The sequence below is a fragment of the Facklamia sp. 7083-14-GEN3 genome (genome assembly GCF_024742075.1).
In the GTDB taxonomy this organism is placed as follows: domain Bacteria; phylum Bacillota; class Bacilli; order Lactobacillales; family Aerococcaceae; genus Facklamia.
Genome location: NZ_JANSGD010000003.1, coordinates 173,015 through 288,357, shown reverse-complemented (window position 1 = coordinate 288,357; position 115,343 = coordinate 173,015). Strand labels below are relative to the sequence as shown.

Genomic DNA, 115,343 nt, shown 5'->3' with positions numbered 1-115,343 from the left:
GTCGAACAGTGTAGGTTTTCGTATTAGCTACTGGCGATTGATCCGTTCTTTCATTTTCAACCGTTAAAGGTATCGTATTATCGGTTGGTACTTTAGACTCAACTTCCTCTACCGGCTTATTATCAAGATTAGTGTTATCTTTAATACGTACCTTTAAGACATCGCCTGGATGAATTAAATTACTTGTCAATCCATTTAACTCTTTCAATTCGTCCATCGTCATACCATGATTAATTGCAATAGGATATACACCGTCTCCCGCTTGTACTGTATAAGTACCGTAAGAGGCTTTACTTTCTTGAGCATAAACATTTGGAATATTATCTAAATGAGTGACTGCGACTGTAGCTAATACTGACATTGAAATAGACAATAAACTTGTTTTGATTGCTTTGTGTCTCATTACTGATCTCCTTTGTTAATTTTGTCAATTTATAGATAAAATTATAACATATAATGATTTGAAAATATTCAAAAATCACTAATCGTAATATTTGTAATAAAAAAAGCCAGTAAATACTGGCTTAAAAAACTATTTAATCGATTCAAAAATCTTTTGTTCTTTGACTGCTTCTTCAACCGATACATTTTTCAATTGTTCTAATAGATCCTCAAGCATCTCCTGCGATTCATTAATCTTAGTTAACTCACTTTCTTTAATTTGGTCAGCAAATTCTAATTGATCAACGAACTCTTGATACATGTCTTGAATCTTTTCACGATTGGCTTCATAAGTTTGTTGTTCTTCAGGTAATGAAGCGAAATCATTGAAGTGTTTTTGATACAAACTTTCCATTTGTTTCTCTAAATCTAAAGTTTGTTGGTAATAGGCATAATTTTTCCAATGAGTTAGTAATTCTTCCTGACTATATTCTTTTGCTTTCACTTTCTCTGGCTCTGTTAAAGAATAGTCTGAAACAAACTTCGCAACTTCTTCTGTTAACTGCAATTGTCCTAATTCAAAGTCTTGTTCAATTTTAGCTAATCGCTCTTGGTAGTTTCTCAAATAAACCAAGTAGGTCTGATCGACAATACTAACAAGCTGATTTAATGCGGCTGACATATAGCCGGTAAAATTTTCAACTTCTGGATTTTCTGCAAGCATTTTTTTATACTCATCAGTCTGACGATATTCTCTAAATTTTTGTTTAAAAGCTTCAATTTCATCATTTACTTTCATTTTGTCCTCAAGATAAGCTTGAGGCAAAAATTCAACAATCGCTTGATCATCTTTTTCAGATACATATTTGTTACTTACTTCTACTGTAGTTTGGTCATCTTCAGCATAAATAGGATTAGTCAGTGGTAGTAGTAAAACTGTTGCGATTAAGCTTATCATCATTTTTTTCATTTTCATCATTCCTTATATTAATTATTTCGTGTTTTTCTTTAACAACAAATCAATGTGTTCAATATTATCTTCAAGGTAGGCTGAACTAACCGGTTGAAACCCTAACCCTTTGTAAAAATCAATCAAATAAGTTTGCCCTGATAACTTGATAGACTCATAGCCTTTTTGAGTAAATAGATAATCAATAGCTTCATTCATCATTTGACGGGCCAATCCTCGATTTCGTTGGTCTTCTTTTACCAAAACACGACCAACCGATGCTTCTTCAAAACTCACTCCCGGATCTAATAGCCGGCAATAGGCAATTATCTCTCCTTTTTCTTCAAAGAATAAATGCTCAGCATTTATATCTGAGTGATCAATATCTAAATAAGCACATTCCTGCTCAACTACAAATACTTGGCACCTCAATTGCAATATTTGATAAAGTTGGTGAGTTGTCAAGCCGTCAAATTTTTTAATTTCCCAAGTCATATAAGCTCTCCTATTTTATGTATGCGCTATTATAATTACTTATTGATTTTAACAATAAAATAAGGACTAAGCAATAAAGAATACTTAGCCCTTATTTTCTCTAACTTTAATTAATAGGTCTCAAAGTAACGATCAAGTTCCCATTGAGAAACGTTCTTTAAATAATCTTCATATTCCAATGTTTTTTCTCGAATAAAGTTGCTAGCAATATGTTCACCTAGACTTTCCATTATTTCTGGACTGGTCTTAAGAGCGTCAACCGCTTCTTTTAAGATAGCTGGAAGTTGATAAATTCCTTTAAGCGTACGTTTTTCTTGGTCCATTTCATAAATGTTTTCACGAACTTCTGCCGGCGGCGTAATTTTCTCCTCAATCCCTTTTAGACCCGCTGTCAATAATGAAGCTAAGGCTAAATAAGGATTAGCAGAAGGATCGACACTTCTTACTTCGATGCGAGTAGAATTGCCACGTGCAGCTGGAATACGAATCAATGGCGAACGGTTTTGTCCAGACCAAGCAATGTAAACAGGTGCTTCATAGCCACTGACTAAGCGCTTATAGGAATTAACAGTGGGATTTACAATAGCAGTATAAGCGGCAGCGTATTTCATTAATCCTCCGATGAAATAGTAAGCATTCTGTGACAGTCCATCTTTCCCTTCTGGATCATAAAAAGCATTGCCATCTTCTGTAAACAAGGACAGATTAAAGTGCATACCCGAACCTGCCAGACCATAAACTGGTTTAGGCATAAATGAAGCATGCATATTATGGCGATGAGCTACAGAGCGAACAATCAGTTTGAAAATTTGGATATTATCACAAGCTGTTAAAGCATCGGAATATTTCCAATCAATTTCATGCTGGCCAGGTCCGCATTCATGGTGACTGGCTTCAATCTCAAAGCCTAAGTCTTCTAATTCTAATACAATATCACGACGAGTATTTTCGGCTGAATCTATCGGAGCTAAGTCAAAATAGCCTCCCTTATCATTCAATTCCATTGTTGGATTACCATTTTCATCATTTTTAAAAAGATAAAATTCTGGTTCTGGCCCTAAATTAAAAGATTTAAAACCTAAGGTTTGCATCTTTTCAAGTACCCTTTGAAGATTGGTTCTAGGATCTCCTGAGAAAGGCTGACGATTGGCTGTCTCCACATCACAAATTAAAGAAGCAACATTTCCGCTTCCTTCTTTCCAGTTATAAACTAACCAAGAATCATAATCCGGCACCAAATACATATCACTTTCTTCAATCCGAACAAAGCCATCAATGGATGAACCATCAAAAGTCATATTACCATCAAGTGCTTTCTCTATTTGTGAAACAGGAATTTCTACGTTTTTTATTTTGCCCATAATATCAGTGAACATTAAGCGAATGAATTGAACGTTTTGTTCCTTAATATCCTGCAAGATTGCTGCACGTGTCCATTTGTTTTCTGACATAATTGCCTCCTAAGCTAAGAATGAGTTAATTATAGTCCTCTTTTTCAGAATTGTTTTGCTTTAATCTTAAATTTACACAATTAAAATTCCGAACGTTCAGAAAATATCTTGTCAATCTTTCCATTTTTAAAAAGGGACTTTTAACAACCCTCTCAAGATTAAAAAGGACTTTGAAAGGATAATCCTTTCAAAGTCCATAAATTTATTTACTTGCTTTTAAAAGTTCTTGTAATTGTTGTAAGTTATCTTTTTCTTCTTCAACCAAGTTATTTAATAATTTTTCTTGTTCATCAACCTGAATTTGTAAACTAGCAATTTCATCAGCGTAATCAGGATTTTCATTAATTACTTTTTGTTGAATTGATTTGATGGTATCAAAAAGGTCCACATGGCTAACAATCCGACCTGCTCCCCACATCAAACGATCATCGCTTTGGTTTAAAACATAATCAGTAAAATAATCATAAGTTTCCTTAGAAAAATCATAGGCATACCAATTATTATCGACTAAATATAAACTCTCATCCAAGGCAACTTGTCCCTGCCCTAATTCAAGAGAAGCAATAGAAGCTTTTAGAGCAGTTAAATTATTAGTAATCAATTCATGCGGAAAATTTTGCTCATCTTCCCAGGTTAAACGGACAAAAGTATCCTGCATCAAACGATAAGCCTTAAGAACTTGTTCATTAAGCTCTCTAGAGGAAGCATAAATTTCAGCTGCTTGATCATTTTGTCCCGCTTCGAATGTTGCTAGGTAATCAGCATTTACTGCTTTAGCAGCTTCATTCAAGCTATCAGCTAGAGCTATCGCTTGATCAACAGCTTCAATTAATTCATTCGATTCTATATTAGCTGCTTCAAATTGTTCACTATCAATGGTCTCTTTTAATCGGTTCAATGGTTTAGTCAAGTCGATTGGAGAGACAGCTTGATGGTCGATAGCCATACCTAGCAAACCATATAGATTATGATGGTGTTCAAAAGCTTGCTCATTATAGGTTTCTTTATTATCAAATTGTGTATGGTAGTGCGTATTGCGGAAATCTGATTCAAAGCGGTTACGAATAGATGGAACGCCTGCAATTGAAAAGGACCAGTCATCAGCCCAAGTGGTATTTGGTGAGATAACCTCAATGCCTTCTGGATATAAATCTGTATGATACTCTTTATCTTTAACAAAATCTTGGATAAAGGCTTCCATTTCATAGACCGATCCGATTTGATCAGAAGCATTATGCCCCATAGCTGGCAATTCAAAGTTAATGTCTGCAACCGCTTTTCCTTGCCATTCCGGATGAAGCTTAAAGATTTGATTGTAGGCGCCTGTCGACCAGTCATAGCGTGAATTCGATACGCCCCATTCTTCCGCTGCTAAAGCATTGAAGATAATGGTTTTTTCTGGCTGATAACCAGAATCGACCATAGCTTTAGCAATGCCTAATAGTAAGCCAATGGCAGCTGAATCATCTTGGAAACCATCAAAATAGGCATCATAGTGGGCGGAATAAAGAATATAAGCCTCTTTATCTTTTCCTTCAATCCTACCGGAAATATTATAAGCTTGCCCATCCATTTCAACGGTTGATTTAACATCTAATGAAACATTGATTTCATTATTGTTGGCTGCTAAGGCTGCTTTTAATAATTCACCATCTTTCTTACTAATTGATAGAATAGGGGCATCTGCTGGGCCACATATATCATTGGCATTTAGAGATTCATCAGAAACCTCCCCAAAACCAGCTTCTTGGATCACAATTACGCCAGCCGCACCCTGTAGTTTGGCTTCATAAGCAGGATAATTCACCCACCACTCTTCCATCTGATTAATATCTACTAAAATTAATTTGCCTTCCACCTCGACATCGGTATAATCTGCCGCTGTCCCTTTATTAAGATAGGTAATAGCAAAATCCTTTGGTCCATCAGTGTCAAAATTCACTTGATAACCAGCCATAACAGCGGTTACTTCTCGTCCTTCAACATCTGCAAAATTCATCTCAGCTTTTTCAAAGGTCCATGCATCGACAGTAAAAGCCTCAGAGGCCACTTGAGTCAGACCAATTTTTTCCATTTCTTCAGCCAAATATTCTCCAGCTTGATGCTCTGCTTGAGAACCTGCCATCCGATAACCCAGCTTATCATTGGATTTGAATTCAGCAAGCTTGTTAGCAACTTGATAACCATAGTCAGGATCGACCTCAGCTAGATAACTTTCCTCAGCTTTTTGCAGGGGGTTACCTTCTTCGGCCGCTACAAAAGGTAGAGGTAATAAGGATAGAGCTAATCCTAAGTGGCTTAATTTTTTGAATAATTTCATTTCTTTTCCTCCTAAATATTTGTTTAAAGGCAAGCGACAGGCAACAAAAAAAGACACCTTTGCGGGTGTCAGATGATCAACAAACAAATACCTAGTTGAAAAAGGAGTCTTTGTTCGAGCCCAAACAGTAACTAACTACGTTTACTGCTCATGTTGATCATTCATGACAAGTTCATGAACTTATGTTTATGAGTTTCCTCATAGAAACATACATCTCTCTATAGAGACTGTAACAACACGATAAATTTATCGCTAAGTCAGCGGTTACCCTGGCTGTCCGTATGGCCATTTAATGAATGGGTAAAGGTCTTAGTGATTAGGTCGAAGTGAGACTTCTTAGTAAATCGAATTAATTGTAGCAATTAATGCAAAAATTACAAGATATTTTTTATATTTTTAATTCTTTTTTTCTAGCTTAAAATTTTCTACTAAAAATAGGGAAGAAAAATAAATAATCGGCAGTATGAAGTAACTAGTTGTCCTTAAAGTACTATCAGAAATTGATGGCACAAAAAGTAAAGTGATTAGAGCGATAGCTTGCAAAGCTCCTAGCCAAGGTTTGCCTGAAATTTCTAAATAGTCCCCCTCTTTGACTTCTACAGCATTACTTCTGACACCCAGTTGTTTAGCAACTAAGGTTGATCCTTCAACGGCATCAAAGAACAGGGTCTCTTCGGTATTAATTTTACCAATCGGTTTTCCATCTTGATAAATAGTAAGGGGTAACAATCTACCCATTGAATAAGCATTGCGTTTAATTTTAACTTGCATAAATTCCCTCCTCTATAAAATAAATTATAGCACAGTTAATTTAAATACTTTTAAGATTTGTTCATGATAAAGTCTAATTCTTTTTTTCAAGCGTATAATTCTCTATTAAAAACCGAGTCGCAAGATAAGCAATCGCTATCAGGAATAATGCTAATAAAGAAAGTTTCCTTCCAGGAATAAGCTTTGAGAAGGGGATACTAATAAACAATATGAATTGTATGAATTCTAGCCAAGGTTTATCGCTAACTTCTAAATAATCGCCCTCTTCAACCTCAATCGGATTACTTCTTATGCTTCCTAGCTGATTGCCTAATTTAACAATCAAAGTAGATCCTTCTTGCACTTCAAATAGCTTGGTTTCTCCACTCGCAATTTTTCCTATGGCTTTGCCATCTTGATAAATAAACAAAGGCCATAAAGAACCGACAAATTTTTCATTCCGTTTTATTCTGATATGCATACTGCTTCTCCTTGTTAAATTTTAAATTTCTTAATTTTATTATATTCGAACCTTTATATATAAGCAAAAGCTGAATAGTTATGTTGGTGGGGCAAGCTCTTAAATTATTTTCATAACTACTGAGTTAAGCGATTTAATAATCTATTGACTAAGTTCTAAGCACTTACTACAGATAATTTTGGACAAGCTGACGAAATTGAGGAACCACTTCATTTTCAAACCATAAATTTTTCTTAAGCCAACGACTATTCAGAGGAGAGGGATGGACAAGTGGAAAATAGTCTGGTAAATATTGGCAGAAATTTTTTACTGTTTCTGTTAGATTCTTTTTAGCTTGATCTTTTAAATAGTAAGCTTGCGCATAAGAGCCAACCACTACTATACATTCAATCTGAGGCATAAATTTAAGTAAAGGTGGGTACCATTTTTGAGCGAAGCCTTTTCGAGGTGCTTGATCACCTGATTTGGCCTTGCCAGGATAATAAAAATCCATTGGTAAGTGGGCAATACGGTCTGTTTGATAAAATTTATCGCGGCTGAGCCCCATCCAGTCTCTTAAGCGATTACCACTTGGATCATCCCAAACCATTTGACTAGCTTCAGCTTTACGGCCTGGCGCTTGACCAACAATGACTAATCGTGCTTGCGGTGGCGCCTTATACAGACGCTGTATTCCTTTCTTACTATAGGTCGCATTCATTGGGGCTGACATAATTTTTTGATGGATTTGATCTAAGTTTTTCATGCTTTTCCCTCTTAATAAAATAGTATCAAAATCATGACTTGAATACATATCTACAAACTCTTTAATTAAAGAAACTCAGCCTGATAGCAGACTGAGTTTCAATACTTTTATAGCACCTTATCCAAGAACTCTTTGGTTCTTGCTTCTTGAGGATGATTAAAGATTTGATCAGGATCGGCATCTTCAATTACATAGCCTTCTTCCATGAAAATCACTCGATCAGACACTTCGCGAGCAAAGCCCATCTCGTGTGTGACAACCACCATTGTCATGCCCTCATTGGCAAGGTTTTGCATAACTTCTAGTACATCGCCGACCATCTCAGGGTCCAAAGCGGAAGTAGGCTCATCAAAGAGCATCACATTTGGCTTCATTGCTAAGGCTCTTGCAATAGCAATTCGTTGTTTCTGTCCGCCAGATAATGAATTAGGATAAGCATCTGCTTTCTCAGACATGCCGACTATCTCTAATAACCTTTCTGCTTCTTGGTCGGCTTCTTCTTGAGTCATCTTACCTAATTCTACTGGCGCTAAAGTGATATTTTCACGAATGGACAGATGTGGAAATAGATTAAAGTGTTGAAACACCATGCCAATTCGCTCGCGCGCCTTATTGATATCACTATCGGCTGAGGTAATATCCACTCCATCTATTACGACCGAACCCCCGTTAATTTTTTCCAGGCGGTTTAAGCACCGCAATAAAGTCGATTTACCTGATCCGGACGGACCAATAATACAAACGACTTCTCCTTTTTTGACATCCATATCAATCGATTTTAAAACTTGGTGTTTACCAAATGATTTCTGTAAATCTTTTACTTCAATGATAGACATTAAACTTTCAACTCCTTCTCCAATCGGTTGGATAACTTACTTAAAATCGTAATAATCACTACATAAATGGTTCCGACAATTAACCACATGGATCCTGATTGATATGTTCTTGCGATAATAATACGTCCGGTTTGTGTTAACTCGACTAATCCAATAACTGATAATACAGAAGTATCTTTTAAGGTAATAATAAACTGGTTAACAAAAGATGGGATCATAATCTTTAAAGCTTGCGGTAAAATGATTTTACGCAGGGTAGTTTTACGTGTCAGTCCTAAAGACCTGCCCGCTTCCATTTGTCCTTTGGCAATCGATTGAATGCCTCCTCTGACAATTTCCGCTATATAGGCAGCAGCATTTAGTCCAAGAGTTAACACACCCGCCATCATGGTAGTGAACTTAACCCCCGTCATTTGTGGCAAACCAAAGTAAATAAAGAATGCCAAGACCAGTAAAGGTAAGCCGCGCATAATATCAATATAAAGACTGGATATACCATTTAAGATAACGCTGGTTGAAGTTGAAAAAAGTCCTAAAAGAATCCCTAAAACAAAGGCGATAATTAATGAAATAAAGGTCACTAAAATAGTTTTTCCTAGACCGCTCATTAAAGCTGGAAAGTTAGCGACGAATTGACCAATAAAAGAAGTATCTTTTGCTTCCACTTGATCACCGACATATTGATCGACAATGGTTTGGTATTGGCCGGAGTCTTTCAATTTAGCCAATCCTTCATTAAACTTATTCAACAATTCTTGGTTGTTGCCTTTATTAACGGCAAAACCTAAAGGCATCTTGTCAATTTCTTCACCGATTAATTCTAAGTCAACCGTCCCTGTTTTGGCAGCATAGGCCATTACAGGATAATCTTCAATCACAGCTTGACTGTTACCCGTGATAACGTTTTGATACATATTCACCGAGTCTTCAAAAGTTGTAATGGTGTAGCCATATTGGTCTTGCAGACGTTTAGCAATATCTGCGCCTTGTGACCCAATTTTAGTAGCTACATTTTTACCCTTTAGGCCTTCTAATGAGTCAATCTCTGAGCCTTTTTTAACAGCGAACATAGAGCCCACTTCAAAATAGGGGTCTGAAAAATCAAAGGATTCTTCCCTTTCATCAGTGATTCCCATAGCAGCAATCATCCCATCAGCTTGGTTACTTTCTAAAGCTTGTAATCCTGATGAGAAAGGCATAATCTTGTAATCAATTTTAAAATTGGCTTCTTGGGCAATCGCTTCAAGAATCTCAATATCAATTCCTTTTAGATTACCATCATCATCTGTAAACTCAAAGGGAGCGTAATCGGACGAGGTAATGATGGAATAAGTAGGTTGATCAGTTGCTTGCTCCTCTTGGGCTTTCACTCCAAAACCACTTAATACGATACTTACTATCATTGTGCTTAAAAAGAGCCATTTTTTGATAAAAGGCTTAGTAAATCTTTTCAATTTATCACTCCTTACTCTTTAATGTTAAAGGTAATTTGACTTCACTTCAAAAGTTTTGCATTATCGTAACCTAACATTAAAATTATAGAGATTCCGTTTAAACCCTTTCATTACCGTTAAAATAGGCTTGAAATAGTTAGTTTAATTTTAGTTTTTACATAGAGAGTTAATAAGCTTGCGCATAATTTTAAATCACATTTAAGTAAATAATTTCAAATTTAGCATGAAACAAGCTAAAAAGAACCCCTCTATCCGAGTCCGGATTTAGGGGTTCAGTACATTAAGAGAGATGTCCTTTTTTTACTGGTAATATTGAGCTTGATCTTGCCACAAGTCTTTATACTTTCCTTCTTGATTAACCAAGGTTTCATGAGTGCCTCTTTGTACAATTCTTCCTTGATCGAAGACCAGAATCTCATCACAAAAACGACAAGAAGATAAACGATGCGAAATATAGAAGGCCGTTTTATCTTTAACAATTTGTGAAAATTTTTGATAAATTTCAAATTCTGCTACAGGGTCCAATGCCGCTGTCGGCTCATCCAAAATAAAAACAGGGGCGTCTTTATAAATTGCGCGTGCCATGGCAATTTTTTGAGCTTGCCCGCCAGAAACATTGACTCCTTCTGGATCATATTCTGTTCCTAAATAAGTACCGATTCCTTGAGTTAAGGAGTCTACAAATGAATCGAGTCCTATTTCATCCAAAGCCTGTTTGACTTGTTGAGGGGCATAGTCAGGACGAACAGCAATGTTTTCTGCCATGGATAGTCCTAACAATCTGAAATCTTGGAAAACCACAGAAAACAATTGATAATATTCTTTTAAAGAGTATTTATCGGCATCAATTTTATTTAACATGACTTTTCCTTGCGCAGGTTCAAAAAGACGCATTAACACTTTAATAAACGTTGTTTTTCCCGAACCGTTCTCTCCCACAATAGCATAGTGTTTTCCCACTTCAAAGTTTTCAGTAATAGCGTGTATAGTCGGATGTTCTGACCCTGGGAAGGTAAAGGACAAATTTTTTACCGACAACTGGTAATCATTATCCAGTCTTTTTTCGATGGGGATAGATCCTTTAGCTTCTTCATCCGGTAAATCCATTAACTCGTAATATCGTTCCATTGGGTCTGTTTGCGCAAAGATATTTAAGAAAGACATCGCCTCAATTAAGGAAGTCATTAATTGATTAATACCCCCAATCATCTGTACGACTGATCCAACAGCTAAATCACCTACAATAACACGAACTCCAACTAAGAAATAAATCGACCCCGTAACAATTTGTGAACCCATATTATTGATTAAGCGAACTTTATTGAAGCCTCCATAATATACATCTGAAAACTTAGAAAATTCATCGACAAACTTTTGCGTGTGTCTTTTAATTTCGTCTTGTACATGATAAAGTCTCAGTTCTTTTCCTGCTTCCACCTCACTCAAATTAACAAATAAATAATTGAATGTATTATTAACTTTAATGAGCCAGCCGGATAATTTATCCATTCCTTGCATCACTTTTTGAGACCAGATTGTTTGTAATAGGATTACAATAATGATCAGAATGATCAGCATGAGATTTAAACTATAAGGATGTAGCCAATTGAGAGGGTAAGTTTTATTTAGTTGCCATAAAGGCGCTAATAAAATGAATGAAAATACTATTTTTACCAATGCTTCCACTAATTGATAGGAATAATAATAAATCGATTTGAAACTAGATTCGTTTTGTAATTGATCACGATTTATTTGGTGAATTTTTTCTTTAATAGTCGCTTCATCCGCATAATGGAAATTCATGACCAATAATTTTTCGTTTGGTAAAGCAGTAATTTTACGAAGAACTGCTTGATGCTTTTTCTCCGCAATCGGCTTCAGCCAGTGGACTAAACTATTCAAAACTAAAAAGAAAATAAGGTATTGAATGATTAGCTGATAGACGTAATCAAAATGCTTTTCTGTTAATTGTGTCAATATTTTAGACATATAGATAAAGTTTAAAAAAGTGATAGAACTGACAAAAATACTGATTAAAAATTGATAGACAATCCCTTGTTTGCCATATGACCACACATCTTTAAGGGTTCTAGTGAATAGTTCACGCTTTGTCATTAAATCAGTCCTCCCTGTTCAATCATTTCCTCCGATTTTCTTTCTTCGTCAAGATGCTCTCGGTAATAATATGCTTGGGTTGCAAACATTTGATAATAGGCACCTTCTTTTTTCATTAAATCCACATGACTTCCTTCTTCTACTACTTGCCCCTTACCTAGGTAGATAATACGGTCACAAAATTGAGTTGAAGCTAGGCGGTGAGAAATAAATAAAGCAATTTTGTCTTTAGAAAATTTTAAATAATTTTGATAGACTTCACTCTCACTAATAGGATCTAGGGCAGCGGTCGGTTCATCTAACACTAGGACAGGAGCATTCTTATACAAGGCTTGTGCTAATTTAAGTTTTTGCAATTGACCGCCAGAAAGGTGAACACCCTGATTGTCTACTTCCCGTACAATAGAAGTTTGATCTCCTTGGGGAAGCTGATCGATTACTTTTTTAAGCCCACTTTGGTCTAACACATGCTTGTAGCGCTTTAAATCAAAAGCATATCCTTGAAGAATGGTATCTTTAACCGTAAAAGTAAAGAGATAATTATCTTGAAAAACAGGAGCAAATAGACGGTAATAATCTTCAATTTTAAATTCTCTCGTATTAATTCCGTTAATTAATATCTCACCTTGATCTGGCTTTAATAACCCTAACAGTAGTTTAATGAGGGTAGTTTTTCCTGCGCCATTTTCACCGACGATAGCCAACTTTTCATTTTTCTTAATTCTTAAATTAAATTGATTAATTGTTGGTTTATCCGCGTTGGGATAAGTGTAGGTAACATTTCGAAATTCAATGGTTTCAATTTTTTGAGGGATTGCTTCTTTGTTTTGATGGTTAAATACTGGCTTTTGATTGAAATATCGATAGAGTGAAATAAGTTTTTCATTCTGCAAAAAGAAATTTGCACTTGTATTAATGAAGGTTGTTATATTGGACGCCATCATAGTCACCATGGTTGCATAAATCAAAAAGTTTTGTGGTTCCATTTGATTTGCTCTAATTTCTACGACACTTTGTTGGTATGCAACTCCCATCATAATGACTAACATAAGTACAACAAAGAATCCTTCAATCCTTTTCCATTGATTTTCAGGGCGCACAATCGTTTCATACTCTAACCAAAGTTGATCAAAAATATCTTTAAACCAAGTGCTCATGGAATAAAGACGGACATCCTTAGCCACACGCTGATCCCCCATGGTGTAATTCAAGTAATTAAATTTTGTACTGTTGATGGCGTGTAGTGGCCGATTTTTCTGCAATAATTTATTTTGAAAATGCTTAATGACTAATAGTCCTCCAACCATGAGAATCAATAATAAAATAAATATAACTGATAGTTGACTTAAAACATTTGCATAGATTAAAACCGAGAGTAAGGCAATCATCACTTCAGCAAAATTAGAAAGAATACCGATTAGCGCTTCCTCCTTATTCCCTAAAGCGTTTGAGGCGTTATCATAGAGACTGGCAGCGTCTGATCCAATGAGTAAAGGATAATCCAGATTAATTCTTTGGATAAGAACATCATTGATAACATTTATTCTAAAAATATCATTATGTTTTTCTAAGGTGGTCATCAAAACTGTCTTCAAACTTTCCAAGAATATTAGTCCGACAATTAAGATGAATACTTGCTTTGAAAACAATAAGAGACTAGTCTCTTTCATCAATAAAGAAATCAAGTGGACAGACACAAACAGTTGATAAAGTGGCGTAAAAATTTTCAAAACAATATCCAAAAAATAGTAAAAGAAAAACCTCTTATCAAATTGCCACAAACGGTTAACTAAAAATTTTAAAGTATTGATGCGGTCTTCCAATGCAATCACCTCTCCTTTTCTTGACTTCATTATAAAAGTAAAAAACACTTTCTAAACAGAAAGTGCATCAATGGTTTATATTTTGACACGAGCGGTTAATTTTTTAAAGGTAAGGTCACTTCCGTAGCAAAAACGCCTTCTTCCCACTGTCTGTTAACGATCACTTGATTCTTATTCACCGCTTCATCTATTCGTTTCAGTCCATATCCTTGACGATTAGCCCCTTTTAAAGAGAGGAAGCCTTGTCTTGGCTTTTGATCCATAGAGTTTTGCAGACTAATATAAAAGGTGTTTTTTAAGGGAGCTATATACAGGCGGATAAAAGCCGCCTTTTGGTTATTAGAATTAGCAGTCGCTTCTAAGGCGTTATTTAATAAATTCCCTAAGATGACAGCCAAATCCGTCGAATTAACACTTAGTTTGCTAGGGGCTATGGCACTAGCATGCACTTCCACCCCTCTCGACTGAGCACGACTTAACTTGGTATTCACTAAGGCGTCTATCAAAGTATTTCCTGTTCGTATGATCGTATCCACTTGGTTCATTTCATTGGTTAATTCTTGAAGATAGGTATCTAAGGAACGATAATCTTGACCATTTAAATAAGCCTGCACCACTTGAAGATGGTTGCGATAATCATGGCGAATGCCTCGCATTTGACGATACACTGATTCAACTTCTAAGGCATAATTATCCAGTTCTTTTTGTTGCAATTGATGGAACTTTAATTCACGTCTCAACAGGTAAATGTAGTAAAAAATTACTAGTAATGCGATTAGCAATCCCACCGCTAATCCTTTAATCATAAAAAGCACTTCCTTTATAATGATTAATAAACGCTTTTTGAATCGTTTTTGCGGATCGTCGTGAAAGAGGACTCTGTCACCAGAAGAGAGGAGAACTTCTTCTTTCCCTATACTTTCAACATGATTCAAATTAATTAAATACGACCGGTGAGGGGCTACAAAATGTTGGTCTAAATCCTCTTTAAAATGAGCTAAGGGCCCTGAAATAAAAATCTCTTGACTAGCTAAGACTAAACGTAACTGACGTTTATTAACTTCTACCAGAATCAGATCATCCAATTCGAAGGCATGCTTTTTTCCCAAAAGATCTTCAACTACCACAAACTTTTCTGATTTAGGTTGTAATTGAAGAAATTTTGTAAGAACACGTTCAACAGCTGACTGATTGATAGGTTTCAAAAGGAAATCTAAAGCGTCGACTTGATAACCTTCGACTGCATATTCAGCATAGGCAGTGGCAAAAATAATTTTTAAATAAGGTGCCTTTTCTCTCAATTGGTGCGCCAATTCCATCCCAGTCATTTCAGCCATTTCAATATCTAAAAAAGCAATTTGCCACTCATGATGATCTTCCAGATGAAATAAAAAAGCTTCGCCGGATTCATAACAAGCAATAATGGGTTTTATTTGAAGCTTTTGACAAGCTGTTTCAAGCATATGCGCCATGTTTTTTCTTTGAATGGCTTCATCATCCGCTAAAACTATCTGAACTGTTCGCATTTTGCCACCTCCTATCAACACTTATCTTATTATAGCAAATTAGATTTAAAAAATTAGAAGTGATTAAAAATTTATAAAGGACCTTTAGTGCATATCACTCAATTTCAGCTGCTATTTATGGTTTACTAAAGATAGACAAAACGCTATTCGATAGAAAGGAAACTTATGTTAAAAGACTTACCAAGACTCTACCAAATTATTTATTACCTCAGTTCCATGTCCTTGTCGATTATTCTCTTTACTTTGAAAATTCTTTACAGTAATTTCGACCACTACAATCTCAATCATTTCCATATCCTCATCATTGTTTTTGCTGTCCTTCTGGTGCTGGGACTTTTAAGCAGATGGCTTTATTCAAAATTAAAAAAACAGTATGCCTCCAAAGCCTATGCAAGCCAAGATCATTATCATAAAGAAGATTTCACTAAAGAAAATATTACAGATATCAATGGTCAGCCGGTCTCTTTTCTGATTTCTAATGTGACGACTGTTTACATCATTCAGTCATTTACTTGGCCGTCTGTATTAGCCTATTTATTTATCCATTTAATCTTATTCTCAATGATGGTTAAAGGCGAAAGCTTGCAACCAAATCCCTTCTTTCTCTTATACGGCTTAAATATTTACAAAACTAAAAATAATGATTTTCTCTATGACTTTAACGAGACCTTCCAACATAATGAGATCATGAAGTTGTCAGACAATCCGGATTGTCGCTCCTATTTAGTGGGATCGATTGATTTAAATGCTAAAGAGAAATAAACTGACTTATTATTTAAAAAAACGATTCAACCCTTATTTTGGCTGAATCGTTTTTTATTAATTTAGGAAATTTGTGTATTTCCAAATATTTCGTAATTGAATCAAAATAGTGATTGTCGCTGATTATTATTCAGATTCAATTACATTTAACAATAAAAATACTAATCTTCTTCTCCTTTAAACAAGCCTTTTACTTTATCCCAAGCAGAAGGCTGTGGCTCTTCTTGAATCGTTTCCTCTTTATCATCCTCTTCTATCTCAATCGCTGAAGTTTTTAAGACAAATTGTACGGACTTAATTTTACCATTTCTACTTGAGGCAAATGAAAGCGGCTGACTTGCATCACCAGTCATCTCTGATATAGTGTCATCAATCTCTTGTTCAATTGTTTGATCAAGATTTTCTGTTTCATTCTTAAATTCATCTGAACCATCTTTTAGTTTCTGGGTGCCATCATATAGATCTTTTGTCGCCTTGTTAAACTTTTGCATATTCTCATTTAATGTCGCACTTCCTAGTTGTAAATCCATAACACCTTGAGACAATTTCCTAGCTCCGTTGAGCACTTCTTGTTGTCCAGCAGCTAGTTGACCCACTGCTTGAGTATATTCTTTAATACCTTGGTCAAATTGATTGTATTGATCAACCAATTGATCAATATTCTCAGTTAAGTCTGGTAGTTGAGCCGTCAACTCTTCAGAAGCACTTAACATTTCTTCGATAGCTGAATGAAACTGATCATAAGAATCATTTAAATCCTGGCTACCCGCTTGAACTTGAGAAGAAGCATCAGAAAGTTGATTGAGGTAGGTTGCAGTTGCCTCTATCACCGCATTATTCCCCATAAAAACTTTATCTAAACCAGAGTTAAGCGTCTGATTAGCTAATTGATCCACTTGACCCGCCAATTCTTCTCTATTTTCAAGATCTGATGCCCTAATTTGAGCAGAAAGATTGGCTAAGGAATTAGTGAGGCTTTCTAAAGCGTTAATTCCATTAGTATTTCCAGCTTGGATTTGGTTAAGAGCTAGACCATTTTGACTTAAAACAGCTTGGTAGGCTTCATAGCTTATACTTTGATTCAATTCACCTAAGGAATTGTTTAATTGATTGATACCACTTTGGATTTCTTTTGATGCTTGTAATAAACGATCCATCTCCTCAGCCTTTTCTGATAAAGTTAAGAGTTGTTCGCTCGATTTATTGATTAGGGTCTTAAATTGATTAGACCCTTGTATTAGGGCTTCTGAGTGATTGTTTAATTCCCATAAGCCATTGTTCAGCTGCTCGATACCACTTTGCAGTGAATTTAAGCCTCCACTGATTTTAACCGCTCCATTTTCTAAGCGTTTAGATCCATCGGCTAATTGATCGGAGCCATCTTTTAATTGTCCAGCCCCATTATTTAGATCGCCTGCCCCTTCATTAATATCTTTAACACCTGTTTGCAGCTCTTCAATTTTATCTAGCAATTGATCATTGTCGACATCAAAGCCTAAATTAATATTGATGCCATTAATTTCTACAGCTGGCATCTCAAAATCTTTTACCTTGGCTTTAATGGAAAGGTCTGCGCCTTTTTTAGGTAAAATCGTATAAGTCAGTTGCTTATTTTTACCTACATTGGCAATAGTGGCTTGCTCTGCTTGGATATCTGAAACTTTTTCCGTATCTAAAAGCAATGTCGCTTGAAGACCATAGTTGTTATAGAAAAAGGGATCTATCTGTTTGTTCTCACTGATAGATAGTTTTATTTCTAGGTCACCTGATAGTCCCGCTATTTCTTTGGCACTATACTCTTGGCCATCTATAAAGTATTTCAAGGAAATATTCCAAGGAAGTTCTTGATTAATTAATTCACCTTCATAGTAAAGCTTTTCCTTGCCTTTAGAAAATTCAACTTTTCCTTCTTTTAAACTTAATTTATCTTCTGAGGTCATGTTCCGCACATTACAATAGTCACCATAGTCAGTCACTTTACCTGCTTGATCAAAGATATTAACAATATAGGCTTGGTTAACACTGCCGTCTTGGTTTAAAATCCCATAGACAACTTCCTCCTTGGCTGTATTCACCTCCTTAGCCAAAGTCACCGAAATGTTAGAAAAAAGAAAACTGACAATAATGAAAGTACTTATCATTTTTTGAATACTTTTATCTTTCATAATTAATACTCCTCCTTAGCAAATTTTAACCCCAAGCTAAACTTTTCAATCGGTTTATCGAATAAATAAAGTAGTCCTGGTAAAACAAAAAAGACAATCAAAATTGAGAAAATCGATCCCTTGGCTAAGAGTGAGCCTAATTGCATTAAGATACCGTGAGTAGTTATATAGCCAAGCAGCGAGCCGACTAAGACAATAGCTGAACCGGAGGTCATGATTGAAACAGTCACATTAGAGACCGTCTCAACAATGGCTTCTTTCCTTTGTAAGCTCTCACGATTTTCTAAATAGCGGCGAGCCATTAAAATAGCATAGTCGACAGTTGCTCCTAATTGGATGGCCCCTACAATTAAGTAAGAGAAATAAAAGAGTACTTGGTTGTTAAAATAAGGAATGGACAAGTTAATCCAAACAGCCGTTTCAATTGAAAGCACTAAAATAAGTGGGATAATGATTGATTTAAAACTGATAGCTAAAACGATAAAGACCGCTGCCGTTGATAATAAGTTAACGCTTAGATTATCATCCGTAATGGTATCCATTAAGTCGTAAGTACTGGCGCTTTCCCCCGCTAAATAGGCTTGATTTGGGTAGTATTCGTCAGCGATTTGACGAATGTTTCCAACCAGTTTAAAAGAAGTATCTCCTTCATATTCAGAATCAACCGTTACAATCATCCGGCTATAGTTTTTGGATTCTAAGAGACTGAGGGTTTCTTCATCTAAATATTCCATCGGAATTTCAGCTCCAACCCTATCGACATAGGAAATGACATCTTTCACCTCAGGAATTTCCTTCAGTTGTGTACTCAATTGTATTTCATGAGTTTGATTGCCTTTAGGCACCAGTAAAACCATGCGGTTGGATTGACCAAAACTCTCCTTAATCTGTTGACTATCTTGGCCTAATTTAGTCTCTGGTCCAAAGATATGTTCTGCTCCGTAGTAGTAGTCATTTTCTTTTTGTGCTAAAAAAGAAGGAACAACTAAAATAGAAAAAACAGCCACCAATGGCAGCATGACTTTGGTAACAAATTTACCTAATCTTCTAAAGCTTGGTAAGAGTGGTTTGTGTTTGGTTTTTTCCAATAGACGGTAGGTTTTTAATACTAAGATCGGTAACAAGATAAAGACGGTTAATAAACTAATGATTATTCCCTTAGCTAGGGCTATCCCTAAATCAGGACCAATTTTAAATTGCATCAGGGTCAAAGCAGCAAAGCTAATCCCCGTAGTTAAACCGCTGGAGGCAATCGAACCGCGTGATTGAATGAAGGCTTTGACCATGGCCTCATTGGCTTCCATGCCAAGCTTACGATTTTCTTCAAAACGATGGAGTAAAAAGACCGAATAATCGAGCGATACCGCTAGTAGCAAAATGTTACCTGCACCACTGGTTACAAAGGAAATGGTCCCAAATAGTAGATTGGATCCAGCATTCAAAAGAATCGATTCTCCAATCGTGAAAAGTAAAATAACAGGTTCAAACCAATGATTGGTGGTGATTATTAAAATGATTAAAACGACTGGAATCGTCACTTTAACAATTTTACCGATTTCTTCAACCGTCGATTCAGCTGCAACCGCTGTGTTAACGGCAGTCCCTTCCAAATACCCCTTATCCCCAACTAGGTTACGCAAACGATCTACCGCTTCTATTCGTTGGCTTTCATCAATCGTTATTGAATAAAGGGCATTTTGATTCTTATAATAACTTTCAACCAGCTCTTGATCATATTGCGCTAGTGGTTCGGTAATATTTATGCTGTCATCTAACCATAAAACCTCATCCACACCCTCGATTTGACTAATCTTATCCTTAAATTCAAGGGCTTGAGGAATCGTTAAATCCTCTAACATTAAACGTGCATTAGGGACCCGCCCTTCAAATTCTTCCTCCATAACTGATAAAGCTTGGGTAGAGGGACTTTTCGAAGGAAGGTAATCATTCATATCGTAGTTCACTTTTACTCTAGGCAGACTGAAAAGACTTATAACAGATGCAAACAAAAAAAGTAGCAAGACAAGTCTGTCATGCTGTAAGATCTTTCTAAATACTTTTTCCATACTTCCTCCTTAAATAAAAATATTGTCGTCAAACGGGACTGTTAAACGACTACTTTTAGTAGTATATTAGAGTTATAAAAATCGGACAATGTCCAATATTAGGATAGTTGACCTATAATTGGACATTTCAATAAATTTGACCATCAATTTAAATTTAAATATCCAAGGAGGTTTCTATGGAAAAAGAACGCATTACCACTAAAATGACTAAAAGAGCACTCGCTACTTCACTAAAAAAGCTAATGAACAAAAAAGCTCTAGATAAAATATCCATCCGTGAAATTGTCGAAGACTGTGGAGTCAACCGCAAAACCTTTTATTACCACTTTACCAATATCTATGATTTACTTAATTGGATGTTCGAAGAAGAGGCCATTGAGCCGGTTCGAAAATACGACTATTTAACCGAGTACGATGAAGTCGTGCGCTTTGCTATGAATTATGTGGAAGAAAATGAACATGTGGTGAGTTCTGCCATCAATGCCTTAGGCAGAGACGAGTTGAAAAAATTTTTCTATAATAACTTCATTGAAAACATGCGTAAAATCGTCGATGATCTATCAAAAGAAATGGTTATTCCTGAAGATTATAAGGATTTCTTAATTGACTTTTACACTGATTCCTTTGCTTCCTTATTAACGAATTGGACACACAACAAGGATAAAAAAGATAAGGAAAAATATATTGAATACATCTCCATTACGCTCTTTGAAGGCATCCGACCCGACCTTGAACGGACGCATAAACATTTTGCTAAAAAGTAAATATAAAAAGCCCCTGAAGTTAGATAGAGTTGACTTCAGGGGTTTATTTTCTAATAAAGGTATCCTTCTTAACACTAGAGTTGTTTTCCTAACATTAATACTTATCTGCTTCATTGTCAGTGGATTTATATTTGTTGATGATTGATATATTTGATAATATTTTATTATCTTAAGTTTTACTTAAATGGGCAACCCAAACAAATAATGCATAGGAGTCAATCAGATGAAATTAATTATTGAGCACTTAAAAAAAGATTTTAAAGAAGTAAAAGTCTTAAAAGACGTGAACTTCGAATTTGAAGCGGGTAAAATTTATGGCCTTTTAGGGAAAAACGGAGCAGGTAAAACGACCCTTTTCAATATTATTTATGGAGAATTAGAAAAAAGTGGTGGGAAGTATTCCCTTGAAGAGAATGGCAAGCTTTCTGATATCAACTATGAGCAAGTCGGCATGCTATTCTCGGAAAATTTTTTACCCGATTTCTTAACTGGCTATGAGTATGTCAAATTCTTTAATGATTTAAACGGGCAAGGTCAAGCGCCCGATCATTACCTGGATTTAATGGCTTTTTCCCAAGAAGACAGACATCGGTTAATTAAAGACTATTCTCATGGGATGAAGTCGAAACTCTCTTTACTTTCAATTATCATTGGCAAACAAAAAATAATTCTTTTAGATGAACCGCTGACTTCCATCGATGTTGTCATGGCGGCCGAGATAAAGAAAATATTAAAAGAATTAAAAAAAGACCATATTTTGATTCTGTCGACACATATTCTTGAACTTGCTAAAGACTTATGTGATGAAATTGTCATCTTAAATGACGGAAGATGCATCCCCTTTGAACACTTAAAAAACGATGAAGATTTTGAATCCAAAATTGTCGAACTTTTAAGGGAGGACAAGAGCGGTGAATAAAATATTGACCTTTTTAATTCAATACCAACTGATTAGTTTTTACAATGGGACTATCTATAACTTGCGTAGAATCCCTCTGGTTGGAAAAATTTTTTCGAATAAGTTATATCACTCTAAATTCTTACTTAAATGGGGAACTCCCCTTTCTGTGTTCTTCCAAATGATAAAACCTATTTTAACAAATATAGTTTTTATCGCGATAGTCGGTTATGCGCTTCCTAGTTATGTCGAATCAGAAGAGTTTAGGTTTTTGAAATATGGGCCCTTTTATCTATCGGTTGTGATGCTAATGATGGCAGTAGCAAGTGAAGTTTATAGCGCCTTTGAGAACGCTGAAGATAAATATATGTATATCAAAATTTTTAGAGTGAATCCTCGAACTTACTCTTTAGCCAATGATCTTTTGAAATTTGGCCCTAAAATTCTTGGATTTAGTATAGGCATGGTTATCTTTTCTTCTGTTTTCAAGATTTCTTTAGTTGAAGCTTTTTCATTTGTTGTTTTTTCGATTGGGTTGAGATTATTTATCAGAAGCATCTTCCTCTACTTGTGTCGAAACAATTATACGCTTGGTAAAAAAATTGCTAATATCCTTGTTTTTTTCACTTTTGTAATAGGATTACTTTTGGCAATAGTTGGTACTTTTATCAATTTAGGAGTTAACTATGCCTTCTTTTTCTCAGTCAATTTTTTAGCCCCTGGTCTTTTAATGCTCGTTTTAACCATTATTTTCACTTTGAAAACTACTTATCTGGAGCAATTTGTTTTGAAGTCTTTAAGTATCAGCGATTTGCTTGAGTCTCAACAATTCATTGATGAGCTAGATAGCCAGTCCGCCAAAGTGGAAGATAAAGATATCCGAATAGGAAAGACTGATTATTCCAATGATCAAGGAATTATCTATATTAATAAGATTTTTTATGACCGAATTGGTTCAGTCTTTAAAAAGAAAATCCTGATTCGATTAGCCTTCATTGGCATCACTCTTGTTATTCTTAATGTCCTAAAGTATTTTGTTCCCATCTCTCCTGCCGATGTCAAAGGGCTCTCACAATTTATTCCCTTAGTATTATTATTAATTGCTAGAAAAATGTATTTAGGTGAATTTTTTACTAAAACGACCTTTTACTATATGGATCGTAAACTGTTAAGGTTTCATTTTTATCGAGCCAAAAACAATATAACCACTTCTGTTATTTTTAGAATTAAGAAGTTGCTTAAGTACAATAGCCTACCCTTTATTGTCGCTCTGATTGGCTTATTATTGACCTACTATCATTGGGAGCTATTCGATAGTCAAAGTGTTTTAGTGATGGTTATCAGTTTAATCAGTGGCTATGTCTTTATGACTTTTCATTTTTTGTTTGCTTATTATATGTTTCAACCCTTTACCAATCAAATGAAGGTGAAAAACCCTATCTATAGTGGGGTTCTCAACTTTGTACTCTATGCTTTGTATTTTAGTATGGTTAGATTATCTTCTTATACTCAAGAACTAGTATTCGGCTTTTTCATATTTGTAGTCTTGTATGTTGTTTTAGGTATAATTGTCGTGTATTTATTTGGACCTAAACGTTTTAGACTAAGGTAAAATCGAAGTTTTACATAAATTAAAAGACGCCTTCTATACTCTCCCATGATTGAAAGTTGGGTTGATTTAGAAGGCGTCTTTTAATTTATGATATTTGTTATAAATTCAGTAATCTATACTTTTACAGAACTCAAAAAACCAGATCTATTGAATATATATAATCGTCTTCTGACTAAGCAGTTCAATTCTGCAAAGCTTTTCTTAATTAGCCGATTAAATATTCATAAAACAGTTTCAAAGATTTCTATAAACAAACATTCTCTAATGCGAACTAGAAATTATCTGCTTTTTTCTCATTGGAACTCTTCGCAGAAATGATTGCAACAAATACTAATAGTATAATTATCCAAAAATTTGGATGCATGTCATTACCTCCATAAATTATAACTTCATTTTTCACTAAGTTTTACTTTTCAAAAATTCTTCTTAAATCCCATGCAGTGTTCTACCTAATATATTCAATATTATAGTAAACTATTTAACTTTCATTAAACGGGCTAAAGTCTCATTTAGTATTATTTTGATGAAATTATTATTTTAATATAATGGATATTCTAAAGATCACTTTTCTATTACAGTCATACTATTAGGCCGAAAATTTAAAACAAAAATGCGGATTTTCATATACAAACTATCTTGGATAATCTTTAAGGTTTTAAAATTTTTTTACTTAATTCAGCTCCATATAAATCATATAAAACTAAAGTAAGAGTTAATCTTCTAGGCTTACAAGTAGTATATCAACTTTAATAGTTATTAAATGCTATAATTGTAGTATTTAGAGGTCTCATAGTCAAATAAAGTAATACAGCCCGATTTAACTTTTCCATTAAAAAAATTACTTGTTTTAAAATCATACCCACTGAAGCTATCTCCTTCAATTTTTAAAGTTATATGGGTAGAGTCTCCATAATGATACAAACTGTATTCTGTAAAAGAAGCTCTAGAATTTCCTGAAACATAGCATTGTTTGTCGTAGTCATATACGTTGATTCTATTGGCACCAACTTCTCCACTTATATTTTTATAAGAATTCTTAGAGTAATCAAAAACAGAGCTAGAATTTTTTCTTGAAATTCTTCTTCCCACTATATAAGCAATTGCTGATCTAGTATATTCTTCCATACTTTCCCCACCTTTTATTAAATTCCTTTGAATTATTTTTTATTTAGTATTAACTGTAAAGTGAACTATACTATAACATCTTGAAAGTTAAAGTATCTATTTACATCCTTTTTAAGAGTTGCCTATATTTAAATAAGTTAAACTCGAGTCCCTTTAATTAATATATAAATTTTATATTTATAATAATTTTACTAGCTCTATTTTTCTTAAAAGTCCATTATCAAAGATCCTGTTGATGTTTTCACTTGAAATTGACATCCAGATTGTTCAAACGCTCTCTTCCAAATATTTTTATTAACAATCCATCTCTGTAAATACGGTTGATTTTCTCTGCATCTATTTCCTATATCTGTTCTAAATCCATAAAAGCATTCTAATCTTCCTACTATTTGATTATTTGAATTAACAATTTCCAATCCATCCGGACCAAATTTTATTTCCCAACCTAATGCTAAAAGTATAGATTTACTAAATCCGCACATAATATTACTTTGTTTAAAACTCTCTATTCCGTTATGATGCATTGTTACATTTATACTTATATATTCAGTATAATCTTCTCTCTTCTTAAGAAATAAGCGTGCATTTCTTTCAAATACTTGGAGCGCATGTTGCTCATTCATTTCTGGGACATCTAAATAACTCAAAGTATATCCAAAGAGTTGCTGATTATCTGAATAGTCTGCAATCGTACCTGCTAGTACGATTTCATCAGAATTAATTCCTGTATTAAATAATACATCTATACTGGAATTTTTTTCTTTTTCAGATAATGAAATTATGTCCTTTGGATTGTTGAATATTTTCCCATCATTCCATTTCCATCTATAAGGAGACAATAGCATTGTAAGTGGTTCAGAAGCAGAAAGAAGAAATCTCGCCAACTCGGCCTCTATACCATTCCACCTTCCATAGTACCAATCCTTGTATAAGACACGTAAAAAAGCTAAATTTACTTTATCGCATACAACTTTAGTCCCTCTGGTTCTTAATCTGAAAAGTGGGATTAAAGTGGGATAACCCGCTATTTTCTCCGAATAGTCAGCTGTACGTCTTTCGACATCCATTAAATCAATACATAGTCGCTCTTCTATTAGAGACTTTTGCTCCAATACACACTCATTTCCATTAATATAAGGACCATTTCTAAGTGTGTGTATTAATGTTTGTTCCCCATTTAAAGGGATTGAAGAAAAGTAGTCTTTCTTTTCTACACAATAATCTAATGAATATTCAGGATTAATATTTTCGCAAAGTAATTTTGCATAAATTGCGGCATTAAAATCATCATCTTTCGAATGAAGAACTAAAAATTCATAAATCATTTCTCGGTATTCAGGACATAGTTCATATATGAACTCATATACCATTAGAATCCATTCTTTTGCACGATAATGTAAAGTATTCCAGTATTTCTCTATTATAGAAATATAACTAATATTTACTCGCAAGAAAGCCGCTATTCCTCCAACAGATACTCTCGCTCTATCAGCATCATCAGATTTAACTATTAGCAATAGGATTTTCATCAAGTTACCGAACATATCTTCTGTTTCAAAATTAACGTACTGAGAATAATCATATACCTCTTCCAAGTCAGGTTCTTTAATGTGATTTGACGCCGTAATCCAACATCTGAACATCTTAATTAATTGTTCTAAGCATTCAATATTATAATCCTCTGCCTTATTCTTAAGGCCCCATCCAATAACAACAGGTAAAACTTGAGTTGGATAAAATCTATCATTATCTATTGCTGTACCAATATATTGTCTTATATAATCGTCGATATCACTATCATTAGCAACCTCAAACATAAATTCAAGTATACTATTATGATTAATTCCATAATTGATTTTACTCAACTCAGTAGAAAATATTTGCCTCTTTAGAGATTCATTCAATCTACTCCCAGAATGAAGTTTTTTTAACGCTTTTGCTACTTCATATTTTTGATGAGAATCTTTACTGTTAGTTAAATATGATGTCAATATTTCATTTGCATTATCCAAATCTTTAGAATTTTTTTCTTTACCGCACCACTTGTCAGAAATAATATCCTTCATAGGATTTGTAGACAAATCAATATAGGCAGGACCAAGTTTTAACATTTCTTTTTTAATATTACTAAGTCCATTCTTTCCTGCACAGGTTTCAATTGATCTTTGTAGCTGAGAAATCGCATAATGATCGTCCTCGTTTCGCCAATCGAGTAGCCCTATTCCTATCGCCCAAATTGTAAGGAGTTGTTTTTCATCACACTCACTCTCTTTGAGGTATCCAACCAACATGTCGATTATATATGATGGGCAAGCAAGGCACTGATTTAATAATGCTCTATTCTTCAGAATACTTTTAATCCGAATAGATCCTTCACTCCCCCAATCAGAATAGATTCTACTGTTTAGTTTGTATTCAAACCTATTATCTCCAAGAACTTCAACTTTATCGGAAATATCTTTAACAACCTCGGCATACTTGGAAATATACTTAGGAAATCTATCAATAATATTGTTATACCAGTTTAATAAATAATCCACACAGTATTCCTTATGTGAAGCAAATCCGATAACAGACCATTTAACCCTTTCCACAGCACTTCGAAGATAAAGTTCATTATTTTGATCATATTTTTCTTTCATTTCTATGAATTTTTTTATTATACTGTTCCTATCTCCAATATATTCTGACCATACTTTCCCATTATCATCTAGCCATTCATCAATCCATAGTTGCATTCTTTCAGGATTATGTCTGTAATATAACATTCCAGGATCTAATAATTGATTCACAGGATTATACTCAAAGACTTTTTCAAAAGAATTTCTAATAGCGTCTTGAAATTGGGTATTTTCGTCTTCTGAAAGAATTGCATATGCCTTTAAAATATATCCTCGGAGATCAAAGGTTTTGAAATCTATTTCACTTGGATTCCAACTCTTGCAATACAAATTAACCACTATACTCATAAGGTCATTCACCGATTCATTTATTTCTGTTTTCTTGCTTTTAGATTTAAGCCATTTTCCCAAATAAGTAACAGCATTGAAATACAGCAAAAAGTATTCTGTCTTCTTATACTTATGTTCGCCAATATATTTATCAGTGATTTCCTGAGCAATCGTTAATCTGCTTTTATTTTGTATATACGATGCTACAATTGCATAAATACTATAATAGTTCATTAAGTTTTCATTACTCTTTTCAGGCATATTTACTGATTCAATCTCATTCCAAATTATATCAGATTGCTCATCATCCCAATCAGCATCTCCTGTTATAATTTTTAAGAAAGCTAGTACCATTTTACCTGTTGAATTAGTTGGTCTTCTTTTCTGAATTGAATTTCTAACTATTTTGAGGTCCTCATAACGATTTTTCTCAAATAAAATCTTAACTCCATTTATAAGCGGATCTATTAGCAAAACATCCAAGGAATCTAGAGCCTTTTCAAGCTTTTCTGCACGGAGTTTTTCAATTATTTCTCCTTCTATATTTTCAACTACATCATTCAAAAACCTATCTCTCTCAAGATTTGAAATATTTTTAAAAAGTCCAAAGTATTCTGAATTAACGCAAGATCTACTTAGCAGCTTCGCTATACTTCTGCCTTCCCATGGATTATAATCCTCATTTTCATCATTCATAATTTTTTGAAAATCAGATAAATTGGTATCATCAAACCAATTCAAAAATAGAGTTTTTCCTCGGACTTCTTCACCATTTTCAAATAAATCATTAATCAATTGAAGCACTTCTGATAAAATTTTGAAACTCCACTTATCGACCGGCGTAATATAGCACTCATATGGATGAACACTGATAACTTTTATGCTTTTACGAAAAGATAAATCTTCAATCTCATCAGAACTTTTTTGTATTTGTTCTATGGTTAAATATCCTAGGCTTAAGCTTAGAAATTTATGCCAATCAATACACTCTTCATTAATTACATATTTCATTAATTCTCCTGTAATATGAGATAATTCTCCCAATTCGATCCCATTAACATATCCATTTAATACGTATTCAGGAGTATATACTGTTGAAAATTCATATACCCTATCTGCTGATACCAAAAACCTGATAACATCTCTGTAAAAACCAATAGTCTTTTCTTCTTGGGAAAGATAATAATCTGCAAGTCCAGAATATACCTCTCTTACGTGATCTTGATCTCTACCAATAATTCCTGACAAATAAACACGAATATCATTGTGTAAGATAGTATATGTACCATTTCTCTCTATCAAAAGCGGACTTAATGCTTTGAGAATGTTATTCCATGAAGAACAACTAATTCCTTCATCCTTAAAAATCAATTTGAGTTTGGCTGCGGTAATAGGTTCATTAAAAAAAGCAAATACACCAGCTATTTTATAATCAACAAATGGGATTTGCATTTTCTTTTTTGTATCCTCCCATATTGTTCGATAATACTCTTGAATGTTACCACTTAGTTTCCTAGACTCAAGTCTTTCCTCAAATGACGTAGGATTAGAACAATTCAAAGATTCGTGCACAGCAAAAATAGCAGACAACGTATTACCACCTGCATACCTGCAAATTATATCAGATACAATTAATTTATTAGATGCACTAAAATTATTACATCTTTCATTTACAAGTTCTTCAATATCTCCTGGTTGAATATCTGGAACCACATATTCTTTAATATTATGAGAATCTGTATACAACCAGTCAGGATAATTTCTATAATCTTCCTTTGGTTGTCCTGCAATAATAATCTTAACATTATCTGGAATATATTCTGGATTAGGCAATGTTGATAAAAATGTTTCCTCTATTACACCCGCTCTAGCAGCATGGTCTAATCCATCTACCGCAATTACGAAAATACGCTTTCTATCCTTTGCATATTCAGAAGCAATTCTAAAAAACTCTTTCTTCTTTTCTTTCAACTTTAAAAAACTATTTGAAACAGGCACTTTATATTTATATAAGTTACCTATAAGCAATTCTCTTAATTGATTTAATAGAGTGTCCCAAAATACCTCCTTTTTTACTCTTTCTGATACATCAGAAGGTAAGTATTCTTTAGAGGGATCAATGGGTTCATACGCGTAATAACGGATGTCAATTATACTATCCTTTTTACTGCAAAGTTTACTGATAACATTTGTTTTTCCTGTTCCTGGAACACCTGATAAATAAATTACTTTTTCGTCACCATCTAATATATTTTCCTCAATATTATTTACTAGTTCATTTCTACTGTCGAAAAAAGGATTTACTGGTATCAAATCATGATTATATTTAACAACTTCTTCTTTTATAGATAGCGCAGAGTATAGTTTCTCTATCGTTATTTTTGAGCTACCTCGATTCGATGTAGTCCACTCTCTTAGAGCATGATCAAGTTTTCCAAGTAAAATATCTGAAATTTCCTCAGAAACTAAAAAATATGATTGAAGTTTATTTTTTATTGAATTTCCTAACTCTTCAAGACTTTCCTGTTTTGTTTCTATATGGAGGTTATTCAAAAAAGTCAGTTTATCCTCATCATTTTCAATATCTTTCAGTTGATTACACCATTCTTCCCAAGCTTCTCTATTATTAGGGAAAACTAAATCTGAAAAATTCTCTGCTTTGATTAGCTTTTCTTTTAATTCTTTCAAAAAAATATTCAAAGGCGGTCTTTTAATACTTCTTCCTTTCCCAGACAATGATGCCCTATTTCCTACTGTTCTATTTGTGAAGATATACACTTCAGAATCAGCATACCTGTCTTTTTCCGAATTCCATGATCGCGCAAGGTCTTCCAGCAATGAACATTGAGATTTAGTCTCTTTTTTAGATCTATCAACAGAAACAAGATCCCCAAATGTTATTGTATTATCAACTCTTGTATGTTTTACTTGAATGAATCTAGTTTTACCATTATCATATGTAACCACTACATCATCTAAACCTAATTGAACATCTGCCTGTAATTCAACATACTGAATATGACTATCTGGATTAAGCATTTCTACAATATACTTCTGACCCACAGACCATTCATACCAATAAGGATCAGCCATTCCTGGTTTTGTTTTCGCTGAATATTTCATAATTTTCACCACTACTTAATTATTAATTTCATAAATTTTTCCTTATTCAATTGCTATATCTTGCAAGTGTCTTAATTGTGAATACATTGCACTTAACTCACTACGATCTTACTTACATGTCGCGTTAATACACTCTTTATATTATCTTTTTCCCTACAAAAATTTAAATATTCTTTCTGCATTCTTCTTTTCACACCTATTTTTCTGCAAATTAAGGTGATATTTGGCTAGGTAATTCTATTAAAAGTTCAATCACTTTTTATGTTTTATGAAACGATACTTTTATTATCTGTTTGGTCAATTACTTCCTTTTAAAAAAAATCGTAAATCTAGTATAATTACTTTCAGAAATTTCTTTCCCATATTTTGTTAAAAACATTGAGCCGTGGTCATTATGCTCAATAAGCCCTAATTTAGAAATATTCTCATCATCGTTGTCTTTCTAGGCATAATATTCCGACATAGTTTAGTCCTTCCACATAAGGAGTTCAGCATTGAAAAGTATTTCAATTCTGTCTTAAGACTTTAAAGCCTATAATTCCGTATTTGCCTGATCTTTATGAATTAAACCATTTACAATTATCTCGTTAACACAATTAAAAATTAAACAACTATCTTTATCATATTCGTCTTACTGTCATACTAATAATAGTAATAATTTATGCTTACAGTATATTCTTTATTTTCTCGAATTCATTCCTTAAATTAAAATCATTAAAACAGACTTATCTACTAAATGGTAATTTTAAAAATTATCTTTTAAACTAATTATATAATTAAAAATCATGATTTTAAACTACATACTGACTTATATTTCCTTTCAGCTGAATAAAAAATCTTTTCATACAAAAACACCCCTGTTGAATTCACTTTAAATGAATTCAACAGGGGTGTTTTTAAGTTTTGTACTCTTATTTTGTTTCAATTCAATACCGATCTCATTTTATTCGTAAGATTACCTTTTATCCTCTACTTATCCGTTCGACAACCGTTTACGGATATAGGAAGAAGAAAATTCGACCACTAAAATGAGCACAACCAGTCCCAATAGAATGGATCCTACTTGTGACCAGCGGTTAGAGGACATGGCAAATTTAAGCGGTGCACCAATTCCTCCACCTCCTACCAAACCTAAAATAGAAGCATCCCTTAAGTTCATATCGAAACGGAAAATAATCGTCGATAATAAACTGGACCATAACTGTGGAATAATCCCGCAACGGATCTTCTCGAAAGTATTGCAGCCCGCTGCATCTAGCGCTTCCAAGATAGATTTGTCCATATCATCAATGGCTTCACTAAATAACTTGGTTAACATACCGATGGAAGTAACGGAGATCGTCATAACACCCGCAAAAGGTCCTGGACCCGTTACTCGAATAAACATTAAGCCATAAACAAAGGCTGGGATGGTACGAATAGCCATTACCAAAACACGCGTAATCACCACTACAGGTACAGGCACCACCTTACTTGATGCTAGAAAGGAAAGCGGAAAGGAGAAGACTGCTCCCACCAGTGTCCCTAAAAAGGCGATCGCCATGGTCTCCAATAATAAATAAGGAACCGACTGTTGGGTCAGATTGAAAAGTAGTTCTCTATCCGGATTCACAATTCCTTTGATGATACTTAAAGCAAAAGTGATTCCCCGTTTAGCAAGCCCCACCTCATTAACGGTTGAGGCAGACCAGATGACTAGTCCAGCGACTAAGATCGTCCAAGCCAATGCTTGCCAGCGATTGGTAGCTTTGGTTTCATACATTTGATTGATTTTATCTATCATGACGACCTCCTATGTTAACCTTGCTCTTAGATAGCGACTGACACTTTCAATCACCACTACCGTTAAGAACAGACAAAGCAGGATCATTCCGACATTTTGATATTCTCGCCAACCTAAATTCTCATCGAGAATAATACCGATTCCCCCTGCCCCAACATAACCTAAAATAGCAGCGTGACGTACATTTCCTTCAAAAGTATACAAGGCCACTGATAGATAAGTTGGTAGCACTTGTGGCTTGATGGCTCCAAGAAAACTATACATTTTATTAGCTCCCAAGGCTTCCATGGCTTCATAGGGCAGCATATCTGCTGTCTCAATGGCTTCATAAAGTTGTTTAGCAACAAAAGAAAAAGTGAATATAGCAATGGACAGGGTTCCTGCAAAAGTCCCTAAGCCGAAAACATAAGTCAAAATCAAAGCAATCACTAAGGTTGGTAAGGTCCTGATTAGACTCAACAATAACTTCAAAAGACTGGTTATCCAATTATTTTTGGTTAAGTTAGTGGCAGACCACATAGCATAAGGGATCGCCAAAAGCGCACCGATAAAGGTACCCAGTACAGACATTTTAATGGTATCAAGCAGTGGAGGGATTACCTCATCAATGTAGGCCGTATTGGGTGGCACCATCCGTTTTAAAATAACGAAGAATTGCTCGCCACGCTTGATCAAGACTTGTAAATTAAAACCAGTCATTTTAGCTGATAAATAAATTAATAAAGCAATCAATAAAACAACGAACAAGGTATATGAGCGCTTCTTATAAACCTTCTTGCCATTTGAAAGGACGATTTCTTTGGGACGCATCAATGAAAGGATTGGATTATTCATAGGACTCACGTTCCCCTTCAGGGCTTTGTCCCTTATAAATATGGTTTAGAACTTCTTCCGTGACTTCTTTGGAAGGCCCATCATAAACAATCGCTCCTTCGCGTATCCCAATAATACGGTCACAATATTCAAGCGCCAATTCCACATGATGAATATTAATGATTACGGTGATGTTGTCCGTTTGATTAATATTTTGGAAATCTCGCATCACGACAGCAGCAGTGACAGGGTCCAAAGAAGCTACCGGTTCATCCGCTAGAATAATGCGTGGATCTTGAGCCAAAGTTCTAGCCAGTGCCACCCGCTGTTGTTGACCACCCGATAGTTGATCTACTCGCGTATATGCTTTATCGAGGATTCCTACCCGGTCTAAAGCTTCCAAGGCTTTTAATTCTTCTTCCTTTTTGTAATAGCCGATCAAGACGCGCCAAAAAGGGATATCAGGAACAAAAGCCGATAAGACATTGGTGATAACTTTTGCACGGGTTACTAAGTTAAACGACTGAAAGATCATCCCGATCTTACGGCGGAACTGACGCAAGCTCTTACCCTTTAGGCTACTCACATCGACCCCATCAACCGTTAATGTCCCTTCTGAGATGGAATGCATTTTATTAACGGTTCTTATAAGTGTCGACTTTCCCGCACCAGATAACCCAATAATGCCTACGAATTCTCCTTGATCAATTTCCAAATTAATATCTTTTAATGCCAAAACACCTTTTGGATATCTTTTATAGACCTGTTCAAATTTGATCATTGCGTTCTCCTTTTTAAATCTTTCAAGCAAAGAAACACCCACCGTCAAGTGGGTGTTTTGTTTTAGACTATTTGTCGGTAGTTATTATTCACCTTGTTCGCGTAGAATTTTTTGCGCTTCACGTTCTGTTTCATAATCTTCAGCTTTTGCTGCTTTATAACCTTCGTGACTGTAGATGGCAATAACTTCTTTACCTTCTTCAGTTTCAGCAATATTAATGAAGGCATTTTGAATAGCTGTTTTTAATTCGTCTGTCATTATTTCTGAAGTCTTACTTACAGAAACTGTATCATTGTAGACATTTGGTGTAACGCCGATAACATTTGTTTCTTCCCAAATGCTGGCTTCGCGTCCCATATCTTCCATCCATGCATCGACATTATCACGACGTAAGTCAGCAAAGCCAACCACCACATCTACTTGCTCTGATGCTAAACGCGCGATTGAAGAAGGATAAGAATCTGCTTGAACAACATTTGATAAATCAGAAATTTGTTTACCATCGAAAAGGTTTCCTAACCAAATTGAAGGATAAATGTATCCTGATGAAGAAGAGGATGACATAACTGACCAATTAGCAGAATCTAAGTCTTCCCATGTTAATTTTTCGCCATTATTTACTTTTTCAGCTAATTCTTGACCTTTTTCAGAAGGACCTGCAATAATTAAGCCTTTGTAGTAAGACACTTGGTCTTCAATTAATTCAGTCGCTTTACCGTCATTCCAGTCTGCTGGATTTTCAGAGTCTTTTGATAGACCTTGACGAGTAGATGTAAGAACAACGTCTACATCATCTTCGAATAAAACATAAGTTCCGCCAGGAATTAAACCAACATCAATTGTTCCTGCCGCCATACCTTCGCCGACTGCTTCATAAGATGTTCCGACAGTAATTTCGACATTCTTAACATCGAATCCTTCTTTAGCTAACTCATCAATTAAGAGTTGTTTTAAAGGCTCAGTTGTCGTGATGATTTCTTCAGGATCACGTGATGGAACAAAAGCAACTTTCAACGTTTCGATTTCAACTGCTTCTTCTTGCGCATTTACAGTAAATACATTAAAAAAGACAGTTGCTAAAAGAGATAGGACCACTAATAAACTAATTTTTTTCTTCACAGATGTTTACCTCCAAATATTTGATAGCTTTAGTATAACCGACTAAGCGAAGTAGGACAACTTGCTAATCGAACTTTAACAGAAACTTTACAAATCATTTATTTTATGAAAAAAATAGATAAATGAAATATGAAAGCTTAAATCAATCTGGCTTTTAAAAAAATAATTGCGATAAAATGGTTATCGCACTCACAGTAATGATGATATAAATCTCCGTCTTATTTTTACTTTCTTTCAAGATCAAATTAGAAAATATTACACCATAAAGTGAGGTTATATTTAAAAATATCCAAGCAATGGAAGAATTATTAGAAGAGGTCACAAAGACAAATGTTATTTGTGCAATACAAGTTAAGATGGCTCTAAAAAAGTAAAGTTTATTAAAATAATTTTTATTGCCTTGTTTCCACTCCATCCATTTTAAGGTTGGAAGCATACTGATAAACGATACAACAAATCTTAAGATTAAAGTACTTACGGTAAATAAAATAAGTGAATCCATATTCTTTTTATAATCTCCAACCAAAACAGGCGATAAGCAGGCTTGGATGACTAACGGCGGCACAATAATCATCACACCTTGTAATAAGGTTTTTAAATCACTTTTTTTCTTTACCCAAATAATAACGATTAGGGTGGTTAAGATAGAAATAAAATAATTGCCAAAATTAATTTTTCCTGTCGTAAAAAATAGAGCTAAAGGAATAAAAAAATCAGCTATCTTTGATACAATCGCTGATTCAAAAATGGATAATCGTTTAAATATTTTGGAGTATCCAACAGCAACAATCTGTACTAAAACGCTGTAAATAATGATCTTATAATCCAGCACCATCGTAAACACTTGATTTACATTGATATAAAACAAAGCAATGATGATAAATAAGAGCGTGTATAAATTGTTCAAAAAATTCACTTTTAAGACCGATTGTTTTTTATAACCGATTTGATAGCGATCAATCACACTGATTAAGCCTCTAGTCATTGCTGATAGAGTTGAAAATAAAATGATATAGAAATATGAATTCAAATATCCAGTCTCCTTCAGATAGTGAGTTAAATTTCATGTTTTAAATTTTTTGCTTATTCATTATATCAAACCAATTATAATTAAATAAGAGCCGTTCTTTATTATTTTCTTAACCGCTTTATCAGCTTCTTTTCGTACTTTTCAATAGATTTTGCTCTACTTTTCTTCTTATTATTTTTTTAATTTCGGTTACTTTATAAATTATTCGGCTATCTTTTAAACGTCTCTTTTAATAGAAGAGAGCACTTTAATGTAAACAAAAAGACTCGTTCTTCACTCGCCCATGATATAAAATCATGAGTTTGCTTTTGAACGAATCTTCTATTTAACTATTTGGTTAATATTTTAATTATTTCTTCATGCTCTGGGTATTGCTCGACGAGTTCATTGTAAGTAAATAGCTCAAAATCATCAAATTCAAAGCCTGGAGAAACCATGCAAGATACAAGTGAAAACCCCTCTTCAACAGTAGAACCGAATATGGTCCCTTTAGGCACACGGTATTGTAAGACGTGTCCATTAGCAAGATCTAATCCCAAAGTAACTTGTGTGTAATTACCTTCGGGTGAAATCATATGAACCGTTAATGGTTGCCCATGGTGGTAGTACCATATCTCATCAGCAGTTAGGCGGTGAAAATGTGAGGGATTCCCTTTTTCCAACAGAAAATAAATACTGGTGTAAAGAGCACGTTCTTTTCCATCAACTTTTATTTTGCTCTCTGATTTTTCAACTTCACGAAAATAGCCCCCTTCCGGATGTGCTTCCATTTCAAAAGTTTCTATCCATTCTTTTACTGATTTATTCATAATAATCCCCTAACACTTTTTCATCATTTTAACATAAAAATGATTGGTTAAAACTGATGTTTTAAAAGAAAATATTTCTAAAATTTATTAAATAAAAATATCTACAGGTTCAGAAAATGATCTATCGAGAATAAAAAAGACCGTAACTTGTAAGTTACGGTAAAGCGCTTTTTAAGCTATGTCAAACAACTCTTAAGAATAACTCCCTCCGTTTTATCTTTAAAATAATCTCAAAGTATTGATAGCAAGCCATCTTCCTTTTGAAATGGTTAATTTCCACGCTTTGATATAAAATAATATCTATTTACTGGAGCTATAACAGTCAGATTTGTGAATACAAGTTTGTATCTACTCATATTATTTTCTTTTTCCCAAGAAATAATATCCTTCTAGTATCAATAACGAATTATAACTTAGTAGTAGTATTAAAATGTTTTCTAGAGCATTTATCGACTTCAAGATGAAGATCACGAAGCAAATTAATACTTGTAAAAATGGCCTCTCCTTGACTCAATTTTGAGAGTTGTCGAAAACTACTATCCGTTAAGAAATTTCTAACAGACTCTAGTTCATTTTTATGCGTTAATCTATGAATCAACAAAGAGCCAACTTGTCCTAATAGTTCAACAGGAACATCATTGGGGTTTTGAGTAGTAAGAAACAGAAAAATCCCCTTTTTCCTTCCTTCTCTAGCTATAGATGTTAAACCTGTTTGATACCCACCAGATTGAATACCCTTAGAATATCTATGCACTTCATCAATAAACATTACAAATGCTATATCATTTTTATCTTTTTCATTTATTATGTAATTACTAATCAAATCGATAATCATCGAACCAATGCCATCCCCTACACCTATTTCTGAAGCGTTAATATATAGGCTCTTAGTTTCATCTTTCATGAATTCATCCAATTCTTGAAGTAAGTCATCTTTTCCATTTGCTTCACCAAAAAAATCTAATAATTTAGCATTTCTTAGCTTATATTCAACCTTTTGAACTAGCCATTGTTTATTATTAAACTGAAAACTTCCCTTTACATAGTTCTTCATGCTTCGATCAGCTTCTACAGCTTCTTCTGATATTTGTACAGGTAATAAAGACAAATTAAATTCTAAATCTGTTGCACTTAGACTATCTAATTTTCGTTTTACTTCTAGAATAGACTGTCCTTCTTTCACAAACTTATTTTCTTGATTTTTACTCTTTTGATATCTTAAGCTAGTTATTGCATCTGCAAGTACCGCTGGTTGTGTCCCATCATTAGTCTCAAATAAAGTTGCCCACTGTGTAAACGAAACTTTACCTGGGTTCAAAATTGTATCTACTCCCAAATTCAAAGCCTTCACATCTTTTTCTGGAAAAGAAGATGAGTACTCACCTGTCGGGTCAATAACTAAAACCTTTTTCCCTGCCAGTATTAATTTATCTAATATAGATAGTGCAGTAGTAGACTTTCCACTATTAGTAGTTCCTATAGCCATTAGGTGTCTATCAAAAAGTGTTTCTGGATAAAATGCGGTACTTTCATTTCCAAAATTTGACACATGAGCAAAAGAATCTATCTTGTCTTGCAGATAACTTTTGTCTATCCTTTTTAATTCTACTGATTCAAGAAATTTTCCTTTGATTAAATTATTAACCAGATAAACTTTATCTGTGAGCCCGACTGTGTTAAATCCAGGTGAGATAAATTCATTTTCTTCATTTAACAATAATCCTATAATGTCTATCGACAACTCTGGAAAAATCTTGTCATAAATATCATTTTTTAAGGCATCATGAGTACTTTGCGAACCCAAAATTTTTGATTGATAAACTTCTCCAATAAACAATCCCTGAACTGAATCTATTAAAACATAATAATTAATGGTATTTGGCACTAATAATTCTTCTTTGATTCGTCTCTGTTTTAACCAAGATAAATTTTCAATCTGAATTACACATCCATCTTTATATACTTGAGATACCATTCCTAAATAAAAATTATTCTTGTCTATATCTGAATAAAATTCATCAATCCTCATGCTTCACCGTCCCAAAATAATCAGTTAATCCATCAGCTAGTGTTCCTCTCAGAAAAGCTATTCGATAACCATTTTTCATTAAAGAATATAATTCTGACCAATTTGAGTTTTTCCTGGTAGTATCGATTGAATAATCGGTTACCAACAATGTTAAACTTGGATTTGATTTGACAGCTTGAGTAATCATCTTTGCAATATGATTGTCCGCAAAACTAAACCCCGTTGTTAAAAATAATGTGTTTGGAACTTTTAATAATTCTTGGAATTTTGAAAGCAATTCAAAATATGGTTTTTCATAACTATGAGAATATTTATTGGAACTCGGGAAAATCATTAGAGGATTATTGTTTGTATCCTTATTGCATCTAATAATTTCTTCATTTTCTTGTTTCCAATTCAACGAACCATGTATTTTGACTAAATTTATAACACTTTTTTTATATTCTACTTTATCCGATTTAACATTAAGAATCGGTTTAACTAGTGACCAATCAAACATATCTACATCAAAACGAGGATTTGATGTGAATGAAAATCCGTCAAAGACTGTAAAGTTCAAAACATCGGCGGCATCTTCAAATAAAGTATCATAATTAGTAGTAACAATTGATAATCTTGAAGGAGTTTTTACCATATTTGAAAAAACTTTTATAAATGCATCATGTTTATGGATGCCTTTTTCAAAAGAATAGGAAGTCTTTTCAACAATAACCTCCAAAATAGCTTCTTTAGTTAATTTGAATTTTTCTTTTATTTCACCTTCATCTAAAAATTCTTCATAAGAAAGCACTTTTGATAAAAAATTTTCTAAAATAAAATTCGGATTATATTTTATTTTCGGATTTTTTCCTTCTTCAGCACTTTTTATTTTTAAAGGCTCAGAATATTTACACATTTCGCTCAATTTTTCGATTGAATATAGATCTTTTCTCGTTTCAAGAAACTCATCCACAGATTCGGCCAACATTGCTATAGTATGCCCATATTTTTTATCGGGAAATCCCTCATCATCATTAACAATTGATGCCCCCGCACCTGCTAGTATTACAAGATTATCAAATGGATTAATAAATTTTGCTATTTCTTTCTTAATTATTGTTATAAATTCCTCATCACTAATAGTTCCATGTTCTTCATTTTCAATATCATCACCATTATTTCTATATTTTATTTGATCCTCTTCACTTTCAACACAATCCAAAGTTAGTGCTCTTGATTGAAAAAATACTTTTGACTGATTCTCCATCCTTACTCCTTTCAAAGAAATTGTTATTAGTATTTTTAGCGCTTGTTAAAACTCTCCAAATTCAGCATGAAATCTCTTTTCCGTTTTTTGTAATAACTGGTTGCCTTTGACTCAATATTGATTTCCAGTTAAACATAACCATCTATAACAATTTTTTTAGAACAAAAATAAGTCGGGTACAAAACGTTCACCTGTATCAAATTCTCAAATCGACAATAACGTAATACGATCATTTTTCAACCTGTGATATATCTTCTCGTCACCATACAGATTGAAAAACATCTTATCTTTAAATTGTTTCTGAACTATATAGAGAAATTTCATCTATATCCTAATACTCTGTGTTATTCTCCTGAATATGTAAAGTCATTCCTTGTGAATTTTTCATTATATCTACGTATAATTCTTTTACTCTTAACTTCTCATAAGGACTTTTAAATTGAATCATAATACTTCCTAAATATTTGTTTAATGTTAAAAGCTCTAATTTTATCTTTAGTTGTTGGAAGTAGATTTCAACAACTTGAAATTCACATCCGCAAATCCATCCATTACCCCTCTGAAATAATTAGATGAATAAATTGCTGCTATCTTGATAATTTAAAACAGTACTAAAATTTAATAACATTATCTGCTATAGAATTTCTTCGATTTTTATTCAAAAAAAACTTAACCTATTTTTAAAACCTACTTTCATTAAACTATATTTTTAATTTAATATTCGATACCTACTGGAATCTATTCTAATAGAACTGTTTTCTCAAAACTTTTCTGAGTACTCCATTATGTCTTGAAATTAAAAATTATTGTTATAACAGTGATTATAAGTTTCTTTTTCATTTGTTGTATCAAAGCCGTACTTTTGAGATTTTTTTAACCTAAACCTATATATTAGAAAGTATTAATCTTCAAAATCCCCCGTCAATATTGATCAGTATTTTTATTAAGAGTAAACATAATCATTTCCATTGTTAACTTTTGACCACACCATAACTATGACACTAGTCCATTATAAAAAAATATATTCCTATATATAAATTAATCTATAAAAGTAAAGGCTTTAAAATTTAAAACAAATCATCTAAATCAGTTACATCGAATATTTTTTCAATACTTGTATATCTAACGGATTGCATTGCTGACCAATTACTACCTAATTTTACAGGTGTTTCTAACTCTATAGCGTCTCCTTCAAAAATAATCATTTTTTTATTTGAATCTATAGGAGAGTCAACTATTTTTTCTATTTTTGCATAATGAGTTATTGCTGATATAGGATTGGTTTGATATGCTGCTATATATTTTATATACGGTATTCGCTCATTTAAAATTCTAATTGAATACCATCTATTTTCACCAATAAATACCTTTTCAAATCCTTCTTTTCTGGCAGGAACAACAATAGTGTCTTCCTGACTAAAATCGTTTTGATATTGTTTTAAATCTTTTTCAATTTCTTCCTTTGTTATATGAGAAGAATTAAATTTCTCAACAAATTCCGAACTCTTTACATGATTTACTACTAAAGAAGGATTAACATTGTTTATTTCTATTTTCATTGAATTAAATAGATCATTAGTATCTTTTGATATCCAATCTCCTTTTTTTGTATCATCACTAACTAACGTAATCTCATCAAAGCTCTCTTCTGATTTAACATGATCTAAAATCTCCAGCCATAAAAATATATCTCCATATTTACTAGGAATATTAATTTCTTTCCATATTTTAAACCCTTCTTTCGAAAGATCCTCATCTGAAATTCCCGGTGGAAGTTTTTTCTCTATTCTAATCTGAGCATTATTTTCTAATTTTTCTAAATACTCCTGAGTATACTCTTTTCCTAGATAGATATCTTCTTCATCAATCATTTTCCGAATAGCTTTAAGCCGTTCTTTAGTATCTACATCATAATTATTAATTTTTTTCATAAGTGGCGTTGCCTGTTGTCTCCACTCTTCAAAAGAATTCATAATCTCTTTATTAACTTCATTAAAACTAGTTTCAAAATTTATTCTTGGGAAAATTTCCTCAATATCCTCTTTAACTAGTTTCCTGCCAATAGAGTTTTCAGACAGCCTTTTACTGATATTGAAATAATTATTTATTTTATTTTTTATATCTTCATCTGTAAACAAACTTAATTCATCAACATTAAATTTATATAAACTCATATACTGCTTAAGAAAATTAGAGTTTTGGTTTAACAATTTATCTACATTATAAATAAACTCAACCCAAACAATAAAAGGTATAAAAATCTTACTTTTATTTTTCTTTAATGCTTCAATATATTGATCGGCATATTTAACGGATATTAGAGAATTCAACAAAAAATTTGTGTCTAAAACATAGCACGTTTCACTTTCACTAACATTATTTTTTTTTATTAAAATATCTATATAACTTTTATTCATATTCATTACTCCTTCTTATTAATAAGAAAATTATATTTTTCAATTTTTAACATATTAATAAAACTTTTATAAGGTTTTTTTGCGGTTTACTCAACTTACTTTAATTTTCTCTCAATTTTTTGCACTTACTTTTGGAATAATCCAAACTTTTACATTTTCACCTCCTCATAATACTTTAGATACATATCTTTAATAATAACTGAAAAATAATACTTTTAAATTTCATTTATTATAATGTAGTATACCACATTTGAAAGCGGTTTATATTATACTTTCCTAAAAATTTTATTTTTATTTCACCTTTATCTCTTTATTCTAAAAATTTTAATAGACTATAATAAAACATAACCTTAATTTCATAAAATTGAAATTAAGGTTATGTTTTAAATATTAATATAAAGTTTTATCCATGAAAATATCGTTTTTCTCATCACCAATATCTTAATTGTTTAGTGACTATTCCCACTCCTTGACAAAAAAGTTGAAATAGCTATTTACAAGGCTTTTCAATGGTCGCTTTTGTGAACAAAGCGTTGTTTTTACTTGTATTATTCTTTATTTTTAGAGAAATAGTATCGTTTTAGTATCAAGTCATTTAAAAGGTTTCTCTACAAAAACTTTTATCTCACCTTGCTTTATATTTAGTTCCTCTACCAGAACCAAGTTTTTCAATATATCCTTTTTCAATTAGCTCTTTCAAGAGATTTAGTACTTTATCTTTACCAAAACCAGTTAATTCAGAAATTTCACTACTTGATAATATAAAACCATTTGATAGACTCTCAAATACCTTTTCTTCATCAACAGTAAAATCTTCAAGTTTATTTTCAGTAGGCAAAATGGTTACTACACTATTTTCCGTGACATCAAATATAGGCTGATGTTTTATATCATAATAAGCTTTTTTAATTCTCAAAATTCCCGTTCCGAACTTTTCTATAATATCAAGCCTAAAAAACACGTTTGCAATTATTGGATTTCTAAGCATTGATACATAACCACTTATGTAGTCTTCCTTTGTAAGACCTATCGGCAGTCCTCCTGGTGAATAAACTTCTATTCTATCATCATACATTGATATTCTAATATGTGGACTAATATCCCAAGTTCTATGAACTAAAGCATTTGCTACTGTTTCACGAAAAGCTTCTAAGGGAATTAAGAATTTTGCTTTTCTTTTCATCCCTACTATTTGTTCTACCTTATAGTATCTTAAAAATACTTCTTCAGCTTTTTTTAACTGATCAAGAACAGAAACGTTATAAATAGTTGTTCTATATTCAATTTCATTAATATTACTTCCAAATTTAACCATATCAATCCCTGGAAATATATTTTCATCCGCTAACAAACATGCTGCATTGTTATAATCAGAGTTTTTATCCATTAATCCAAGTGTTCTTAAAATATCTATATCTTTTGCATCTTTTGAAATTAATAAATGTTCATCTATCTCGTTCAATAAAAAATCAAACGTTAAGTCTTGTTTTTTAGATGGAAGTTGCTCAAAATATAAATTTTCCCCCAGCAACACCAATCTTCTTAATTCAATTTGATCAACCTCCACAGTAGAAGTATCACTTCTTTTATATGCCTTACCTTTATATAGATATGGTTTAAATAGACCTTCTTTAATAGTTAGCGTAATTACATTTGTTTTTCTATCAATACTAAATAAGAATTCTGGTCTGGGGGTAATTGAATCATTGATAGTATTTTCTATATCTAAACAAGTTTCATCTGGATTAATGATACCTATAGATTCTCCTTCATCATTAACACCAAAAAGTATCTGTCCACCTCCATAATTAGCAAAAGCTGCCACTGTTTTTAAAAAAGTTTTATTGACTATTTCCTTAAACTCTAAATTTTTATTTTCTTTCATAATTGCCACCTCATCCATATTATAACACAAAACCGACGCAAAAATTTGCGTCGGTTTTACGCCGGATGCGTCGGTTTTTATTATTCCCTAAAATGTATTTTTAAATATACACCACTCACTACTACTCCCACTCTTCATATAAAGACTACTAGCAATTACATAATATGTAATTACAAGGCTTTTATTTATACCTATTATATCATCATTTTTATAAGTGTTTTTTGTGTAAAATACTTCAAAAGTACTTCAAGGTTCTAATTTTCATCCATAAAAACAACTTCTTTTAATAGAGTCGATCACTATTCTTCAATGATTTTGATACCCTCGCATAAAGCCAGTATTCATTTAAATCAACTTAATCAGCAGAAAAGTCTTGGCGTAGGTCATAATTCTTAACAAATAGATAACGTCTCACCTCGGTCTACTCAGTTGTCAAAGATCAATTAGCTTTCTACTATATAGGATTCTTTGCTTAATAACGGAATAGATTTTCTCTTCTATATCAAAAGCAAAAAGGATAAATTTTCCCCCATACTTTAACAGTGAAAAGTTATCCTTCTTGGTAAACAGATTTACGATTTTTTAAAAGATGCTTACTTTTTAAATACCATTTTAACTTCAGCACCATTACCTTGATCAGCATAATTATTTAGTAACAATTGCCCCTTATTAGTTTCAAGTATTTTAGTAACAATTGAAAGCCCTAATCCATGTATATTATTATCATGCACTTTCGTTGATACAAATTTTTCTTTTACATCATAAAGAATATCCTTATTAAATCCATCGCCTTGATCTCTGACAACAATTGTAAAATCATCTATATCATCATAAAAACCGATAAATATAGTAGAGCCTACCAAAGAATTCTCAATTGCATTATTTACTACATTTTGTATCGCAATAGAAATTGCAATTTTATCTAATTGAATATTACTTGCGTCATACGAAAGAATTGATAATCTAAAACCTTTCAGTTTACAAATACTAGTCATAATTTTTATCCAATAGTCTAAAACTTCTTTTGATACAACTTCCTTTGGAACTTCCATCAAATCAGAAAATGTATTTAGTTTTTTTAAAAAAGATTCCAATCTCTCCACACCATTTAGAGCATCTTCAGCTCTTTCCTGAACATTTTCTTGATCCTCTTTTAATAATTCAATATTCCCTTTGATTAGAGTAATTGGAGTCCTCACGTCATGAGTAATCGATTCAATCATCTCTTTTTGAGTCATCTGCATATTCCATTGTTTTTCTAATGATGCCTTTAAACTCCTTGCCATACTATCTATCGAATCCAATACTCCTGAAATTTCTGTATAATCAGAATGCTCTCTTTCAAATTCTAAGTGCAATTTTTCAATACTATCATTAGCCTTAGATATCTTTCTAATTTCACTCCTTAATTTCCTTGTCAAATTACTAATTAAATAAATAAATCCCATTAGCCACAGGCAAAACATGCTTATAAAAAATACTAATTCAAAACTTCCAATTATTTTATACACATTGGGATTGGTAGGTATAGCACTAATTTTATATTTTATTATCAAATCTTTATTACCCTTTTTGAAAGCCTTAAATACATCTGAACCTACTATTTGATCCTTTGAAGATTCTCCTTTTTGTAATGCCTCACTTATTTTTTGATTATAGCGTTCATCAATCGTATTTTGTATAATTTCTCCATTATCTCTTAATTGATATTCATAAAAAAAGGGTATTTTATCAATCTTCCAATCTTCTTTTAGAAATTCATATTTTACTGTATCAGAATTCATTTCAGCATAATTTGCGGGATATACTATTCCAGTGTTAATTAAGACGTTTATAAGCATAAAGGATAATAAAATCATAAATAGCACAAAAAACAATTCTAAAATTGCAAATTTACTAATTAAGTAGGTTAAACTTTTTTTATTTCCCATTGATAACCTACTCCCCAAATAGTTTTAACTGGGTCTATATGAAATCCAGCAAATTTTTCTCTTATTTTTTTTATTCTTTCTGTAATAGAAGTTGAACTATCACCTTCAGCGTCATATCCATAAATTGTTGTATAAATTTTTTCCTTTGTAAAAACCTGGCTTCTATTTTTTAAAAGTAATTCACATATTTCATATTCACTTTTGGTAAGAGTAATTTCATCTTTCTTGAAATATATTTTTTTGGCTAATAAGTCGCAAGAAACTGGGTAGTCAATTATTCTACTATGCTTATCTCTATTTTCTCTTCTAATATGTGCTGCAACTCTCGCCCTTATTTCAGATACAGAAAATGGCTTTGTAACATAATCATCTGCACCTAAAGCAAAACCCTCTAGCTTATCCTGTTCAAAACTTTTAGCCGTCAACAAGATAATCGGTGCATCTATCAATTCTCTATATCGTGATAAAAACTCAAATCCATCCATTTCATCCATCATGACATCAAGAATAATCAAATTATATTTAACTAGCTGTTCAGGACTAATTTTTTCAGATGAATCGCAAAGATCAACATTATAATCTTTTTTAAAAGTCAACTCTAAAAGTCGCAATAAATCTTTATCATCATCTATGATTAATAAGTTCATTTTAATCCTCCATTTTATTAATTCCATCCCATCTATTATACCAACTATTAAATATGCCTATTAAAAATACAGTAACTATTACTGATAATACTAAAAACATTAAAATAACATGACTAGTAACTTCATGACTTGTATAAGCAAAAATAAGTTTTATCGGCCAAACAAAAGGCAAAAAATACCAAACATTACCGCCCAATTCTGTAGTTCCTAACAAAATACCTGATAGTGTTAAAAAAACTCCGATTAGTATACTACCAGAAAAACCTAATTTCAAACTTAAAAATTGATAAATAGGGATCATTGGTATCAACATAATTGTTCCAATCAAAAAGCATAAAGCTGTACTTATATAATTAAGCTCAACTTTTCCAAGTCCTATTAATATCATTACCAAAACAGCTATAAATTCAATGATAAATAGTAATATAGAGATATAAATAAATTTAGCAAAGAATATTTTTTTCCTACTAATCCCAGTTCTTAAATCATTTGCAAAATTTCCAGCAACCTTATCAACTTCATATATCATTGGTATATAAAAACTCATCGAAAAATTTGCTAAAATTATATATATACAAAAAAACACTCCCATTTCTTTTCCGATTAATCCTTTTGAATTCATCGAATAAATACCATAAATCGAAGAAAATAGGATTGGACATAAAAAAGTCAGTAGTCTTATCGGTGTCCTTCTACTTCTAATCCAATATGATGATATTATATTATACACTTCATTGACTCCTTTCATTTTTAATTAAAAGATTTAATGTTAATACGACTACATAGACTGCAATACTTAAAAACAATCCTAAGTATGTTGCCTCCATATTCATTAGTTTAGAGCCAGTCTCAAGAAAAGTGCCATTTGGATGTACTCCAACAACTGGGCTAAGCATTCGCAAGTTATATGACCATGGAAATAAAACCCAATTTTTTGTTACCGCAATCACAGCTGATGGGAATGTTAACACAAAATTTAACAATATAAGAACAGCTTTCTTTTTTACAAGTCCGTATATCAAAAAAGATAGAGCAACTACCGGTAAACTTCCGATAAAAAGGCAAATAGTAGCTATAATTAATTGACTTAGCGATATTTTTTCACCTAGAAAAAATGTAGCAACAGTAAATAATAATATTGTTGATACTACTATAATAGTAAAGAATTCAGCTACAATAATAATATTTTTTGCTAATTCTATTTTTACACAACTTAAATTTTTGATTTTTTGTAAAATAATATGCTCACTCTTTTCTTTAACGTTTATATTCACAACTAGTAAGCTCAAAACTATTGGAAGAATTAAAAGTGGATACCAGTTAAAAGAAGTTGCCAATATGTAACTTTTTCCTTCTGGGCTTTCCCCCATCAAGCTAACCATAGCTATATTAAATAAAACAAAAATTATAGGCACAATAATTCCTAGCTTTAAGTTAGCAGATCTTTTTTCTTTCATTAACTCTGCTTTAATAAAACTAATCATTATTTTTCACATCCTTTTTTATCATTTCTAAAAATAGCTTTTCCAAATCCATCCCATCAGAGTTATTAGCTTCATAAATAAGATGTCCATTATTAATAATTCCTATCTTATCTGCTATCTGTTGAATCTCACTCAAAATATGACTTGAAATAATTACTGTAACTCCTTTTTTAGAAAACTCTTTTATCAATTCTCTTAACTCTTGAATTCCCAAAGGATCTAATCCATTTGTTGGTTCATCAAGTATTAATAATTCTGGATTGTTTATCAACGCCATTGCAATTCCAAGCCTTTGTTTCATACCTAACGAAAAATTTTTTGCTAATTTTTTATTTGTGTCTTCTAAACCGACTATTTTTAACACATCGTTTATTCTTCCTTTATCAATATTTAATAATACTGTTAAAACTTCCAGGTTTTCATAAGCTGTTAAATTTGGATAGATAGCAGGATGTTCAATAATAGCTCCAACTTTTTTTAGATTCTCTGTAGACATGATTTTTTCTTCAAAAAAAATATCCCCTGATGTACAATTCATAACTTTGGTGATTACTTTCAATAGAGTAGATTTTCCAGCACCATTCGGACCTAATAATCCATATATTTTTCCTTTTTCTACTTTAATTGATACATTTTCAAGTACAATTTGTTCTTTTATTTTTTTTGTTAAATTTCTTGTTTCAAGCATAATATCCATATGTTATTCCTCCATTTCTTATATAATCAATTCTATCAATAAAAAATAACCAAATTATAATTACTCTATTTTTTTACAAAACAAAAAAATAAATACTTTAAAAAGGAGTAAGCAACTCTTATGTTACATACTCCCCCTAATCTTTTATCTAAAATCTTTCAGCAATTCTCTTAGTTTTTCTAATATCTTATTTCTTCTTTTTTATGAAAGCTGGATGAGATATTTTTTCATTTAATCCACTGAACGAATAGTTTCATCATTTAATTTATGTGAATCCTTCTTCTCACTTACACTGTATTCTTCTAATTCCAGAGCCCTTAGTCCATTCTTATCCCAAAAATCCCTTTCAAAATGAATAATTTCCTCACGACTTAAGCCCTGTGCAATCTCTCCATCTTTTACTAAAAGAAAACGATCAAATAGAGACTTTACATAGTATAAACAATATTTAATTAAGAAAACATTTGGCCCATTTTGTTTTAATTTTTTTAAATTAAAAATAGGTCAAATGTTACTTTCATATCCAAATTTGATGAGAGTTCATCTAAAATAAAAACTCTCGGATTCATCGCATAGATGCTTGTAATAGCTATCTTTTGTTTCTATCAGCTTGATAATTTAAAAACGGATTATTCCTTTAAGTTCCTCAATATCTAACTCTGCATATACTTCTTCTACTCTCTTTTGATTTCATCTCTTGATTTGCAGATGGTTCGAAGTCCAAAAACTATCTCTTATTTTTTTCTGACGCAAAGGCTTCTCTTTGTATTTTTCCTTTGTAAGGATATAGAATAAGACCATTCATTACATTTTCAGAAGTGATTTTACCACTCAAATTAAAACAAATTCACCTTTTTTGATTTGCTGAAAATTTAATAAAATAGCAAAAAAAGCCAGCAGAATTAACGCTCTGTTGGCTTAATTATTTTCTCTTAAAAGTGGTTTGACACTTTTTTTGTTATAAAAAAGTACTTCAAAAATGCTTCAGCTAATAACTTGAAACTATTCTTAAAATTATTCCTACGGAAGATTCCTTCTGTTTTTCTTCCAGTCAGCCTTTAGAAAACTCTGAAAGCACTGTCATTGAACTATTTCTGATGGACTTATTCCCACTCAATGGTTCCTGTTGGTTTTGGTGTAAAGTCATAAAGTACACGACTAACTCCTGGCACCTCATGGGTAATACGGTCAACAATCTGTTGCATTAAGTCGAAAGGAATGTTTTCAACGGTTGCTGTCATGGCATCTTTGGTATTGACTGCACGCACAATGACTGGCCAATCATAAGTACGCTTACCATCTTTGATACCCGTTGATTTGAAATCAGGTACCACGGTAAAGTATTGCCATACTTTTTCAGCCAAACCGTTCTTGGCAAATTCTTCACGTAAAATCGCATCCGATTCTCTAACTGCTTCTAAACGGTCACGAGTAATTTCGCCTAAACAACGAACACCTAAGCCTGGTCCTGGGAAGGGTTGACGGTAGACCATCTCATGAGGGAGTCCTAAAGTTTCTCCTACAATACGCACTTCATCCTTGAAGAGAATCCGTACAGGTTCTACTAATTCAAAATTCATATCTTCTGGTAAGCCACCTGCATTATGGTGGGCCTTGATGCCGTCTTCACTTTCTAAAATATCGGGCCAGATGGTTCCTTGAGCTAAGAAGTCCACGCCTTCTAATTTACGCGCTTCTTCAGCAAACACTTCGATAAATTCATTACCGATAATCATTCGCTTTTCTTCAGGATCGGTTACGCCTTCTAATTTAGTTAAAAAGCGCTCCACACTATCTGAATAAATTAAGTTGGCATCCATTTGATTTCTAAAGACTTCAACAACTTGTTCTGGCTCGCCTTTACGCAAGAGGCCATGATTGACATGGACACAGATTAATTGTTTGCCAATAGCCTTAATTAATAAAGCAGCCACTACAGAGGAATCCACGCCTCCCGATAATGCCAATAGAACTTTTTTGTCGCCTACTTGTTCTCTGATTAAGGAAATTTGTTCTTCAATAAATTTCTCAGCCATTTCTGGGTTTGAAATACGTTCCATAGCTTCAGGTCTTCTTAATTCTACCATTGTATTCCTCCTAAATTTTATCTCTTACATTTATTCTATCATGCTCCAGCGAATGAAAGAATATTTTTTGATGTTTTTATTCGGAATTTATCCTTTTTGTTCGTCTTTTGTTAAAATTTGAACCATTTAAAAAGTAGCATGCACTAATATTTTTTTACGTGGATATAGTCGATATAATGATTCTCTGATTTATGTAAAACGACATCCGCCCTAGAACGTGTCGGTTTAATATGTTGAATGAGATTCGGCAAGTTGATGGTAAACCAAACATTATCAGCGTATGCGATGGCTTCTTCCTCAGACATACTACTCATCTTATGATAGTAATTCGTAGGGGCATTCTTAGCCATTTGTAAATGGACTAAAAAGCGGTTAACGAACCATTTGTGAATCAACTCTTTATCTGCATCAATATAAATGGAAAAATCAAAAAAATCACTGACATAGATTTGTTGATTAGTCGGTAACTGCAAAACATTAATCCCCTCAACAATTAAAATATCGGGGTTTTTAATAATTTGATAGTCTCCCTTAACAATATCGTAAACTAAGTGGGAATAGGTTGGGACGGAAAATGGCGAAGTTTGTGTTTTTATATGAGTCATAAACTCAATTAAGAGCGACATGTCATACGATTCAGGAAAGCCTTTCCGCTTCAACATCCCTCTTTGTTCTAATACTTCATTCGGGTAGAGAAAACCATCGGTAGTGATCAAATCAACTTGACGCTTTGGGAAAGTTTCCTTTAAGAGTTGATGCAATAGTCTTGCAGTGGTTGATTTACCAACAGCCACTGAACCAGAGATACCAATAATAAAGGGCACTTTACGATAAGCTTCTTGATTACAATCTCCCATAGTAAAGAACCGTTGTTTAGCCATATTGTATTGAACAGTATGTTGAAAATCCGCCTCTATATAATGAAGCAAGGGCCCGTAAATCTCCTTCACATCAGTTTGCGTTAACCGGTCTTGAATGGATACTAAACTAGCGAGTTGATCAATTGGTAAAATCTCTAAATCATCCGATTGAAAAGCTTGCCATTCCTTTCGATTATAACTAGCGTAATAATCATCTATCGCAAAATACATAAGAACCTCCTCATAGTCCGTCCATGAAATCATACAAAGTTAGTCAATTATATGTTAAAATACTCCAATGAAATGGAATTTTATAGCCAATTTGGCTCTTATTTTAGCATAAGCTATCTTAATAATGTATAGTTTTAAAAGAAAGGAGGATGTTCATGGACCAATCATTCGATAAACCCTATTCTTCATGGACTTCTCGTCCCCTGGATAAAAAACCGACCGGACTTGGAATAGCCCATTCTAAAATTATCTTGATGGGTGAGCATGCCGTAGTCTATGACCACCCGGCAATCGCCATTCCTTTTAAAACGTGTCAGGTACAAGTCAAAGTCCAACCGAGTGCTTTCTCATATACCACTATCGACTGTCCTTATTATAAAGGGCGATTTGAACAAGCGCCTGATCATTTAAATAATTTAAAGATGGCCTTACAACTAACGCTCGATTCTAAACAATTACCTAAACCCCCACTTCATATTGAGATTCTATCTGAAATTCCCCAAGAACGGGGTATGGGATCTTCGGCAGCTGTCTCAGTGGCCCTAATTCGAGCAGTATGTGACTTTTATGGTAAGACTATCAATGACTACCATTTACGCATGATTACTAATGAAGCAGAAGTGATTGCCCATCAATCGACTTCGGGCATTGATACCTTAGTAACCTCTTCCAATCGATCCATCATTTACCGCAAGAGTCAGCAAGCCCGTGATTTTGATTTGGACTTAAAGGCTTACTTAGTGGTAGCCGATTCCGGTCAAATTGGCCAGACTAAATTAGCGGTTAACCATGTTGCCCAGTTAAGACAAAGTAAAGCGAATTTTGTCAATGGTGCCATGGAAACCATTGGATCTTTTGTACGTCAAGCCTTCCTAGCCATCCGCAAAAAAGATCCGTTTGAACTGGGACGTCTAATGACCTACAACCACTATTATCTCAACCAATTAGGGGTTTCAAACGCTTCTCTTGACCATATCGTCAATGCCGCTTGGTTAGCTGGCGCTTTAGGAGCTAAATTAACTGGCGGTGGTATGGGTGGTTGTGTGATTGCCTTGGCAAAAGACCAAGCACATGCTCAAATGATTGCTGAATCGATGGAGGAAGCCGGTGCAGAAAAAACATGGCTGCTCAATCTTTCTAAAGAAGAACAAGCAAAGGAGTCGCACCATGACTAAGGATTTTATTGCTAATTATCAAGCCCACACCAATATTGCTTTAATCAAGTATTGGGGCAAACGAAATCAAGACTTGATGTTACCCGTTACCTCTAGCCTGTCATTAACGCTAGAGGCTTTTTATACGCAAACACAAGTCCATTTTTCTAAAGACTATGATGAGGATCAATTTATCCTAAATGATCAAATCCAATCCGCTCAAGAAAGGCAAAAGATTTCGCGCTTTTTAAATCGTTTTCGTCAACTCAAAAACACTGATTTAAAAGCACAAGTAACCAGCTACAACCACGTCCCAACTGCAGCAGGACTGGCTTCATCGGCCTCAGCCTTTGCCGCTTTAGCTTGTTCCTGTAATGAAGCTTTAGAGCTGAAACTTTCTCAAGAAGAACTGTCAATTATGGCCCGCTTTGGCTCAGGTTCTGCTTCTCGCTCTTTATTTGGTGGTTTTGTTGAATGGGAAAAAGGACAAGGCGATGACTCTCAATCCAGCTATGCTCATCCTTTTGATGAGGCTGATTGGGACATTGGCATGATTGCTTTAGTAGTCAATCAAAAAGCTAAAAAGTTTTCCAGCCGTCAAGCCATGCAGCACACCATTGAAACTTCCCCTTTCTACGCTTTATGGGCAGAGGAAGTGGCTAAGGATTTAGAAGCTATTAAAGCAGCCATTAAGGCCAGAGACATTCAAAAAATCGGTCAAATCGCTGAACACAATGCCATGAAGATGCACGCAACCATGTTGGCAGCTAATCCAAGCTTCAGCTACTTCCAAGCCGAATCCTTAAAGGCTATGGAAGCTGTTCGACAACTGAGAAAGACTGGTTTAACCGCCTACTTTACCATGGATGCGGGACCCAATGTTAAAATCATCTGTCCTTACAGTCAAGTTGCTGCCATTCAAGAAAAGTTGAGTCAAGACTTTGACCCACAAAATATTATTGTCTCACGTCCCGGACCCCAACCCTTCTCAATTCCGCTCATTAATCAATAGGAGGAGTATTATGAATCCTGAGCATTGCCTTCAATCTGCGCAGACTCAAACCATAAAAATTCCCGGCAAACTCTATATTGCGGGTGAATATGCTGTTTTAGCGCCAAAACAAGCAGCTATCTTGATTGCTGTCGACCAATACCTTGAACTGACAATTAGTAAGGGGTCTGAAACGGGCTGGCTGATTGAAAATCATCAAGGAGATTATGCACCCCTTTGCTTAGAAACAGATGATCCCCAATTGAAAGTTGCAGAAGACTATTCCCTAGAAGAAGATCAATTGAAACAGTGGCGTTACGTGATAGAGGCAGCGAAGGTGGCCCATACCTTCTTGCAGGAGTCGAGCCTTAACATTCAAAACGTTCATTTACACATTCGTTCTCAATTATTAAGTGAGTCCGGCAAAAAGTATGGACTAGGCTCTAGCGGAGCCGTAACAGTCGGTACCCTCAAAGCCATACTTAACTTTCACGGCATCAAACTCTCAGCTGAAAAGCTCTACCGCTTAGCCGTTATCAGTCAATTACGCCTAGGAGCTACCGGAAGCTTTGGCGATATCGCTGCCAATGCTTTTGGTGGATGGACTTATTATGTCACCCCAGACCGCCAACACTTAAAAAAAATGATCGCTAATTCTCCTTCAATCAATGCTTTAATGAATCAAGAATGGCCAGGATTAATCATTGAAAACTTAGCAGTTTCTAAAGATTTGCAAGTCCTGATTGGGTGGACCCAGCAGACAGCTTCTACCGATAATCTGGTCAAACAATTAAAAGACCAAATCGCTATTAAGCCACAAGCTTTCCAAGCCTTTTTAGACCAAGCTCCTACCGTCGTTGGTCAATTGAAAGAAGGGCTGATTACTAATCAAGCAGACTTGATCCAGCAAGCCATCAGTAAATACCGTCACTTATTGCTTGATTTAGGCAAGGCTTATGACCTATCCATTGAAACGGATGATTTAAACCAGCTGATTAAAATTGGCAAACACCATGGCTATGCTAGCAAGAGCTCAGGAGCAGGTGGTGGAGATTGCGGCATTGGCTTAGGCTATGATATAAAAGCTAAGGAAACCATTCTCAACCAATGGAAAAAACATGGCATTATGCCTCTAAATCTTCAAGTAGCCCCGCAAGCAAAATCAAGCTCAGAAAGGATGGAATAGATGATGACTTCTTCTTTATCGACTAATCGTAAAGATGACCACCTGCGTTATGCTTTAGACCAACAAAAGACTAGAAAAATTAATTCCTTTGATGATATCCGTTTTGTCCACCATTCACTGGGTCGCCTTCCTATCGATCAAATTGATTTATCCACTCATTGGGCAGGTAAAAAGCATTCCCTCCCTTTTTATATTAATGCTATGACAGGTGGCAGCCCCAAAACAAAAGCTTACAATCAACAATTAGCCCAAGTGGCTGCAGCAACTGGTTTAACCATGGCGGTCGGCTCTATTTCAGCCGCCCTTAAAGACCCTCAAGTGGCTGATTCCTTTACCATTATTCGTCAAATGAATCCCCATGGCTTTGTCTTAGCCAATTTGGGTGCCCATCATGATCTGGAAAACGCCAAAAGAGCCGTCGACTTAATCCAAGCCGATGCCCTTCAAATTCATTTAAATACAGCCCAAGAGATTGTGATGCCTGAGGGAGACCGTGATTTTTCGAACTGGAAAGACAATATTCAAAAAATCGTTGAGGACTTAGGGCTACCCGTTATTGTTAAAGAAGTTGGCTTCGGTATGAGTCAAGAGACCCTTGAAGAATTAATTGAACTAGGCGTCCAAACGGTAGACCTAGGTGGACGTGGTGGCACCAACTTTGTTCAAATTGAAAATCAGCGCAATGACCAGCTAGACTTTTCAAGCCTAGCAAACTGGGGCCAGACCAGTGTCGAAGCTTTGTTGGAATCTCTGACCTACCAAGAGCAAATTAATGTTTTAGCTTCAGGTGGTATTCGCGACTTTTTAGACATGATCAAGGCCTTGGCTTTAGGCGCTAAAAGTTGTGGGATTGCCGGCAAGTTTCTGCATTCAGTGGACCAATTAGGGGTTGAAGCAACCGTTGAATGGGTGAATGATTGGTCCTCAGCCCTTAAACGAACATTACTGCTTCTATCGTGTCAATCGATAGAAGACTTACGCAAAACGGATTTAGTAATAAGTGGTGAAAGCTACCATTGGGCTAAAGTCAGACAGCTTGATGTCCAAGCCTTAGCCCAGCGCAATCAAAAAAGTGAACATTTATAGACTTAATCTTTTTAATGTTTATTTAGCTATTGACAATTTTTTCTATTCATTTTATACTCTTAGCAATTTGAAACGATCGCTTTAAACATGTTCAGAGAAGCATGAAAGAAGATCCACACACTTAGTATGCCTATGGGCATGCTTCTATGGATATATCTTTTATGCCTAACCGAATATGTGGTTAGGCGTTTTTTATTAGAAAGGTGGTCTTTATGGAACTCAATCCTCAACTACCCATTATTGCGCTTGATTTTGCCAGTGATAAAGAAATCTTAGACTTTTTACAGCTTTTACCGCGAGGTCCCCATAATATAAAAATCGGTATGGAAGTTTTCTATTTGGGAGGTCCTCAACTGTTAGAAAAAGTTTCCAGTCAAGGTCATTCCATTTTTCTAGATCTTAAACTCCACGACATCCCTAACACCGTGATGCGGTCCATGCGTATTCTCGCTCAATTGGGAGTAGCCATGGTCAATGTTCATGCGGCAGGTGGACGTAGGATGATGGAAGCGGCCAAAGAAGGTCTGATTCAAGGGACACCGGCTGGTCAAAAAGAACCTCTTTTGATTGCAGTCACTCAACTGACTTCCACTTCTAACCAACAAGTAGAAGAAGAACAATTAATCACTGCCGGTTTAGAAACTTCAACCTTGCACTATGCCAAGTTAAGTCACCAAGCTGGACTTGACGGTGTAGTTTGTTCGCCCCATGAGGCCAAGGCAATCAAAGAAGTCACACATGCCGACTTCCTAACGGTTACACCGGGAATACGCCCACAAACGACAAATCGTACGGATGACCAGCACCGTATTGCTGATGTCCAAACAGCCATTAAAAATCTAAGTGATTATCTCGTCATTGGGCGTCCAATTACCCAAGCAGATGATCCAAAAGCAGCTTACTTAGATATTGTTGAAAAAATTGCTCAGGCACAACAATCATTCAAATAGGAGGTAATCATGGAAAACGTTCATCAAACAAGCAGTAAAGAAAAGATTGCTAATATCCTCTTGGATATTGAAGCAGTTAAAATCAGTTTAGATCCCCCCTTCACCTGGTCAAGCGGTTTAAAATCACCCATCTATTGTGATAACCGCCTAATCATTAGTCATCCGCAAAGCCGTCAGCTTTTAATTGAAGCCATGGTAGCAGCCGTTAAAGAAAACTTTGCAGAGGTCGAAGTTATCGCGGGTACAGCTACTGCTGGCATTTCTCATGCAGCCTTTTTGGCACAAGCATTAAACTTACCAATGATTTATGTGCGGTCTAGTCCTAAAGGACACGGCATGCACAATCAAATCGAAGGTCACTTGAGTCCAGGACAAAAAGTCCTAATGATTGAAGACTTGATCTCGACAGGTGGGAGCGTCATTAAAGCGGCTCACGCCGTTCAAAATGCTGGTGGTCAAGTGATTGGTGCCCTAGCTATCTTTAATTACTTATTAGAAGCCGGTCGTCAGAATTTTGCTAAAGAATCCTTCCCCTTAGTTACCCTGAGTGATTATGCTACTCTGATCGATATTGTTACTAAAAAGCCTGCTTTTGAAAATCATAAGCAAAGCTTAGCCAATTGGTACAAAGATCCTCAAGCTTGGAGCCAAGCTTTTAACTAAATTCAATAAATATTAATTAAAAAAGTCCGTGAACTTTTATTAAGGAGAGATATTATGAAAACTATAAATTATGATCGTCGTGCCCTTGTTACTTCAATGATTGCCTCTGGTTTAGATGATGTCAATGTGATGTTTTTGGCCTTTTCCCTATCCTCTATTATTGCTGATTTAAATATTTCCTCTACTCAAGCCGGTTGGATTGGAACCATTACGAACTTCGGAATGCTGTTTGGGGGACTTGTCTTTGGTGTTTTAGCAGACCGCTATAACAAATACAAAGTATTAAAATGGACCGTCGCGATTTTCTCTGTAGCTACCGCCCTTATCTTCTTTAGTCAAAGTATCAATACCCTTTTAGCTCTACGCTTCTTAGCTGGTATTGGGGTTGGTGGTGAGTACGGTGTTGCCCTAGCGATCATGGCGGGTATTGTCCCAAGCAACAAAATGGGCCGGATCTCCTCACTGAATGGTGTTATGGGACAAATCGGATCCATTACATCCGCTGTTTTAGCCAGCTTAATTGCACCAATCTTTGGCTGGAGAGGACTTTTTGCGCTAGGTATTCTACCTTTAATCTTAGTGACTTACATGCACTTTATGATTAAAGAAGATCAAATCACTGACCGTGGCAGCCAGAAAGTAGACCGTCAACAAGCCGGTAAAATCTCTGACCTTTTCAAAACCCCTGCCTTAGCCCATCAAACGATTGCTTTAATGGTGATGACTTCTGTTCAAATTGCTGGTTATTTTGGGATGATGAACTGGTTACCAACTATGATGCAAGGCAAATTAGGTATCAGCCTGGGCAACTCTAACCTTTGGATGATCACTACTATTGTGGGAATGTCTATCGGTATGTTAGTCTTTGGTTATTTCCTAGATATGTTTGGTCCGCGTTTAGTTTATGGCGTTTTCCTCATCATGTCAGCTATCTCTGTTTTCGCTTTTACTTATGTCAATTCTGCCTTAAGTCTTTTATTTGGCGGAGCTTTAATGGGATTCTTTGTTAATGGAATGTTTGCCGGCTATGGCGCCATGGTTACGCGCTTATACCCTCATCAAGTTCGAGCGGTAGCTAATAACACCATTTTAAACGTTGGCCGTGCCATCGGTGGTTTCTCTTCATTAATTATTGGAATGATTTTAGAAAACTATGATATGAGTGCCGTTATGATTTTCCTAACTAGTCTATATATTGTATCCTTCTGCTTCATGATTTCGATTAAAAACCTTAAGCAAGAAAGATATCAAACCATTCATACAACTAGCCCAGCACTTGAACCAGCTAAAGCTTAATACAATAAATAAAGCCCTCGACTTAAAGCGTCGAGGGCTATTATTTTTTGTCATTTAAAAAGGCTCAGCCTAAAAGACTGAACCCAAGTGATAGTATTATTCACCAATTGTATGATAGCGTTGGAAAATTTTCTTTAATGGGAAATATAAAACTGGCACTAAGATGGCTGTGACAAGTCCTGTAAAAAGACTAGCTGGCATGGCTGAAATCGCCATGGCAATTGCCGCAGAAGATGTGGCTCCTAAAATCATTTGGTTAATAATATGCTTACCAAAGATTAATACAATTTTAGTTAATGCTCCGACGATTCCTAATGTCACAATATGACTCATACTATCGTCTTTATGGAAGAATTTATTATATATTAATGAGACCACAATCAAAACCAAAAGGTTTTCTAAAAGGGTGAAATGAACAACATAGAAATAGCCATTTAAGCTATCAAAGAGAAAGAGTCCGATTAAAGCAGCGGCCGTCCCCCGTTTGAACCCCATTAACAAAACTGCTAAAACCACCAAGGCATTACCTGGATGAACAAAAGAGTTAGAGATGGCCGATGGCATCGGGACACGGATAAAGGTAATTGCAGCGATAATTAAAGCAGCGTAAATCCCGATTTGAACATACTTAAAGGTTTTATTATTTGACATATTTTACTTCCTTCTTCTTATGAATTTTTTAATCAATTGTTTTATAAATTAATGGCAATTCTTCAGCAGAATCAGCGATTTGAATCGCTTGGTCTAATCGCTCCAAGCAGTCATCAATATCTTCTCGGTTAGAATGGATAATTGCGAGTGCCTCTCCTTCTTGAATAGGGTCTCCTATCTTAGCTTTTAAGACAAGTCCTACTACTGGGTCAATTTTATCGTCTTTAACGGCACGCCCCGCTCCTAAAACCATGGCTGCTTCACCTACTAAATCGGCTACCCAATGACTAACCACTCCTGATTTCTTAGCTAAATAAGGAATTTGGTACTTGGCTTTACCCAATTTTTCCGGATTTTCGATGAATGAAGCATCGCCGCCTTGAATCTCAATAAATTCTCGGAATTTTTCTAATGCTGCTCCTGAGTCGATTTGAGCTTGCAACATTTCAATACCTTCTTGCAAACTTTCTACTTTCTCAGCAGATAATAGCATTTGCGCTCCAAGATTGAGACAAAGCTCTGTTAGATCTTGCGGACCTTTCCCTTTCAATGTTTCCACAGCTTCATTGACCTCTAAGGTATTGCCAATGGCAAACCCTAGCGGCTGATCCATATTGGATAAAACAGCAACTGTTTTTCGGCCTAAATGATTACCGATTTTAACCATGGTATTAGCTAATTCTTCAGCCATCTCAATTGTCTTCATGAAGGCGCCATCGCCTACTTTTACATCTAAGACAATCGCATCGGCACCCGAAGCAATTTTCTTAGACATAATGGATGAAGCAATTAAAGGAATGGACTGAACTGTAGAAGTGACATCTCTTAATGCATAAAGCTTTTTATCAGCGGGGGTTAAATCTCCTGTCTGTCCGACCACCGCCACTTGGTGTTGGTTTACTTGATCGATAAAAGCCGCTTCAGCGATTTCAAAATTAAAGCCATTGATTGTCTCCAATTTATCCAGCGTGCCACCTGTATGGCCTAAACCGCGCCCTGACATCTTAGCCACCGGAACACCGCAAGAAGCTACTAAAGGCGCTAAAACGAGGGTAGTTGTATCGCCAACACCTCCGGTCGAATGTTTATCCACTTTGATTCCTTTGATAGCGGAAAGATCGATTTGATCGCCTGATTCCACCATTGCCATAGTTAAATGACTAACCTCTTTAGCATCCATGCCATTAAAATAGACTGCCATATTAAAGGCGGCCATTTGATAATCAGGGATTTCACCTTTGGTAAATCCGTTAATGATATATTGGATTTCTGCTTGGGTTAGTGTTTGGTTTTCTTGTTTTTTATGGATTAAATCCACCATTCTCATACTTCATCATCCTCATTATAGTCTAGTTTGCAGTATTACTTCGTTCAATCTTTATAATTTCTCCATCCGCTTGGGCAACTAAAATAATATCAGCGTAATCTAAAAACAAACCATGTTCCACGACGCCTACTTTGGCTTTTATTTCAGATGCCAAAACTTGTGGATTAGGAATCTCTTCTAAATGGAGATCGATAATATAATTACCAGAATCTGTAATAAATAGTTTGTCTCCTTCAACTTTTCTAAAACTCGGTTTCATACCAGCACTTGCGAAAGCATCGTATACTTTCCACGATCCGAATCGAACCACTTCCACTGGTAGAGGGAACTTTCCTAATTGATCGACTAACTTGCTTTCATCCATGATCCAAATAATCTTGTCACTTTGTTCAGCAATTATTTTTTCATGTAAAAGGGCACCGCCACCACCTTTAATGCCGGCAAATTGACGAGTTGTTTCATCCGCTCCATCAACCAGTAAATCAATGTGATTAACATCATCAATTTCTTTTAAAGGTAAGCCTAATTTTAAAGCTTGTTCTGAAGAACGATCGGATGTAGAAACCGTTAAGATATTATCGAGCTCTCCTGCTTGGAAACGACGGCCTACTTCTTCAATAAACCAATAAGCTGTTGAGCCTGTTCCTAGACCTACAACCATGCCATCTTCAACATAAGAGGCTGCGTATTTACCTACTCGTTTTTTTGCTTCTTCCATACTAATCCTCCGTTATCCTATGTATTGTGCTATTTCACGTATATACTCTACCATATTTGATATTTGTTTTAAGTCTTCTTTTTCAGCGGTTCCGCCATGATAATCTAACAAATGCCATTCCTCGGGTCCCAAAATCACATCATCCAAACTAGTACCTGGTTGACGCTTCATTCGCTTGGAAGCTAAGTACATTAAAGAAAAGCGTTTAGAAGCAATTCGCCCTCTATAGTGAAAAGTGGCCAATTGTTTATATACCCTAGCAGTGAAGGTTTCCTTTAATAATTTAGCGAAATTGGTAAGATTTGGGGTAGAAATGCCCACAGTGAATAAGACCCAACTCGGTTCGCGGTAGCGATTCATCAACTGATTAATCAGTGTCGACTTGAAAATCCTTCCTGAGAAAACAAAAGTGCCCACAATGATTAAATCATAGTGGTTCAAAGTTGATTTATCGACCTCATTTAAAGCTACCATTGGAAAATCAAAGACCCTTTGAAGGGCCTTGGCATAAATCAAGGTGGATCCATAGGGTGACTCATAGATAATTAGACATTTCATAACATCCCCCCTCTATTACTATTACCTTAGCCATTATAGCACAATTGTATCTGTTGTGTTAATCGCTTCCAAGATTAACTTCAATGAATCTTTCGCATCCTTTATCTTTTTTGATATACTAGAATTATTAATCCTATAAAGGAGGCAATTGAATGCCACAAACAATCCATCTAGAGTGTCCAGTATGTCATGCCAAGCATGAACACATTATCGAAACTTCTATCAATAGTCAAAAACATCCCGAATTAAAACAAAAACTACTGGATGGGCAACTTCTAGCCTTTGAATGCGATCAATGCGGAGCAAAGAGACAAATAGAAACCCAAATACTCTATCATGATCCTCAGCTCAAGCTATTAATTTATTTAGCACCTAACTTTAAAGAAAATCGCGAAAAAATATTAAAAGGTCTTAGTCTAATGACTGCCGAAGAAGGTATAGATATTAGTGATTATCATTTAAGAGTAGTAACTTCAGGCCCTCAGCTGATTGAAAAAATCCAAATTTTTGATCGTGGATTTAATGACCAAGTAATGGAGGTTGTAAAAATCCTAACGGATGGGTTATTTGCCCAACAGGAGCCTGATCGAAAAGTCCTCAACCGCTTCTTTATTCACAAAGATAATCAAGATAAATTCCTTTATCTTACAGAGGATGAACAACTCATGGTTGATTACCATCCTTCACTTACAGAATTCATTTTAGATAAATTTAGCAAAGAATTAAAAAATGATTACCTCGGTCAATTTATTATGGTTGACTATGAATGGGCAAGTAATATAGCCAACCATCAACCAGGACCAGGTACAGAACGAGAAGATGATCAATAAATCTCCCAGCTATTCCTCAACAATTTATACAGTCAAATTGAAAACAGCCTACACAAGCGTGTGCAGGCTGTTCTTTTTATTTAACAACTAATTATTTAAGCAGTGGTACTAGTCTTCAAAAAGCTGCTCTTCTCTCACTAAATAAATAGGTCGTCGTTTATCCTCGGTAAAAATCTTACCAAGATATTTTCCAATAATACCCATGCACATAAATTGAAAGCCACCCATAAATAAAATTAATAAGGCCAAGAGATTCATCGATGAAATGCTTGCTTGATAAAATATTCCGGCAATTATCATATAAATTCCCCAAACCAAAGCTAAAGCTATACTGAAAAAACCTAAATAACTAGCAATTGTTAAAGGCAAGTCCGAAAAAGAAATCAAACCGTCGATGGCATAATCAAACAAGGAGCGAAAGGACCATGAAGATTGCCCAGCAACCCGTTTAATATTAGGGTACTCTAAATATTTCACCTTAAAACCAATCCATGAGAAAATGCCTTTTGAAAAGCGATTATACTCACTCAAAGACACAACTGCGTCTACGACTTGTGCCTTCATCAAACGATAGTCTCTTGTTCCTTCTGCTAACTCAACTCGCGAAATTAAATTGTTCAATTTATAAAAAAGACTGGCAAAAAAGGAACGAACAGCTGGTTCGCCTTCTCTAGAAGTCCTTCTGGTTGCTACCACATCCACATTCGGATCCTGGATCATTCGATACATATCTACTAGCATCATTGGTGGGTCTTGTAAATCCACATCCATAATGGCGACATACTCTCCTTTAGCATTTTTTAAGCCGGCATATAGCCCCGCTTCTTTACCAAAATTTCGAGAGAAAGATAGGTATTCAATGCTATCTGGATAGTGCTGAACCAATTTTTTAATGACATTTAAGGTGCGGTCAGTCGATCCATCGTCTACTAAAAGTAATTCGATTTCTACTTCTTTTAGGTCTTTTTGAACTTTTAAAATAGCTTCAATAAACGGCTGAATTGTCTTTTCCTCATTATAACAAGGTACAACAACAGTCATTACATTTTTTCTAACCAAAAAGATTCCTCATTTCTTAACATTTGCTGAATTAATTAGCAAGTCACTTGTCTTATTATTATATAACAAATTAATGGCAAACAGTCTATTATTAAAATTTTTTCATAAATAAAGTCTAGCAACATCCCACTCCAAAAAAATTAAACTTAACCACTGATTCTAATCAGTGGTTAAGTTTAAAATTAAATAATAAAGTATCTCGATAGCTGAAAACAGTTAAAGAACTTTCAGTGATAGCTGATCCAATTCTTTGGCTCCAATGGTATATTCGATCACCCACTCACACTTAGGTAAGGGGTCAGCTAATTTAAATACCAAAATCCACTCACCTGAAGGAAGTATACCCGAACGTGTCCCACTACTTGATTCTATCTCATCGATACTCAAAATAATCCGTCGACCTTGGCAAACATTTTGTATGTCAATTCGTAAATTATATTGTGAATCGTAAGCCATTATTGAGTCAATCTCATAACCTTGTTGAAAAGTATTGAATTCAAACACTAAATGACCAATAGTAGCTGGCACCTCTATACGTTCAATGATAAAAGAAGCTGCCGGATCCTCATAATCTTTAATTCTTAACCGCTTACTTATTAGTTGCAAGGCCATCTCCTCCTCCCAATCAAATGTTATTATTAAGTCTAACAGTTGATTGTGAATTTTGTAGCCTGTTTATTGTAAAGTTTGTGTAAATTTTTAAATGCTATCAGGAATTAACGCGGTTCTAATTTTACGCGTAAATATTCATCATTATATTCAATCAGCTTTTCTTGACCAAGGTTACGATATATCTCTAAACGATCAATAATTTCTTGAGGAGGATAAAAAGCTGGATCGGCAATTACTTCTGGATCCATTAAATCAATGGCATCTTTATTAGGAGTAGCATAGCCAATATATTCAGCATTTCTTGCTGCTATATCAGGTCGCATCAAGAAATCCATTAAAGCATGGGCACCTTCAATATTTTTTGCCCCTTTAGGAATCGCTAAAGTATCAAACCAAATGTTGGACCCTTCTTTTGGAACCATATAAGCTAAGTCTTCATTATCATACATAGCCGTAGCAGCTTCACCTGAATAAGTAATTGCTATTGGAGCCTCTCCAATCGTCGCATACATTTTAATCTCATCTGCAAGTAAGGCCAGAATATTGGGCATTAACTGCTTCATCTTTTGAGTTGCCTGAGCGATGAGTTCACTATCTGTCTCATTGAGAGAGTGGCCTTCGGATTGAAGACCAATCCCAATTACTTCACGGGCACCATCAATTACCATGATCTTATTGCGATATTCTTCCCGCCAAAGATCATTCCAACTAGTAATTTCACCTTCAGCAATTTGACTAGTGTCATAAAGAATACCTAAAGTACCCCAAAAATAAGGTACCGAATATTGATTTTGCGGATCAAAAGCTTGATCAAGAAATTCTTCATCGATATGTTTTAGATTAGGCAAACGTTTATGATCAATTTTTTCTAATAAATCTAATTCCTCCATTGTTTCAATCATGTATTCACTAGGGCCAATCAAGTCATAATTGGTACCACCCTGTTGAATTTTTGTTAACATAGCCTCATTGGAATCAAAGGTTTCATAAACTACCACATAATCCGTTTCTTCTTCAAATTCATCGATTAAATCAGGATCAATATAATCGCCCCAATTATAAAAGTTTATAATATTACTATCGCCCGTTAATCCTTGACTAGACTGCAGGTAATAACGTCCAACAAACATCAAAGCCACTGAAAGTAGAATGGCAATCATTGCTTTTACTAATGTTTTCATTACTTACCTCCTCTAGCTTGACGCATTCTAAGAGCTGCTCTGCGCTGTTCGCCGACTCTCAATGTGTAATAACCAAAGACTAATAGCAAGGCTAGTAGGAACATTAAAGTAGAGAGCGCATTAATTTCTAAACTAACCCCTGTTCTTGCACGAGAGTATACCTCCACTGACAATGTCGAGAATCCGTTTCCTGTGATAAAAAAGGTGACGGCAAAGTCATCTAAGGAATAAGTAAAGGCCATGAAATAACCGGCTAAAACGCCACTTTTAATGGAAGGTAAGATAATCCTAGATAAAATTTGATTTTGGTTAGCTCCTAAGTCTTGAGCCGCCGTAATCATGGAAGGATTCATTTCATAAAGTCTTGGTAAGACCATCAAAACCACTATCGGAACGTTGAAAGCGATATGTGATAACAGAACCGTTGTAAAGCCAAATTCAAACTTTAATAAGAATGAAAACATCAAGAGGAAGCTAGCCCCCATCATAACATCAGGCGTGACCATTAATACTGAGTTCAGATTAAGAATGGCCTGACGGTTACGATTCGAGCGATAATAATAAATTGCTATCGCACCTAGAGTACCAATGACTGTTGCAATTAAAGCTGACAACAAAGCGATAATAAAGGTATTTAAGATAAAAGTCATCAAACGTGTATCTTCAAACAAGGTCTGATAGTGCTCAAGTGTAAACCCAGAGAAATTTGTCATGTCGCCGCCAGCATTAAAGGAATAAAACATTAAATAGAATAAAGGTGCATACATTAATAAAAAGACAAAAGCGATATAAAGGGTAGATCCCATTCTTTTTTCAGTTTTATGCATCTTGAGCACCTCCTGCCTTGGATCGATCTCTGGTAATAAATAGAATAATAAACATAATGATCATTAAAACGACACCGATGGTTGATCCCATTCCCCAATCTTGGGTAACTAGAAAGTGCTGCTCAACCGCTGTACCTAGGGTGATCACGCGGTTTCCTCCAATTAAACGAGTAAGCATAAAAAGAGAAAGAGAAGGGATGAAGACTGCTTGGACACCCGAGCGCACTCCTCTAAGTGATAAAGGAAAAATCACACGGCGGACGATGGTCATTTTAGAAGCACCTAAGTCATAAGCTGCTTCTAACAAGCTGGGTTGAATTTCATTAATCGAATTAAAAATCGGTAAAAACATAAAAGGCAATTCGATATAAGCTGCTACTATAAGGAAAGAAACGTCAGTAAATAGTAATTGTTGTCTACCGAAACCAATCGCTTCAAAGAAATTATTTAAAGGACCCGAATTGCCTAAGATACCAATGAAAGCATAAGTTTTAAGCAATAAGTTAATCCAAGTAGGTAGAATAATAAGCATCAACCACAGATCTTTATTTTTACTTTTAGAAAGAAAATAAGCAAGTGGGTAGGCTAATAAAAAAGTGAATAAAGTTACAAGAAAGGCATACCAAAAGGAAGACAAAGTCATCCGGATATATTCCATTGAAGTGAAAAAATGTTGATAATTGGCTAGGGTAAATTGCCCATCAATCCCTATAAATGATCGTTGAAAAAGAACTATCAAGGGAGTAATCACAAAGACAGCTAGCCATAAATAATAGGGAATGGCTAATAAATGAATACTAGACTTCTTCATTTTCACCCTCCTCATATTGCTCTAAACGAGCATCAAATTCCTCCTCTGTTTCATTAAAGCGCATAACGTGAATCTCATCTGGACCAATCTGTAAGCCAATTTTTTGTCCGATTTCTACCTTCTCAGTTGTATGAATCATCCATTCATTCTGATCCTCATCATAGGCGATAATCTCATTAAACATCCCTCTAAAAAGCATAGTATCTACTGTCGCATTAATTTGACCTTGATTAGGAGCAGTAATCCTTACATCTTCAGGTCGAATAACGACTTCTACCGCTTCGCCTTTAGGGATTCCTGCATCTTCACAATCAAATTCATGACCGACAAATTTTACTCGATAATCATCTATCATGGTCGCATCAATAATATTGGATTCTCCGATAAAATCAGCCACGTAACGATTGATTGGCTCATCATAAATATCTGATGGGGTTCCTGATTGTACAATTTCCCCTCTGTCCATGACAAAAATCCAATCAGACATAGCCAAAGCTTCTTCTTGATCATGTGTAACGAAAACAAAAGTGATCCCTAAACGTTGTTGTAATTCACGCAATTCATATTGCATATCCGTTCTTAATTTTAAGTCTAAAGCAGAAAGCGGTTCATCTAAAAGTAAAACATCTGGCTCATTAACCAAGGCACGCGCAATCGCCACCCTTTGTTTTTGACCTCCTGACATTTCATTAATATTTCGCTCTTCATATCCTTCTAAACGCACTTGTTTGAGAGCGACTTGCACTTTATCTTTAATCGTTTGTTTATCTACATTTTTAACGGATAAACCAAAGGCAATATTATCAAACACATTCATATGCGGAAAAAGCGCATAATCTTGAAAAACAGTATTAACTTTACGTTTATTAGCAGGAATATTAGTTACTTCTTTTCCTTCTATCGATACAGTTCCTTCACTCGCTTGAGTGAAGCCTGCGATAATTCTTAAAATTGTTGTTTTACCGCATCCTGATGGTCCAAGCAAAGTATAAAACTGTCCTTGTTCCAACTCCATATTAATATTTTTTAACACCATTTGATCATCAAAGTGTTTTGAAACGTTCTTTAATTCGACACTTAGTAATGCTTCACTCATGCTTGCCACCCTCTTCTGTATTTTTTGAAGTAAACCTTCCGACCGATTATATCATGTTACGCCCTTGCTTTGTAATTTAGAATTCAATTTTTACCTTTGGGGATATTATTATTCGGTAATTGATAATTTTGCATAAAAAAAAGCCACATGAATTCACGTGACTTCTGATGTTTAGATGAACTAATCTACATCTTCACCTATAATTCTAACCTCTGTTTCAAGACGCACTTGGTTCTTTTTCCAAATAGTCGCTTGGATAAAAGCGATTAGATCTGTATAGTCGGTTGCTGTTGCATTGTCAACATTGACGATAAAGCCTGCGTGTTTTTTAGAAACTTCAGCTCCACCGATACGATGGCCTTGTAGACCAGCATCTTGGATTAACTTTCCAGTATAATAACCTTCTGGTCTCTTAAATACGGACCCACAAGAAGGATATTCTAAAGGCTGCTTGGATTGACGTAAATGGGTCAGATGATCCATTTCTTCTTTTATTAGCGCTGCATCTCCAGCTTGCAATTTAAAACGAACCGATAAAATCAAATCATTTTGCTCTTGAAAAATAGAATGACGATATGAAAAATGACAGTCAGGATTTTTAAAAGTCTTAATTAAACCATCGCGACTGATTACATCAACTTCGTCAATAACATCTTTGACTTCACCACCATAGGCTCCCGCATTCATATATACAGCCCCTCCAATTGAACCCGGTATGCCACAAGCAAACTCTAAGCCCGTAAGTGAATGATCGAGTGCTAAGTGCGTCAATTTAATCAATGACGCTCCTGATTCAGCTTCAAGGGTGTTAGAATCAATGCGTCGCATCGACTTCATCTCAGTCATCATGATCACCACACCACGAATGCCACCATCTTTTACGATTAAGTTGGAAGCATTGCCTAAAACCGTTAGAGCTAATTGCTGATCTTTTACAAAGTTAACAATGCTCTCCACTTGAAAACGATCTTTAGGAAAGACTAAATAATCTGCCTTCCCACCTGTTTTAGTATAAGTATATTTAGATAATGGTTCATCTTTTAGTATTTTGATGTTAGGAAATTTTTCTAATAAATTCATTTTGTTTTCCCCTTCGGTATAATCGTCTTTCTATTCTAGTTAAAAGGATGTCACTTGTAAAGTGACACCCTCTTATGAAAACGATTTACTGCAGTATTTTTTCCATGGTGTAAACATCATAATAGAAGTGACCATGTCTCAAACGTTGACTTAAAGTTCCTTTAATATCAAAACCAAAAGATTTATAGAGTCGCACGGCCCGTTGATTCTCAGTGACCACTTCTAAAGTTAAAATTTTTAAATCAACTTTTTTAGCAAAATCAATCAATTCCTGCACAATCATTTTACCAATTCCATAGCCCCAATAATCTTTTACAATCGATACGCCTAATTCGGCGATATGGTCTTGCTTATGGTTTGATAAATTAGCTAAATTACCAATTCCAATAACTTGACCATCAACTTCAATGATTAAGAGTAATGATTTTTTAGCTAATAGATATTTTCGAATTAAATCTTTTTCTTGTTGAACATCTAATGATAAACCTTCAGGTCCGGTCGTTAAATAATTTGTTTCTTTCCCAAGATGCCTCATTAAACCCAATATGGCTCTAGCATCTTTTACTTGTGCTTGACGAATTGAGAGTTGAATCTCCTCTTCGACCATTTCAACTTGCTTTTCTTGGTCTGGATTTTCCCGATAGGACATTGGTTAATCGATCCTTTCTATATGATCCTCAAACTTTTGAAAAATGATTTGATGATTATTGTCTGCTTTGGGAGAGAGCGTTATTTCTATTTGTCGTTGGTTTTGTTCCACCAATTCAAATGCTATTTTTATATAGTTTTTCGGCAAATAATCCATAATATATTGTGGCCATTCAACTAAACTAATCGTCTGCTGATCGAAAAACAAATCAAAATCAACAGTATCCGCTCCACCTTCTTCTAAGCGGTAAGCATCAATATGAACCATCCGATCAGCTAATTGGTTGAGCTCATATTCTTTAGCAATGGTGTAGGTTGGACTTTTTATAGCTCGATCAATACCTAATTGACGCCCAAAAGCTTGTGTAAAAGCTGTCTTTCCTGATCCTAGTGGACCTGAAAGTAAAATAAGGCTTCCTGGTTGAATAACCCTAGCTAAAATTTTAGCCAAATTTTGTGTATCTACTAAATTATGACTTGTAAAGTTTATCATTTATTTTCCCCAATCACTTACTTATAAATTTAGTATAACGAACATCTTGTAAAACATCGAATTATTTGACTTTAGAGGCAATTATTGCTAATTTTAAAGTAATAGAAAATGAGGAGGTCAGTTCATGAAAAAAATATTACAAATATCCACAGCACTTATTTTAACGGTCTTTCTAGGTGCTTGTGATATGTTACCTGGAAATGATACAAATGACACAGCAGAGGTGGAAAACGCCCCTACCGAAGAGGTTACTACTTCTGAAGGTGAAGAAAATGAAACAGACACAACCATGACTGCTAATGAAACAACCATGGAAGAATCAACCGTCGAAACAGCCGCTAATGATGCTGAGGGACAAGAAGGTACAGCAACCATTATTATTAATCAAGAATCTGGGGATCCTCTTGAATATGAAGTAAATAATATTGGAGGAGTGAGTGTCCTAGATGCTATGTCTGCAATTGAAGAGTTAGAATTCAACTTCAATGAAGACGAAGGTGTTGTTGATGTTATCGATGGTGTAGAGAATGATTACGCACCTAACACTTGGATGTATTTAATTAACAAGCAATTTGCAGAGCTTGGGGTTGTCTCTCAAACATTAGAAGATGGTGACGAAATCGAATGGTACTATGGTACTATCGACGATATTCCTGTCACAATCATACCAGCCGAGTAATTAAAAGATAACATAAAAAACCGCTCATTTAATGAGCGGTTTTTTATGTTATCTTTTAAAACTTAATTTTTTAATGTAATAACTTTTATGAGTTTGTTTTTTTAGCGATTATAATATGTTTTAAAACGACCTGCTTCTTCAAGAATTTGACCAATTTCTAACAAACTACGGTCATTCTTAGCAAATGTATTGAACATTACCCCCATTGGCAAGTCATTTTCAGTTACATAGGTTGGTAAACTCAAAGCTGGCGTTCCGGTTAAATTAGCTAACTGAGTATATGGGGTTAGGGTCCATGCTGGTAGCCATTGGTCATATATAAGTTTTAATTTTTCTTCTTTATTTAATTTTGACATATCCTGCATTTTAGTAGCTATTTCGTCACTAATATGATTATATCCAGCTTCAGGAGCAGGATAAGCATTAGTTGCAGTTAAGAAGATTGGGTATTGTTTATAAAACTCATTCATCTCTTCAGTTATTTGCTGAATATATTCCCAAGCGCCCGCTACATCCTCATCCTTTAGATCTTTAGAAGTTTGATACAGTGCCCATGTTAAAAGCTCAACATCTTCTTTTTCAATCGCACGATCGAGATATGCCTCTGCTAAAGAATCTAAGGACCCAGCAGCAGAAGAAGCTAATATATAATATTGTTCCATTAACTTTTTGCCGTCAATCGGATAGTCAACTTCTACTAGTTGGAACCCTTCACTTTCTAAAAATTCAACCACTTCTGTGACTGCATTAATTGCATCTTGCGAAATTGGTGTCCCTGCTGGTGTTTGGGTTGTATAAGCAATTGGCGTTGTCTTATCAAAAGAGGATTGTAGGATAGAATCGTCCTCTTTATCTTTTAATAAGTTTTCAAATAGCTCGATTGTGTCCTGCATTGATTTTGTTTCAGCAAAATGAGTGGTCTGATTTTCTTGAACATCTTCATCCCATAATAGAATGCCTCTAGAAGGGTGTAGCCCGATTAATCCTGACCATGAAGCGGGAATACGAGTTGAACCTCCAGCATCACTTGAACTAGCTACTGGCACTTGACCAATGGCTACAGCAGCTGCTGATCCTCCTGATGAACCTCCCGGATTATGGTCTAAGTTCCAAGGATTATGCGTATTTCCATATAATTCAGAATTAGTTACATTAATCCAACCATACTGAGGATAAGTAGATTGACCAATTATAATAAATCCTGCATCTCTAAAAGCTTCGACATACCCGCTATCCTCCGCAAAAGTTTCATTTTGTAAGAATTCAATACCTAGCGAATTAACACCACCTTTTACACCGTGACCTAAACCCTTTACTAGCATCGGTACTCCATAAAAAGGTTGCCCTGTGTCCTCTAATGCTTCAGCTTCTGCAAATGCTTCTTCTTTACGAATAGATAGAATATTTTTCAGATCCGGATTGGTCTCCTCAATTACCTGAAAAGCTAACTGAATTAACTCTTTACTTGTAGTTTGTCCACTTCGGATCATGGCTGCAAGCGTGCTTGCATCTAACGTTTTATATTCTTCAACCGTAAGCGGATTTTGTGAAACATCTTCCAGACTACTTTGTGAATTCAAATTAGATTCACTTGTGGTTTCTTCGGTTGCAAGCTGATCCTCCGCGTAAACATTCCCGAGAATAGGCGAGAAAGCATTTAATACAATAGTTGTTAACATTAAAGCTTGTTTTGTAAGTGTTTTTTTCATTTTTTCCTCCAATAAGTAATTTTTCACAAATTTCATTGTAACATGTTCTATCATTTTGTGAAAATGAATTTCATTAAGATTTCATGAGAAAAGCTTCTCAGTCAATAGTTTGACTGAGAAGCTTTGTTGTTACTTTATTTAATTTTAGTTATTTAAAGCTTGATTAGCTGTAATAATTGCCACTTTAAATACATCGTCTTCTACACACCCTCTTGAAAGATCCGAAACTGGCTTATTCAGTCCTTGTAAAATGGGACCAACTGCTTGGAAATTACCCAAGCGTTGCGCAATTTTATAGCCAATATTTCCTGATTGGATTTCTGGAAAGACGAAGACAGTCGCTTGACCATCGAGAATTGAACCAGGAACCTTTTGCGCAGCCACCTCAGGAACTATGGCCGCATCAAATTGCATTTCACCGTCAATGGTCAATTCAGGTGCCAATTCTTTGGCAATCTTTGTGGCCTCTGTTACTTTATCGACTTCCGGCGATTTTGCTGAACCGTAAGAAGAAAAACTTAACATAGCCACTTTAGGATCGATTCCAAAAATTTCGGCTGTTTTTGCACTTTCTACCGCAATTTCAGCTAAAGATTGCGCATCAGGATTAATATTGATGGCACAATCCGCAAACACTAATTTTTGACCATTGGTGTGAGGTGGAACCATAATAAAGGCGCCTGAAATTAATTTAACGCCTGGACGCGTTTTAATAATTTGTAAAGCAGGTCTTACCGTATCTCCGGTTGAGTAAACGGCGCCACACACCATTCCATCCGCTTGATCGGTATAAACTAGCATTGTTCCAAAATAAGCAGGATCTTTCAAGAGTTCGATTGCTTGCTCTTTGGTGTTTTTTCCTTTACGTCTTTCTACAAAAGCGTCAATTAATTGATCCATTTCTTCGTAATCAGCTGGATCATAGATCGTAATGCCTTCAATCACCCAATTTTTTTCATTTGCTAGACGCTTAATTTCTTCCTTGTCACCTAACACAATCGGTTCCACAATATCTTCCGCATGCAAACGTATTGCTGCTCCTAAGACACGTGGATCTGTCCCCTCAGGAAAAACTATTTTAATGCCTTTTCCTATTATTTTATCTTTTAACTCTTGAAACATAAATTGATCACTCCTTAATATTCACTGTCAAATCTAATGATACACTTTTATAAAACTGTTCTCAATAAATTTATTTAAAATTGTAATTAGTCTCCAGAATAGAGTTTATTATCAACTTAATCTGCTTTATCATCTGTTACACTATGTTGGGAATTCTGTTCGAAAACTTTCTCATTTTAACTTTCTTTATCAACCTTAGAATGATTTAGCATTCGATTTACCTTCTTCTTGCTAGCATGATTTTTGCGATAATTATCGATTAGCTTTTTAAACAATAAGCGATACAATAAATAAATTGCCATCCAAATGATTAATAAGGGTATAGCTGCTACTAATAATAAAACAAGATTCTCAAGCATCCACTTGGTAGAGACCAAAGCTTCTTTAAAAGTATTCGCTATACGACTTGTAAAGGAATAATTTTGATTGCGTTCTTCTGCTAGAACATAGCGCTCACTCAAAGTTATATTGATAGTGGCTTGTTCTATTTGATTTTCTAAGTTGGATTTCTCGGATAAATATTGGTCTCTTTGAATAATAGCATTTTCAATTTCCGTTTGAATTTGCACAATTTCTTCAATCTGTTCTGCTTGACCTAACAAGTCATTTAAACGATCTAAACGTTCTTCAACTGCTTCTATACGAATTTCAATATCATTGACAGATCGTGTGACATCCTCAACGCCCTTACTAGCTGAACGTAATAAAACATCCGGTAAATCTTGGAGTTTTTTAAGCGTTTCATTAAAGTCTGCTTGTGGAATGCGAGCAACCAACGACAGCTCTCGTAATTCTTGCTTATTATTAGTAGTTTTTCCATTATCCATCAAATATTCATTCTGATATTGAATACTACCTTGAATGTTTTCAACTACTTCAAACAAAGCTTGTTTGGCATCATCATATTTTAAGGTTTCAAAATATAGGTCGGCATTTTGAAGCAAATTAACTTGATCAGCATTAACTTCTTCTTGATAGCTTTCATTAGCTCTTTTGATTTGTTGATTCTCTAAACTTACTGTATTATTAAGAGTTTGTTCTGAAATATCTTCTGAATAAGATGAACTTTGATCGAGATTTTCACAAGCAACTAAACTCGTTGCTAGCGCTACTAATAATAGCAATAGCTTATGATACTTTTTCATTTTATTTCCTCCTGTAAATATTTTCTTTTATTATACTAATAAACATACTGAAGGACTAAATTTTACTTGCATTTTTCTGTCTACAGTTGTAAACTTTAATTGAGGTTACAATTGTAATCGGAAAGGAGTTTTCTTAATGCTAGAGAGTCTATCAGTCCCTTCGATCACTGATGCAGAATGGGAAATTATGCGAATAGTCTGGGCCAATCAGTCATTGACTTCACGTCAAATTATTGATATTGCTAGTCAATTTTCGGATTGGAAAGAAGCCACTATTAAAACTTTAATTAATCGCTTATTGCAAAAAGATCATCTGATTCTTAAAGGCGATCAAAAACCTTATCACTATCAAGCAAACATCTCTGAAAAAGAGGCGGTTCAAGCAGAAATAAATAACCTGATGGATCGTATTTGCAATAAAGATAAAGCTTCTTTTATTTATCAAGTAATTAACGAGGCCACCTTATCACAAGCTGATTGTGAGCAATTGATAAAAAAATTGCAGCATAAAAGTGTGAAAGCTCCAATGGAAGTAAAATGTAATTGTCCAGTCGGTCAGTGCCAATGTCATATACAGTCTCATTAATAAACGGAGGAATTATTATGAAAAAACAAGATTTTAATGTCCAAGGTATGTCTTGCAGCCATTGCGCTCAAACTATTCAAGATTTACTCTTATCGATGGATGGCGTTGAAGATGTTAATATTCAACTTGATACAAAAAAAATTACTATTGAGCATCAAGATCCTTTAACTACGGAAGATTTTAACCATGTCTTAAAAGATACACACTATCAATTAAGCAAATAATTAATCTTTGAAGGAGGATAAAAATGCAATCAAATATTTATAATGTTGATGGAATGTCTTGCGCTTCTTGTGCAATGACTGTCGAAAAAACGCTCAATGAGACACAAGGCGTTGAAAAAGCAGAAGTCAATCTACTAAACCATTCTGTCAAAGTCAATTTTGATCCTCAAAAAATCAATTTTGAAACACTGGCTGATCGAGTTAAAAAAGTAGGCTATCAGCTATTACCTTCTATTAATGAAGCACTCATTCAAAATTTTCGGATTGATGGGATGTCTTGTGCTTCTTGTGCGATGACTGTCGAAAAAGTAGCCAATCAACTCTCAGATGTTCAATCCGCTCAAGTCAATTTCGCTACTTCTACATTGAACGTTGAGTGGAATCATACAGCTCACCCAGACAAAGCTATTGAGGCTGTGCAAAAAGCTGGTTATGATGCCAGTTTAATTATTTCTCCTGAGGAACAATATCAAAAAGACTTAGAACGGGAACAGCAACATTTAAAAAGGTCCAAACAAAAAATTATAAGCATGGTCTTGTTCACTCTCCCACTATTTCTTTTAGCAATGGGTCCAATGATTGGCCTGCCTATTCCAGATTCTTTATCAATGAATCAAAATCCTAGCATTCATGCCCTCATTCAGATGATTTTAAGTAGTGCTGTCATCTATTTAGGTAGAGAATTATTTGTCCGTGGATTTAAGAGTCTTTTGAATGGTCACCCTAACATGGACAGCTTAGTCGCTATAGGTAGCGGGGCCGCCTTTATTCAAGGTATAGTGGTAACACTCTTTTTATTTATCAATCCCATTCAAAATGGCCAACATATTGAACTATACTTTGAATCAGCAGCTGTGATTGTCACTTTGATGACAGTCGGCAAGTATTTAGAAGATATTGCTAAAGGACGAACTTCTTCAGCTATTAAAGCCTTAATGGATTTAGCGCCTAAAGAGGCACGAAGAATTAAAGAAGATGGTTCGATTGAAATTATTCCAACTGAACGCATCCAACCAGGTGATCATTTACAAATAAGACCTGGAGACACTATTCCTATGGATGGAATCATTCTTGAAGGTCAATCCAGTGTCGATGAATCGATGTTAACTGGTGAAGCAATGCCCGTTAACAAAAGCAAAGGAGACTTCGTAACGGGGGCTAGTTTAAATAAAACAGGAGGCTTTACTCTAGAAGTAGAGCGTGTGGGCCAGGATACCACGCTCTCTCAAATTATTCAATTAGTAAATGAAGCCCAATCTTCCAAAGCTCAAATCGCTAAATTTGCTGATGTTGTAGCTTCTTATTTCGTCCCAACTGTTATGATAATTGCCTTAATCAGTGGCCTGTTCTGGTTCTTTATAATGACTCAATCCTTAACTTTCAGTTTACAGATTTTCATTAGTGTTTTAATCATTGCTTGTCCCTGTGCACTGGGCTTAGCCACTCCAACAGCAATTATGGTAGGAACAGGCAACGCTGCTCAAAAGGGTATTTTAATTAAAAGTAGTGCCAGTCTAGAAACAACCCATCAAGCAGATACTATTTTACTTGATAAAACAGGCACTATCACACAAGGGAAACCCAGTGTGACTGATTTCTACCCAGTTGATGAAAAAGATAAAGATATTCTATTAAATAAGTTAGCAAGTGTTGAAGCCAACTCAGAACACCCGCTAGGAAAGGCAATAGTTGACTATGCTGAGGGTGCTGGCTTAGATTATAAACCTTTAAAACACATTCAGTCGATTACTGGTAAGGGTATCACAGCCGAAATTGATGATGAAAGTATTCAAATTGGTAATTTGCGCTTAATGGAAGAATCATTAACCCAGCCTATCCCTCAAGACTTCATCTCACTTGCTAATAAACTGAGCCACGAGGCTAAGACCGTTATTTTCTATGCTGTTAATCGTCAATTCCAAGGATTATTAGCGATTTCAGACCCCATAAAAGAATCAAGTACTGAAGTAATAAAAAATCTAAAAGCAATGAGACTAAAGGTAATGATGGTGACAGGCGATAATCAAGCCACAGCAGAGCATATTGGCCAATTAGTAGGAGTGGATAAAGTCTTTGCAGAAGTTTTACCTGAAGATAAGTCGCGGATCGTTAAGGAAGTGCAAGCAGCCGGCAATAAAGTGATTATGGTCGGTGACGGTATTAATGACGCTCCTGCCTTAGCACAAGCTGACATCGGTATGGCAATTGGTTCCGGGACCGATATTGCTATTGAGTCAGCTGATATTGTGTTGATGAATAACAATTTAACCACCATTCCGACTGCTATTAACTTGAGTCATGCTACTATCCGTAATATCAAACAGAATCTATTCTGGGCTTTCTTCTATAATGTGGTAGGAATTCCTTTTGCTATGGGTGTTGTCTATTTATTTGGTGGTCCATTACTCAACCCAATGATAGCCGCCTTAGCTATGAGTTTTTCTTCCATCTCGGTTTTACTAAATGCCCTTCGCTTAAAATATTTTGCTTAATATCTATTAACTCATTTAAGGAGTGGTTCAAGGCGAACCACTCCTTTTTTAGCGTTAATCAATTAATTTTCATGGATTTTCTTGAATTCATACACCAAACGAGAAAAATTTACTATAATAGAAGTATCAGCTTATAAAATACTTCTTAAAGAAAGGATTTAAACATGACTCAATTATATTTTGCAAGCCCCCTCTTTAATGAGATGGAACTAGCCTTCAACCAGAAAGTTGCTAATGAATTAAGACAAGCCATGCCCTCTCTAAATATTTTTTTACCTCAAGAACAAGCTGAAATTAACGACAAGCAATCCTATGCCGATTCAAGAATGATTGCTCGTTTGGATACAGAAGCTGTGCTAGCAAGCGACATTGTCTTAGCTGTCTTAGATGGGCAAATCATTGATCCAGGTGTAGCTAGTGAAATTGGTGTTGCCTACCAAGCAGGTATTCCTATCATTGGTTTATTTTCAGACTCCCGTCAACAAGGAGCAGATAACCCTCAAAAAATTGAAGCACTCAAAGAAGTGGCAGAATCACAATTTGCTTATGCCAACTTATATACCGTGGGACTAATCAAACTCAATGGAAAAGTTGTTTCTCATTCATCTGATATTGCCCCTGCGATTGAAGAAATCTTAAATAAAAACTAAACGTCAACATGTTACTAAGTCAAAATAGATGGGTGGAAATGTATGTATTCCAATAAAGTAGGTTTAATTGATATCGGTTCAAACACCATTCGAATGGTGATTTATGGAATCGACCAATATTATGATATTCATGAAATTACTAATCTTAAAGTACCTGCGCGTTTATCACAATACTTGAATAAAGATGAAAACGAGCAAGTAATAATGTCTGATAAAGGCATTCAGAAACTAACTGAAACACTTGCCAGTTTTAATTATGCTGCTCGTGCACATAAAATCGAAGATTTAATTGTCTTTGCTACAGCAGCTATTCGCCAATCCACTAACCAAAAAAATATCATTCAGCGCGTTTTAGAAGAAACAGGTATCGAAATTCGCATCTTATCCGAAAAGGAGGAAGCATCACTTGGCCAGTACGCTATTTCACATTCTTTGCCCAATCGTAATATGGTGACTATTGATATGGGTGGAGGTTCTTGTGAAATAACCTTGTCTGAAAACAAAGAGATTAAGCATTACCATTCCTTTCCATTTGGTGTAGTCAGCTTAAAGGAAAAGTTCTTTAAAGATAAAGATCACAACGATCCAACAGCCATTGAAAAGACAAGACGCTATCTACAAAAAGCTTTTAAATCATTGGATTGGCTAAAAAAGATAGAATACCCGATCGTTGCAGTCGGTGGGTCTGCGCGTAATATTGCTCAAGTCCATCAACGTTTACAGAACTATCCGATTGCTGGCTTACATGGCTATCGACTCTCTGAAAACAATCTAAAAACCACACTTGAACTATTTCAGTCAACTAATTATCAAGATATGCAGGATATTGACGGGTTGAGTTCAGATCGAACGGACATTATTATTCCAGCTAATTTAGCACTTATTGAACTTTTTCAAATCGTCAATGCCCCTACTCTATATATTTCTAGACAAGGGCTAAGAGATGGTGTTATTACCTACTACTTAAATGATCATTATGACCAACCCATTGATCCTGAGCATATTCACGTTCGAAGTGTCGCCAAAATCTGTCGTGACTTTAAAGTTCATCAAAAAGTCGCAGATGTGCGAACTAAGATAGCCATTGATCTTTATAAGCAACTTACTGATTTAGGACAGCTCGAATATTCCTATGCTCAGCAAGTGGAATTAGAAATGGCAAGTTATCTCTACCGATGTGGTCAATTCATCTCTAAAGAAGCTGATTCACAAACAACCTTCTATCTTTTATCCAATATGGATTTGGCCGGTTTTTCCCACCGCGATCGTGTCCGTTTAGCTTTATTAAGCAGTTACCGTAATAAATCTTTACTCTATCAATATTGTCAATCTTTTACCGATTGGTTTAGTAGCGAAGAGATTCGAAAACTTCAAGCTTTAGGGGGTATTTTAAAATTTAGCCAATCATTAAACGACTCGAAAACCTCTCCAATTAAAAATATTAAATTAGAAAAAAAGAAAAAAGAGTATGTCTTAACCCTTTATCATCGAGGTCCTGTGGTGGCCGAACAATACCGGGCGGATCGTCACGCTAAACACATTGCCCGAAGCCTTGATGGAGCTTTGAAATTGAAATATGTTGATTTAGAGGCTTAACAAAAATTGAGAGGAGAAATAAAATGACTGAGACCAAAAAAAAGAAAAAGAAAACAGCTAGTAAGAATAAGCGTATCTCTAATCCCAGAGAAAATGGTGGACAATTTGATAATCCTGACTATTATTTTAACCGCGAATTATCTTGGTTAGACTTTAATTTACGCTGTATTGACAATGCATATGACATGACCAATCCTTTACTGGAACAAATTAACTTCTTAGCCATTGCTTCTTCCAATCTCGATGAATTTTTTATGGTCAGAGTTTCTGGTGTTTACGATCAATTTTTAGCAAATGTGGAGGTCTCCGAAAATAAGACCTGTCAAACCCCCGAAGAATTACTAGAAAATATTAGCCAGCGCAATCATCGTAATGTTACCAAACAATATAAACGATACCATGAATTGATGGCGCTTTTACCAAATACTGGCTATCAAATGAAGTCCATCGATGAATTATCCACCTCTGAAAAAGCAGAAATAGACTATTACTTTAAAACTTTACTCTTACCCACTCTTTCCCCATTAGGAATTGATGCCTATCGACCTTTTCCCCATCTTGTTAATAAAGTTTTAAACATTATGGTTAAGCTCGAAAAGGATGGCGAAGAACACCGGGCAATCCTCCCCATCCCTCAACTGATTGAACGCTATTTCATTATTGAAGGACAAGTCAACACCATAGTATTAGTAGAAGACATTATCATCCACCACCTTGATCGCATCTTTGAAGGCTATGAGGTTGTAGCTGCTTATCCTTTTCGAATTACACGTAATGCGGATTTTTCGATTGTAGAAGATGGCGCTTCAGATTTGTTAGTTTTGATTGAAGACTACGTCAAGCAGAGAAAAAATGGAATGGCTGTCCGTATTGAGATTGACCGCTCACGATTAATGAATTTTTCTGAACAAAACCTTACTTATTTGCAAGAAGTCTTTGAGTTAGAAGAAAATGCCGTTTACTTGATTGACGGACCGCTCGATTTAACTTTCCTTTTTGCCTTAAGGGAAGAAATAGGTGAAGACAACCCTCAATTCTTATTTGATAAACATATTCCATTTCTCAATCCTCAGCACCTAGGAGATAGTCTATTCACTCAGGCAAAAGACCATGATATCTTTCTCCACCATCCTTATGATTCATTCGATCCGGTGGTTAACTTAATAGCATACGCTGCGCAAGATCCTCAAACTATCGCAATTAAACAGACTCTTTACAGAGTTTCTAGAAATTCTCCTATCATCTCAGCCTTAAAAACCGCTGCCGAAAATGGAAAAGAAGTCACCGTATTGGTGGAATTAAAAGCGCGATTTGATGAAGAAAATAATGTTTATTGGGCCAAAGAATTAGAAGAAGCAGGCTGTCATGTTTTATATGGCGTCAGTGAATTAAAGACCCATTCCAAAATCTCACTGGTCATTCGCAAGGAAGATAATAAAATCCAACCTTACCTTCATCTAGGAACGGGTAATTATAACGATAAAACAGCTAAAATTTATACCGATATGGGGTTGTTCACCACACATCCTGGTTTAACGGATGATTCTACCAACTTCTTTAATTATTTAAGCGGTTATAGTAGCTTGCCTGATTATAAACATTTACATGTTTCACCCTTTGCTATTCGAGATTCTCTAATGGACTATATTGATGAAGAAATCGCTTATCAAAAGCAATACAGTAATGGACGTATCATTGCCAAAATGAATTCATTAACCGATCTTCCGCTCATTCAAAAGCTCTATGAAGCGAGTCAAGCGGGTATTTCAATTGATTTAATTGTTAGAGGTATTTGCTGTTTGAAGCCTGGTATATCCGGTATATCCGATAATATCCGTGTGCGTTCAATAGTGGGTCGCTTTTTAGAACATTCTCGTGTGTATTACTTTAACCATAATGGTGATAAGCACCTATTCCTCTCTTCTGCTGATATGATGACACGCAATATGATTAAGCGTGTCGAAATTGAATTCCCGATCTTAGATAAAGATATCGAGGCTGATATAGTGGACTATTTAGAGCTTCAATTAGCGGATAATATGAAAGCACGTGAACTGCAAGTAAACGGCGATTATATCCGCCCAGTTATCATTGAAGACAAAAAAATCAACTCGCAAGAAATTTTAATCGAACGAGCTAGCCAACGTCAAAAAGATCTCGATGAGCGCTTAGCTAAAGAAAAACAAAGTCACAAAATTCGACTCAGTAAACTAAATCCCGCTCGTGATAATCAGACTAAACAGTCAAAACCGCAAGAAGCTTCTTTAATGAAACGCTTCTTAGATTGGTTACGCAGTCTATAATACTTTAACTCTGTCTATAAATAGACAGAGTTATTTATTTTATAGTAAGTTTATCAATCAGCTATATTTCTTAATGCTTTTTAGTCCTTATCATGCTAGAATGAAGGCGTATGTCTATGAATCTAAGATGGAGGTTATGTTTGTGATCAATGTATCGAATGTTAGTTTACAATTCCCAGACCGAAAATTATTTGATGAGGTCAATATTAATTTTACACCCGGCAACTGTTATGGGGTGATCGGGGCCAATGGTGCTGGTAAGTCCACCTTTTTAAAAATTTTATCTGGTGAAATAGCACCTACAACGGGAAATGTGTCCATGGATCCCAATGAAAGATTAGCTGTCCTTAACCAAAACCACTACGGATTCGAAGACTATGAAGTGATTGAAACCGTGATGATGGGTTATAAGGAACTTTATGAAGTAAAGAAAGAAAAAGATGCCATCTATATGAAAGCTGATTTTTCTGATGAAGATGGTGTGCGCGCTGGTGAATTAGAAGGTTTATTTGCCGAAATGGGTGGCTGGGAAGCTGAATCGGAAGCTTCAAATATGCTACAAGGTTTAGGAATCCCTACTGAACAACATACAGCCAAGATGAGTGAACTTATCGAAGCGGATAAAATTAAAGTTCTACTGGCTCAAGCACTTTTCGGTAAACCGGATAATCTGCTATTAGACGAGCCGACTAACGGTCTAGATGCTCAAGCCATTGATTGGTTAAGTAACTTTATCATGGACTTCCCCAACACTGTCATCGTCGTTTCCCACGACCGTCACTTCCTAAACACAGTATGTACGCATATGGCGGATGTCGACTTTGGTAAAATTAAAATTTATGTGGGTAACTATGATTTTTGGTTACAATCCAGCCAACTAGCTGCTAAAATGCAAGCGGATCAAAATGCTAAAAAAGAAGAAAAAATTAAAGAATTACAAAACTTTATTGCGCGCTTCTCTGCCAATGCTTCCAAATCCAAGCAAGCTACTTCCAGAAAGAAATTGCTGGATAAAATTACCTTAGATGATATTCAACCTTCCAGTCGCCGCTACCCTTTCGTTGGCTTTTCACCTGAGCGTGAAATTGGAAATGACCTACTGAGCGTGGAAGGATTATCTAAGTCAATTGATGGCGAAGTTCTTTTTGATAATGTCACTTTTACTTTAAACCGTGATGACAAGGTGGCGTTTGTATCCCGAAGTGACAATGCCATTTCAGCCTTTTTTGAAATCTTGATGGGCAATCTTGAAGCGGATAAAGGAAGCTTTGAATGGGGCGTTACGACTTCACAGACCTATCTGCCACGTAATTCGGGGGATGAATTTGATGGGGTCGAGCTATCAATTGTCGATTGGTTAAGACAATATGCTTCTAAAGAAGAAAGTGATAATACCTTCTTACGTTCTTTCTTAGGGCGTATGCTCTTTACAGGAGATGATGTCTTAAAACCTGTCAATGTCCTATCTGGTGGTGAAAAGGTTCGCTGTCTACTTTCAAAAATGATGCTTTCAAAAGCGAATGTTTTAGTCATGGATCAACCAACCAACCACTTAGACCTTGAATCCATTACCGCTTTAAACGATGGCTTAGTCAAATTTAAATCAGCTATCTTAATTGCTTCACATGACTACGAAGTACTAAATACTACCGTAAATCGTGTAATTGAAATCACACCTACTGGTGCTTTTGATCGGATTAATACCACTTATGAAGAATTTGTTAATGATAAAGAACTTCAAGGACGCATTGATAAAATGTACCCCAAAGATTAAATTTAAAAATAGACGGCTTTTCAGCCGTCTTTTCTTATTGAATAGTGAAAAGTTATTGACTCTTAAAATAGAAATAATGAAAGTAAGATAAATTGAAAAAAATTCTATAAATATAAAGTCTTTTTCGCTATAATACTAACAGACTATAATGAAAGTGAAGTGAAAACAATGGGTCGTAAATGGATGAATATTCGTGAAAAGAAAGCGAAAACCGATCAACAAACTTCTAGAATTTATGCTAAATTTGGAATTGAAATTTATGCTGCAGCTAAATCAGGAGACCCAGATCCGGAAACTAACCAAAAATTAAAATTTGTTGTCGATCGTGCAAAAACCTACAATGTACCCTCCCACGTCATCAACAAAGCCATTGATAAGGCAAAGGGTTCAGCTGATGAGACCTTCCAAGAATTACGTTACGAAGGCTTTGGTCCGAACGGTTCAATGATTATCGTGGATGCTTTAACAAATAATGTAAACCGTACTGCAGCCAATGTCCGTATGGCTTTCAATAAGAACGGCGGAAATATGGGGGTTGCTGGATCCGTTTCTTATATGTTTGATCATGTGGCCGTTTTTGTGATGGAAAATCAAGATGAAGAAGAAATTACTATGGCTTTACTTGAAGCTGATCTCGATGTTAAAGATGTCTATACTGAAGAGGGTTCTGTCGTTGTCTATGGCCAACCTGGTGATTACGGCGCTATTAAAGAATGTCTAGAAAACATCGGCATTACCGATTTTTCTGTTGCTGAAACTGAAATGATCGCCCAGACTGAAGTTGACCTCAACGGAGAAGACTTGGAAACTTTTGAGAAGTTAATTGATGCACTAGAAGATGATGAAGACGTGCAGAATGTTTATCATAATGTGAATATGTAATTGAAAGAAATAGAATTAAAGAATTCTATTTCTATATAAATAAGCAGCCCCCCATCTATTGGATCGGAGGCTGCTTGTTTATATCATCTAGACACCATCTTTCTATTTATATTTTTTTGCACATGATATGGTCATAATACAATAAATAATTCCACCAAATAAAAAGGTAGAAATGAAGAAATTCGTAAAGAATTGTTGACTAAATATCATTTCCTTAGAAAACTTACCAATATTAATATAATAGAGACTCATAAAAGCTCCGTAGAGAATTCCACCTAATACACTTCGCATAATAATGTTGAACCTACTAAATTGTCTTTTATTACGATTAGTAAGTCCTGCTTTATTTAATTTAAAAGCAAGCTTAGCTCCTATTATAATTACCGGAACTAAAACATTAATTGCCATGTATAGATAGATTATCTTTTCGGAAAAATGAGGAATTAAAAAAGCTATGAGAATTGTTGAAAAAATATTAAATAAGTATATTTCTCTAAAACTTTCTGCTCCAATTCTGTAGGCACTAAGTTTTTTATTGTCATCTATTTTATTGAATATTCCTAAAAATTTATTCAAACTATCTCTAGATTTTTCCTCCATAAATATTAACTCCTCACTTCATTTACTGGATGGCTGAAAGGAATTACAGTAGCTCCGATTCCTGCTCCCCCTAACCATCCTCCTACAAGTCCTTCCTTACCACCGGTAACAACCCCAACTACTGCTCCTACCGCTCCGCCTAATACAGCTCCTGCTACTCCACCAGCAAATACTTTTTTCAGTTCTTTTTCATTTAATCGTTTTATCATAATTATTCACTCCTAGTTCCCAGTTAATTTATCGTAAACCCATCCTCCACCAATTCCTGCAAGACCCGAACATACCGGACCACAAATTAAGTTACCCATAAGCCCAGTTCCGACTACTGCTGCATCTCTCCAATAATCTCCTCCACCAATAATTGATAAGCATTTAGATGTGCTTAAGACTTTAAATTTAGACATGCCAATACCTCCTATTGATTATTAAGTTGAAACCAACTTATAAATTTAGTATAAGGTAATGTTTTATTTATTTTTAATTAATTCATTAGTGTTTAACTTTTATTCATTAGCGTATTTCTTTGGAATTTGTTAATGGCTTTAATAATTATAGATTAAAATCCTACACGAATTAATATTAGTATATCCTTATTAATAAAGCTTAAAATCAACTATAATTTGCATAATGCTCATAAAATGTAGCTAATAGGAGTGTAATAATATAAGTATCTGGTTACTCATTGACAATTTAGTTTATTAGTATAAACAAAATTATATGCTACTATTTTAGTTATCTATCTTTTACTAGAAATTAGATGAATTATTTATATTAAAAACGTCACAATAGTTATAGAGATATTTAAGACAAACTAAATTTCCCTATACTACTGTGACCTAATATTTATTGATTCAACTTTTTAGATAAACATATAAATTCTATATTGTTTTCTATCTAATACGAGGTATATTAATTATCTTATTTGAAATATAGCAAATTAATTTATCTAATGGTGATGAGTTTGGCATTGGTATCTCACAAACTCCCCCAACAATTGACTTCATAACATCTTCAGTAATAATCGACATTTATTTTCTCCTTTCATTTTTAACTATAATATTTACTCATATAATGACAGACTTTAAATCTAACTTTCTTTTAATTCATAAATGTTAGATTACTATAGACATATGTTGTCGACAAAATTTTGTTAACGTTAATGACATTTTGTGTCACGTTTATGAGTTTTTATGTAGTTTTAAGAGACTAATGTTAGTATAATTTCAAAATAAGGAGAGTAGGATGATAATGGTTTTTAATCTATTTAAACAGCAGGATCAAATGGATTGTGGAGTTGCTTGTATTCAGATGATATTAAACTTCTACTCTTCCTCACAACCCATCCATAAACTTAGAAGCATGACAGGTACTGATCGAGAAGGTGCATCGGCTTACGGCATAAAAAAATGTCTTGAAAAATTAGGCTTCAACTGTTTAGCAGTTGAAGCAGATTCATCAGTATGGAACCATGAAGAACTACATTTGCCAGCGATAGCTCATGTAGTTATTGATCAAAGATATTTACATTACGTAGTAATTTATCAGGTTGATGATCTACAAGTCTATATTGCAGATCCAGCTAAAGGAAAATATAGTTTGAATCATAGTGAATTTAATAAAATTTGGACAAATATCCTTTTAATTCCATATCCAAGTGAGACTTATAAATCAAAAAAAGAGAAAATAGCAGGTTTATCTTCTTACTCTTCGTTATTGTTTAAACATAAGAAAAACATAATATCTATCGCTTTTATCAGTTTAATAATAACATTAATAGCATTAGCATCATCATATTATTTGAAAATATTAATAGATAAAATAATTCCTTATAGTAATGTGAATCTTTTAAATATAGTAACACTAGGTCTTTCTTTAATATATATATTTCAAACATTTTTAACATTTACACGAACTAAATTACTAGCAAAATTTGGCCAAAGCATAAGTAAGTCAGTTCTTCTATCATATATAAACCATGTTCTTTCTCTTCCGCTTTCTTTTTTCTATAATCGACAAGTAGGTGAAATTATTTCTAGATTTCTCGATGCCAGCAAAGTAATAGATGCTTTAGCTAGTTCAGCCGTCTCTATAATAATTGATTTGAGTATGTTCTTAATAATAGGAGGTTTTTTATTTACTCAAAATAAGCTACTTTTTTTAATGTGTTTAATACCATTACCATTTTATATACTTATTGTTTCATTTTTTTATAAAAGAAATGAAGGTGCAAACGAAAAAGAAATGTCGTCTAGTACAAAAATAAATAATTCGATTATTGAAACTTTAAATGGAATGGAGACTATTAAGTCTCTAAATAGTCCAGAATTTTTTTACGATAAGCTTGTTAAAGAATTTAACTTTTATATAGAAAAATCATTCAAAAGAATACAAATAGAAAATTGGCAAGAGGTTTTAAAAAAATTACTACATATTATGGGAAGCACTCTGTTACTTTGGTTAGGTAGTTATTTGGTTATTGATAAAAAAATATCCGTTGGTCAACTTGTAACATATAACGCCTTAATGATGAATTTTATTCAGCCAATTGAAAACATTATCAATTTGCAAGCTAAAATACAAACAGCTCAAGTCGCCAGCAAAAGAATGAATGAGGTTTTATCGACTAAAATAGAAATGAATAAAAACGATAATGTTCAATATTTAACTAAAATAGATCAAATTGAGGTTAAAAATTTATCCTTTACTTATAACCTAAAAAAAACAGTTTTAGAAAATATCTCAATTACAATTGATCAAAATAAATCTTATGCTTTAGTAGGATCGAGTGGATCAGGAAAATCTACATTCGCTAAGTTATTAGTTAAATTTTATGAACCCGATCAGGGCGAAATATTAATTAACAATCATTCCATTAATAATTATTCATATTCTTCTTTACGAGAAAAAATAATCTATGTAAATCAGGAGCCTTTTTTCTTTAAAGGAACATTGAAAGAAAATTTAACTTTAGGTTTAGAAAAGAAACCCAATAATCACATTATCTGGAATATTCTGGAGATTGTTGAAATGAAAGACTATTTTTCAAATCTTTCTTTAGGATTAAATACATATTTAGAAGAAGGAGGTAATAATTTATCGGTGGGGCAAAAACAAAGATTATCAATTGCACGTGTTTTACTAAGAGATTGTGATATAATTATCTTAGACGAAGCAACAAGTGCTTTAGATCCAATTACAGAGAAAAAAGTTATTGATAACCTTATTAATATGAAGAATGTAGGTTTAATATTTATTACCCATAATTTAAGAATTGCAAAAAAATGCGATAAAATACTTGTATTGGATCAATATAATTTATGTGAAGCAGGAAGTCATGATTATTTACTTTCATGTCAGGAAGTATATGCAAATCTTTGGAAAGGTTATATAGGGTGAAAACTTAATTATGAAAAAAATATCTGATGAAAAAATTTTAAAAAATATTCTAGGTGGTCTTGACAAAAATAAAATTAATAACGTATTTAACTGTGTAATGTCTTTATTTAAAGATTGTTCTTAAAATTTAAAGGTGATAGAATGGTTAGAAATCCAATAATAGCAACTTGTTTATCAATTATATTCTTTTCGTTTCTTCAAATTGTAGCTTTTCTTTATTTATTCAAGATAATAGATATTAAAAAAATTATCTTAGCGGTATTTATTGTACCGTTTTTTTTAGTTTTTGCTGCATTTATGAATGATTATCTTAGTGCTTTAAATCTATCATTTACCATTTTAAATATTTTTGTGTATAATTTTTTTGTTGATAAGAAAGAAAAAAGTAGTTTTCTTTTATGTAAAGTGTTGATTCTAAACTTGATATATAAAATAATGAGTTTCTCTTTATTTTTCCCATTTAATTATTCACAAAACTATTGGATTCATTCTTTTATGCCTGCTAATTTTTTTATATATTTAATAATCATTTTTGTTTCAAAAGAATTTTTTGTATTTTTAACTAATAAATTTCATGCTGAAATATATGAATTAAGTAAGAGTAGAGGAATTATTTTCACTCTTGTAGTCTTAACGTTTATACATGATTTTTATTATATATTTATTCAAAGTAAAGGAAACTATAATGCCTTAATTCTAATTACCCTCGTGGTCAATATCATTATCCTTTTTAGCGCTTTTTTTGTATTTGCTAAAACTCAGCAATATTACCTTAAAAGATTAGAGAAAGAAAAATTAAAAAATGAGATGGATGCGCTACTTTCATATACCCAACTACTTGAGCAAAGCCATTTAAACCTTCGTAAATTTCAGCATGATTATAAAAATATATTATTAGCTATCTCAGGAATCGCTAGTGACAGAAATTGGGAAACACTAGACCATTACTTACAAGAATTAGAAATATACTCTATAACCAATCTTGAACAAGATGCAGATAAGTTTGGGGATATTAAAAACGTTGAACATCCTCTCTTGAAAAGCGTATTACTAACAAAATTAATAGCAATGGATCAAAAAAATATTCAATTTCGTTTTGAATGTACGAATCGTATTGACTATATAGCTATTCATGATTTCGATTTAGTGCGTTTAATCAGTATTTTTATGGATAATGCAATAGAGTATTTAAAAGAACAGCCAAATGGAATGTTCAGCATGTGTATAATAGATGATAACAAAAAGACTCAAGTAATTATAAAGAATACACTAAATAATGATAAGATTCCCTTAGAAAAATGTTTACAAGTAGAATATTCTTCAAAATTAAATCATGCAGGATTAGGTTTTAAAAATGCAGGAGATATAGTTGATGGCTATAATAATATGGCGATCCACTATACAAAATCAGAGGAATTCATCTTTTAAAATAATTATTTTAAAAGATGGGAGAGATAATGATGTATCCAGTCATTGTGTGTGAAGATAATCCTTATCACTTAGAAAAGATTGAGACAATTTTAAAATATTACTTAATTATGAATGAGGGACATTATAGTTTGGAACTTCTTGCAAAAACACCAAACGAAGTTATGACATATATTGAGAATTCTAGACCTCAAGATGGAATTTATTTGTTAGATGTAGACTTAAAACAATCGATGAACGGCATACAACTTGCTCAGTTTATTCGAGAACGTGATGTAGGCGCGCGAATAATTTTTATTACTACTCATGAAGAAGCAGCACCGGAAACATTTCGATATAATATTGAGGCTTTGGGGTTTATTGAAAAAACAGGCGATATATACAAACTAAGAGATGAAATAAACGATATACTTGATATCGCTTACCAGAGACAAATAGACACTAAAACTAATAAAGACGAACTCTTCTCCTTTTATTTTGGTTCTGAAAAATACAATTTTAATTGGTATGAGATTCTCTATATTGAAACAACTAATAGCCCTCATCGTTTATCTCTTATTACACTAAATGGTCAGTATTCTTTTAACGGTAGTATAAATAAAATACAAGATTTGTATCCTAGATTTTTAAAAATCTCACGATCAACATTAGTAAACCCAGATAATGTTACAAAAGTAGATTATAAAAATCGTTTCGTGTATTTTGAAAGTCATTTTCCGGTTACTTTTTCTCACAGAATGAAGAAAGTAGTTAAAGATTATTTCAAAAACTATTAATATATACTCTCAATTAATTACTTAGAAAATGCTTTACTAACTAAACAAAATTTATATACTTGTTGGTATAAAATTTGAAAAATAATTACATGATGCTATATTAAGTAAGCCCTTAATTTCAAAGAAGAAATTAAGGGTAATTTTTATCGAAATATAGTTTAAATCCAAAACAAAATTCTCTTTAAATTTAATGTTTATAAATAGTAAACGCTGTTGAAAATTTATTCAGAGACAGATATATTTCTTGGTGAAAATATAATTAATCTAAAAACGATCCTATTAAAATATTTTATAGAATTTAATTCATTCTTTAAAATTTTTCATAACATATCGGGGATTAAGATAATTTATGTAGTAACTACACATCATCATTTCCATAATAGTGAATTCGAGAGGTTTATGTCATTGGATTGTTAGTCAATAATTAAATAACAGTCTCAATTTATACTTAAAAGTAAATAATTCTATTTATATGAGTTGTTACCAATTAGAAAAATTCAATAAGCTCAATTAAAAACTTAATTTTATTAGCACTTAGGTTACTTAAAATTAATTCTTCCTCAATTAGGATACTTCAACTTTTGTTGTGGCAGTATTTCAAAAATAAATAAATGAGCTACCTATAATTTACATATTATATATATTTATTTCAAAAAAAATCTAGTCAATTTATTTTTCGTTAATAAAATAGCATCATAACCTACTGTTAGTGAGTATTCCTAGCTCAACTGAATATCCTTTTTTACCTATTAAAGATCAACTTAATTAAAAAGACAATTCAATGGTATTCTATGATTTATGATAAACCTAACTAACCACTTTAATATTTCCGGTTAAAGTTCAATAGAATAAGAAGTTGAACATAATTTTATTTTCTTCAATAGAAAAATTTTAACTTAAAGATTTTTGATTTTTTTATGCTAGTTTTTTAAAACAATCTCCTATTCTAAATCAGACTACCGAATAAAAAGGTAATAATAAGGTTTTGCTTTTCATAAAAAAAAAAAAAACGAATAGTTATAGAAAGATCATTCAGTCCAACTACTTATGTTCTCTTGTCGATTAACGTTTAGAGAAACATTAGTGGAGCGAGTCAATAAATCTATCGATTTATTTGACAGTCTTTCTAAATAACTATTCGGATTTTTCATAAGATTATTTTGCTAATCTTAGTAGTAATTATAGATCTTTGACCTTCATCATACGAGTGATGCTTGCCCGTTCGTTTTCTTCTAACTTCATAGAAATATAGTTGATTGTCTCTTCAGTATCCGGAATCATTCGATATTCAAGAGCGTTAACACGTCTTCTTGTTTTCTCGATTTCATCGGCTAGAAGCTGACACGTTTTTTCAATTTCAACTAAGTCAAGCAATCTAGGCAAGATTTTTCTTAACCCTTCTAAGGCCTCATCTAATTCCGCATTGGAATTTAAATAGCCATAGCGTAAAGGCTCATCATCAATATCATCATCTAAATTAAAATCCATCTTAGGGACATTGACACTCATAATATTTTTTAAATCAATTGAAAGATCAATCGTCTGACCTGAAATAGCAGCTATCTCTTCAATGAAGTTATCACTCATCAGAGACTTTGCCAATACGAAAGATTGCAAAGCTTCTGAGAGTTCGGCTTCCACTTGGTCGCGTAATTCGTTGTTTTTACGAATTAAATCAATAAAGTGGCGCATCAATTCATCTTGCTTATCTTTAAGTAACTTATGCCCGCGACTAGCCAGTGCATGCGTACTCTTTAAAGCGGATAGTTCCATCCGGGTCGGCTTTACCCCTAATACGTTTGCCATAGTGCATTACTCTCCTTTCGGTAAGTATTGCTCGATCACTGGGTCCTTAATCCGTTTCAATTCGCTCTTCGGTAAAATCTTTAATAAGTCCCAGGCAATTTCAAGTGACTCAAAAATGTCACGGTTCTTATCAAAGCCTTGGTTAACATAGCGTTTCTCGAATTCATCAGTAAATTTAACATACTGTTTATCGACATCTGAAAGGGCTGACTCACCCAATACAATCGCTAATTCTTTTGCTTCTTTACCTTTGGCATAAGCTGCAAATAGCTGGTTCATTGTCGGTGCGTGGTCTTCACGTGTTTTCCCTTCACCGGTTCCCTTATCCTTCAAACGAGATAATGAAGGAAGAACATTAATTGGCGGCTTAATACCTTGGTTATCTAATGAACGGTCTAAGATGATTTGTCCCTCAGTAATATATCCCGTTAAGTCAGGAATTGGGTGGGTAATATCATCTTCAGGCATGGTAAGAATCGGAATTTGGGTAACAGACCCTTTCGATCCTACTAAACGTCCTGCACGTTCATAAAGTGTAGATAGGTTAGTATATAAGTAACCTGGGTATCCACGACGACCTGGTACCTCACGACGGGCTGCAGAAACTTCACGTAAAGCCTCACAATAGTTTGTCATGTCTGTCATGATAACTAAAACGTGCATATCCTTTTCAAAAGCTAAGTATTCTGCAGCTGTTAAAGCAATTTTTGGTGTTGCTAAACGTTCGATAGCTGGGTCATTGGCTAAGTTAACAAACATAACGGAACGATCAATCGCTCCTGTTTCACGGAAAGAATCCATGAAGTATTCTGCCTCATCGTAAGTAATTCCCATTGCGGCAAAGACCACGGCGAAGTTCTCATCTGAGTTTAAAACAGTTGCTTGACGTGCAATTTGGGCAGCTAACTCTTTATGCGGTAAACCAGAACCAGAGAAAACTGGCAATTTTTGACCCCTTACCAAGGTGTTCAAGTGGTCAATGGTTGAAATACCTGTTTGAATAAATTCATCCGGATAGTCACGCGCCATTGGGTTAATCGCTTGACCATTGATATCGGCAAATTTTTCAGGGATGATTTGTGGTCCGCCATCCATCACATTTCCCATACCGTCAAAGATACGACCAACAATGTCTTCTGATAAAGCGAATTCAAGAGGCTTCCCTTTAAAGCGTGCTTTAATATTCGATAAACGCATCGAAGAAGTTCCACCATAGATTTGAACAACGGCTTTACCTTCTTTAGCTTCTAACACCTGCCCCATACGAATTTCACCATCGTGGAGCTCAATTTCAACTAATTCGTCATAGGCTATATCTTCGACACCATCTACAATCATCAATGGACCATACAGGTCAGAGATATTTGTATATTCCTTAAGCATTTGCTCCACCTCCTTGTTCTAGTACTTCTTTCATGCGGGTAACAATTTGCTGATCAATCTCATCCAAGCGATGAATTTCTTCTTCTGGAATAAATTTAGCTCGAGCAATTTGTTCGCGAACTTCTTGAGTACCTTCCATAATTTCATTATAGTAAGCACCTAATTTCATTGCTTCTCTTGCCTCAGTTTCAAAATCAATAATTAAATTCAATAATTTCAATTGTTTTTCTTCAGAGGTTGTTGTATCAACATCATCAAAAGCATTTTGTTGTAAGAAGTCTTCACGAATCATACCAGCGATGGCAAGCGTTAGTTTATCTTTTTCAGAAAGTGAATCTAAACCAACCAAGCGTACAATTTCTTGTAAGCTTGACTCTTCTTGAAGAAGTGATAAACAATGACGCACTTTCTCACCCCAACTTGAATCAATGTGTTCATCATTATGTGCTTGAACATCGGTTGAATATTGAGAATAAGAGTCTAACCAGTTAATAGCTGGGAAGTGACGTTGCTGTGAAAGCTTAGAATCCAAACTCCAGAAAACTTTAACGATACGTAAAGTATTTTGAGTAACCGGCTCTGAGGTATCCCCACCTGGAGGTGATACCGCTCCAATGGCAGAAACTGAACCCACTCGCTCATCTGATCCTAATACTTGCACCAAACCGGCACGCTCATAGTATTCTGCAATACGTGAACCTAAATAAGCTGGATAACCTTCATCCCCTGGCATTTCTTCCATACGTCCTGACATTTCACGCAATGCTTCTGCCCAACGTGAAGTAGAGTCCGCCATGATGGCCACTGAATAGCCCATATCACGGAAGTACTCAGCAATGGTGATCCCTGTATAGATTGAAGCCTCACGAGCCGCAACTGGCATATTAGAAGTATTAGCAATTAAAATTGTACGTTGCATGATAGACTCGCCCGTTTTAGGGTCAATTAATTCTGGGAACTCATTAATAACGTCTGTCATCTCATTTCCACGCTCACCACAACCTACATAAACTACCACGTCTACATCGGCATACTTAGCGATTTGGTGTTGAACAACTGTTTTACCGGCCCCGAAAGGTCCTGGAACAGCAGCTACCCCACCCTTAGTGATTGGGAAAAATGTATCAATTACACGCTGTCCTGTCTTTAATGGTGCTTTTGGAGTGGACTTAGCTTTATAAGGGCGTCCCAAACGAACCGGCCACTTTTGCACCATATTTAATTCATGTGCGCCTGATTCTGTTTCAACAACACAGACGGTATCTTCAATTTTGAATGAGCCAGATTCGATAGATTTGATGGTTCCTTCAATACCAACAGGAACCATAATACGGTGCTCGATAATTTTGGTTTCTTGAACGACCCCAATAATATCGCCAGCTACCACCTGGTCACCCACTGCTTTGCGGGCTTCAAATTCCCAAACCTTGTCGCGATCTAAAACATCAATGTTACTTCCTCTTACTAAAAAATTACTCTCTGTTTTTTGCATGAAATCTTCTAATGGTCTTTGAATCCCATCAAACATCTTGGTTAATAGACCTGGTCCTAATTCAACTGAAAGAGGATGTCCTGTAGGTCTTACGATTTCTCCCGGTTTTAACATCGAGGTCTCTTCGTATACTTGAATAGATGCAACGTCTTGGTGCATTTCAATAATTTCGCCAGTAAGTTGCATTTCTCCAACCAAAACAATTTCACGAATTGAGGAGTCTTTCATTCCTTTAGCCTTAACTAAAGGTCCTGAAATTTCTTGAATAATTCCAGTTGTCATTTTTTTCCTCCTTTTATAATATGTTCTGTCCGATTGCTTTTTCAACGTTATCATTGACTTTAGCTTTACCAATTCCAAGCGATCCCTTATGAGTTGGAATTAGAATAACCGCAGGGGTTGGTAAAGTGTCAAAGTGACTAATCGTATCGGGTATTTCATGAGCTAGATTTTCTGTTAATAATACGACACCAATATTTTCTTCTTTTAAATCGTGTAGAATCTTTCTAGCTTCTTCGCCACTACTTGCTGGATAGACTTCAAATCCTAATAGTTTAAAGGCTAATACGACGTCACGGTTACCGATTACTGCTATTTTATATGCCATGAATAGGTCGCATCCTTTCTTTAATTAGTTGATTGTCTAAGTTGTTTTCTTTCCCAGTTAAAACAAGACGTACATTGTCTCCTTCATTTTCTAGGAAATACAAATAAGTCAGCACTGGCATCGGTCCGAAAGCATCAAATGAAAATGATCTAAGAATTCGACTAAACTCGCCTTGAATTAAAGCATTCAGTTCAGTAGGATTTACTTTTTCATCATTCAATTGACTCCAAACAGGGTCTAAATTGATCATGTATTCAGCTGTTTGATAAGTTTCAACTAAACCGTTCAAATCTTTTTCCCGCCAATTTTCAATGATATCATCACGACTCACTGCTCCTTGACTTGATAAAGAGGTGAAAATAAATGATGTGCTTTGACCTTGTTTAAAAGCGCGGACAAAAGTTAATAAATTTTGAAAATCAATTTTCATTTTTACAAATCGACTTAATTCCTCATGTTGCATTGCATCTGCATGAGATCGAATATGTCTTAGATAAGCTGTATCTAAAATAACATCAATTGAATGCGTATCGCCTGTGTCTTCTACCGCTGTGATAGCATCGTAGACAGCTTCTTCTAATACAGGATGAAGGTCTTCATTTTGTCCTTTTGTAGAGACCACTTGGGCGAGTTGTTCTTTTGAAAAACTGCCAATCGGAATGTACAAATGAGACAAATCTTCATCCAGATATTTTTCTTTAATTAAAAGCTTCAAATTATGATAAGTATATCTTAATGAGAAGATTTCGATTATACGCCTATCAGGTGATGCCTCAAGTAATTCTTCATATACATGGACCAAACGTTGTTGAATAATTGGCTCAAAACTACGATTTAACCGAACTTCTTCCGGAATGGAATAAGCAGTCTTACCTAAGTAATCTAAAACGTCATCAGAACGATCCATTTGCAATAAAGTGTCATAGTCTGACTGACTGAGAAGTTGAGCTTCATAGAGGCGCAGGGTCGTATTTAAACCAGCATACTCTAATTCTTTCATTATAAGCCCCCCTTATGCTTTCAGTTGTTTTTCAAGTTCAATAAGCAGTTGAGGCTTCAGTTCATTAATAATATCTTCAAATAAATAATTCATATTCATCCCTTTTTGGGTAAGAATAAAACCAGATTTATCCGCAACGTTTTCGCCCCATTGCATCATATTATAATCTGCATGAAATTTATTCGCTTGATCATCAGAAATAAATTGACGTGATTTTTCACCGATTCTTAGTTCAAAAGCTTGATTTGAATCCAACTTTTGCATTGCCGCTTGAATCATTTGACCCAAGTCAGTAGCTATCGAACGGTTTATTTCTTCAGGAACGTCTTGAATGATTTCTTCTAATAATTTTTGCTTATGGGTAAGCTGTGAGTTGCGCAATTCATTAGCCAATGATTGCTTACGAATTTCAAATTGTTGCTCTTGCTTACGAATAAAGTTTTCTTTATCATGCTCAAATTGTTTATTAATCCGATTTTTGTAATCGTCCATTGCTTGGGACAACTCATTTTGAAGATCTTGAACTTGTGCTTCACCTGTGGCTTGAACTTTCCCTAAGATTTTATTTTGTAAAGTTTCAATGTTTCCCACAAGTTTGACCTCCTATCCTTGAACAAGTAAGAATGAGAATACGAATGCTAAAATCGCATAAGTTTCAACCATTACAGAATAAATAATTGCATTAATAACTTTTTCAGGACGCTTTGCCAAGATTTGCATACCTGCTGCTGCTACCTTACCTTGATGAATACCTGATACCCAACCTACAAAACCAACTGGCATAGCAGCAATTAATAAATTAAGGCCAGTTTGTAAATCCATACCTTGTTGTAATTGTAAAAAGATTAAGAAACCAATGGCGAATCCATAAAGACCTTGTGTACCTGGCAGTAATTGTAAGATTAATGATTGAACAAATTTTTCTGGTTGATCTTTAGTTAAAGCTGCTGCGGATGTACCTGCTGTACCTACCCCAGTAGCTGAACCAAATCCTGAGAAAATAACTGCCACTGCAATACCTAAAACGGCGAATAAATAACCACCATACTCTTGTAAAAATTCCATTATATTACCTCCTAAAATAATTTATTTAATATTAATGTATTTGCCTAAGTATTTTAATGGGGAAAAGGCTTGTCCCCCAGCTTCATAGAATTTACCAAAGAACTCAACAAAGATTAAACGGGCAGAGTGAACATACGCACTTAAGATCGTTAAGCCGAAGTTAAATAACTGTAAAGCAATGATTAATAGAATACCTACTGAAAATCTTGCCGCAGGAGGTAAATATGCCACCAAAATATTAAAGGCTAGCGCAATTGATCCTCCAGCTATACCGAGGGCCATTAATCGACTATAAGATACTAAATCTCCCAAATAAGAAGAGATGCCATACAAATCGTATAAGCCGACCCCGAACCCTGCAAATTTATTTTTACTTTTAATAATTGCTACAACTAAAATCGTAATGGCTGCGAAACCAGCTACATATAGACCTAATTGTTGTAGACTTTCGATATTTAATAACATTGGACCAAGGACTGCAATTAAGAAACCAAATAGCATGATAATCCATGATAGACCATCTTTAATTGCACCTAATCGATCACTTTCCCAATTTAAACGTGTGTTCAAGATGAGCCCATGAATGATTTGGATAAATCCAAAACCAATTGACAAGGCTAATACCTGAATGACGTCTTCAGTTGGTGATAACAACTTGAAAGGCAAAGATTCACCAAAGAATGAACCGTAAATTAAGCCCCATAGTAAGACAGCATAAGATAAAAGATGGAAGAAACGTAAATTCTTTTTCATCCCCTTATCAATATTGAAGAATTTCAATGGGACAAACGTTCCTAACCAGAGTAAAATTCCATATCCTAAATCGGCAATCATCATTCCAAAGAATGTCCAATAATAAGGCATTAAAGAGGATGTCGGGTCAAAGCCCTTGTATCCTGGTAATCCATACATTGAAGTAACCGTTTCAAAAGGTTCAATCAACGGATGATTTTTTAGTTGAATCGGTACTTCTTCAATCTCCTCTTCAGTAGGTGTTACAAAGTCTAAATATACTTCGCCATTTAGAGCTTTTCTTACTTCCTCAAGGCTAGCTTGAGCTTGCTTTTCTTCAATCCAACCTTCTAAAGCGAACAACTCGCCTTTGTTTAATCCCAACTCTGTCGCTTTTTGTCTTTCTGCTTTAGCATAGAAAACTTCTTCAGCAATTTTTAATTGGTTATATTCCTCTCTGAAACTTCCCAATTCTTTTCTTAACTCTTTTGCTTTATTTCTCAAATTTTCCGCTTCTAAATAGGTTTCTTCTAGAAGTGTTGCCGGAAGCTCTTTAAAGCGATAGTCTAAGATTTGGAAGCGATTCTGATTAAGAAATTGATTGACTTCAAATGCGTCATCCTTATCAAAAGCAACCGCCAGTCCAATTTCTTCTTTGGATTGATAAACTTCTTCAAGTGAAATTCGTTCCTCATCTTTCAAAGCGGTATAATATTCATTATCAGCTGTTTGAGGAATTGTTCCTAATAACAAGCGTGTATAACGATAATCTTTTGCGTAATCAGGAAGTGCTTTCAGATTGCGCCACTTATGATAAAAGTTAGCTTCGCTCTCACAAATTTGAATTTGGGAATCAATTTCTTCTAGCATCTTTTTCTTTTCCCATACTTTATCAGTAATCTTCTTGGCTTTCTCATCCATTTGACTCTTTTCAATTTCAGCCATAGTCATTTCTGGTAGTGGCGTTAAATACTTGTCTTTAAAGGATTCTGCTGTAAGATAACTTTCTAAATAATTTTTTGCTGATCGGACATTTTCTAACTGATCGAGATATTCTGTCAGTTTTTTTGATTCCATTTTTGGCTCTTGGTCTAACAATTCAGAGTCAAGCGTCTTCACTTGAATATTTTGCATTTTTTGAAATGCCTGCATCAAGTCTTCACGATTTTCTTTCTCAACAATTGCTAAAACCTTGGCCATTTTAGCTATTGCCATATTTCTTTCACCACCTTTTCAGCAATTTTTTGCGTCAGATCCTCACGGCGGTTAGCAATATCGGCTTCAATTTGAACAACCGACAATTGATTTTTATTTCTTAGGTCATTTTCAACCTCAAGAAATTGATGATCAAATCTTTCTTTAGTCGTTTGTTTAAATTGAGCGAATTCCGAATCAACCTGCCTTTTAAATGTGATTTTTTGATCTTCAAAATTTTCTTGCATTTCTTGCAATTTTTTTTGATAATCAGCAACTTTTTCAGCACTTAAAGCTTCTAACTCGTTAACTGTCTCAATTAAATTTGCCATTCGTTCACCACCCTTCTTTTCCCATTTTAAATAGGAAATACATAATCAGCGACACTGTTATTATAACATGAATTTTGGGTACGTTTCCAATATTATTTGATTTGTGAAAAAGTTACTATGTTCCAAAATGCTGTTTATTATCTTAGCTTACTCGTATATAATTGATAGGTGAATAAAATAACGATTAGAAAGAAGGGTTCTAATGATCAAGTTGATTGCAACAGCTGAATCGATAGGACAAGCTAAAAAACTAATCGATCTTGGGATCGATCAAATTGTTATCGGTGAGGAAGTGTTTGGCTTACGCTTACCTGCTTACTTCTCTTTTGATGAAATGAAGGAAATAATTGAGTATGCCCACCATAACAAAAAAGAAGTCATTATTGCTATGAATGCTATTTTGCATAACGAGCAAATTAAACAAGCACGATCTTTCTTAAAAAAGATTAAAGAAATAGGTGCTGATCAAATTATGGTTGGCGATACAGGTCTCATTCAAATTCTTAAAGATGAGAAACTATACATACCGTATATTTATAATGCTTCTGTTTTAATGACCTCATCCGGTCAAGTGAATTTTTGGGCTAAATATGGTGCAAAGCGAGCTTTTGTCGCAAGCGAAGTGCCCTTTGTTGAATTAAAAGATATGTTAGCTGAAAGTCAAATCCCACTAATCTATCAAGTCTACGGCTCTACATGTATACACCAAAGCCGCAGGCGTTTGTTGAATAATTATTTTAACTACATTCATAAGGATGTTGAGGAGTTGACTGACCGCGACCTCTTCTTGTCTGAGCCAAACAAGAAGGATAGCCATTACTCCATCTACACCGACCAACACGGTACACATATTTTTGCCAATAAAGATTTAAATTTAATTGAATATTTACCCGATTTAGCGAGTACAAAACAAACACATTGGTACTTAGATGGATTGTTCACACCCGAAGAAGAGTTCAAACAAATAGCGAGACATTTTGTCCGTGTGAAGGAATTAATTGAACAAGACCAAGTCACTTTAGAAGGACTAAAACTACATCGTGCAGCAGTTGAACAATATCACACTAAAAACCGGGAATTGGGTACAGGTTTCTTCTTATACGAAGCAGACCAGGTACAATAGGAGGCGCTTATGAAAAACTTAAACTTTAAAAAACCAGAATTATTAGCACCAGCAGGAACGCTTGAAAAGTTAAAAACCGCTATCCATTATGGTGCCGATGCTGTTTATATTGGCGGTAATGATTATGGTCTTCGTAAAAGAGCCGGCAATTTTTCTTTTGAAGATATGGCTGAAGGAGTCGCTTTTGCCCACGAACGAGATGCAAAGGTATATGTAGCTGCCAATATGGTCACTCATGAAAACGATGAGCGAGGTGCCGGTGATTTTTTCCGTCAAGTAAGGGATATTGGCATTGACGCTGTCATCGTATCTGATCCGGCCCTTATGCAAATTTGTGCCAGTGAGGCTCCAGGACTAGACATTCACCTTTCCACCCAACAATCCGCTGTCAATTATGAAACCTTAAACTTTTGGCAAGAAGCTGGTTTGACACGTTGTGTTTTAGGACGCGAAGTTTCAATGGCAGAAATTAAAGAAATTCGTGCCAACACCGATGTAGAAATTGAAGCCTTTATCCATGGTGCTATGTGCATTTCTTATTCAGGTCGTTGTACTCTTTCCAACCATATGGCTAATCGTGATGCCAACAGAGGAGGTTGTTGTCAATCTTGTCGTTGGCACTATGGCTTATTCGAATTACCAGAACTTGATCAGAAAGTAATGGTTGGTGCTGGTGAACCCGGCATTAAAGAACCTTTTTCTATGTCAGCAGTCGATATGGGAATGTTAGATCATATTCCTGAAATCATTGAGGCAGGGATTGATTCACTTAAGATTGAAGGTCGCATGAAATCTATTCATTACATTTCAACAGTTGTTAATGTTTATCGTAAAGCCATCGACAGTTTCTTTGATGACCCTGAAAATTATGAAGTAAAAAAAGAATGGTCTGATGAACTATGGAAAATTGCTCAACGTGAGCTTTCAACTGGCTTTTATTACGACGCTCCTAGTGAAAAAGAGCAACTTTTTGGTAAACGTCGTCGTCGTCCAGAGTACTCATTTATCGGAGAAGTGCTAGATTACGATCCTGATACCACAATTGCTACAATTCAACAACGCAATAACTTTAAAGTCGGTGAAACCATTGAGTTTTATGGTCCTGGCATGCGCAGTCATCAAGAAAAATTAGACCAAATGTGGGACGACACAGGAGCAGAAATCGAAGTAGCTCCTCACGCTATGCAAATTGTTACCATGAAAGTCAGTCGACCTGTTGCTAAGCATGATATGCTTCGTAAACACTTAAAATAAAAAAAAGCAGCTCTTTAAGAGCTGTTTTTTTTATTTGTCTAAAATCTTTTCTAGGTGTGCTATAAAATGCTTCAACACTTGAATACGTGCATAGCGTTTATCATTGCTTGCTATAATATACCAAGGAGCATAATCGGTATCCGTTCGAACCAACATTTCGTTCATCGCCTCTAAATATTGCGGCATTTTCTCACGATTGCGCCAGTCTTCAGCTGTTATTTTATAGTTTTTAGTTGGGTCTTCTACCCGATCTTCAAACCTTTCATATTGTTCTTGGCTATCTATATATAAGAAAAATTTCATAATAGCGGTACCATGTTCAGATAATGTTCTTTCCATTTGATTGATTTCTTCATAGGCACGTTCCCAGTCTCTTTCAGGAGTGAAGTTTTCAACCCTTTCGACTAAGACACGCCCATACCAAGAACGGTCAAAAATAACCATCTGACCATCTTCAGGCATTTCTCTTTGAAAACGCCATAAATAATGAAATTTTTCCTCAATAGGGTCCGGTGCGTTAATTCCAAATATTTTATAAGAGCGTGGATCAATGTGACGAGTCAATCGCTTGATTGCACCGCCTTTTCCAGCTGCATCCATTCCTTCGAAAGCTAAAACAATTGGGATTTTCTGATCATAGCACTGATAAACTAATTTAGCTGCTTTCTCTTGTAAATGATCCAACTCCTCATGATAATCATCGTTTGATAGACTCTTACTTAAGTCAAATTTATCAAGCACATCGTAAATCTGATTGTAATCTCTTTTAATAGCTTCATCCCGTGTCCGCCATTGAACAATCCGTTCTATTCCCCGATGGATTTCATCAATCACAGTTCCTAAAACCATTTTAGAAGCATATTTTTTATCCTCAGCTGCTACAATATGCCAAGGTGATAACTTCTTATTAGTTTGGGTAAGAATCTTTTCGAACCATTCTTGATGGTCTTGGTAATTTTTATTTTGTTCATAGTCTACCTTAGTTAAGAGGCGCTTACCCTCAATTGTCTCTTCAAGTTTTTTTATGCGTTTTTTTTGCGTTTTTTCGGTTATATTTAAGAAAAACTTAACGACGATCATACCGTTATTTATCAAAGTACTATCTAGCTCTGTTAATTCGCGAACGCGTTGCTCTAATTTTTCGTCATTTTTTTGATCATGATTGAAGACTTGATAGTAAAAAGAACGATCATAGACAACTATTTCTTGATTGGAAGGGATTTTTTGCCAAAAGCGCCAAACGGAAGGATGCGCTTTTTCCATTTGATTGGCCTTATCAAAAACTTCCACTCTCACATAACGCGGATCTAATTCACGCGTTAAATCGTTTATAACATATCCTTTACCTGCTGATTCCCAGCCATCAATTAGAATTAAAACCGGAATCTTGAGTCCCTTAACTGTTCGCTGCAGTTGATCAAGACGTTCACCCAATTCCGATCTTTTATAATTATCAAAACGTTGGTCAACATTATCAAAATCAAAGTCTTTTAACATGCATTTCCCTTCTTTCTATAGTATTGGTAAGCGTCTCGTGGGTCGCCATTTTCTAAATGGATAATGCCACAAAATGTAAAACCCAGCTTTTCTAAAATATGTTTCATTGGTCGATTTGCCTCGTGTGTATCAATTCTGATATTCGAATAATGAGCCATAGCCCATTCTAATAATGCTTGTCCACTCCCTTTTGCTGATGGTAAAGCGGCTAGACGATGTATGGTTACATACTCTTCGTCATTTAGCCACTGCCCTTGAATTCTTTTATAAGTAGGATCTTCACCTGGTATCAAAGCCATTATTGCTAAAATTTTCCCCTCTATCTTATCTTCCACTAAGTAAGAATAGGTGGAATGATAATCATCTAAAATGACTGCGTTACCAGGATAACCTTCAATCCATTGATTGAGGTTGCCCGTGGCTAATTGAAATTGACGAGCTTGATCGTAAATGGCTTGAAGCTTTTCGATGTCTTTTAATTCTACGCGGCGAATTCGCCAGTTAGATTTATTCACTATCTGCTTCAAAAGGATCCTCCTCATATTCAACATGCATCAGATAAAGGCCTTGAGGAGGAGCTGTAGGACCTGCCTGATTGCGGTCTTTTACTCTCAAAAGACGTTGCATCTCTTCAGGCTCTTTAAGACCATCCCCTATTTGAAGCGATGTTCCCACAATAATACGAATCATATTGTACAAAAATCCATTACCTTTGAAATCAAATACTAACTCATGATTAGAGCTATCTATATAAGCCTTCACTTCATATAGGTTTCGCACTTTATTCTCTTTATCTGTTTTAGTCGAACAAAAACTAGTAAAATCGTGTTCTCCTTGCAAATAAGCCAGTCCTTTTTGAATGCGCTCAATTTCAAAAGGATAACCATGGTGAGTGGTGAAATTTCGTTTAAAAGGATCGGGAAAACGCTGTGTATCCACGCGATAGCGATAAGACTTTCCAATAGCATGATAACGTGCATGAAAATCTGCTTTAGTTTGCTTACATTGAATAATACGAATGTCTTTTTCAAGAATAGAATTAAGAGCACGCATAAGATTAACAGCTGGAATTAAATCAGGATAATCAAAATGAATCACTTGTCCCAGAGCATGGACTCCCGCATCTGTTCGACCTGAACCAGTGATTTTAATAGGGTCTTCTGGGCTTTTCTTCGCAATTAGAAGTAAGGCATTCTCAATCTTCTCTTGAATGGATATGCCATTTTTTTGAATTTGATAGCCATGATAGAGACTACCATCATATTGAACTTTAGCTACGTAGCGTGGCAAACTCCCACTCCTTTCCATCTTATTTTAATTATAGACATTCTTCTCTTTATTATAAAGGCTAATGAATGTCTGATAAAAAACTCTCTCATTCATATGAATGAGAGAGAAAAACTAATAAGCTATTAATCTTTTATTTTTTTCTTAGAATAAGCTAGACTACCTAATCCTAACAAGGATAGGACAGTTGCTATTATAGGATAAGCGTGATGAGTAATTTCTCCAGTTTCAGGCAATACACTAGCTCCTTCAACAGTATGATTTCTTTCAAAGCTTTCTCCTTTTTGAGGGGTAGAACCATGTTTAATTTTTAGTTGATTAGAATAGCTCATAAAAAGACGATGCAATTTTACTAATTGATCATTTGTTAAATCGTCAAGATTACTTGCTTCAATTGCATCCACTAATGCTTGAAGCTTCTCAATATTCAACTCATTAGGCTTACGGTAATCTTCGATATTCTTTAATTTACGTTTAAGAATTTCAAGATAAGTTTTAAATTTTGTTATTTCTTCTGGTTTTGACGGATTGTTAGGACTGGATGGTTCTTCCGGCATTAATTGATTCTTATCTTTCTTAGTACCTACTAAAATAATTTTAGTTTGGGATGGTCGAATAACTTTGCTATTTAAAGGATTAATTAATCCTTTCATTCCATCTTGAATAGTTAATTCGATACCTTCTAATAAATAAGAATCTTGTTTTTTATCCGTTTCAAAATCAATTTCTATTGGACCATATTCCACAACTTTATCAGTCGCGTCTTTAAGAGTAACTAATTCACCATCTTCATCGATATTCGCTTTTCCTTCTTGACCTTCTTGAACAACTTTCATTTCACCTACAGCTAGATCTGCATTAAAACGTTCCACAACTTTAAACGGAATAGCTTTTAGCTCTCTCAATTGAACAGGGATAGTTGTCGTTTCACTTTCATTACCAAAGTCATCATAAACAGTAAAGGTCAATTCTTTTCCTAATTTAGCTTTTGGAATAGTATATAAAACTTTTCCTTCAACTGGAATAGGATTTATTAGTGAATCGAACGTCTTATCGACGCGACCTATCATGTCATTATCAGCCCATAGTTCAACATAATTCATGTTATCACTGAATTTAATCTCAAAATATAATAAATCTTCATCTGGACCAAAGACTTGATTAACGTTAAGTTCTGGCGCTTCTATATCTCGTCTAATTCTTTGAGCAACTTGCTGCTTAACTAATTTATCATTAGGACTCTTAACATAAGCAATCATTTCAATACTGTAGACTTTATTTTCAGTTAACTTCTCAGTAGATATATTTTCCTTAAAGTAGATCATACCATCTACTTCTTCAAAGGCCACTGGTTGAGCTTCTACAATAACATTTCCATCTTCATCAGTCACACGATACTCTAAATAATGAACTTCATTATAATTTGAAATTTCACCTGAAAGGTCAATGAATTCTGCATACTCACCATATGGTTGGAAGTACCAAGGACTGTTAGTAACAATTGATGGTAAGTCAGTTGTATCTAATCCTTCTTCTGCAATATATTCTTCTGGATTGCTTGGAGACTCACCATAAGCTTTGTTCTCTTCAGTTATCTCTTCTTCTGGTTCTTTTTCTGGTTCTTCTCCTGGATTATTATCAGATCCTCTTTCGACTTCTTCTAAAGTACCATCGGCTAACAAGCGATATTGTTTAATATTTCGAGCATTATCATATACCCAAATATCTAAATCTTTATCTTCAAAACCTTCTTCTAGATTAATTGTAAATGTTTCATTTAGAAGTTGTGGATTATCATATTTATTAACTTCTTGCCAAGATACAAATTGATCGCCACTATAAACCTCAACAGCAAAAATTCCTGATAAGTTATCTTCAACCGATAAAGTTACTTTATTTTTGTCACGCTCAGCTTGTAACATAGCATTACTATTATCTAGAACAAACTTATACTCATAACGCTGTCTTTCAGCATCTGGCGCATCAATCTGTGCTTCAATTACATAATAATATTCGCCTTCATCTACTTTTTCACCAAAGGTATCGGTAAAGTCCCAACCAGTTCCCCAAGGATCTTGTAAGAATAGATATTGATCTTGATATAAACGAGCCACTTTATACATACGATTGATGATTGAAAGATCTCTAATTTTTTCACCTGCAGCATTTTCCACATGGAAAGTCACATCGACTGCATCACGTAGGAAAGCTAATTTAGGCGTTACTTTATTTTCAAAGCCATCTTTCTCATTACTATTCACAAAGATTACCTTATCATCTTCAACTCGCCATGCATTAAAGTAATCCCATCCTTGTTCTAAACGCTTACGAACAAAGGCTGTTTTATCGACACCTCCATTATCGTATTCAATTGGTAAGAAGTTGACATCTTTAGAATCAGCGAAATCAATCATTTCGTCAATAATCGGTAATTTGTCCCACTCACCTTTGAAGCCGAAGAAAGGTAAGGATAACTCAGTAGCTTGAGAATCAACTGGCTTGAAGAAGAAGTATCCTTGGACATATTGATTTTGATCAATACCCATAGTTGAAATGAGTTGTTCCATTGTAGCTGTTTGACCAACTTTAACAGTAATTTCTCCTAAACTTTCTTCTTTAACAGTTTCAGTTGTTTCTGTATAACGACCTTCTTCATTAATCTTATCTTTTAATAAGACATAAGAAACCGTATAGGTCTGATCTTCTTTACCATAATTTTTTAGTTTTAAGTTGGCAGCAAACTCATCTTGAACTTCTTTTATTTCAAGTTTACCGTCTTCTTTTGTATCAGTCTCATTAGTTGCCACAACTGTCACAAGATTATCTAAGGCTTTTTTGATATTAGCAAGACCTGCACCTTGTTGAATTGGGGTGTAGTAAGAAGCATTCTCTTTAAGTGTATTCAACTTCGGAATCGCTGTATTCATTAAAATCAACATTGTTAAGTCATCTTGTAATGGATCTTTTTCCTTACCATCACGAACTAAAATACCTTCATCATAAAGTCTTTGCATAACAAGAGCAGCCATACCTGATAAATGAGGTGTAGCCATCGATGTTCCAGACATAGTCTGATAACGATCGTCACTCATTAAACTATAGATGAAACCGCCTGGTCCTGCGATGTCTGGTTTTAATAGCAAATCAGTAGAAGGTCCCCAAGAAGAGAACTCGCTAAGATTACCTGCTGTGAAAGTATCAAAAGCTTGCAATTCTTTAGAAATTTTGAACAGAGCCTCTTGATTAGAATTTGCGATTTCCTTTAACTTCTGTCCTGACTCCTTAGTCACAAACATGATTGGAATATCTAAATTTTCTAAACCTGTCATTTCCATTGTATAAGGACTTTCCACGTTATCGTAGATAATTAATCCTGCTGCATTTCGTTCTCTAGCTAGCTGATACTTCTCATTAAATGAAGCATCCCCCCGTTGAACTAGCACTATTTTTCCTGTAAGATCCACTTTGCCATTGTCTTCATAAGGTTTGTAGTCTTCTTCGTTTCCTTTACCAAATTCAACTAAAGGAAGTGGTTTCTCATTTTCTCCTTCTGGGAAAGTAAATGAACCTGCAAAATATTGGTTTTCTTCTCCTTCTATAATAGCTTCAACGTAACGCTTCATCTCTTTTATGTTATCAAATGAAGCAATAGACATTGAAGGATCAACACTTGCTGGATATCCCATTGTACCATTATCAGGGTTCTTACCTAATTGTGTATAATCTGTTCCCCAAGTAGCATTACGGTCATTACCTGCTGCAATCATCGGAAGAATTCCTTTGTCGCGTGCGTTTTGAACAGCCTTAGCCATTGGAGTATCTCCCATAATGTTAAATCCACTTGACATACCTAAAGACATATTAATGATATCAGCGCCTAATTTAACTGAATCATCAAAAGCCTTCATCCAAATATCTTCATAAACCGTTGAGTTGACTTGATCTTCTGAGAAGGCTTTCATTAATAGTAATTGTACGTGTGGCGCAATTCCACGAACACCTCCCTCTTCTGGGTTACCATTCGCTCCAATCGTACCAGCTACGTGGTTTCCATGCTCATCTTTAGACTGTAAAGTGTCTACATTGTCAGCATAATTATAACCATATGCAATTTTATTAGAATACCATTTGCCTGGTAAGCCTAGTTTCTGAATCATTTCATTCATTTCTGCTTCATCATAACGTTTTTCAATATCATCAGCTAAAATGAAATCACGGTGATAAGGATCAAACCCTGTATCAATAACTGATACAACAATATTTTCACCCTTGTATTCTGTTTGATAATCAGCTAATAAATCCATTCCAATTAAAGGACCAGAATTAACCATATTCGTTTCGGCTACTGGGCGTGTGTAACTTTGCGATACATCAACTGATAAAACCTGTGTCATAGTCTTAAGACGCTCGATTGCAGCCTTATTAGCTAAAGCAGAAAACCCCGTAAAGGAAGCGGAGTATTCTTGCTCACCTTCAATAGCTAAGCCTTGCCCAGCTAATAAGTCAGTTATTTCTTTAATTGTTTGTTTTACTTCAAATTCACTTTCTTTGACTGCTAATTGATACTCTTTCTCATTATGGTAGTTTGCTCGATCAATAGCCGCCTTATTTTTTGTACGAACAATAATTTTAATTTTTTCTTCTGACTCATCTGCCTTTTCATTATCCGCTTCTTCGTCAGAAAGCTCTTTCATTTTTGACTCTAAAGTTGTTTCACTTGTTTCAATTACTTCACTTGTTTCAACTACTTCACTTGTTTCAACTACTTCACTTGTTTCAACTATTTCACTTGTTTCAACTACTTCACTTGTTGCATTTACTTCACTTGTTTCAACTACTTCACTTGTTTCATTAACAACTAACGTCTTATCCTCTTGGGTAGAAGGTTGTGCTAATGCCTGATCTATTTTTGTTTCTTGAGCTTGCACATCCAGAAGATTAGCTTGGGAAAGCATCATAAGTGCTAACCCACAAGAACTCAATACTTTTAAACGATTATTCATAAAATTCCCCCTCAAACGTTTTCATAAACTCATAGAATGATTCTATCAGATTTGATAACGATTTCATAGCTTAAATTATAATTAAATGAGTATTAAATTAATTTATAAAAGATTAACTCTCATAATAAAAACTCCTAAAAATAACTTTAGGAGTTTTTATTATGAGACTATTTAAATATAAAACCGAATAGTTAGAATGATTGCAGTAATTAATATCATAACAATTAAAACTATAACGTCGTTGCGATCATAATCAAGATAACGATATTTTGTCCGCCCTTCCGCACCATGATATCCCCGTGATTCCATGGCGGTAGCCAACTCTTCAGCTCGATTAAAAGCAGAAACAAATAGTGGAACCAGAATAGGGACAATTGCTTTCATTCGTTCCATCATAGAGCCTTCATCAAAATCCACTCCTCTAGAGCGTTGAGCATTCATGATGGTTTGAGCTTCGTCTAAAAGTGTCGGTACATAGCGTAAAGCGATGGAAAGCATTAATGCCACTTCATGCGAAGGAAAACCAAAATATGTTAGAGGACGTAACAGATGCTCGATTCCATCTGTTAATTCAAGCGGAGCTGTCGTTAAAGTTAGGATAGTCGACATCATGATAATTAAGAACAAACGCATGAAGATGTAAAAGCCGCCTAATAGTCCTAGCGATGTAATTGATATTGGTCCCCAATTAAAGTAAACCTGTCCCCCAGTTGTAAATAGTATTTGAAAAATAACCGTAAAGAGAATGATCCATAGCATGGGCTTCAATCCTTTAAAGAAAAAACCAAGGTCTAAACGACTCAATTTGATACCGATTATCAATACTAGAAACAAGGTACCATAACCTAATACATTATTTGCAAAAAAGACTAGCAAAATAAAATAGAAAGTTGCAATCAACTTAGTGCGGGGGTCAAGCGCATGAATCCATGAATCAATTTGAATGTAACGACCAATTAGTATCTTATCATTCATTCGCGTTATCCTCCCGATCTTTTTGTTGATGGTTAATATCAATGAGTGTTTCAGTTAATTGTTCCACAGTAAGTGGTGATTGTTTAATTTTTTTCATCAGATCTTCAGGAATTTTTTCATCTAATAAATCTATGAAGGATAAAGTCTGAGGTAATCCTAATTGCTTTTCTCTCAACCAAGCTGGATCAGAGAATACTTCTGAAGGAGTGCCTTGCTTTACAACTTGGCCTTTTTCCAAGACAACCACATTATCAGCGTATTTGGCCACGTCATCCATTTGGTGGGTGACCAAAATTAGAGATAGTTGATGGTCTTTTTGTAATCGCATAAACATTTCCAGCATAGTGACTTGTCCAAGAGGGTCTAGACCAGCCGTCGGTTCATCTAGAATTAAAACTTCTGGTTGCAATGCCAATACACCTGCGATAGCTACTCTCCGCATTTGACCTCCACTTAAATCAAACGGTGACCGCTCAAAAAGTTCCTCATTGATTCCCACTAATGTAAGCATATCACGGGCAATTTTCTCGGCCTCTTCTTTAGAAACGCCAAAATTTTGTGGTCCAAACATCACATCTTTTAAAACTGTTTCTTCAAACAATTGACTTTCAGGAAATTGAAAAACAACACCGATCTTTTTTCTTAGTGCTTTAAGGTTTTTATCTTTTGATTCGGATGTTATCACTCGACCATCAATAATCAATTTGCCTCTAGTTGGTTTTAATAAGACATTTAGGTGTTGAATAAGAGTAGATTTGCCTGATCCAGTATGACCTATAATAGCTGTCACTTGTCCTTGTGGAATTTCTAAATCAATTCCTTTAAGCACAGGAACTTCAAAAGGGGTTCCTGGCGAATAAGTGAAATCTACTTGTTCAAATACGATTGAGATAGCCATTCTGCCATTTCCTCCTCTGTTAAGTAACGGTCTGGAACACTAATTCCTTTTTCTTTTAATTGCAAACGTAATTTCTCAGCAAAAGGAAGATCTAATCCGATTTCAATGAGGGATGACCCCATAGAAAAAATGTTAGCAGGAATATCTTTATAAATCACTTTTCCTTCTTTTAAAACGATGATTTGATCAGCTAGACTCGCTTCATCAATATCGTGTGTAATCGAAATGACCGTTAAACCATATTTTTCTTTAATCTCACGAACGACTTCGACTACTTCTTTACGCCCTAAAGGATCTAACATAGCAGTCGATTCATCCATGATAATAATATCTGGACGTAAGGCAACAACTCCAGCAATGGCGACTCTTTGCTTTTGACCTCCTGATAGTCTTGCTGGTTCTTTTTTTAAGAAATCAAGCATACGAACCTGTTGAACAGCTTCTTTTACACGCACTTTCATCTCTTCCCGACTGA

General features: G+C 34.7%; 94 protein-coding genes and 2 pseudogenes (2 of these 96 running past the window's edge). 26 read left to right on the top strand and 70 right to left on the bottom strand.

Features of this window, described 5'->3' with window-relative positions:
• The 13 genes from NW240_RS07490 to NW240_RS07430 all read right to left on the bottom strand — a co-directional run.
• On the bottom strand, positions 1–403 hold part of the coding region annotated (locus tag NW240_RS07490; RefSeq protein ID WP_258436913.1) for a LysM peptidoglycan-binding domain-containing protein (this coding region is incomplete at its 3' end). The annotated region extends 722 nt beyond the left edge of the window; 403 of 1,125 annotated nt are visible.
• Between the two features lie 129 nt (positions 404–532).
• Positions 533–1,351 carry a hypothetical protein gene (locus NW240_RS07485; RefSeq protein ID WP_258436912.1) on the bottom strand — a complete coding sequence of 273 codons (819 nt, stop codon included), beginning with the start codon at positions 1,349–1,351 and terminating at the stop codon, positions 533–535.
• Positions 1,352–1,372: 21 nt separating this feature from the next.
• Complete coding sequence (locus NW240_RS07480) at positions 1,373–1,825, bottom strand: GNAT family N-acetyltransferase (RefSeq protein WP_258436911.1); 453 nt, start codon at positions 1,823–1,825, stop codon at positions 1,373–1,375.
• A 110-nt stretch (positions 1,826–1,935) separates the two neighbouring features.
• On the bottom strand, positions 1,936–3,276 hold the full coding sequence (gene glnA, locus NW240_RS07475; RefSeq protein WP_258436910.1) for a type I glutamate--ammonia ligase: 1,341 nt from the start codon (positions 3,274–3,276) through the stop codon (positions 1,936–1,938).
• Positions 3,277–3,478: 202 nt separating this feature from the next.
• Positions 3,479–5,596: a M28 family metallopeptidase gene (locus tag NW240_RS07470; RefSeq protein ID WP_258436909.1), complete on the bottom strand. Its 2,118-nt coding sequence runs from the start codon at positions 5,594–5,596 to the stop codon at positions 3,479–3,481.
• A 396-nt stretch (positions 5,597–5,992) separates the two neighbouring features.
• Positions 5,993–6,367 carry a hypothetical protein gene (locus NW240_RS07465; RefSeq protein WP_258436907.1) on the bottom strand — a complete coding sequence of 125 codons (375 nt, stop codon included), beginning with the start codon at positions 6,365–6,367 and terminating at the stop codon, positions 5,993–5,995.
• 73 nt (positions 6,368–6,440) lie between these two features.
• Entirely contained in the window at positions 6,441–6,827 is a 387-nt protein-coding gene (locus tag NW240_RS07460; RefSeq protein WP_258436906.1) for a hypothetical protein, read from the bottom strand.
• A 166-nt stretch (positions 6,828–6,993) separates the two neighbouring features.
• Positions 6,994–7,572: a uracil-DNA glycosylase family protein gene (locus tag NW240_RS07455; RefSeq protein WP_258436904.1), complete on the bottom strand. Its 579-nt coding sequence runs from the start codon at positions 7,570–7,572 to the stop codon at positions 6,994–6,996.
• A 107-nt stretch (positions 7,573–7,679) separates the two neighbouring features.
• Complete coding sequence (locus tag NW240_RS07450; protein ID WP_309302414.1) at positions 7,680–8,408, bottom strand: amino acid ABC transporter ATP-binding protein; 729 nt, start codon at positions 8,406–8,408, stop codon at positions 7,680–7,682.
• Positions 8,408–9,811 carry an ABC transporter substrate-binding protein/permease gene (locus tag NW240_RS07445; protein WP_258436903.1) on the bottom strand — a complete coding sequence of 468 codons (1,404 nt, stop codon included), beginning with the start codon at positions 9,809–9,811 and terminating at the stop codon, positions 8,408–8,410. Before NW240_RS07445 ends, NW240_RS07450 begins: the two co-directional genes overlap by 1 nt.
• Positions 9,812–10,162: 351 nt before the next feature.
• Entirely contained in the window at positions 10,163–11,977 is a 1,815-nt protein-coding gene (locus NW240_RS07440) for an ABC transporter ATP-binding protein (protein WP_258436902.1), read from the bottom strand.
• Positions 11,977–13,830: an ABC transporter ATP-binding protein gene (locus tag NW240_RS07435; protein WP_258436901.1), complete on the bottom strand. Its 1,854-nt coding sequence runs from the start codon at positions 13,828–13,830 to the stop codon at positions 11,977–11,979. Before NW240_RS07435 ends, NW240_RS07440 begins: the two co-directional genes overlap by 1 nt.
• 65 nt (positions 13,831–13,895) lie before the next feature.
• The gene (locus NW240_RS07430) at positions 13,896–15,326 is read right to left on the bottom strand and encodes a response regulator (RefSeq protein WP_258436900.1); all 1,431 of its coding nucleotides are present in this window, start codon (positions 15,324–15,326) and stop codon (positions 13,896–13,898) included.
• A gap of 165 nt (positions 15,327–15,491) precedes the next feature.
• Here NW240_RS07430 and NW240_RS07425 point away from each other — a divergent pair, with 165 nt between their 5' ends.
• On the top strand, positions 15,492–16,088 hold the full coding sequence (locus tag NW240_RS07425; RefSeq protein WP_258436899.1) for a hypothetical protein: 597 nt from the start codon (positions 15,492–15,494) through the stop codon (positions 16,086–16,088).
• 161 nt (positions 16,089–16,249) lie between these two features.
• On the opposite strand, the gene NW240_RS07420 is transcribed toward NW240_RS07425, so the two are convergent.
• Positions 16,250–18,253: a hypothetical protein gene (locus NW240_RS07420; RefSeq protein WP_258436897.1), complete on the bottom strand. Its 2,004-nt coding sequence runs from the start codon at positions 18,251–18,253 to the stop codon at positions 16,250–16,252.
• A gap of 2 nt (positions 18,254–18,255) precedes the next feature.
• Entirely contained in the window at positions 18,256–20,319 is a 2,064-nt protein-coding gene (locus tag NW240_RS07415; protein WP_258436896.1) for an RND family transporter, read from the bottom strand.
• A 176-nt stretch (positions 20,320–20,495) separates the two neighbouring features.
• Here NW240_RS07415 and NW240_RS07410 point away from each other — a divergent pair, with 176 nt between their 5' ends.
• From NW240_RS07410 to NW240_RS07400, 3 genes are all read left to right on the top strand, one after another.
• Positions 20,496–21,083 (top strand): TetR/AcrR family transcriptional regulator, encoded by a 588-nt coding sequence (locus tag NW240_RS07410; protein WP_258436895.1) that lies wholly within the window; start codon positions 20,496–20,498, stop codon positions 21,081–21,083.
• 223 nt (positions 21,084–21,306) lie between these two features.
• Positions 21,307–22,002, top strand: coding sequence for an ABC transporter ATP-binding protein (locus tag NW240_RS07405; RefSeq protein ID WP_258436894.1), 696 nt, complete (start codon positions 21,307–21,309; stop codon positions 22,000–22,002).
• A 160-nt stretch (positions 22,003–22,162) separates the two neighbouring features.
• On the top strand, positions 22,163–23,593 hold the full coding sequence (locus tag NW240_RS07400) for a hypothetical protein (RefSeq protein WP_258436893.1): 1,431 nt from the start codon (positions 22,163–22,165) through the stop codon (positions 23,591–23,593).
• Between the two features lie 756 nt (positions 23,594–24,349).
• On the opposite strand, the gene NW240_RS07395 is transcribed toward NW240_RS07400, so the two are convergent.
• From NW240_RS07395 to coaA, 20 genes and pseudogenes are all read right to left on the bottom strand, one after another.
• Positions 24,350–24,718: a hypothetical protein gene (locus tag NW240_RS07395; RefSeq protein ID WP_258436892.1), complete on the bottom strand. Its 369-nt coding sequence runs from the start codon at positions 24,716–24,718 to the stop codon at positions 24,350–24,352.
• A 206-nt stretch (positions 24,719–24,924) separates the two neighbouring features.
• Positions 24,925–30,792 carry a hypothetical protein gene (locus NW240_RS07390; protein ID WP_258436891.1) on the bottom strand — a complete coding sequence of 1,956 codons (5,868 nt, stop codon included), beginning with the start codon at positions 30,790–30,792 and terminating at the stop codon, positions 24,925–24,927.
• 973 nt (positions 30,793–31,765) lie between these two features.
• Positions 31,766–32,575 (bottom strand): phosphonate ABC transporter, permease protein PhnE, encoded by an 810-nt coding sequence (gene phnE / locus NW240_RS07385; protein WP_258436890.1) that lies wholly within the window; start codon positions 32,573–32,575, stop codon positions 31,766–31,768.
• 9 nt (positions 32,576–32,584) lie between these two features.
• Positions 32,585–33,409 carry a phosphonate ABC transporter, permease protein PhnE gene (phnE, locus tag NW240_RS07380; RefSeq protein WP_258436889.1) on the bottom strand — a complete coding sequence of 275 codons (825 nt, stop codon included), beginning with the start codon at positions 33,407–33,409 and terminating at the stop codon, positions 32,585–32,587.
• Complete coding sequence (phnC, locus tag NW240_RS07375; protein WP_258436888.1) at positions 33,402–34,169, bottom strand: phosphonate ABC transporter ATP-binding protein; 768 nt, start codon at positions 34,167–34,169, stop codon at positions 33,402–33,404. Before phnC ends, phnE (NW240_RS07380) begins: the two co-directional genes overlap by 8 nt.
• An 84-nt stretch (positions 34,170–34,253) precedes the next feature.
• Entirely contained in the window at positions 34,254–35,288 is a 1,035-nt protein-coding gene (locus tag NW240_RS07370) for a phosphate/phosphite/phosphonate ABC transporter substrate-binding protein (RefSeq protein ID WP_258436887.1), read from the bottom strand.
• A gap of 154 nt (positions 35,289–35,442) precedes the next feature.
• Positions 35,443–36,318 carry an EamA family transporter gene (locus NW240_RS07365; RefSeq protein WP_258436886.1) on the bottom strand — a complete coding sequence of 292 codons (876 nt, stop codon included), beginning with the start codon at positions 36,316–36,318 and terminating at the stop codon, positions 35,443–35,445.
• Between the two features lie 329 nt (positions 36,319–36,647).
• Complete coding sequence (locus tag NW240_RS07360) at positions 36,648–37,127, bottom strand: cupin domain-containing protein (RefSeq protein WP_258436885.1); 480 nt, start codon at positions 37,125–37,127, stop codon at positions 36,648–36,650.
• Between the two features lie 406 nt (positions 37,128–37,533).
• Positions 37,534–39,156, bottom strand: a complete 1,623-nt coding sequence (locus tag NW240_RS07355) for an ATP-binding protein (protein WP_258436884.1) — start codon at positions 39,154–39,156, stop codon at positions 37,534–37,536.
• On the bottom strand, positions 39,146–40,402 hold the full coding sequence (locus NW240_RS07350; protein WP_258436883.1) for an SIR2 family protein: 1,257 nt from the start codon (positions 40,400–40,402) through the stop codon (positions 39,146–39,148). Before NW240_RS07350 ends, NW240_RS07355 begins: the two co-directional genes overlap by 11 nt.
• A gap of 1,067 nt (positions 40,403–41,469) precedes the next feature.
• The gene (locus tag NW240_RS07345) at positions 41,470–42,819 is read right to left on the bottom strand and encodes a PIN-like domain-containing protein (RefSeq protein ID WP_258436882.1); all 1,350 of its coding nucleotides are present in this window, start codon (positions 42,817–42,819) and stop codon (positions 41,470–41,472) included.
• 625 nt (positions 42,820–43,444) lie between these two features.
• On the bottom strand, positions 43,445–44,704 hold the full coding sequence (locus NW240_RS07340; protein WP_258436881.1) for an ATP-binding protein: 1,260 nt from the start codon (positions 44,702–44,704) through the stop codon (positions 43,445–43,447).
• A 593-nt stretch (positions 44,705–45,297) separates the two neighbouring features.
• Entirely contained in the window at positions 45,298–46,635 is a 1,338-nt protein-coding gene (locus tag NW240_RS07335; RefSeq protein ID WP_258436880.1) for a HAMP domain-containing sensor histidine kinase, read from the bottom strand.
• Entirely contained in the window at positions 46,614–47,282 is a 669-nt protein-coding gene (locus NW240_RS07330; protein WP_258436879.1) for a response regulator transcription factor, read from the bottom strand. Before NW240_RS07330 ends, NW240_RS07335 begins: the two co-directional genes overlap by 22 nt.
• A gap of 1 nt (position 47,283) precedes the next feature.
• Positions 47,284–48,012, bottom strand: a complete 729-nt coding sequence (locus NW240_RS07325) for a hypothetical protein (RefSeq protein WP_258436877.1) — start codon at positions 48,010–48,012, stop codon at positions 47,284–47,286.
• A gap of 1 nt (position 48,013) precedes the next feature.
• Complete coding sequence (locus NW240_RS07320; RefSeq protein WP_258436876.1) at positions 48,014–48,766, bottom strand: ABC transporter permease; 753 nt, start codon at positions 48,764–48,766, stop codon at positions 48,014–48,016.
• Complete coding sequence (locus NW240_RS07315; protein ID WP_258436875.1) at positions 48,759–49,463, bottom strand: lantibiotic protection ABC transporter ATP-binding subunit; 705 nt, start codon at positions 49,461–49,463, stop codon at positions 48,759–48,761. The genes NW240_RS07320 and NW240_RS07315 overlap by 8 nt, the downstream gene beginning before the upstream one ends.
• A gap of 246 nt (positions 49,464–49,709) precedes the next feature.
• Positions 49,710–50,197 (bottom strand): annotated as a pseudogene (locus NW240_RS07310) (ABC transporter); the annotation flags it as partial.
• A gap of 369 nt (positions 50,198–50,566) precedes the next feature.
• Positions 50,567–51,493 (bottom strand): annotated as a pseudogene (gene guaA, locus NW240_RS07305) (glutamine-hydrolyzing GMP synthase); the annotation flags it as partial.
• 200 nt (positions 51,494–51,693) lie between these two features.
• Positions 51,694–52,641, bottom strand: a complete 948-nt coding sequence (gene coaA, locus NW240_RS07300) for a type I pantothenate kinase (RefSeq protein ID WP_258436874.1) — start codon at positions 52,639–52,641, stop codon at positions 51,694–51,696.
• Between the two features lie 155 nt (positions 52,642–52,796).
• Here coaA and mvk point away from each other — a divergent pair, with 155 nt between their 5' ends.
• The 7 genes from mvk to NW240_RS07265 all read left to right on the top strand — a co-directional run bounded on the left by mvk (position 52,797) and on the right by NW240_RS07265 (position 59,967).
• The gene (gene mvk, locus NW240_RS07295) at positions 52,797–53,816 is read left to right on the top strand and encodes a mevalonate kinase (protein WP_258436872.1); all 1,020 of its coding nucleotides are present in this window, start codon (positions 52,797–52,799) and stop codon (positions 53,814–53,816) included.
• Positions 53,809–54,807 (top strand): diphosphomevalonate decarboxylase, encoded by a 999-nt coding sequence (gene mvaD / locus NW240_RS07290; protein WP_258436871.1) that lies wholly within the window; start codon positions 53,809–53,811, stop codon positions 54,805–54,807. The genes mvk and mvaD overlap by 8 nt, the downstream gene beginning before the upstream one ends.
• 10 nt (positions 54,808–54,817) lie before the next feature.
• Positions 54,818–55,972, top strand: a complete 1,155-nt coding sequence (locus NW240_RS07285) for a phosphomevalonate kinase (RefSeq protein ID WP_258436870.1) — start codon at positions 54,818–54,820, stop codon at positions 55,970–55,972.
• Positions 55,973–57,058 carry a type 2 isopentenyl-diphosphate Delta-isomerase gene (fni, locus tag NW240_RS07280; RefSeq protein WP_258436869.1) on the top strand — a complete coding sequence of 362 codons (1,086 nt, stop codon included), beginning with the start codon at positions 55,973–55,975 and terminating at the stop codon, positions 57,056–57,058.
• Positions 57,059–57,270: 212 nt separating this feature from the next.
• Entirely contained in the window at positions 57,271–58,008 is a 738-nt protein-coding gene (pyrF, locus tag NW240_RS07275; RefSeq protein ID WP_258436868.1) for an orotidine-5'-phosphate decarboxylase, read from the top strand.
• 9 nt (positions 58,009–58,017) lie between these two features.
• Positions 58,018–58,671 carry an orotate phosphoribosyltransferase gene (gene pyrE, locus NW240_RS07270; protein ID WP_258436867.1) on the top strand — a complete coding sequence of 218 codons (654 nt, stop codon included), beginning with the start codon at positions 58,018–58,020 and terminating at the stop codon, positions 58,669–58,671.
• 54 nt (positions 58,672–58,725) lie between these two features.
• Positions 58,726–59,967, top strand: coding sequence for an MFS transporter (locus tag NW240_RS07265; RefSeq protein WP_258436866.1), 1,242 nt, complete (start codon positions 58,726–58,728; stop codon positions 59,965–59,967).
• Between the two features lie 96 nt (positions 59,968–60,063).
• On the opposite strand, the gene NW240_RS07260 is transcribed toward NW240_RS07265, so the two are convergent.
• Genes NW240_RS07260 through NW240_RS07245 form a run of 4 tightly spaced genes read right to left on the bottom strand, consistent with a single transcriptional unit; the run spans position 60,064 to position 63,221 of the window.
• The gene (locus NW240_RS07260) at positions 60,064–60,618 is read right to left on the bottom strand and encodes an ECF transporter S component (RefSeq protein ID WP_258436865.1); all 555 of its coding nucleotides are present in this window, start codon (positions 60,616–60,618) and stop codon (positions 60,064–60,066) included.
• 28 nt (positions 60,619–60,646) lie between these two features.
• Positions 60,647–61,945 carry a pyrimidine-nucleoside phosphorylase gene (locus NW240_RS07255; protein ID WP_258436864.1) on the bottom strand — a complete coding sequence of 433 codons (1,299 nt, stop codon included), beginning with the start codon at positions 61,943–61,945 and terminating at the stop codon, positions 60,647–60,649.
• A 22-nt stretch (positions 61,946–61,967) separates the two neighbouring features.
• Positions 61,968–62,663 (bottom strand): ribose-5-phosphate isomerase RpiA, encoded by a 696-nt coding sequence (gene rpiA, locus NW240_RS07250; RefSeq protein ID WP_258436862.1) that lies wholly within the window; start codon positions 62,661–62,663, stop codon positions 61,968–61,970.
• Between the two features lie 12 nt (positions 62,664–62,675).
• Positions 62,676–63,221 (bottom strand): flavodoxin domain-containing protein, encoded by a 546-nt coding sequence (locus NW240_RS07245; RefSeq protein ID WP_258436861.1) that lies wholly within the window; start codon positions 63,219–63,221, stop codon positions 62,676–62,678.
• Between the two features lie 152 nt (positions 63,222–63,373).
• On the opposite strand from NW240_RS07245, the gene NW240_RS07240 reads away from it, so the two are divergent.
• Complete coding sequence (locus NW240_RS07240; RefSeq protein WP_258436860.1) at positions 63,374–64,051, top strand: CpXC domain-containing protein; 678 nt, start codon at positions 63,374–63,376, stop codon at positions 64,049–64,051.
• Between the two features lie 108 nt (positions 64,052–64,159).
• Here NW240_RS07240 and NW240_RS07235 read toward each other — a convergent pair whose 3' ends face one another.
• The 9 genes from NW240_RS07235 to tsaE all read right to left on the bottom strand — a co-directional run bounded on the left by NW240_RS07235 (position 64,160) and on the right by tsaE (position 71,858).
• Positions 64,160–65,092 (bottom strand): glycosyltransferase family 2 protein, encoded by a 933-nt coding sequence (locus NW240_RS07235; RefSeq protein ID WP_258436921.1) that lies wholly within the window; start codon positions 65,090–65,092, stop codon positions 64,160–64,162.
• A 234-nt stretch (positions 65,093–65,326) separates the two neighbouring features.
• Positions 65,327–65,716: a hypothetical protein gene (locus tag NW240_RS07230; RefSeq protein WP_258436859.1), complete on the bottom strand. Its 390-nt coding sequence runs from the start codon at positions 65,714–65,716 to the stop codon at positions 65,327–65,329.
• Positions 65,717–65,826: 110 nt separating this feature from the next.
• Positions 65,827–66,903 carry a PotD/PotF family extracellular solute-binding protein gene (locus tag NW240_RS07225; RefSeq protein WP_258436858.1) on the bottom strand — a complete coding sequence of 359 codons (1,077 nt, stop codon included), beginning with the start codon at positions 66,901–66,903 and terminating at the stop codon, positions 65,827–65,829.
• A complete protein-coding gene (locus NW240_RS07220) occupies positions 66,903–67,730 on the bottom strand; it encodes an ABC transporter permease (protein WP_258436857.1) in 828 nt (275 codons plus the stop codon). The genes NW240_RS07225 and NW240_RS07220 overlap by 1 nt, the downstream gene beginning before the upstream one ends.
• A complete protein-coding gene (locus tag NW240_RS07215) occupies positions 67,723–68,541 on the bottom strand; it encodes an ABC transporter permease (RefSeq protein ID WP_258436856.1) in 819 nt (272 codons plus the stop codon). The genes NW240_RS07220 and NW240_RS07215 overlap by 8 nt, the downstream gene beginning before the upstream one ends.
• A complete protein-coding gene (locus NW240_RS07210) occupies positions 68,528–69,637 on the bottom strand; it encodes an ABC transporter ATP-binding protein (protein ID WP_258436855.1) in 1,110 nt (369 codons plus the stop codon). The genes NW240_RS07215 and NW240_RS07210 overlap by 14 nt, the downstream gene beginning before the upstream one ends.
• Positions 69,638–69,817: 180 nt before the next feature.
• Positions 69,818–70,717, bottom strand: a complete 900-nt coding sequence (murB, locus tag NW240_RS07205; protein ID WP_258436854.1) for a UDP-N-acetylmuramate dehydrogenase — start codon at positions 70,715–70,717, stop codon at positions 69,818–69,820.
• A gap of 85 nt (positions 70,718–70,802) precedes the next feature.
• Positions 70,803–71,366, bottom strand: a complete 564-nt coding sequence (locus NW240_RS07200) for a GNAT family N-acetyltransferase (protein WP_258436853.1) — start codon at positions 71,364–71,366, stop codon at positions 70,803–70,805.
• Positions 71,367–71,369: 3 nt separating this feature from the next.
• Positions 71,370–71,858 carry a tRNA (adenosine(37)-N6)-threonylcarbamoyltransferase complex ATPase subunit type 1 TsaE gene (gene tsaE, locus NW240_RS07195; protein ID WP_258436852.1) on the bottom strand — a complete coding sequence of 163 codons (489 nt, stop codon included), beginning with the start codon at positions 71,856–71,858 and terminating at the stop codon, positions 71,370–71,372.
• A 124-nt stretch (positions 71,859–71,982) separates the two neighbouring features.
• On the opposite strand from tsaE, the gene NW240_RS07190 reads away from it, so the two are divergent.
• Positions 71,983–72,537, top strand: a complete 555-nt coding sequence (locus NW240_RS07190) for a DUF4430 domain-containing protein (RefSeq protein ID WP_258436851.1) — start codon at positions 71,983–71,985, stop codon at positions 72,535–72,537.
• Positions 72,538–72,638: 101 nt separating this feature from the next.
• On the opposite strand, the gene NW240_RS07185 is transcribed toward NW240_RS07190, so the two are convergent.
• The 3 genes from NW240_RS07185 to NW240_RS07175 all read right to left on the bottom strand — a co-directional run bounded on the left by NW240_RS07185 (position 72,639) and on the right by NW240_RS07175 (position 76,513).
• Positions 72,639–74,246, bottom strand: coding sequence for an amidase family protein (locus NW240_RS07185; protein WP_258436850.1), 1,608 nt, complete (start codon positions 74,244–74,246; stop codon positions 72,639–72,641).
• Between the two features lie 144 nt (positions 74,247–74,390).
• A complete protein-coding gene (gene pta / locus NW240_RS07180; RefSeq protein ID WP_258436849.1) occupies positions 74,391–75,368 on the bottom strand; it encodes a phosphate acetyltransferase in 978 nt (325 codons plus the stop codon).
• Positions 75,369–75,544: 176 nt separating this feature from the next.
• On the bottom strand, positions 75,545–76,513 hold the full coding sequence (locus NW240_RS07175; RefSeq protein ID WP_258436848.1) for a DUF4349 domain-containing protein: 969 nt from the start codon (positions 76,511–76,513) through the stop codon (positions 75,545–75,547).
• Positions 76,514–76,649: 136 nt separating this feature from the next.
• Between NW240_RS07175 and NW240_RS07170 the strand changes: the two genes are divergently transcribed.
• The 8 genes from NW240_RS07170 (at position 76,650) to NW240_RS07135 (ending at position 87,020) form a co-directional block, all read left to right on the top strand.
• Positions 76,650–77,099 (top strand): CopY/TcrY family copper transport repressor, encoded by a 450-nt coding sequence (locus NW240_RS07170; protein WP_258436846.1) that lies wholly within the window; start codon positions 76,650–76,652, stop codon positions 77,097–77,099.
• Positions 77,100–77,116: 17 nt separating this feature from the next.
• The gene (locus NW240_RS07165) at positions 77,117–77,323 is read left to right on the top strand and encodes a heavy-metal-associated domain-containing protein (RefSeq protein WP_258436845.1); all 207 of its coding nucleotides are present in this window, start codon (positions 77,117–77,119) and stop codon (positions 77,321–77,323) included.
• Between the two features lie 23 nt (positions 77,324–77,346).
• On the top strand, positions 77,347–79,815 hold the full coding sequence (locus NW240_RS07160) for a heavy metal translocating P-type ATPase (protein ID WP_258436844.1): 2,469 nt from the start codon (positions 77,347–77,349) through the stop codon (positions 79,813–79,815).
• Positions 79,816–79,979: 164 nt separating this feature from the next.
• Complete coding sequence (locus NW240_RS07155) at positions 79,980–80,465, top strand: nucleoside 2-deoxyribosyltransferase (protein ID WP_258436843.1); 486 nt, start codon at positions 79,980–79,982, stop codon at positions 80,463–80,465.
• A 42-nt stretch (positions 80,466–80,507) separates the two neighbouring features.
• Complete coding sequence (locus NW240_RS07150) at positions 80,508–82,061, top strand: Ppx/GppA family phosphatase (RefSeq protein ID WP_258436841.1); 1,554 nt, start codon at positions 80,508–80,510, stop codon at positions 82,059–82,061.
• Positions 82,062–82,084: 23 nt separating this feature from the next.
• Entirely contained in the window at positions 82,085–84,364 is a 2,280-nt protein-coding gene (locus tag NW240_RS07145; RefSeq protein ID WP_258436840.1) for an RNA degradosome polyphosphate kinase, read from the top strand.
• Between the two features lie 142 nt (positions 84,365–84,506).
• Positions 84,507–86,138 carry an ABC-F family ATP-binding cassette domain-containing protein gene (locus NW240_RS07140; RefSeq protein WP_258436839.1) on the top strand — a complete coding sequence of 544 codons (1,632 nt, stop codon included), beginning with the start codon at positions 84,507–84,509 and terminating at the stop codon, positions 86,136–86,138.
• Between the two features lie 168 nt (positions 86,139–86,306).
• Positions 86,307–87,020, top strand: coding sequence for a YebC/PmpR family DNA-binding transcriptional regulator (locus tag NW240_RS07135; RefSeq protein WP_258436838.1), 714 nt, complete (start codon positions 86,307–86,309; stop codon positions 87,018–87,020).
• A 102-nt stretch (positions 87,021–87,122) separates the two neighbouring features.
• On the opposite strand, the gene NW240_RS07130 is transcribed toward NW240_RS07135, so the two are convergent.
• Genes NW240_RS07130 through NW240_RS07120 form a run of 3 tightly spaced genes read right to left on the bottom strand, consistent with a single transcriptional unit; the run spans position 87,123 to position 88,024 of the window.
• On the bottom strand, positions 87,123–87,620 hold the full coding sequence (locus NW240_RS07130; protein WP_258436837.1) for a hypothetical protein: 498 nt from the start codon (positions 87,618–87,620) through the stop codon (positions 87,123–87,125).
• 5 nt (positions 87,621–87,625) lie between these two features.
• Positions 87,626–87,829 (bottom strand): hypothetical protein, encoded by a 204-nt coding sequence (locus tag NW240_RS07125; protein ID WP_258436835.1) that lies wholly within the window; start codon positions 87,827–87,829, stop codon positions 87,626–87,628.
• A gap of 12 nt (positions 87,830–87,841) precedes the next feature.
• A complete protein-coding gene (locus NW240_RS07120; protein ID WP_258436834.1) occupies positions 87,842–88,024 on the bottom strand; it encodes a hypothetical protein in 183 nt (60 codons plus the stop codon).
• Positions 88,025–88,868: 844 nt separating this feature from the next.
• On the opposite strand from NW240_RS07120, the gene NW240_RS07115 reads away from it, so the two are divergent.
• The 3 genes from NW240_RS07115 (at position 88,869) to NW240_RS07105 (ending at position 93,220) form a co-directional block, all read left to right on the top strand.
• The gene (locus NW240_RS07115; protein WP_258436833.1) at positions 88,869–91,016 is read left to right on the top strand and encodes a peptidase domain-containing ABC transporter; all 2,148 of its coding nucleotides are present in this window, start codon (positions 88,869–88,871) and stop codon (positions 91,014–91,016) included.
• A gap of 141 nt (positions 91,017–91,157) precedes the next feature.
• Positions 91,158–92,444: a GHKL domain-containing protein gene (locus NW240_RS07110; RefSeq protein WP_258436832.1), complete on the top strand. Its 1,287-nt coding sequence runs from the start codon at positions 91,158–91,160 to the stop codon at positions 92,442–92,444.
• A 32-nt stretch (positions 92,445–92,476) separates the two neighbouring features.
• Positions 92,477–93,220: a LytTR family DNA-binding domain-containing protein gene (locus NW240_RS07105; RefSeq protein WP_258436831.1), complete on the top strand. Its 744-nt coding sequence runs from the start codon at positions 92,477–92,479 to the stop codon at positions 93,218–93,220.
• A gap of 1,179 nt (positions 93,221–94,399) precedes the next feature.
• Here NW240_RS07105 and NW240_RS07100 read toward each other — a convergent pair.
• Genes NW240_RS07100 through NW240_RS07060 form a run of 9 tightly spaced genes read right to left on the bottom strand, consistent with a single transcriptional unit; the run spans position 94,400 to position 102,831 of the window.
• Positions 94,400–95,026, bottom strand: a complete 627-nt coding sequence (locus NW240_RS07100; RefSeq protein WP_258436830.1) for a V-type ATP synthase subunit D — start codon at positions 95,024–95,026, stop codon at positions 94,400–94,402.
• Between the two features lie 6 nt (positions 95,027–95,032).
• Positions 95,033–96,409: a V-type ATP synthase subunit B gene (locus NW240_RS07095; RefSeq protein WP_258436829.1), complete on the bottom strand. Its 1,377-nt coding sequence runs from the start codon at positions 96,407–96,409 to the stop codon at positions 95,033–95,035.
• Positions 96,402–98,183, bottom strand: a complete 1,782-nt coding sequence (locus NW240_RS07090) for a V-type ATP synthase subunit A (RefSeq protein WP_258436827.1) — start codon at positions 98,181–98,183, stop codon at positions 96,402–96,404. Before NW240_RS07090 ends, NW240_RS07095 begins: the two co-directional genes overlap by 8 nt.
• Positions 98,184–98,196: 13 nt before the next feature.
• The gene (locus tag NW240_RS07085; RefSeq protein WP_258436826.1) at positions 98,197–98,508 is read right to left on the bottom strand and encodes a V-type ATP synthase subunit F; all 312 of its coding nucleotides are present in this window, start codon (positions 98,506–98,508) and stop codon (positions 98,197–98,199) included.
• The gene (locus tag NW240_RS07080; protein WP_258436825.1) at positions 98,498–99,508 is read right to left on the bottom strand and encodes a V-type ATPase subunit; all 1,011 of its coding nucleotides are present in this window, start codon (positions 99,506–99,508) and stop codon (positions 98,498–98,500) included. The genes NW240_RS07085 and NW240_RS07080 overlap by 11 nt, the downstream gene beginning before the upstream one ends.
• Before the next feature lie 12 nt (positions 99,509–99,520).
• A complete protein-coding gene (locus NW240_RS07075; RefSeq protein ID WP_258436823.1) occupies positions 99,521–100,099 on the bottom strand; it encodes a hypothetical protein in 579 nt (192 codons plus the stop codon).
• A 12-nt stretch (positions 100,100–100,111) separates the two neighbouring features.
• Positions 100,112–100,573, bottom strand: coding sequence for a V-type ATP synthase subunit K (locus NW240_RS07070; RefSeq protein WP_258436822.1), 462 nt, complete (start codon positions 100,571–100,573; stop codon positions 100,112–100,114).
• Positions 100,574–100,594: 21 nt separating this feature from the next.
• Positions 100,595–102,520, bottom strand: a complete 1,926-nt coding sequence (locus NW240_RS07065; protein ID WP_258436821.1) for a V-type ATP synthase subunit I — start codon at positions 102,518–102,520, stop codon at positions 100,595–100,597.
• Positions 102,511–102,831, bottom strand: a complete 321-nt coding sequence (locus NW240_RS07060; RefSeq protein ID WP_258436820.1) for a hypothetical protein — start codon at positions 102,829–102,831, stop codon at positions 102,511–102,513. The genes NW240_RS07065 and NW240_RS07060 overlap by 10 nt, the downstream gene beginning before the upstream one ends.
• Positions 102,832–103,033: 202 nt before the next feature.
• Between NW240_RS07060 and NW240_RS07055 the strand changes: the two genes are divergently transcribed.
• Positions 103,034–103,954, top strand: coding sequence for a peptidase U32 family protein (locus NW240_RS07055; protein ID WP_258436819.1), 921 nt, complete (start codon positions 103,034–103,036; stop codon positions 103,952–103,954).
• 9 nt (positions 103,955–103,963) lie between these two features.
• A complete protein-coding gene (locus NW240_RS07050) occupies positions 103,964–105,208 on the top strand; it encodes a U32 family peptidase (protein ID WP_258436818.1) in 1,245 nt (414 codons plus the stop codon).
• 30 nt (positions 105,209–105,238) lie between these two features.
• Here NW240_RS07050 and NW240_RS07045 read toward each other — a convergent pair whose 3' ends face one another.
• The 7 genes from NW240_RS07045 to NW240_RS07015 all read right to left on the bottom strand — a co-directional run.
• Positions 105,239–106,705, bottom strand: a complete 1,467-nt coding sequence (locus NW240_RS07045; RefSeq protein WP_258436817.1) for a phosphate:AMP phosphotransferase — start codon at positions 106,703–106,705, stop codon at positions 105,239–105,241.
• Positions 106,699–107,232 (bottom strand): GNAT family N-acetyltransferase, encoded by a 534-nt coding sequence (locus tag NW240_RS07040; protein WP_258436815.1) that lies wholly within the window; start codon positions 107,230–107,232, stop codon positions 106,699–106,701. The genes NW240_RS07045 and NW240_RS07040 overlap by 7 nt, the downstream gene beginning before the upstream one ends.
• Positions 107,213–107,995 carry a tRNA pseudouridine(38-40) synthase TruA gene (truA, locus tag NW240_RS07035; RefSeq protein WP_258436813.1) on the bottom strand — a complete coding sequence of 261 codons (783 nt, stop codon included), beginning with the start codon at positions 107,993–107,995 and terminating at the stop codon, positions 107,213–107,215. Before truA ends, NW240_RS07040 begins: the two co-directional genes overlap by 20 nt.
• Before the next feature lie 122 nt (positions 107,996–108,117).
• A complete protein-coding gene (locus tag NW240_RS07030; RefSeq protein ID WP_258436812.1) occupies positions 108,118–112,995 on the bottom strand; it encodes a S8 family serine peptidase in 4,878 nt (1,625 codons plus the stop codon).
• Between the two features lie 171 nt (positions 112,996–113,166).
• Positions 113,167–113,970, bottom strand: a complete 804-nt coding sequence (locus NW240_RS07025; RefSeq protein WP_258436811.1) for an energy-coupling factor transporter transmembrane protein EcfT — start codon at positions 113,968–113,970, stop codon at positions 113,167–113,169.
• Positions 113,963–114,862, bottom strand: a complete 900-nt coding sequence (locus NW240_RS07020; RefSeq protein WP_258436920.1) for an energy-coupling factor ABC transporter ATP-binding protein — start codon at positions 114,860–114,862, stop codon at positions 113,963–113,965. Before NW240_RS07020 ends, NW240_RS07025 begins: the two co-directional genes overlap by 8 nt.
• Positions 114,838–115,343, bottom strand: the 3' portion of a protein-coding gene (locus NW240_RS07015) for an energy-coupling factor ABC transporter ATP-binding protein (RefSeq protein ID WP_258436810.1). Its footprint extends 334 nt past the window's final position; only the last 506 of its 840 coding nucleotides appear in the window; the start codon falls outside the window, past its right edge; the stop codon is at positions 114,838–114,840. The genes NW240_RS07020 and NW240_RS07015 overlap by 25 nt, the downstream gene beginning before the upstream one ends.

Coding starts and splice junctions, on each gene's coding strand:
- NW240_RS07485 (WP_258436912.1), bottom strand. CDS start 1,351: ATGAAAAAAATGATGATAAGCTTAATCGCAACAGTTTTACTACTACCA.
- NW240_RS07480 (WP_258436911.1), bottom strand. CDS start 1,825: ATGACTTGGGAAATTAAAAAATTTGACGGCTTGACAACTCACCAACTT.
- glnA (WP_258436910.1), bottom strand. CDS start 3,276: ATGTCAGAAAACAAATGGACACGTGCAGCAATCTTGCAGGATATTAAG.
- NW240_RS07470 (WP_258436909.1), bottom strand. CDS start 5,596: ATGAAATTATTCAAAAAATTAAGCCACTTAGGATTAGCTCTATCCTTA.
- NW240_RS07465 (WP_258436907.1), bottom strand. CDS start 6,367: ATGCAAGTTAAAATTAAACGCAATGCTTATTCAATGGGTAGATTGTTA.
- NW240_RS07460 (WP_258436906.1), bottom strand. CDS start 6,827: ATGCATATCAGAATAAAACGGAATGAAAAATTTGTCGGTTCTTTATGG.
- NW240_RS07455 (WP_258436904.1), bottom strand. CDS start 7,572: ATGAAAAACTTAGATCAAATCCATCAAAAAATTATGTCAGCCCCAATG.
- NW240_RS07450 (WP_309302414.1), bottom strand. CDS start 8,408: ATGTCTATCATTGAAGTAAAAGATTTACAGAAATCATTTGGTAAACAC.
- NW240_RS07445 (WP_258436903.1), bottom strand. CDS start 9,811: ATGATAGTAAGTATCGTATTAAGTGGTTTTGGAGTGAAAGCCCAAGAG.
- NW240_RS07440 (WP_258436902.1), bottom strand. CDS start 11,977: ATGACAAAGCGTGAACTATTCACTAGAACCCTTAAAGATGTGTGGTCA.
- NW240_RS07435 (WP_258436901.1), bottom strand. CDS start 13,830: ATGAAGTCAAGAAAAGGAGAGGTGATTGCATTGGAAGACCGCATCAAT.
- NW240_RS07430 (WP_258436900.1), bottom strand. CDS start 15,326: ATGCGAACAGTTCAGATAGTTTTAGCGGATGATGAAGCCATTCAAAGA.
- NW240_RS07425 (WP_258436899.1), top strand. CDS start 15,492: ATGTTAAAAGACTTACCAAGACTCTACCAAATTATTTATTACCTCAGT.
- NW240_RS07420 (WP_258436897.1), bottom strand. CDS start 18,253: ATGAAAGATAAAAGTATTCAAAAAATGATAAGTACTTTCATTATTGTC.
- NW240_RS07415 (WP_258436896.1), bottom strand. CDS start 20,319: ATGGAAAAAGTATTTAGAAAGATCTTACAGCATGACAGACTTGTCTTG.
- NW240_RS07410 (WP_258436895.1), top strand. CDS start 20,496: ATGGAAAAAGAACGCATTACCACTAAAATGACTAAAAGAGCACTCGCT.
- NW240_RS07405 (WP_258436894.1), top strand. CDS start 21,307: ATGAAATTAATTATTGAGCACTTAAAAAAAGATTTTAAAGAAGTAAAA.
- NW240_RS07400 (WP_258436893.1), top strand. CDS start 22,163: ATGATAAAACCTATTTTAACAAATATAGTTTTTATCGCGATAGTCGGT.
- NW240_RS07395 (WP_258436892.1), bottom strand. CDS start 24,718: ATGGAAGAATATACTAGATCAGCAATTGCTTATATAGTGGGAAGAAGA.
- NW240_RS07390 (WP_258436891.1), bottom strand. CDS start 30,792: ATGAAATATTCAGCGAAAACAAAACCAGGAATGGCTGATCCTTATTGG.
- phnE (WP_258436890.1), bottom strand. CDS start 32,575: ATGATAGATAAAATCAATCAAATGTATGAAACCAAAGCTACCAATCGC.
- phnE (WP_258436889.1), bottom strand. CDS start 33,409: ATGAATAATCCAATCCTTTCATTGATGCGTCCCAAAGAAATCGTCCTT.
- phnC (WP_258436888.1), bottom strand. CDS start 34,169: ATGATCAAATTTGAACAGGTCTATAAAAGATATCCAAAAGGTGTTTTG.
- NW240_RS07360 (WP_258436885.1), bottom strand. CDS start 37,127: ATGAATAAATCAGTAAAAGAATGGATAGAAACTTTTGAAATGGAAGCA.
- NW240_RS07355 (WP_258436884.1), bottom strand. CDS start 39,156: ATGAGGATTGATGAATTTTATTCAGATATAGACAAGAATAATTTTTAT.
- NW240_RS07350 (WP_258436883.1), bottom strand. CDS start 40,402: ATGGAGAATCAGTCAAAAGTATTTTTTCAATCAAGAGCACTAACTTTG.
- NW240_RS07345 (WP_258436882.1), bottom strand. CDS start 42,819: ATGAATAAAAGTTATATAGATATTTTAATAAAAAAAAATAATGTTAGT.
- NW240_RS07340 (WP_258436881.1), bottom strand. CDS start 44,704: ATGAAAGAAAATAAAAATTTAGAGTTTAAGGAAATAGTCAATAAAACT.
- NW240_RS07335 (WP_258436880.1), bottom strand. CDS start 46,635: ATGGGAAATAAAAAAAGTTTAACCTACTTAATTAGTAAATTTGCAATT.
- NW240_RS07330 (WP_258436879.1), bottom strand. CDS start 47,282: ATGAACTTATTAATCATAGATGATGATAAAGATTTATTGCGACTTTTA.
- NW240_RS07320 (WP_258436876.1), bottom strand. CDS start 48,766: ATGATTAGTTTTATTAAAGCAGAGTTAATGAAAGAAAAAAGATCTGCT.
- NW240_RS07315 (WP_258436875.1), bottom strand. CDS start 49,463: ATGGATATTATGCTTGAAACAAGAAATTTAACAAAAAAAATAAAAGAA.
- coaA (WP_258436874.1), bottom strand. CDS start 52,641: ATGTATTTTGCGATAGATGATTATTACGCTAGTTATAATCGAAAGGAA.
- mvk (WP_258436872.1), top strand. CDS start 52,797: ATGGACCAATCATTCGATAAACCCTATTCTTCATGGACTTCTCGTCCC.
- mvaD (WP_258436871.1), top strand. CDS start 53,809: ATGACTAAGGATTTTATTGCTAATTATCAAGCCCACACCAATATTGCT.
- NW240_RS07285 (WP_258436870.1), top strand. CDS start 54,818: ATGAATCCTGAGCATTGCCTTCAATCTGCGCAGACTCAAACCATAAAA.
- fni (WP_258436869.1), top strand. CDS start 55,973: ATGATGACTTCTTCTTTATCGACTAATCGTAAAGATGACCACCTGCGT.
- pyrF (WP_258436868.1), top strand. CDS start 57,271: ATGGAACTCAATCCTCAACTACCCATTATTGCGCTTGATTTTGCCAGT.
- pyrE (WP_258436867.1), top strand. CDS start 58,018: ATGGAAAACGTTCATCAAACAAGCAGTAAAGAAAAGATTGCTAATATC.
- NW240_RS07265 (WP_258436866.1), top strand. CDS start 58,726: ATGAAAACTATAAATTATGATCGTCGTGCCCTTGTTACTTCAATGATT.
- NW240_RS07260 (WP_258436865.1), bottom strand. CDS start 60,618: ATGTCAAATAATAAAACCTTTAAGTATGTTCAAATCGGGATTTACGCT.
- NW240_RS07255 (WP_258436864.1), bottom strand. CDS start 61,945: ATGAGAATGGTGGATTTAATCCATAAAAAACAAGAAAACCAAACACTA.
- rpiA (WP_258436862.1), bottom strand. CDS start 62,663: ATGGAAGAAGCAAAAAAACGAGTAGGTAAATACGCAGCCTCTTATGTT.
- NW240_RS07245 (WP_258436861.1), bottom strand. CDS start 63,221: ATGAAATGTCTAATTATCTATGAGTCACCCTATGGATCCACCTTGATT.
- NW240_RS07240 (WP_258436860.1), top strand. CDS start 63,374: ATGCCACAAACAATCCATCTAGAGTGTCCAGTATGTCATGCCAAGCAT.
- NW240_RS07235 (WP_258436921.1), bottom strand. CDS start 65,092: ATGACTGTTGTTGTACCTTGTTATAATGAGGAAAAGACAATTCAGCCG.
- NW240_RS07225 (WP_258436858.1), bottom strand. CDS start 66,903: ATGAAAACATTAGTAAAAGCAATGATTGCCATTCTACTTTCAGTGGCT.
- NW240_RS07220 (WP_258436857.1), bottom strand. CDS start 67,730: ATGCATAAAACTGAAAAAAGAATGGGATCTACCCTTTATATCGCTTTT.
- NW240_RS07215 (WP_258436856.1), bottom strand. CDS start 68,541: ATGAAGAAGTCTAGTATTCATTTATTAGCCATTCCCTATTATTTATGG.
- NW240_RS07210 (WP_258436855.1), bottom strand. CDS start 69,637: ATGAGTGAAGCATTACTAAGTGTCGAATTAAAGAACGTTTCAAAACAC.
- murB (WP_258436854.1), bottom strand. CDS start 70,717: ATGAATTTATTAGAAAAATTTCCTAACATCAAAATACTAAAAGATGAA.
- NW240_RS07200 (WP_258436853.1), bottom strand. CDS start 71,366: ATGTCCTATCGGGAAAATCCAGACCAAGAAAAGCAAGTTGAAATGGTC.
- tsaE (WP_258436852.1), bottom strand. CDS start 71,858: ATGATAAACTTTACAAGTCATAATTTAGTAGATACACAAAATTTGGCT.
- NW240_RS07190 (WP_258436851.1), top strand. CDS start 71,983: ATGAAAAAAATATTACAAATATCCACAGCACTTATTTTAACGGTCTTT.
- NW240_RS07185 (WP_258436850.1), bottom strand. CDS start 74,246: ATGAAAAAAACACTTACAAAACAAGCTTTAATGTTAACAACTATTGTA.
- pta (WP_258436849.1), bottom strand. CDS start 75,368: ATGTTTCAAGAGTTAAAAGATAAAATAATAGGAAAAGGCATTAAAATA.
- NW240_RS07175 (WP_258436848.1), bottom strand. CDS start 76,513: ATGAAAAAGTATCATAAGCTATTGCTATTATTAGTAGCGCTAGCAACG.
- NW240_RS07170 (WP_258436846.1), top strand. CDS start 76,650: ATGCTAGAGAGTCTATCAGTCCCTTCGATCACTGATGCAGAATGGGAA.
- NW240_RS07165 (WP_258436845.1), top strand. CDS start 77,117: ATGAAAAAACAAGATTTTAATGTCCAAGGTATGTCTTGCAGCCATTGC.
- NW240_RS07160 (WP_258436844.1), top strand. CDS start 77,347: ATGCAATCAAATATTTATAATGTTGATGGAATGTCTTGCGCTTCTTGT.
- NW240_RS07155 (WP_258436843.1), top strand. CDS start 79,980: ATGACTCAATTATATTTTGCAAGCCCCCTCTTTAATGAGATGGAACTA.
- NW240_RS07150 (WP_258436841.1), top strand. CDS start 80,508: ATGTATTCCAATAAAGTAGGTTTAATTGATATCGGTTCAAACACCATT.
- NW240_RS07145 (WP_258436840.1), top strand. CDS start 82,085: ATGACTGAGACCAAAAAAAAGAAAAAGAAAACAGCTAGTAAGAATAAG.
- NW240_RS07135 (WP_258436838.1), top strand. CDS start 86,307: ATGGGTCGTAAATGGATGAATATTCGTGAAAAGAAAGCGAAAACCGAT.
- NW240_RS07130 (WP_258436837.1), bottom strand. CDS start 87,620: ATGGAGGAAAAATCTAGAGATAGTTTGAATAAATTTTTAGGAATATTC.
- NW240_RS07125 (WP_258436835.1), bottom strand. CDS start 87,829: ATGATAAAACGATTAAATGAAAAAGAACTGAAAAAAGTATTTGCTGGT.
- NW240_RS07120 (WP_258436834.1), bottom strand. CDS start 88,024: ATGTCTAAATTTAAAGTCTTAAGCACATCTAAATGCTTATCAATTATT.
- NW240_RS07115 (WP_258436833.1), top strand. CDS start 88,869: ATGGTTTTTAATCTATTTAAACAGCAGGATCAAATGGATTGTGGAGTT.
- NW240_RS07110 (WP_258436832.1), top strand. CDS start 91,158: ATGGTTAGAAATCCAATAATAGCAACTTGTTTATCAATTATATTCTTT.
- NW240_RS07105 (WP_258436831.1), top strand. CDS start 92,477: ATGTATCCAGTCATTGTGTGTGAAGATAATCCTTATCACTTAGAAAAG.
- NW240_RS07100 (WP_258436830.1), bottom strand. CDS start 95,026: ATGGCAAACGTATTAGGGGTAAAGCCGACCCGGATGGAACTATCCGCT.
- NW240_RS07095 (WP_258436829.1), bottom strand. CDS start 96,409: ATGCTTAAGGAATATACAAATATCTCTGACCTGTATGGTCCATTGATG.
- NW240_RS07090 (WP_258436827.1), bottom strand. CDS start 98,183: ATGACAACTGGAATTATTCAAGAAATTTCAGGACCTTTAGTTAAGGCT.
- NW240_RS07085 (WP_258436826.1), bottom strand. CDS start 98,508: ATGGCATATAAAATAGCAGTAATCGGTAACCGTGACGTCGTATTAGCC.
- NW240_RS07080 (WP_258436825.1), bottom strand. CDS start 99,508: ATGAAAGAATTAGAGTATGCTGGTTTAAATACGACCCTGCGCCTCTAT.
- NW240_RS07070 (WP_258436822.1), bottom strand. CDS start 100,573: ATGGAATTTTTACAAGAGTATGGTGGTTATTTATTCGCCGTTTTAGGT.
- NW240_RS07065 (WP_258436821.1), bottom strand. CDS start 102,520: ATGGCAATAGCTAAAATGGCCAAGGTTTTAGCAATTGTTGAGAAAGAA.
- NW240_RS07060 (WP_258436820.1), bottom strand. CDS start 102,831: ATGGCAAATTTAATTGAGACAGTTAACGAGTTAGAAGCTTTAAGTGCT.
- NW240_RS07055 (WP_258436819.1), top strand. CDS start 103,034: ATGATCAAGTTGATTGCAACAGCTGAATCGATAGGACAAGCTAAAAAA.
- NW240_RS07050 (WP_258436818.1), top strand. CDS start 103,964: ATGAAAAACTTAAACTTTAAAAAACCAGAATTATTAGCACCAGCAGGA.
- NW240_RS07045 (WP_258436817.1), bottom strand. CDS start 106,705: ATGTTAAAAGACTTTGATTTTGATAATGTTGACCAACGTTTTGATAAT.
- NW240_RS07030 (WP_258436812.1), bottom strand. CDS start 112,995: ATGAATAATCGTTTAAAAGTATTGAGTTCTTGTGGGTTAGCACTTATG.
- NW240_RS07025 (WP_258436811.1), bottom strand. CDS start 113,970: ATGAATGATAAGATACTAATTGGTCGTTACATTCAAATTGATTCATGG.